The organism is Dyadobacter sp. SG02, assembly GCF_900109045.1.
Lineage (GTDB): Bacteria > Bacteroidota > Bacteroidia > Cytophagales > Spirosomataceae > Dyadobacter.
In genome coordinates this window covers 57,672-143,314 of sequence record NZ_FNYL01000020.1, presented here as the reverse complement: position 1 = coordinate 143,314, position 85,643 = coordinate 57,672, and the positions used below count along the sequence as shown (strand labels likewise).

The window sequence follows — 85,643 nt, the reverse complement described above, 5'->3', positions numbered from 1 at the left end:
AGGCTGCTTCCAGTTTACGGCTTGAATAGATGTTGCTCACATAACCATAAACGAGCACTTTAAGAAGCATCTGCGGGTGATAACTCGAAGACCCGATCGTGTGATAGGCTGAATGAAGCGGCTCTAAACTGATGCTATTGATCACATCGTTGACCACCCGACAAGCATGGTCTTTGGAGATTAACTCATCTAAACTTGGAGGAAGCAGCATTAATTGCTGCTGATTATAAGGCTTGAAGGTAGGTTGTCGTCGGGCCATCTTTCCTGGATTGCTAATACCTAAAGATAATCAATCACAGAAAATCGGCAAAGCCCATATAACAAAAGAAGGTGCCTTTTTGAGACACCCTCATAGAAATGACAGATACCCCCCTCACGCCGGAGAGAGTGAATCGACATTCTCTCCGGGCAAGAAAATGTAGAAAGTAGTGCCGCTCCCCTCTTCGGTTTTGAACGAGAGCTTCCCTCCGTGGGCTTCCACGATCTGTTTTGAAATATACAAACCCAAACCAAATGCCTGCTCCCCGGCCGTACCGGGGCGCTTGGAGGTCGTGAAAGGGTCGAAAAGGTTAGGAATGGCTTCCTGAGGAATGCCTAACCCGTTATCTTCCACAGAAATGGTAACGCCTTTATCCGATTGCGCTGTAACGACCCGGATCGTCTCGCCTTCCGGGCTGAACTTGATCGCATTAACGATCAGATTGTTCAAAACACGCAGCAGTTTGTCCGGATCTGCATTCACCATCACGCGCGAGGGATCTTCGAGAACGAGCCGCTGGTTCTTTTCGGCTGCGCGGAACGTCAGCAGGGTCACCGCCTGATCGAGGAAAACGGGCAGATCGACCGTCTTTTTGTGTAATTCGGTTTCCTTAAAATCAAAATCGGTTTGCAGCAGATCGCTGATCATATGCAGGCAGGTCGTGCTCGACTCGCGGATCAGCCCCACATACTGGCTCGCCTCTTCGGCTGTCGTGTCGTCGTCTTGCAGGAGTGAACACAATGCATTGATCCCTCCGATCGGGTTACGGAGGTCGTGCGCCAAAATCTTGATCAGCCTCGCGTAATTCTGATTGCTTTTTTCCAAAGCGTCGGTAGTCGATTCCAGTTGCCTGAACTGCATCGTCAGCACACGGTTGGTCTTCTTGCTCAGCTTCCAGTTGCGCCAGAGTACCAGAATACTCAGCAACGTCAGCACGCACACAGCCACAGCCAGCGACAGCATTTGCGCATTGTATTTCGACTTTATCTGCTCCGAAATAAGCTGCTGGTCCTTCACGGCATATTCAATATAATCGATCCCCGAAACCCGGTCTATCTCGGCTTGTTCTTCGAACAATTTTAGCAGTTTTTGACTGTAAATGAATGCCTGGACATTCTCGTGACGGCCCGCGTAATGGTCGTACAACTTCTTGCACACATCGCGTGCGTACATACGATAGTTCTTTTGCTCTGCCAGGTCGAGGGCTTTGTTGTAAAACCGGAGCGCTCTGTCCCGGTCCTCCGCGAGGTAATGGTCGCCGAGGTCGAGCAGGAGATCCATGCTGAGGTAATTCAGTTCCAATGCCAGTGCCTTATTCAATGTCTGTTCCAAAAAAGCGAGCCCCTTTTCCCGCTGGCCGGTTTCAATCAGCTCGGTAGCCCGGAGCTGGTCGATCGCCAGTTCGAGGCGGACATCGCGGTACTTGTGCGCGATGCCATAAGCCCGGTCGATCAGCGCTGTGCGACGGCTACGACTGAATTTCTGCGGGTAGAGGAGAATATAGTTGTAAATCAAAATCGCGGTGATGGAATCGTGCTCTATGCGATCGCCGAGTGCCATCGCGCGGTCGTAATGGGCCTGCGCCTTGTCGTCCCGGCCACTCACATTATATACCGAGCCGATATTCATGAGTGTCTGCACGATATTGGAAGAATCGCGCAGTGTAACATACTGGTTATACGCGTCATTATAATACCGTAACGCGAGCTGGATGTTACCCTTGATATCGAAAACAACACCCAGGTTGTTGGTAGCGTCGGCCCGGCCTCTTTCATAGTCGTTCCGGTAGGCTATCTGCCGGGCTTCCAACGCATAATAAAGCGTGCTGTCGGCATTTTGTTCGTAAAAAAGCAGGGAAATACGGTTGACGACATCGACGTAGTTCGTACTGTCACGGATGGCAGGAAGACTCAATTGCAGCTCGCGAATCTTGCTTACCTGCGCCCAAACCGACCGGAACGGCCCCAAGGATAACGCCAGGCAAATGAAAATACCTCTGATATAGCAAGTTAGCGTCATAGTAAGTCCCGAATCACTCCGAATAAATATTACAAACTTTCGACTGAAATGCAAGAAAAATAAAAAATGCGCCCTTGTGAGGCGCATCCACCGTCCCGGGGCGGCGGGATGAATCCCGCGCCCCTTGTGACAGTGTTCAGTCATCGGTTTTAGTTAATATCTGATCAAATCATTAGCTGATTTGTGATTCTTTCATTTTTTCATTCTTTCATTATCTCATTATCCCATTATCCCATCCGTCGATTAAAATCGACGGAAATAGATTATATGATTTAAATTCTCATCCGTTGATTAAAATCAACGGGAATGGATTATTAGATTCAAATTCTCATCCATCGATTAAAATCGACGGGAATGGATTATATGATTCAAATTCTTATCCGTCGATTAAAATCAACGGGAATGGATTATATGATTCAAATTCTTATCCGTCGATTAAAATCAACGGGAATGGATTAGTATGATTCAAATTCAATCCGTTGATTAAAATCAACGGGAATGGATTAATAAGATTCAAATTCTCATCCGTTGATTAAAATCAACGGGAATGGATTATATGATTCAAATTCTGTCCGTTGATTGAAATCAACGGGAATGGATTAAAAAATTCAAATCCATAGCCGTCGGTTTTAACCGACGGGACTCGATTAAATTGATTAATAGCCCGGGTTTTGTTTTAGTTGCGGCGACGAGTTCAGTACCGTCTGCCCGATCGGGAAGATTTCGGTATGGTTGTCGGCGTCGGCTGTTTTGTCCCACCAGGTGCCTTTGTTGAACACGCCCCAGCGGATCATGTCCGTACGGCGACGGCCTTCTACTAGGAACTCGCGTCCCCATTCGTCGATCATTTCCTGGTCGGTGAGCTGAGTGCCGTCGGCTTTGTAAAGGCTTGGCGAACCGGTCGGGTAGTTGCGTTTGCGTACCGCGTTGAGCAATGCGGCAGCACCTGCTTTGTCGCCCGCACGGTATTTGCATTCGGCCAGTGAATAGTAGATTTCCGCGAAACGGATCTCCGCATAAGCCGAAGAAATCTTGTTCAGGTCGTCGCTAGGGTAGAACGGGTATTTCACAGGGAAGATACCGGAGTTATTATCCGCATTGTTCATGTTCGAAACCTTGTCGGCGATCGGTGTACCTGGTTTTGCGTCGAGGAACTTGCCAACCTGATCGCGGAAATACAAGGCATAAGGACCTTTGAAACCGCGAACGGTGTCGGGCTTGCCGGCTGAATTGGTATAGGTCAGGTAACCGTGCAGGAACATTCCCTCGCGTTTGCTATTGCCCAGGTTCTTGTATTTTTTCAAGCGAACATCATCCGGATATTTCTGGAACTTCACGAACGGCTTGCCCAATGCGTGCGGATATTCCTTTCCGTCCACGTCGAGGCCCGGTTGCATCGCATATTTAGGGTTGGCATTCCCAAAATCGGTGAACCCGAAATAGCTCGGCGCCAGGTTGGGCAGCATCCAGAAATACATACCGCCGTCGTACTGCCAGTGCGTAAGCCCGAAACTGCCCGGGAAACCGAATACCGTCTCCTTCGAAGTAGCATTGTTATAGTCGAACGGCGCGTCCCAGCGCGATTCGAGGGCGTAGGTACCATATTTGCCGTCGATCATTTCCTGGCAAAGCTTCGCGCAATCGGCGAAACGGTCGGTGCCGGTATACACTTTCGAGTTGAGGTACAACCTTACCAGCAGTGACGTTGCGCCACCCTGCGTCCAGCGGCCCACCGCATTCGCGCCCAGGCTTTGTACCGTCGGCAGCTTTGGAAGTGCTTCTTTCAATTCGTTTTCGATGAAAGCAAATGCTTCCTGAGGCGGCACCTGCGGTCCGCCGGTCGTTTCGCCCTTTACCTTCGTTACTATCACGATATTGCGGTAGAAGTCCAGCAGGCGGATGTTCAGCCACGCGCGGAGCGTGCGTAACTCGGCAATCATGCCGTCGAGTTCGGCCTGGGTCATGTCAAACTTCGAAGGGTCCTTAATGCCCTGCAAATCTTCCAGCGAGTTGGTGGCTAGCGTCACCCCGCCGTACAATGCATTCCAGGGATCGGCCGTGTAGCCGTCGTTGGGTGTCCAGGCGTGGTAATGCACGCGCTGGAACTGCCCGCCATCGAACCAGTCGCCCTGGCGGTTCGGGGTCATGATCTCGTCGGAGCTGTTTTCCTGCAACATGAAGGTGCTGCCGCCCTGGATGCTCCAATAGCTGTGTTCGAATGCGCGGAGGAAGTCGCGGGTAACGTCTTCACGCGTTTGGAGGAAGTTGTCGGAAGTGATCCGGTCGTAAAGCTCCTCGTCGAGATTGGTACAACCGACGGTCGCCAGCAATAGCATGCCTGCCGCGACTCTGGATGTGTTTTTTAATATATTAATGCTTTTCATTGTATTTCAAATAATTAGAAGGTGAGCTGAACGCCGAGCAATAGCTGGGTGGTCGACGGGTAGTAATCGAGTGTGCCGTTGTTGTCGCCGTTTTTGTTCACGCCCGGGTAAAGGCCGTTCACATTGATCAGGTCGGGATCGCCGCCGGTAAACTTCGTGAAAGTGGCCAGGTTGCGGGTAGTCGCATAAATCCGCACCGATTGCAGGAATTTCGTCTGTACCGGCTGAGTATAGCTCAAAGTCACGTTATCCACTTTCAAAAATCCGCCCGGTTCGAGGAAGTAATCCGACAGCGTCGAATAGGTCGTAGCGCTCGTCAATTTCGAATATTTGCTGCCATCGTAAGCCGATTTCAGCACATTGGCATTCTCCTGCGTCGCAGGTGTACCCAGGTAAAATGCGTAGGTATTGAACAGTTTATAGCCGAACGAACCGCGCAGGAACACGCTCAGGTCCCATTTCTTGTATTTAAAATTATTGGAAAGACCCATTGTAAACTTCGGCAGACCGTTTCCTACAAACTGCTTGTCATCGTTTGTCGCCTGGTTGCCCGGGATCACCTCGCCTTTCTTGTTGTACACCAGCAATGCACCTTGCTCATTTACACCCGCCGATTTGAGTGCGTAGAAGCTACCAATGCGGGTATCTTCCTGCAAGCGCTGCAATGTACCAGGACTACCCGGTGCGGGCATTCCTACGACATCCACGTACTTCTGGCCACGGAACAGCGCGTTCGAGAAGGACACGAACTTGTTGTTATTATAAGCGCCTGTAAAACCCAGGTCGTAAGAGAAATTTCCTTTTTTGAGCACCGAAGCATTCACCTGCAACTCGATACCGGTGTTACGCATCGTACCCACGTTCGCGAAGGTCTGTCCCTGGATGTTTGGCGGGTTGGATACATTATAATTACCCAGCAAGTCGCGGTTGGTGCGGATGTAGTAGTTCAAGCTACCTGAAACCTTGCTTCCGAAGAGTTCGAAATCCAGACCGGCATTGAAGTTGGCCGCTTTTTCCCAGCGCAAATCGTAGTTGGTATTCTGGCTCGGGCCCCAAACCTGGTAGTTGATGCCATTATAAAGGTAGTAACCGTACCCGCCGTAAGTATCGAGCGAAAGATAGTTACCAAAATCCTGGTTACCCGTTTCGCCGTAATCCGCACGCACTTTCAGTTCGTTCAGCCAGGGAATATCTTTCAGGAAACCCTCCTGCGTGGCACGCCATGCGACAGAAGCAGCCGGGAAGTAACCCCATTTGTTGGAAAATCCAAACTTCGAAGAACCCTCGCGGCGCAAGCTGGCCGACAGGTAGTATTTCTGGTCGAAATCGTAGTTCAAGCGGCCGAAGAATGCGATCAGTTTGGAGGAGTTTTTGTAAGAACCTACATTATTGATCCCCTGCTGCAAGTTCCACAAACCACTGCCCAGGTTATTATAGGTCAACACATTGGAGGGAAAATTCTCGTTTTTCGCATTGAAACCCGACGACGTGAAGTACTGGAAAGAATACCCGCCCAACAGCTTGATCGAATGCTTGTTCAGATCCAGGTAATAGTTACCGATCCACTCGAAACTTTTCTGGTCGTTTTCTTCCAGGATCTGTTCGCCCGTGTTGCGTTTGCTGCCGTTGATGACGGTCGTAAGCGTCGAAGGCGTAAACAAAAACCTTCTCATCGAAGAGTTCACCTCCCCGATCGTCACCACGGTATTCAGGTTTTCAAGAATATTGATTTTCGCTGAACCATTCATATCCAGCAGCTTGTACTCGCGATCGGCCTTTACGCTCTTAGCGACCTCAACCGGGTTGTTTGCAAAAAATCCGGATGTCAGATAAGCATATTTACCAGTCGAGTCGCGTACGTTGAGCGTCGGGTTCAGGGTCAGTGCGTAGTTGAAACCGCTGTAATCGGCGTCGCTCGTTTTGGTATAGCGGGGCGCAGCGGTGAAGGTCAGTTCGACGAGGTTATTGGCCGTCTTGTGGTTGATATTGATCCTGCCACCGTATTCGCGCTTGGCCGAACGAAGGTCCAGGCCGTTCGCGTCGCGGTAGTCGAGCGAGGTGAAATAGTTGGTTTTGCCATTACCGCCGGAGAATTGGAGGGTATGCTTGTGCGAGAACGACGGGTTGCGTTTCACTTCGTTCATCCAGTTGGTGTTACCGCCGAAGTCGACGCCACGCTTGTGGGCAAGGAAATCGTCTTTCGAAAGTACTTCCAGCTGGTTGGTAGCCCAGTCGAAAGTGGTATAACCGTCATAGAATATACGCGAGTTTTCCGAGCCTTTTTTGGTCGTGATCACGATCACCCCATTACTTCCGCGCGTACCGTAAATCGCCGATGCCGCACCGCCTTTCAGGACGTCGATCGACTCGATTTCGTTCTGGTTGATGTTGTCGATATTACCACCGGGCACGCCGTTGATGACAAACAATGGCCCCAGACCGGCACTCCGCGAAGACGCCCCGCGCAACTGGATGTTGGGCGACGAGTTCGGGTCGGCCGCGGCCGTGTTGGTCACCGAAAGACCCGCAACCTTGCCCTGAATGGCCATCAGCGGGTTATTACCACCCACGCGAAGCAGGTCTTTGCCCGAAAGGTGCGTAATGGCGCTGGAAACCTCCTTTTTATTCAGAGAACCATAACCGATCACGACTACTTCGTTCAATTGCTTCTGGTCTTCCGCCAGGTTCACCTCGATCTGCGTTTTACCCGCGAGCGCGATTTCCTGCGTTACATAGCCTACATTTGAGATAACCAGCGTGGCGTTGGCGGTGCTCACTTCCAGCTTGAACGTACCGTCGACCTGCGAGACGGTACCGTTGTTGGTTCCTTTTTCCAAAATGGCTACCCCGGGCAATACGTCCTTGGAATCCAAAATTTTACCGGAAATTTGTACGGTGTTCTGGGCGCTGGCTTGCAAGGCCGAAAGTATCAGCAGCAGACAGCCCAGCCAGGCGGTTGCCCGCGCAAGGGTATGTCCTGCCGGCAGAAAGCGTCTGCCCCGGCCGGTCGATTTGTATAATTTCATTTTCATCAAGGATTGTTAGGTGAAAAGCTCCGCAGCGTTGTTACTTTTTAATTATAATATTGGATTAATTAAGACTGCCGCGAAGTTCCGGGTTTAGCGGGTAACGGGATGATCGTTTTGTCTCAATTTTGAATCAAAATGTCTCACCCCTGGTTTTTATGATTTAACTAAGATTTTAGTGGATATCTTTACATGCTGATTATTCCGGGTCGTGTGTTTTATATGTAGTTTAAATTGGTGAGAATACTTGTTTCCGTCCTGCTTTTCTTCCTGACCGCCGCGCAGGCGCTCGCGCAGGATATCCCATTCTATTTCAGGAACTACCAGGTTTCCGACGGCCTCTCCGGAAATGCCGTGGGTAAGATGGTGCAGGATAAAAAAGGGTTCATGTGGTTTGCGAGCCGTAACGGCCTGAACCGCTTCGACGGGCATAATTTCCGCGTTTTTCAGAACATTGCAGGCGATTCGCTCAGTATCGGCAGCAACTCTATTTTTGCATTATACGAAGATGCTTCCGAGAAGCTCTGGATCGGTACGCACAAGGGCGTGTACCGCTACGACCCCGTCGCCGACCGCTTCGACGCGTTCCGGCTGATCCCCGCCGGCGAGGTGCTCGAAATCCGCGGCGACCGCAACGGCAATATCTGGATCATCTCCGATCGCACCTTGTACCGCTACCACGTCCGCACCGGGCGCGCGGCGCGCATTAACCTTGGAAGCGACCAGCCTGTTTCCCTGCACATTTCGCCGGCAGGGGCCGTTTGGGTGGCCTGCAACAATGGCATCGTGCGCCAATATCACCAGGATACCGGCCGTTTCGAGGCATTCGATCTGAAAGAAATCTCAGGGATCAGGGACATTTACGGTTCCACTACCCTGCACGCGGTAGGCGATTCGTCGCTGCTGATCGGCTCGATGAAGAAGGTTTTGTTATTGAATTTTGTCAAAAAACAGGTCCGCAATCTCACTGCCGCCGGTTTGCCCGGTGAAGACATCCAGGTACACACCATATTTCAGCGAAGCGACCGCGAGTTCTGGCTAGGTACCGAATCGGGGCTCTACATTCTCGACCTGGTCGAGAACCGGTCTCAACACATTGTAAGAGAACAATTTAATCACTACTCCATAACCGACAATATCGTCAACTCCATCCTGCGCGACCGCGAGGGCGGCATCTGGATCACGACACAATTTGGTGGTATCAACTATTATTCGACGCAGTTCAACAACTTCCGCAAGTTCTTCCCGAAACCCGGCAACAGCATCAGCGGCAGTATTGTGCACGAGATTACGAAGGATCAATACGGGCATTTGTGGATCGGTACCGAGGATGCAGGATTGAACCGGCTCGACATCCGTACAGGCCAGTTCAAGGCCTTTCTGCCCGACGGGCGGCCCGGCAGCATTTCCTACCGCAACCTTCACGGGATGGTCGTCGACGGCAACGAGCTTTGGGTGGGCACCTACGAGCACGGGCTCGATGTGATTGACCTGCGTACTGAAAAGGTCATCAGGCATTATAACCTGACGTCGAGCCCACGCTCGCTGAGCAGTAATTTTATTGTGACCATCTACAAAACCCGCTCCGGCGATATTCTCGTGGGTACGTGGGCGGGCCTCTGCCAGTACAACCGCGCTACCGACGATTTTACGCGTCTCCCTTTCTTCAATGTTCAGATGCAAAGCATTCACGAAGATGCGGAAGGCACGATCTGGGCGGCCAGCTACGGAGGCGGGCTATATTATTTCAACCCTCAAACCGGGAAAAAAGGATATTTGCGGTACAGCGCCGATCGACCCGGCGGGTTGCTCGACAACTACGTCAACAGCATTTACCAAAGCTCCGACAGGAGTATCTGGCTTTGCACCGAGCACGGACTTTCGCGGTACAGCCCCGAAACCGGCCAATTCCGTAACTACCGCAAAACCGACGGCCTGCCCGATAATCAGGTATTCCGCATTTTGGAGGACAACGCGGGCAACTTCTGGATTACTACCTCGCGCGGGCTCGCCAGGCTCGACGGCCGTACCGGCCGTTTCACCAATTTTCACATGGGTAACGGCCTTCCTACCGATCAGTTCAATTATAACTCGTCGTTCAAGGACCCGGACGGCACGCTGTATTTCGGTACTGTGGCCGGTATGGTCGGTTTCAAACCTGCGGAACTGCTGCGGAATGCATTTGTTCCGCCGGTTTACATTACACGGTTACAGGTCAATAACCGCGATGTGGATATTCGGCAGCCGGACGCGCCGCTGAAACGGTCGATCATTTACGCCGACGAGCTGACCCTGCCCTATCAAAGTTCGAGCCTGAGTTTCGATGTGGCTGTGCTGAGCTATGTTATTCCCGGGCAGAACACTTATCAGTACCAGCTCGAAGGCCTTTCCAAAGAATGGGTGCCGTTTCATGGCAACCGGCGCATCCATTTTTCGAAGCTCCCGCCCGGAGATTACACCCTGAAAATCCGCGGGGCCAACAACGACGGCCTCTGGAATAAGCGCGAGACCAGGCTGCGCATTACCATCCTGCCGCCTTTCTGGGCTACCGGCTGGGCCTACTTATTTTATGTGGTGCTGGTGGTGAGTATTATTGTCGTAATTTTTCGTTACTATTTTCTCGCCCTCCATGAGAAGAACCGGCGACAGATCGAGACGATCGAAATGGGGAAAGAGCGGGAGATTTATAATGCCAAGATCGACTTCTTTACCAATGTAGCGCACGAGATCCGCACGCCGTTGACGCTGATCAAAATGCCGCTCGACAAGCTGCTGGCCAGCAGGAAGTCGGACCCGGAAATGATTGAGAGTTTGAATATGATTGATAAAAACACCTCCCGACTGATAGACCTTACCAACCAGCTGCTCGACTTCCGAAAAGCCGAGGCCAATAATTACAGCCTTAATTTCACCAAAACCGACATTAACGACCTGCTGAGCGACGTTTTCGGCACCTTCCGTCCGGCCGCCGAGCAGAAGCAACTGCAATACAAACTTGAACTCCCGCGCATTACCTTGCAGGCATTCGTGGACGAGGAAGCTTGCAAAAAAATCGTGAGCAACCTCGTGAACAACGCCATTAAATATGCCGAAAGCAGCGTCAAAGTGAAGCTTTCGCCGTTCAACAGCGACGACCTGCTGTTCCATATCGAGTTCACCAACGACGGCCCGATGATCGGCTACGACGACCGCGACCGCATATTCGAACCATTCTACCGCGCCGAGGGCAACAGCAAAGAGCCGGGAACGGGCATCGGCCTCCCGCTCGCGCGCTCGCTCGCGGAGCTGCACAAGGGCACGCTCGAACTGAAACGCTCCGAGCTCGACCAGAATACATTCCTGCTTTCCATCCCTATTCACCAGGATTACGAGCTGGATTTGAATAAAGAAAGCGACGAAACGGCGGGCACCAGCGAACCGAACCTATCGGAAGAAGCTAACCCCAACAAACCCAATGTGTTGCTCGTAGAAGACAATACCGAAATCCTGGGCTACCTCGGCCGCGAACTGAGCCTGGAATACAACATTTTCAGGGCGGGCGACGGGCGGCAGGCTATCGATCTGTTGCAGGAAGAGAATATCCATTTGGTGATCAGCGATATCATGATGCCCGTGATGGACGGCATTGCATTGTGCCGGGAAATGAAGAACGATATCCGTTTCAGCCACATTCCGATCATTTTGCTCACGGCCAAAAACTCGATCAGCTCCAAAATCGAAGGGTTGGAAGTGGGTGCGGATGCTTACATCGAGAAGCCGTTCTCGCTCGACCATTTGTCTGCGCAGATCAGCAACCTGCTCCAAAACCGGGACATTATCAAAGACTATTTCGCACGCTCGCCGCTGACGCACATCAAGGGCATTGCATTCTCGCGCGCCGACAAGGATTTCCTCGAACAGCTCAACGCCATTATCACCGCCCACATCGCCGACAGCGACCTGGACGTCGATATGCTTTCATCCAAAATGAATATGAGCCGGCCGACCTTGTACCGGAAAATCAAAGGCATTTCGGACATGACGCCAAACGAACTGATCAACCTTTCACGCCTCAAAAAAGCGGCGGAACTGCTGGCGGAGAAAAACTATAAGATCAACGAAGTGGCGGATATGGTCGGTTACAGCGTGCCTACCAACTTTTCACGCGATTTTCAGAAACAATTCGGTGTAAGCCCTTCCGGCTACGTGAATGCGTTGTAAGTTGTCCGATTTGTGATACATTTGCGCATTATTTGAATTAAGTCTAAATAGTGATCAAATGAATCATCTTTCCCTTCCGGACGATGAGCGGCCTTTGCGGGAATACTTTTGCAACCTTTACGAGCGGTTCTGGCAGCGGATTTATCGCTATTGCCTCTCGCACCTCCGCGACGAGGAACAGGCCAAGGAGGTGACCCAGGAGATTTTCTTCGCGCTCTGGGAAAGAAGGCATTCACTCGCGATACTCGGGCAGGAGGAAAATTACCTCATCCGCGCTGCCAAGTACAAGGTATTCGATCACTACCGCCAGCAGGCCCACACGGCCCCACACGAAACGGCCACCGAAACGACACACTCCGAAAACCTGACAGAGAACCAGGTGTATTTCAATGCATTAGTGCATAAAATCAATGAGCTGGTTCGCTTTCTACCGGGCCAATGCAGGAAAGTGTACGAACTGAGCCGCGAGAATGGGCTCAGTAACAAGGAGATAGCTTCTTCATTGCAAATATCCCCCAAAGCCGTGGAGTACCACATTACCCGCGCGCTCCGCCACATCCGCGAGAATCTCCCCGAATATTCCGAACATTTTTCCAACCGGACTTAGGGTAACCCCTTCTCCCAACGACTACCTCAGTGAAAAGCATTCACTGAATTCATGGAAATCAATCCCGAATTGCTTCGGAAATACCACCAGGGCCTGTGTACACCCGCCGAACAAGCGGCAGTACGGCAATGGCTCGAAAGTGCCGAATTCGAAGCGCACGACGACAGGCCCTCCGAAAATGAACCGATCGCCGGCTTCGAAATCTGGACCCGGCTCGACCATCAGATCGGTGAAAATAGCCGGTTCGACAGCGAGCCCGACCTGCCGGAAACGCCGGGTGGCAACCGCCTCCTCTCCTATCTGAGCGCCGCTATGGTCGTATTGGCGGTGGGGGCTGCATTTTATTATTTAACCCAAAAAAGGGCCGTTAACGCGGTAGCGCATCATAAAACTTCGCTTCAACCTACGCTCATTACCGTTCGCACCCGCGCGGGAGAGGTCCGGAAGCACTACTTGCCCGACGGTAGCACCGTCACGCTGAATGCGTCCAGCCAGCTCAGCTATCCTGCGCTTTTCAATGATACGCTTCGGAAGGTGGAGCTTAGCGGCCAGGCGTTTTTCGAAGTCGCGCGCGACACGACCCATCCATTTGAAATACAATTTTCCGGATACGTGACCCGCGTGCTTGGTACCTCATTCGATTTGAAAGCTTATGCGGGCGAACCCGCGAGCCTTCTTGTGCGCGAGGGAAAAGTGCGCTTTTCGAGCCATTCCCAGTCGGTTTTAGTGACACGCGGCCAGGCAGTTCTCGCTAGTGGCCTGCAACTGGCAAAGACCGAAGTTCAAAACGGCATCGCCGGTGCCTGGATGGATCAGAAACTGGTTTTCAACAACGAGCCGCTCAGCGAAATTGCCCGGGATATCAGCCGGTGGTATGGCGTGGAGGTCGAAATCCGCAATCCCGAAACCGGAGCGCATTTGTATAAAGGGAAGTTTCAGAACCCTTCATTAAAGGCCTTGCTGGATGATCTCGGCTACGTCCTGAATTTCAGGTATGAGATCAGGGAGAAAAAAGTTGTCATCTACTAAGGCATCGCCTGTTCGAGCATTACCAATCATTTTCCATAAAAACCCGATGCGCAGTCGCCAAACCTGCATCGGGAACAATTAACCGCTTACGCAAAACGATTAACGCTTTTAACAAAAGTATGAAACAATTACGAAGACGCTCCCTCCTGTTACTTACGCGGCTGTCGCTCAAAGCATTGCTGACCGCTTCGTTGCTACTATCGGGGCAGATGGCATTCGCGCAACAATCGGTACTCGACAAAAAAGTGAGCCTGCATTACCAACAAACCAGCCTGGCCACGATTCTCGAAAGCATTGAAAACCAAACCGGCGTGAGCTTCTCCTACTCGGCCGATCAACTTGATACACGCAAAAAATACAGTATCGACGCGAAAGGCAAAACATTGAGCGCCGTCCTTGATGAGTTGTTGGGAACCGCCGCACGCGGTATGAAGGTCCGCGGCGGGCAGATTATGATCCAATCGGCCCCGAAAACCGGCAAAGGTTCGGTGAAAGGGAAAGTGCAAACACCCGGTGGCGGGCCCGTGGAATTTGCCAATGTGGTAATCAAGGGTACGGGAAAGGGCGCGCAAACCGACGAGCACGGCGCTTTTACCATTACCGACATTCCCGAAGGCTCACATAGCCTGCTTGTGCAGCACCTGGGTTTCTCCTCGGCCGAAATGCCGTTTGAAGTGCAGGCTAACGAACAAGCCGCATTGGAACCGGTAGTCGTGCAGGAAGGCGATAAAAGCCTCAACGAAGTGGTGGTTTCGGCAGGACGCGTCCGCGAAAGCCTCAATTCCGTACCTGCTTCGATCGCGGTTCTAAAAGCCAAAGAAATTCAGGAGCAGGCGACGATCAACAACTCCATCGCGGCGATCCTCGGCAATACCATTCCCGGCCTCGGAATGCCGAACAACAAGGCTACCAATACCGGTCAGACCTTGCGCGGGCGCAGCCTCCTCGTACTCGTGGACGGTATCCCGCAATCGACGCCGCTCATGAACGGTAACCGCGATATCCGCTCTATCGACCCCGCCGTGCTCGAACGCATTGAGGTAGTGAAAGGTGCTACGGCCATTTACGGTAACGGCGCAGGCGGAGGGCTGATCAACTACATTACCCGCAAACCTACTGAAAACAAAGTCATTGGCGGCATTACACAGATCGGCATGCACGGCAACGTGTTCCACATGGGCGACACGCCGGGTTACCGCATTTCGCAAATGCTGCAAGGCAAAATCAACAAGTTTTCATACGTCGTGAGCGGCCTGCTCGACCGCACGGGGGTGTACAAGGACGGCGAAGGCGATGTGATCTCGACCTCCAACGGATTGGGGGAAACACGGCTTTACAATGCCTATACCAAGCTTTTTTATGATTTTAATACCAATAATGAACTGGAATTTTCTTTCAACCTGTTCAGCAGCAGGCAGTATACCAAATATGTGAATAAAACGGGCGTATATGGCGAAACGCCGACCATTGCCGTGCCTGGCGAGAGCCTGGGAGAAGCCGAGGGAACGCCATTTAACTATAACCTGTCGCTTCGCTACCTGCGCCGCGAGCTTTGGGGCAAAACGAGCATGGACGTGACCGCTTACATGAACGGTTTCGAATCGATGAATGCTTATACTGCCTCTACCACAGGCTGGTACGGTCCCGGAAAGACGCAGATCACTTCCCGCAAAAAGGGTTTACGGGCCAATTTTTACACCCCATTTAATGTAAATCCAAACTTCAACGGCGGCCTTACTTACGGAATCGATATCCTCGGCGATGTAACCAACCAGGTGCTCACCGACGGCCGTGTGTATGTGCCAGACATGAATATGACGAGTATTGCACCCTATGCGCAGGTGAAGCTGGATATCGTAAAAGACCTGACTTTGAAAACCGGCGCGCGTTTCGAGAATATCGGCATCGAAGTGAAGGATTACAGCACCCTCGCCAAAGGACCGAACGGCGAAGGAGCCGTGGCCGTGAAAGGCGGTAAGCTGGATTACAAGGCGTTGAATATGAATGCAGGTCTGCGCTATTCGAAATACAGCCTTTTCAACCCGTTCTTCAACTTTTCGCAGGCATTCGGGATCAGCGAGCTGGGACGCATTTTGCGCTCGGCAACCACCAATACCATTGCAAATCTTAATACGAAACCCATTATCGTGAACAATTACGAGGCCGGGTTCAGCAGCCAGTACAAGTTTGTGCAGTTTACGGCCGCCTATTTCATCAGTACTTCCAAACTGGGCGCCGATATGGTGACCGTGAATGGCGTGATGACGCCGCTGCGTTTGCCGGAGGAAATCAAAGGCTATGAGTTCACCCTCGATTTCCAGTCGTCGGATAAATTGTCGTTCGGAGGAAGCTACTCCTATGTAGAAGGCAAAGCCGACCAGAACGACAACGGCAATTTCGACGACCCGGAAGACCGCTACCTCACGGGCGCCCGCATTACCCCGCCCAAAGCGACCGCATTCGTCAAATACCAGCCTGCCGACAAGCTGAACCTGAACCTGTTCTGGGTATACTCCGGCAAACGGAAGCGCTTCGACAAGCAGGCCAACGGCAAATACGGCAACGGCGAAGGCCCGGTCGACGCCTACGACCTGACCAATTTGAATGCTTCCTACGAATTCAGCAAGCACATCCGCGCCGCGTTGGGCATCGAAAACCTGCTGAACAAAACCTATTTCAATACCGTGAACCTGTTCAGCGGGCAGGATCTGGAATATACCCGCGGCAATGGAGCGAGGTTCAGCCTCAATTTGTATTACAATTTTTAGAATTACGGGAATGTAGTGGAAAAACGGCCTGGCAGTTGCACAGGCCGTTTTTATTTGTCCGGGGGCTTACGGTTGGTAGCGCTTTCCGCTACTAATGGGTATGATTTTAGCATCACATTCCATCCATTCATCAACGACCTCACCCGTGTCCCTATCCGACCTGCTACTCCGCTATTGCAGCCAGAACAACATCCGCTACGCCGGCAAACGCATTGTAGTAGCCCTCCACCTCGACCAGCACAACGACTACACCGACGGCGACACGCTCTGGCGCTCGCTGCGCACGAGCGGGGTAAAGATCAGCCCAGCGACCGTTTACGAGGCATTGAATTGGCTGGAAAATGCGGGTTTTGCGGAAAGGAGGGTTTTGGATGGGCGGAAGAGTGTGTTTAGGGTAAGAATTTTGAATAAAAAAGAATGAAGGAGTAACAGGCCAGGCGTGGCTTTGGGGAGTCGAACCCCTGCTACCATTGGCAGCTTCACCAGACGAAGTATCACGCATGTACGACATCCTTCAATGTGGTTGGAAAAGGCAACAGGCAACACGTGAGTGCACCTTTCGGTGCTCCTGCTCTACCAACTGAGCTACTGCTGCAAGCAACAGGCCGGATTCGAACCGGCGACACGGCGATTGACAGTCGAAGTATCACGCATTTACGGCACTTTTCCAATGTCTTCTAGTCAAGGAGCTACAACCGAACCGGGGCGGGGGCCTGCGATGAGGACTCGAACCTCCATCATGATTTGCACCACAATGCCCTCCCCAAAAAGTGCAGCGAAGTATCCCGTTTCTACGGCATCCTTGTTTTTTGCGGCGGCGCCATGTTGGCGCCGCCTTTTTAGATTACCTGCTTATTAATAATTTCCAAAGTATTGCTTCCGTTTTCCAAGGCATTCAGCACTCCGAAAATCTTGTCACTCCAACCGGCAATCAGATAGACATCATTATGCATTATTCTCAACGGCGCTTGCCGATAGCCTTGCAAATCAAACAGATAGAGCTTTGCTTCCGGTGCGAGTTCGCGCTTGTATCGTACCCACAGGTCCTGAATACTTTCTGTTCCGGAGCTATCCCAAAACTGGCCATCGGTGAAAAGCATTACCTTATCCATTACCACTTTTCGGTGTAACAAGTCCTTGATTACCAGATAGCCGTTGGTGGCATATCCCACTTCCCCTTCCCGCTTGTAGAACTCCTGCACATTAGCCAGGATATTCGTTTTCGCCACTCGAATCCGCTTCCAGGTATCCCCAAACATCCCAACTTCCACATTAGCGCACCGGTTTTGCAACAGCATTGCCAATACCAGTCCGACATCGTACAGCATTACACTCGACTTTGCCGAAACGGGAGTTTGCATTGACCCCGAAACGTCGCATGCAAGCAGCACGCGCGTCTCCTTCCCGAAGCCGCTGATTCCTGCTGCGCTTTGGACAATGGCTGCTTCCAATGCATTGATAAGCCGTTCCCGCCCGTCGGGTTCGCTTCCGAACAGCTTCATTATTTTATGGGAAACTTTGCCTTTCGGCAGTTTCATTTTTAAAAGCTCGCGGTAAGCCGAAAGGTATCGGAACGGAAATTGCTTCGCTTTGAGCACTTCCTTTTGCGATGATAATACTTCGCATACTTTTCCGATGTGCGCGGCAGACACATTCATTTCCAACAGGTTTCGCAGGTTTCGCAGCAGCGCCATATAACCTAATCTTCCGCTGTCGATCAACTCTTCCCATTTCGCCCGGAATGCTTCCGCACGTTGGGTTTCGTCTGTAAAAAGCTGTTGTCCCAATGCCGACAATTCCGTTTCCCAGGTGTAGGGAGTTTCGAGCTGATTGGTCGCGATCTTGTCAAAAACCGCCTGCTGTGCAGCATCCTTTGCTTTCGGGTGGACCAGGAACAAAGCATCGCGGAGTTTCACGGCGCTGCTGTCCCGGTTGTACTTACCAAATTGATACGCGTCGAATTTGTTAAATGCTGCCGCCAGACCTTTTTGCAGTTGTTTTGATAAAGCATTCAGCTTTTTCATGCCTTTCCGCTCATTTAGCAGCTGATAGCACGCAAGCAGCTCTGTAATTTCATCTGCACGGGCAATTACCTTTTCGGTTGCCTTCGCGACCAGGTCATCGCCCTTGTGTACACGCGCAAGTTCGGTGAGCAACACCAGCGGCACCGAGCGCATATACATAAAGTGTCGGGCATACACCGCCAGCTTGGCAACGAATTCAGGCTCCACCTTTTCAACCAGCGCCCGGACCCTGATGAGCCGCTGATCGTTCTTTTCATAGAACGAATCGTTCAGCGACCACGTCACGACAGCCGTGTAAAGTTCCATGGCCGGATCGAGCAGGTAAGCTTTCGCGCCTTCATAGTTTTGGACCTCGTTGACTTTTGCAACCTGTGTATTGAATTTCATGATATACCTCCTTTCTTTTTATTAGCTAATCTTCCGCTTTCTCCTTTGGATCCGCCATGCGCACGATCCTCGGCTGGAATTGTGCCAGCACATCCACCAGTGCAGTTTGGGCGGCCATTACGGTATGAATATCCTTGTAAACCATAGGCGCCTCGTCCAGCCCTGACCCGATCACAGAAACCCGGTTTGCATGCAGGTTTCTTTCCACATCTTCTTTGCGGATCGTCTTGAACGCCGCGCTTCGGCTCATAAGCCTACCCGCTCCGTGCGACGCGGACTGAATGGATGATGCTTCACCCTTACCCCTTACCACGAACCCCGGCGTGCTCATGGAACCTGGAATGATCCCCAGAACGCCCTCACCGGCCGGCGTTGCACCTTTGCGATGCACCATTACTTCGGTACCATCCGAAAGTTGCTCTTTCCATGCAAAATTGTGGTGGTTCTCGATCCGCATCGCAGGCGCGACATTCAGTGCCAATGCGATTTTATTATGGATTTCATGGTGATTTGCCGAAGCATAATCTCCCGCGAGATTCATCGCCAGCCAATACTCCTGCCCCTCTTCCGTATGCAGGTCCAGCCAGGCGAGATGTTTGGCCTCTTTCGGTAGCCGGGTTTTCTCCATAGCGATTTTAGAATAAATATCTGCGATATTCCCGCCGAATCCCCTTGAACCCGAATGCGATAGCAACGCCAGATACGTTCCCCCCGGAATTCCTTCGAGGGCATTCTCCGCCACGGAAAGCTCGCCCCATTCGACAAAATGGTTACCAGTTCCGGATGTTCCCAACTGGTTGTAGGCTTTCGTTTTCAATGAGCGGATCGCCTTGGTTGCATTCCATTCGCTACGGTCGAACAGTGTAGTATCCAAATGCCTGGCAGAGGTTGACCCCATCCCGAAATGCGTATGTTCTCCAAGCAGCTTTTCAAGCTTCTCCTTTTCCGTGTCGACAACCGAAGCCGGCATATCGAAAATGCTCAGGCACATTCGGCATGCAATGTCGACGCCTACTGCGTAAGGGATGATCGTATCGGCGGTAGTCGCCAGAACCCCTCCGATCGGCAGGCCATATCCCTGATGTGCGTCCGGCATGAGGGCGCCCGCAACGGCGATGGGTAGCTGAATCGCCGTTTTCATCTGTGCCAGGGCGCCCACCTCAATATGTTCCAGGCCGAATACCGGGAAATCGGCAATCTCTTCTTTCAGTTTATGTACGCTGCGCAATTGCTTCACAAATCTGCCATCCTTGCGCAGTTCGATTACCCGGTCGGCGATATTCTTAAATTTCCCGTTTCGCTTTAATGCATAAGGCATCGGATCGGCGATCAGTGCTTCGAGGTTGGTGAGAATACTGGCTTTGTCCATCACCTCGTGCTTCAAAAGGCCATTTGCCACGCGGCTGAACGCCACCAGCAATTCCAGGTCTTCAATTCCCAATGCACCTATTTCGCCGTTACTGATCTTTTCTTTTTCCATGACTGTGTTTCTGTTTGATGGTTACAAAGCAAATGGCGTACTGCGCAGCCTTTTTGCGCAGTAAATTTTATTTCGATATTTTTTCAAAAAAATTTGAAAATGCCTGTTAACCGCAATGCACTGATCCGCTACCGGACAATTGACCGATGCTTACAAAACCGATTCCGCAAATGGGCCCTGGACGATCTGATCGAAGCCTGTTCGGAAGCGCTGTATGAATATGAAGGTATCCGAAAAGGCGTCAGCAGGCGTTCGGTACAGGCGGATATCGAAATGATGCGCAGTGACAAGCTGGGCTACGAGGCGCCCATCATTGTGGTCGATAGAAAGTACTATACTTACGAAGACAAAAATTACAGCATTACCAACATCCCGCTTACCCCGCAGGATATGACGGTGCTGGGCGAGGTGTCGGCATTATTGCAGCAATTCAAGGGGTTTAGCCATTTTGCCGACTTAAACGAAATGGTCAGCCGGCTGGAAGACAAAATCCACGCGCGGCGCACGCAGAGTATGCCAGTAGTTGACTTTGAAAAGAACGATCATCTGAAAGGCCTCGAACATATTGAAGTGATCAGGCGGGCGATCATCTCCAAAACAGCATTGTGCATTACTTACCAGTCGTTCAAAGCGCGGCAGGCAAGTACTTTTTGTTTCAGCCCCTATTTGCTCAAAGAACACCGTAACCGGTGGTTCGTACTGGGACATTCGCACCAGCGCCATTCCCTACTGCTCACACTCGCACTCGACCGCATTCAGACACTGCACGAAGATACCTCTGAGCCATACAGGGTAAATACTTCTCTCGACCTGAGTACCCATTACAGCGATGTAATTGGCGTGACCAAAACAGCCGGGCAGCGCAATACGGAGGTTATATTCCGTATCGAACATGCCCATGCGCCCTATGTAATCACCAAGCCTCTCCACGCTTCCCAAAAATTGTTGAGCAGTGATGCGCAGGGAAAGATTTTCAGCATCCGGGTGGTCCTCAACTTCGAACTTGAACGCGAACTGCTGGGCTTTGGCGCTAAAATCGAAGTGCTTGGGCCACGAATTCTCCGGAAGCAAATTCGCCAGGAACTTGCCAGGGCAGCCGGGCATTATAAAACAAATGACCCGCAAAATGAGCAAGCACCATTAACTAACGGGTAGCATACCCGAAAAGAACTCCCTCAAATCCCTTACCAGCAATTCCCGAGCTTCCATGGCGGGAATCTGCCCCATTCCTGCTGTACGGACTGGTCTGCCATAAGTATTACAAATTAATCCGTCGGCTTGCTCCACAATAGTATGCCCAACCGCAGCCCGGCCGATATATGCGCGACAATTCTCTTTCCGGCGATATAATTCTCTCCTTCAAAGAATGGGTCCGACTCGCTCGTAGTTTTGTTTTGATAATTGGAAAATACGGCATTGGTATTCGACAACCCTAATCCCCCAAAGAAATCCAGCGTCATGCGGCGGCCAACCAGCATTCTGCCGCCCAGTTTTCCGGTCAATCCGACCTTTGTTTTAGTAAAATCTGCATAGTCAAAATTGACTTGCAGCGTATCGTTGTCGTTCAGATAATGATAGCTTTTTCCGGTCGAGCCGCGCATGGAGGAAATCAGACCTTCCACGGCCAGGTACCAGCCGATCCGCTCCCGTTTTAACCAATAAAATTTCACTTCCGGCCTCACATCGAAAAGCTGGTATTTCCCTTTTTTCCACCGCTGCTGGCTCAATCCGAGGGCAGTATTCATAGGAAGCGGAATGCCTATACCCAAATTCATCCCCACCGCCCACCGGTTCCCAAACATCCACTCAGACCCAAACCGGATCGCAGGATCGGGAAAACCGAGCGGCACGACGTCGATATGGGCGTCGATGCTTTTTTGCGAAAAGTCGCGTTGCGCATTTGCCGGAATTGCAATGAGGAGAATCGAAAGAATTAAGAAGTAAGGAATAATTTTCATGGCGTTGTTGATAATCGTGGTTTTGTTTAACTAGCTATTTCAATGCGTGGATGACCGATGCATTTACCCAATAAATATCCCCGTCCCGCGAATGTCCGACCAACCATTCCAAACATAACTAATTTATTCGTTACAAAACTACATTACGTACATGTTCTCAATTCATTCTGTTGCTTTACAATGAAATTCTACGAAATCGTAAGGCATCACCTGTATCAATATATCGTATTCCAACCGTTTATTTGTTAATTGAGTCACCTTTACCGATAACAAGTAACTCCAAATACACTCATGATCACCGCAAATCTTCCGTGGATAGAATCGCCTTTTTTCGAAGAAATTCTTAAAACCAAAAAATTAACAGAACAGCAGCGGGCTTATGTCCTTGACTATCAAAAAAATGGATTCGTGGTAATTCCGGGCCTGTTGCCATTGTCATTGGTAGATCAAACGCGGGAGGATGCCGAGCAAAAGGCTTTTAACCCCGATTACCCGATCAAAACGCAAAGGGATGACCGGCGTATCCAGGATTTCTGGCAGGTGTCCGAAGCGTCGCGGCAGCTTGCATGCTACCCTGCGTTGCTCGAAATCCTGGAAATTTTTTATGGACGCGAAGCGATCCCGTTCCAAACCTTGAATTTCAGGTACGGATCGCAGCAGCGGGCGCATTCCGACACAATCCATTTCAGCTCGCTGCCCGCCAAATTCATGTGCGGGGTTTGGGTGGCACTGGAAGATATTACCGAGGAAAACGGGCCGGTATTCTACTATCCGGGCTCGCAAAAATTGCCGGAGTATGATTTTTCTCATATCCGCCCCGACTCCGTTACGCCTTCCTACAATGATTACGTACAGTACGAGGATTTCATCGAAAAAATCGTAGACACCCACCATTTCGAAAAGAAGAAATTTCTGGCCAAAAAGGGCGATTTGCTGATCTGGTCTTCCAATATCATTCACGGGGGCTCGCCCGTCACCCGCGAGGGCGCAACGCGTTGGTCGCAGGTGACGCATTACTTTTTCAAGGATTGCTACTATTACACGCCGATGCTTTCCAATATGGTTACGAAACAGCTGTACCTGCGCGGCGAACTGGTCAATATGAAAACCGGCGAAAAGGTAGACCAAACCTATAACGGCGACCATATCAGTGCCCTGAGATCCGACAAGAATGTTTATACTTTATTGACCAAAAAGATACGGCTGGGCTCGCTGGCCTTGCGGATTTTGAAAAGAAAAGCCTATCTGGGGCAAAAAGCCTGACCCCCTTAGAACAAAACAAGGCCCCGCAAATACTTGATTTACGGGGCCTTGTTCATGTATTATCAGGTCTTAAACTTTTCAGGTGAATCAATAACCCGGATTCTGTTTAAGGTTGTTGTTGACGGCAATCTGCGGGCTCGGGATAGCGTAAACGAGCGTTTTCGGGTCCGGATCGGCGGGCTTGATCTGCCCGGCCAGCAGGAATTTACCAAAGCGGATCAGGTCTTGTCTTCTCCAACCTTCCCAATACAATTCCCTGCCGCGTTCGTCAAGCAGGTTGTCAAGCGTGAGCGTGGTCAGGTTTGCTGCGCCGCGGTTGGTGCGGATCGAGTTGACAATCGTCAGCGCGTCTGCTGCTGCGCCCGGGGTGCCGCCACGCAGAATCGCTTCGGCTTTCATGAGCAGCACGTCGGAATACCGGTATACTACCCAGTCGTTGTTCCGCTGCCCTTTGGAAGCATAGTCGAACGGGTATTTGAGCACGCGAATGCCCGCAGTTTCCAGCGTCGCGCCGCTTGTACGGATGGTAATGTCCCTGGTAAAAACCAGCGGTTGGGTCGCAGGATTCCGCGCATTCAACGGTTTGTTGGTCACCCAGCTGGTTTGCTGGCCTTCCAGGAAGCCTACGTTTTGGATCTTGTAGTTTTTGGTACGGTTGGAGGTGGTGTCAGCCGGGTAGTTGTAATAAATACCCTTTCTTTCGTCTCCTGCGGCAAACTTGTCGTAGAAGTTGGAAAGCGTAGCCCAGCCGTTCCAGCCTCCCGGCGTCATGTTGTAGTGCGACACCGTCCAATAGGCTCTGTCCACTCCCCCGCCGCGTACACCTTCCTCATTATAAAGTGTGAAGATGTTTTCGGTGGATTTCACATTATTATCCGGGGCAAAATTGTCAAAATACCTACCCGGTGCGGAAATCGTGTAGCCGGTGATCTCGTTGGCCAATGCAACTACCTTGCTCATATCCGCCGCGTCGAATTTGGGGTTTTGTCTGTCTGCAAACGTACCCTTGTTCAGGTACACTTTCATCAGCAATGCCCTTGCGGCGTTTTTGTTGGCCACATATGCAGCACCCGATGCAGGCAGGTCCTTCATGACCGTATTCATTTCGGAGATGATAAAATCCATCGCTTCCTGTGCGTTAAGCGTTTTAGGAAGCTCACGGAAATCTTCGAGGCTCTCGCGATAGGGTACCACGCCCCACAAATCCACGACATCGAACATCGCCAATGCACGGATAAAACGGGCCTCCGCAGCTTGCTGTGGAGAAGGCGCGTAACGCAACACATTGGATGCCTGATAAATAGCAGTAAGCAATCCGCCGAATGTATTACTCATGTACGAGTTGTCGGCGTTCCAGGTGTGCAGGTGAATGGCACGGTGGGTACCATTGTCGTCCCAGTCGCCGCCGCGTGTAGGCGCTACGGCCGCGTCGGTCGAAAGCTCCTGCAAACACCAGCGGTTATCTTGCTGGTAAGGACCGTTCAATGAGGAATAGGCGCTGATCAGGAGCTCCGCGGGATTGATATTACCCGTGGTCCCCTTTTCCAAGGCACTGCCCAGTTTCTCGTCCAGGTCGGTGCAGGAAAGAAGCATGGAGCAGCTTAAAATGGCCGCACAATATGATTTAAGTTTCATAGATTCTTTGTTTTTGATGAATTACAACGAGAAGTTTACGCCCAACAGGAATGTTCTTGCCGATGGGTACGGAATGTACTCGATCCCCAGGGAAGGAATACCGCCATTGGAACCGTCGGTGTTCACCTCCGGATCGAAACCTTTGTAGCCGGTCAGAACAAACAGGTTCTGGCCTGTCAGCGAAATGTTCAGGTTTTTGAATGCCTTACCGATATTGCCGACGCGGTAGCTGAGCGTCACGTTAGACATTTTCATGTAATCCCCTTTTTCAAGATAGCGGGTCGAAGGCGCTGCCGAATTGGAAGTAGCTTCCTTGATATCCTTGTTGAAAAAGTCCTTCGCGATGTTTTTGGTAGACAGGTTATTGATACCCAGCACCGTTGCGAATGTGTTGTTGAACAGATAATGTCCGAATGCACCGTTCATGTTCACAACCGCCGAGAACTTCTTGTAAGTCACGTCCGTCGAGAAGCCCAGGAGGTATTTGGGGTTCGGGCTATGCACATAGAACTTGTTCTGCGCAGGGTCCACAGAAGTGCTCACCTGACCGTCCGCGCCTTCGTACATGCTCGTTCCGGTAGCAGGGTCGAGGCCTGCGTATTTGGCGAGGTACCAAACGTTAAGCGGCTGTCCGCTTACCATTCTTTGTCCCAAAACGCCCGAGAAGCCTTGTCCTCTCAATGCGGCGGTTTCGTAGAATCCAGGCAGTCCTGAAACGCTGTTTTTCAGGTACGTAGCATTGGCAGACACGTTCCAGGTCCAGTCTTTGGTTTCCAGTACGGTACCGGTCAATGCCAGCTCCACGCCTTTGTTTACTACCTCACCATCCAGGTTCACCCAGATTTTTCCGCTTGGTGCAGGTTGCGCCAGCGTTCTTTCAAACAAGCCGTCGGTCGTCTTTTTACTGAATACATCGATCGAACCTACGATCCGCGACTGGAACAAGCCGAAATCGATACCTCCGTTGAATGTTTCGGACGTCTCCCATTTGAGGTCGGGGTTACCGAAGTTAGCCTGGCTGATGCTCTGGGTACCAAACACATACCGGTCGCGCGAGGCGCCAGAGTCAAACTCACGGTTACCGGTTTTACCCCAGCCCAGACGTAGTTTCAGACTGTTCACCGCATTGTTGCCTTTCAGGAATGGTTCATTTGAAACGTTCCATGCCAATGCCACCGCAGGGAAATTGGCGTATTTGTTATTCTCCCCGAATTTGGTAGAACCGTCTCTGCGGACTGTACCGGTGAACAGGTATTTGTCGAGGTAATTCAGACCCACACGCACAAAAACCGATTGCAACTGGTTTGTAGGCGATTTGTAAGAGCTAATGCCGCGGTTGCTCGCTACCGAATAGTTCAGGTAGTCATAGAAATCGAGGCCGACGTCGGTAAACCCGCTGCCGCTCAGGGAGTTCCAGCTATTGGCATAATCCAGGAACTCATAACCCGCTACTGCGTTCAGGTTCAACGACTTGCTGATCTCCTTGTTATAGCTCAGCGTCTGGGTCAGCTGCTGGTTTGTTTCAGAATTGTTTCCAATGAAAGCAAAACCATTCCTGATTTGTGCCGGATCTACCATCCCCTGGATATACCGGCCTTTGCGGGTGCCCGTTTGGCGGGTAATGCTATATACAAGCTTATATTCGAGGTCGTCGGTAATCTTGTAGGAAGGCGCAATGCTCGCGACGGTGGTATTCACAACCGCAATGTCCTTGTAAGCGCGCAGCGAAGTCAGCGGGTTGATTGTCGTCGGGCTCACGTACGTAAGCGAGTCCCCGTCTACGCGCAACGGGCGTGTGGGGTTCCAGGTTAATGCCTGCGAAATCACGTTTCCTGTGAAGCCTACATTTACGTCAATCGGGGCCAGGTTTTCGTCGGTCTGCGTGAAAAGCACGTTAAAGTCCAGACCCAGCTTTTTGCTTTCAAGGAATTTGAAACTGCTGTTGATGCTCGCTGTATACTTTTTGAGCCTCGAAGTTTCGATGATACCCTTCTGGTCCATGTAGCCGGCAGAAACGCGGTATTTGCCATTGTCGGTACCGCCCGTGATCGCCATCGAGTAGTTCTGAACAGGGGCAACGCGGGTAATTTCGTCGAATGCATTCACATTTCCGCCAAAATCCGCGCCTTTCAGGTCGTTCGGCGCATAGAATTGAACCGCTTCGCGGAATTCATCCGCATTCAGCACTTCCGGCTTTCTCAACAGGCTCGAAACGCCGGTCGATGCATTGATGCTGACAGTCGGAGCTCCGGACGCGCCTCTTTTGGTCGTAATGATAACCACCCCGTTGGCACCGCGCGAACCGTAAATGGCTGTCGCCGAAGCATCTTTGAGGATATCCATGCTCGCAATATCGTTCGGGTTAAGGTACGCCAGCGGGTTACCGCCATCCGATCCGAAACCGCCGCTACCACCCGGACGCGCCGAGCTACCGGAAAGCGGAATACCGTCCAATACGAACAGCGGGTTGTTACCGGCCCGAATCGAGGAATTACCCCGTATACGCACGGTAGTGGCACCGCCAGGTTGCCCCGTATTGTTGATCACCATCACCCCCGGCGTACGGCCCTGGATCAGTTGATCGGGCGCCGTAATGACCCCCTTGTTAAAATCCTTGGATTGCAGCGAGACCACGGAGCCTGTCACATCCTTTTTCTTGACAGACCCGTAACCGATCACGACCACCTCTTCCAATGCTTTTACATCGTCGATCAGCACGACATCGATCGTCGATTCGCTGCCTACCACCACTTCTTTGGGCGAAAAACCGATGAAACTGAACGCCAGTGTGGATGCTGGTGCCGCGGCAAGTGAATAGGCTCCTTCCATATCGGTGGAAGTACCCTTGCTGGTCCCTTTGATGGTGATAGAAACGCCCGGCAGTGCATTGCCTTTGCTATCTGTCACTTTTCCTTTAACGGTGACATCCTGTGCATACACATGGCCCAGGAATAAAGTACAAATCATAATCAATGCGCTCAACCCTTTCATGCCAAAAGACGCGGGTCGTTGCGCATTTTTTTCGCCGGGGCGAAAAAGACGCAGAGATAAATTCATCATAGAAAAATTAGTTAGTGTTTGAAGAAAAAAATGAGAATCGGGCCATTAAATGGCGGTCAGGTGCAGACATACATGGGTTTTCTAGTTTTTGGTTTTAGTTAGGTATTGGGCAATATTCTACCTGTCCACGCTCCGGGCGGGGTTGTGAGTCGCGGACAAAAAGCAGGTCAGAAATGCAGAGTGGTCACTATATCATTTAAGCAAGCTACCACACTGTCTGTCTCGGGGGGTGTAGATTTTTATATCAATAGAAATAGGATTTTTTGAACAACTAATAAAATTTACCAATTAACCGGTGGTAAATTAATATAAATAGCTCCGATAATGCAATACAAAAACCCAAAAACAGTGTTTTTAGACGATATTTTTGACCTGGACGGATTTTATCGAACTATTGTACAATATTGACATTAGAGAAATCCAATAGTCGGCGAACGAAAGGCGAAGACCGCGAGCAGAACGAGCGGATATAAGGTGGTAAAGAAGGTGTCGACCACGAACACAGCAACTTTTAAATAGAATTCTACTGGTTGTCACAAAAAAAATTACAAGAACTAAAAATTAATTCTCGCTTAATTATGTGGGTTTATTGACAATCCGGGCTGTTTTTTAGCATTTTTCATCATAGAAAAACGAATTGTACCGTAGTATGAATTGTACAAAAGTGCAGAGTTAATGCTAATTTCAAGCCGATTTGGCGTAGTCGTCCAAATGGTAAACCTTACAAACATTTTTCTATGCAAAAATTGTTGCCCACTAAGCAGGCTGACAGAAGCAATTCTGTGCGATTCAAAAAGTTTTTTTTAACCGTCTTTATTCTCAACGTTGTTAGTTTTTGCTCCATTGCGTTTGCCCAGCAGCGCTATCTGGGGCTCAGTCTGGTGAACGAAGGCATGGAAGACAATTTAGAGCTCATCGAGCAGGCGCATGACGCAGGCTGCAACGCGGTTTTCCTGAGTATCCAGTGGGGTACCGTTGAAGGGTACATTTCGAGGGCAATGAAGCAGGAAAACGGGCAGGGCTACAATGTATGGCAGGTATACGACGACCAGATCGCCAAAGCGCACTCGCTGGGAATGAAAATCGGGATCAACATCGCGATAAGCACGGGCGACAATGCAACCCACAGCTATTCAGATCGTTACGGAATCAACACGGGCGACGGCTGGCTCAAAGAAGAACGCATCCTGAATGCCGGATATGACGGTACGGAAGCCGTGTTCCAGAAGTACGGGGGGAAATTCCATGGCGTGGACCTGCAATTCGTCATGACCTCCCTGGCCGCCCAATCCACGCGCGACCGGATTGTCAGCTTCACCAACAAGGTGTTGCAGCGCTACGGACATCTTCAGAATACCGGCGAACTGCTCTATGTAAACCTCATCTATACCCGTAACGGCGAAGGGGAATTTGAGGTCGGAACAGACAAATACCATTATGAGCAACCGACGAACCTTCGGGATAATAACAGCCTCTCGGATTATTCGCAGCCGATGGTGAACGCTTACCGGGCTTGGCTTTCGGCCAAGTACGACAAGATCCAGTCCCTGAATTTCGTGTGGGGAACAAACTACGGGTCTTTCAACCAGGTATCCCCGAAACGGCCGTCACTGACCACGTTCACCCAACCGGACGGTGCGGATTGGTACCTCTTCCGGACGCAGGTTTTGAAGGATATCAACAATATTTTCAAGAACACAGTGAAGGCGGCGGATAACCGTATCAAAGTCATTTCGCACCATGGCTCGGTGTACGATAAACTGTCGCTGGGAAGAAACACTTTTGCATTTAACGAAATCGCGTCTGAGCTGGACGGGATCAAGATCAACGACCATTACTATTACGATCACCGTTTCGCCATCGATCTCGTACGCAGCAACCTTCCCGGAAAACTGTACATCAACGAAGCCGCATACAGCCCGGATTTCGGCATTCCCAATTTTGTCGCCTACGCCACCGAGAGCTTCTCGCACGGCGCGCAGATGGTAAGTTGTATGTTTTTTGAGCAGTTATTAGCTGCGGGAGGCGCACCGGCCATTCAGGATCTGGCTGCTAACTGGCTCACCCAGCCCGTTACCAACCCAACTCCCACAAACCAGACCAGTTTCATGTTGTCGAATATCATCGATCAGAGAGGCTGTGTGACCGATCGCAACAACTACTCGGGAGATTGCGACGTTTATAAGACCTGGATGAACACCTACAATGCGGCCAGCAACAAGCCGGTCAACATTTTAATTACCAACGATTTAAGAAAGGAATGTCAGATGACGCTGACCGGTTCGACGAACATCAGCAACCCGCGGATAGGGACCAATATCAATCTGTCATCTTCCTGCCAGGGCGATTGTTCCGGGCTCAGCTACAACTGGGAGTTGAAAGGCAGCTCCATTGGTAACACGGCGAACCTCACCGACGTAAAAGCCCCGTTGGTTCCCGGAACATATATCTATTCGGTGACGGCCGGACATAATGGCTGTGCGAAGACCTTCGAGGTGTCAGTTACGGCCACGGATGTACTGCCGGTGACGCTCATCGGATTTAAAGCGGCTGCCAGGGAAAACGAGGTCTCACTCGACTGGTCCACTGCGGAAGAAAGCAATTCCAGCCATTTCGAAATACAACGCAGCGCCAACGGTACCGACTGGCGCGCGATCGGATCGGTGAAAGCCGCGACCACGAGCAAGGCAGTAATAGATTACAACGCCATCGACCCTACGCCCATCGTCGGAAGCGGTCTTTACCGTTTGAAAATGGTGGACCACGACAGCACATTTGCATACAGCAAAATAGCACGCGTGGTTTTCGACAGCCCCGGATTTGTCTCCTTCTACCCTAACCCCGCCGCCGACCGCCTGCAACTCAGCGAAGCAGCCCTACACAACGCCGTCTCCGTAGAACTGGTGGATCAAACGGGCAAATCGGTACTGGAAACTTCCAGGCCGTCGTCGACCATCAGCATAGGTCACCTGCGTACGGGCATGTATGTGTTGAAAATCACGGGACGGGACGGCATTATCACGAGCAGGCAGGTCGCGATCGGCAGGTAGTGCGGGCAAAGCGCCGCCATTGCGGGGCTATGTGCGAATTATTAAATTGCGCCATCGCACGAATTCGTGTTAAATCCATAACAATCTATTATATGAGTACAATCGAAAAGGCAGCTGCACCGGCAGTACCGATTTCAAAAGCATTGGTGTCCAACGGATTCTTGTTCATTTCGGGCCAAATCGGCTCTGCCGGCGGACAGCTGGTAAGTACCTCCTTCCAGGACGAAGTAAGGCAGGTGTTTACCAATATTGAGGCGATATTGAATGAACACAACCTGACTTTCAGCCACATCGTGAGCGTGACGGTATACCTGACGGATATGCGGTATTTCGACGAACTGAATGCCGTATACCAAAACTATTTCGTTGACCGCTTTCCCACCCGTACGTGTATTGCCGTGGCAGGTTTGCCCAAACAAGCGCGCGTTGAATTAACTACCACTGCCAGTCTGGAGCTAACAACGAGCTAGGGACACATTGAAAATAGCCGCACAGCAGATCTGCTGTGCGGCTATGGTTTTGAACTTCTGGCCCACAGCCTATTACTTCCCGATCACTTTTTCGCTAACAAGTTTACTATTCAGCGAAGCCAGCTCGCTGGCGGCAAAGAGGTGGTCGTTTTCAATGGCGGCTTTGCCAGTTGCGTTATAAGTATCCGTGATATCGTAGGTGTTCACGACGAAATTCGCGGTAATGGAGGAGGTCAGGCTGCCGCGCATGCGGATAAGGCCCTGGCCTGTAACCTGAGGATCGCGCAGGTACATATGAGATTCTCCGCCGGCAGACCCCGACCGGTTGATCCATTCGCACAATGTGCCCGCATCCAGTACCCAGGTGTTCTTCCCGTTTACATTGTTCGCGAAATTGGCGGTTGATGTGCCGGTAAGCGTCACGTCCGCATAGTAAGGTGCGTTCAGGTCGGTTTTGTCGCAGGTGAGTACCACCTGATACACCCGGCCCGTCGGCACTTCCACCGGAACCGTCTGGGAAAACTGCTTCGTTTCCGACGCCGCTTTGGAGACCGCGTCGCTCCAACTGTACGTGTAATCCGTGCTGATCTTGGTTGTGATGTCGACACCGCTCCCGAAGAATTTTGCCGAAGCCTTGATGTCCACGCCGATCCCGACTTTTAAGGCGTTCGATACGGTATGGGTTGTTGTCGTCGTTTCGGTGGTCGAATATGACAATGTGATCGACGATTTCGGAGTCAGTCCGTTACGGTTATCTATAATGGCCGTATCCGCAGCGAGTTTATGGGGCGTCAGAACGAGTTCGTTTGGCAGAAAAACCAGCGACGAGGCCAGCGCGTCGACCAGGCTACCATACAATCCGCCATTGTTGCCCGGACCGTTGGTAAACCATTGTCCGTTCGCAGGGTCCATCTCGGTATTGAGCTGTTCCTGAAAAGCATCGACGATAATGGCACCAATTCTTTGTTTATCTAAGAATTTCAGACTCATTGGATTTAATGATTTAGTGTTGAGGGACTAATTAAAATCAGAGTGCCTTTTTATGTAAAATTGCACAGCCCTTATAAACGTGCGATTTAAACCGGGCTGTGCAAGTCAATATCTTGCGTCTTAGAGGAATAAGGCTAATTAACTGATATCAGAAAGCCCCAGGTCGTTGTTCAACGTGGTGCCGCTGATATTGTAGTGAGCAACGGATACATTGCCCTTTTCGTAAAGAAATGCACGTTTTGCCTCGTTGTCGGTGCCCCAAACGACGAATACGTGCATGTAAACCATTGAGCCGTCCGGTACGCCCATTTCACCCGGATCATACGTTTTGGTGAAACCGAGCGTGATGTCGCCGCTTTGGCCGGTCAGTTTTTTTTCACCATTGTCGTCCAGATAGCTAAACTGAACGCGGGCTACGAAGCCGCCCGAATTTTTAAGGCTCATTTTACCGATTTTCTGTAAAGGCATGGGATGATTTGTTTGATTAATGTGATCGTTGAACTGAATTGAGGATGTTCCTGCACAGCAGACGCGTACTTTTCCCACGGCTCTGCGTACCGATTTTTGGAAAAAGCATGACTTAACGTGCCAGGCTATTTTACTTCCTGCACGACACTCGTGATTGGGGCAAACGGCAAACCGGTATACGCGAAAACTAACGAACGTACCACTATATACGATTTCCGTGTCCTGGATAATCCTGCGGAAAACGATTCAGTAATCCCCTACCGCTGGCGGGGTTACTTCACTGTAAAAACACACGTCGTTCCAATTGCCGTTGCAACTGACCTGTGTACTGATGTGCGTTGGAGATTGTAATGAACTGGCATAAAAGTAGTTCTAAATCTAAATTAAGTTATATAAACTATTTCTATATTTATTTAACGGTAAAACCACGTCCCTTTCCATTTTGAAGGCTTAGATCAGATTTCGGGTTGTACCAACGGACAATCAGTGAAAACTGTAACTTTTAGGCTTTCATGTGTAACATGTCTGCACACCTGCTTGTCGACATTTGCCATAAGTCGTATACCGCGGTCCGAGGCGCACGCGTTGAGGCCGGAATCGACTGAAATGCCATTTGTCAAATTTAAATCAATTATGAAAACTGGAAAATTAATGTCTGGGTGGGAAATGCTGACCTCGTTTTTTGTCGCAGTTGAAGCATTGTTCAGCCCTCAAAAAGCGGGATACAGGGTTCGGAGAATAGTGGAAAGAGGCCAAAAACTGACCGGTATGCAGGGAGGCATTGGAAGATGAAACAGCCAATTCTCGATAGCAAATACATTGATGGCCAGCAAGTATACGCTAAAATCAATCCGTCCAGGAAACTGATAATCCGCCGGTATTACGACAGGATATATTACTGTCGGGATGTGGATGGGTCGGAGAAGGAATATGCGTTCTTTGAAAGGGAGATCTCGGCGGCAGGAGTTAACTGAATATGGCTGGTGTTGTACCCCGGCAACAGAGGGGCCCCAGGCGTTGTTAGAACTAAAAATGAAATATTATTCTAAATATCTTTAATTTCCTTTTTATTGTCAAAATATTATTTTACATTTGACAAATATTTTAAAATAATGTTATGAATAAAGGAACAGTTAAGTTTTTTAATGAGACCAAAGGATTTGGTTTCATTGCTCCGGAAAATGGCGGAGATGATGTTTTTGTACACACGTCAGGTCTCAACGATGACATTCGCGAAAATGACAGTGTGTCTTATGAAGTTGAAGAAGGAAGAAAAGGCCTGAATGCAGTTAATGTAAACATTATCTGATCAACCATACATGCAAGCAGCAAGATCCTCCTCAACGGGAGGATTTTTTGTTTTTGACCGTATTTCCAATGAACGCTACCCCTACTCCACTTTCCAGGCCCTGGTGGCAAACGATCGCCCGGTTGCCCGGCAGGATACTCTCGACACTTTTGGGTAAATGCCTGATGGGGTCTACGAAGATCTTGTCATTTTTACTTTTCGTATCGCTCCGGTTCGTGTTGAAATACCGGAAAGCTGTTATCCGGAAAAATCTGACTAGCTCTTTTCCGATGAAGTCGGCAGGCGAGATTCGTGATCTTATGCGGGGTTACTACCGTCATATGAGCGACTTACTGCTCGAACCATTTTTGTTTTACCTCGCTCCTTCCGTTCTCAGAAAGCGACTCGCCACTTACACTAATCCCGAGGTTTTGGAAAAATTGTACCAGGACGGTCGGCCGGTTATCGTATTTGCCTCGCATTACGGGAACTGGGAGTATCTGATCAACCTGCCGCAGGTGACAAACTATCAGGTCTATACGGCGTATTCGCCCATCAAAAGTGGCCCATTAGACCGGCTGATGATCAGGCTGCGATCATTTATGGGTGTAAGGCTGATTCCAAAAAAAGGTTTTTACCGCCAGGCATTGTCGCTATTGCGGCAAACTGCGATCCCGAATCTGCTGGTCGTGATAGCGGACCAGCGCCCTGCCCCCGGCAATGACAAATTCCGTATCCCGTTCCTGGACCAGGACACCGCCGTTCAAATCGGCGGGGAAAGAATGGCGGCATCGTCCGACGCGGCGGTCGTGTATGTGGAATCCCGAAAAAACGCACAGTTCAGCTACGAATTCACCTTCCGGGTGATGGAAAATACCGACCGCGTGGTGCCGATGAGCATTACGAAGGCTTACTACCGCATTCTGGAAAAAAGCATCAGCCTCGCTCCAAGTTACTGGCTATGGTCACACAACCGTTGGAAAGCTCAGGCAACTACGGCTATCCACGCATCTTAATCAACCTCCATGGCAGCGCAGCTTGTACGAAAGGACGTTATTTTCCAACCCGATTCCAGCCGCGTCATCGCGCGGTTTCTCTACAACGGCGACGACAGGGGCAGACAGCTGATCTCGGCTGTCCTCGCGCTGGACGAAAGCAGTCAAATTCAGCAGCTGAACAATGTCCTGAGAAAATATGCCAAACGGCACCGCAATATTCTTAGGGTATTTGAACGACACTTTCAAAAGTTGATCCGGTTACTGCGTTTGATGGAAATCGACCCGCAGGACCTGGAAACTAACCAACGGCTGCTGATCGGCGCATACTTTACCATGGAGTATTCGATCGAGGCCGCTGCTTTTTTCAATCCGTCCATCGTTGCCGACCCGGATCAGTCGGGTACCGAGCCGGGCGAAACACGGATTATCCTCAGCTTTCGGGCTACCGGTGAAGGCCACATCTCTTCGATCGTTTTCCGGTCCGCGCTCATCGACCAGAACGATCACATTACCGTCGATAAGCCCGGGCGGTTGCTTGACTCTCCCGAGCATGTGCGTAATCACGTATACAAAAAGGCTTCTTTCTTGCTGAAATTAGGTGAAATGCAGGACTTCAATAACCTGGCTTACCCGGCTGTCGAAGCAAAGCTTACCGAGACTTTTACCTATGAAGAGCTGAAACGGTATGTCGACGAAACCAGAAGACTGCCCGGAATGGACACGGCTGCCGAACTGTTTTTGCGCGAAATAATGTGGCTGGCATCTTCGCATTACGAAATGGATTTTTCTTTGGATACCGACATTTCCGAGCGCGTCATCTTTCCCATTGCCGACACGGAAAAAAGGGGCATTGAAGACGCCAGGTTCGTCTGCTTCACCGATGAGAAGCAACAGCAAATCTACTATGCTACTTATACGGCCTACGATGGGATCAATATTTTGCCTAAATTATTGAAAACCAAGGATTTTTATCATTTCAAAGTATTGCCGCTACACGGAGAAATCGCACAAAACAAGGGAATGGCGCTTTTTCCCCGGAAAATCAATGGGAAATATGCCATGCTTTGCCGGATCGACGGGGTTAACAACTACATCGCTTACTCTGACAATATCAGCGTTTGGCGAAACGCTGTTTTGATCCAGGCGCCGAAATACCCGTGGGAGTTCGTTCAGATCGGGAATTGCGGCTCGCCGATTGAGACCGAGGCGGGTTGGCTGGTTCTAACCCACGGCGTAGGGCCCATGCGCGAATATGTGCTGGGAGCCTCCCTTTTTGAGTTGGAAAACCCCGAAAATGAAATAGGACGTCTTGATCGCCCGCTACTTATCCCCAGCGGAACAGAGCGGGACGGCTACGTGCCCAACGTGGTGTATTCCTGCGGCGCGTTCATACATCATAATAGTCTGATCATCCCTTACGCCACTTCCGATTACGCATCTACTTATGCGGTGGTTAACCTCAGCGGGCTATTGGAAGAGCTAACAGTCACCCGTAGCTAGCGGCTGAGTATCTGATCATACACATTCAGATAGTTCTCGACCATCTTCTCTTTCGAAAACATCGCCTTCGCCCATTGGCGGCATTCCTGCCGGTCGATCCTGCCGATCTTTTCGACCGCCTGCACGGCTTCGTCCATGGTGTTTACCAAAAAACCTGTTTTTCCGTCAGAAATCAACTCGCACATCGAGCCCCGGTTGTAGGCGATTACGGGTGTACCGCAGAACATGGATTCCGCCACACTTAATCCGAAGGGTTCGTCGAACTGGATCGGATGGAGCAGTGCCAGGGCTTTTCCGAGCAAAGTTCTGCGTTCTCCCGACCCGACGTTACCAATATAAAATACCGACCTGTCATCAATGCAGGGCTGGATCTTCTGTTCAAAATAGGCATCATCCTGAATCAGGCCGGCTATCAGCAGCACCTTACCCGCCTGGCGCGCGATCCGGATGGCTTCGAGCGTACCTTTGTCGGGATGTATACGGCCAAAAAAGAGCAGGTAATCCTGTGGGTTCATTTCAAACGGAAAATCCTTTCCATCTACGCCATTGTATACCGTGGAAATGTAATCCAGCTTATCGCTGCGATCGGCATTGCTGATAGATGCATAGTGGGTAGACGCATTGTATTTTTGGTAAACTTCCAGGATTTTGGGGGAAGAAAAACCGTGGATCGTCGTCAGCATCGGTGTTCCGATCAGCTTTGAATAGGTCAACGGCAGGAAGTCGAAATGGTTATGGATCAGATCGAATTGGGCTGCACTTTCCATTAAATGACTGATATGCAGGCATTCGGCGACCTTCGGATCAATATCTCTGTCTTCCGAGTAAGGCGCGGTGCAGGTTCCTTTCAATTTGGCCTTCGTCACAGAATCGGTTGTGGCAAAGAGTGTTACATCGATGCCCTTTTCGACCAATCCTTCCGTCAGATAGGATGCCACCTGCTCCCAGGGACCATATTGCCGCGGGGGTGTGCGCCACGCTATCGATGACAGTATCGCGACCTTCATACCAGTTCTGCTTCCATCTTGTTGATTTCTTCAAATGCTTCCAAAACGCTTAGATGCGAGATCAGGTAAGCCAACGTGCTTTCGGCTCCCTGGTTTCGGTTAACGCCCGAGCTTTCCAATCCATCACAACAGCCTTTCGTCTCAAAATCATACAGGCTGACACGAAGGTCGTTTTCGCCTAAAAACCACATGAAGCAGGTATTAAGCTTTTGGATGTAAGCCTGATCCTTTGTTAACCGGAAAGCCTGGTGAAACATCAAAACCATTGCCAGCGCGTCCAACGGCTGCTGGGCAAACATGGATTGCTCATGGTCCCTGGTGTACCAGTTCTCATTGCCGACAACAGACAGGTATCCATTGCGAAGGGTAATATCGGAGAGAAAATCCATGCTTTCCAGGGCAACTTCCATTACCCTGTCGTCGTGCAGAAATTCCGCGGCGTGCAAAAGCGCCAGGGGCAGGAATGCATTGTCGTAGGCCAGCAGCGATTCAAACCATTGCCAGTCGTCACTGCGATGGATATCATATTCGGCGATGAGCCTGTCGGCAAGGACTTTCAGGATTTTAATCATGCCCTCGTCCGTGGGATTGCTTTTAAGGTAATGGCATAGCCCGACGATGGTGTTGGCAATACTTCGGATGGATTTAAGACTGGTGAAATTCGGGACGGCGTCGAAGAAAATTTCCCGGCCTGTCTGGTAATAGGCATCGTTGGGTGCATTGCCCAATAAATAGCCCAGGGACCAGATCGCCCGGCCGAAAGAGTCTTCCGAACCTACTTCGTCGAGGAAATTGCGGTTGAAACTCAGGAAATTCCTGAACATGCCATCCTGGGTTTGCATGTAGTTCACATAGCTCAGATAGGTAGGTGACAGTTTGAGTGCCAGGGGATGTTTGTTTCTTTTGTAAGTCATCAATACCATCAGTAGTGCCCTCGCATTGTCGTCCAGGCAGTATCCCTCTTTCAGGTTGGGAATGCCGTATTTGGCATGCTGGATAATGCCTGTATCGTCGGTGAGCCGCTGCACGTGGTCGAGCAGGAAAGGTGGCAGCGTCAACGGGTCCAGGAGCATTTGCTCGCCGGAGGTAATATCAATTCCTGCTTCCGCTATTTGTCCGGCGAGTTCCAGGTATTTTTCGCCTATTCTCGGCCAGGTAATTTCCCTTCCATAATCAAAAGCATTTCTTCTGAGCTCCCGCATTTGCTCGGGATGATCGAGTAAATCCAGGAGTATTTCGGTCAGCGCCGACGAGTCGTGAAAGTTAAAGAGTCGTCCGCGCCCGCCTCCCAGCAATTCGGCCGCGTGCCAGTAGGGCGTGGAGATCACCGCATTTCCGGCCCCGATCGCGTAGGAAAGCGTGCCGCTGGTGATCTGGGCCTCGCTCGTGTAGGGCGTGATGTAGATATCCGACGCGGACAGGTATTTGAAAAGCTCCGCCTGCCCGATGAACTCGTTCAGAAATACCACGTGCTTTTCAATGCCTAATTGCTTGACAAGCCCCGCAAGGTACACGCGGTACTCCTCACCTGCGTGCCGGATCACATTGGGATGTGTTTTGCCAAGCACAATATAGACTAGTTCGGGATACTTCTTTATCACCGCCGGCAATGCCTTCAAAACGGTTTCAATCCCTTTGTTCCTCCCGATAAAACCGAAGGTTAGCAACACATGCTTGGAGGATAGTTTAAACTCTTTTTTTGCCAGAAGCTGGTCGAATTGAATGTCCGGTACGCCATGGGCGATCCGGGCGATCTTTTCTGTTGGCACCTGGTAAACTTCCGAGAGCATATCGACGGCCGTCTGGCTCATGACGATAATCGACTGGGCTATTTTGCATATTTCCGTCATAACAGCCTTCTGGTTATAGGAAGGCGTTTTCAGGACGGTGTGCAGGGTAACGATCAGTGGAATTTTCAGGCGATGAAGCAGCGGAAGAATATAAATGCCGTTCTGCCCTCCGAATATCCCGAACTCATGTTCCAGCACGCACACGTCGGCACCGCTCAGGTTGATCACATTCGCCGCTTCCAGGTAGTCGGTCTGTTCTTCCTGCCGGATGGAGAGCTTCACTTCTTTGGGATATTCGTAGTGCAGGCCGTTGTCGTCTATGGCGACTACGAAGCCGTGGTTTATGTTTCCCGACGAATCGGTACCGATCATCGATTCGTAGAGATTTTGAGTAAATGTTCCGATCCCACACTCCCTTGGCGGGTAGGTTCCTATGAATGCTATTTTCATTCCGGCAGTCTGTTGATTATCTTCTAAGATAACTTAATTAACCGGGATTACCCTGGATTATTCGGCACGCAGCGAAAGTGTTTGCGGGTGCACTTTGGTCTCGTAGCGGATGGAAGCAACGCATGGGCTGGTTGTTCCCGTGACCGGCGCAGAATCTACCGGACGGGGCGTTGCCGCGAGCGGAATGTGGCCTTCACTGGTAAACAGTCCCGAGGTCGTGTCCAGTCCTATCCAGCCCGCGCCGGGTATAAATACTTCTGCCCACGCATGCAAATCCACGGAAACCGGAAGGCCCCTTTGATCGGATTGTACCAGATACCCGGAAACAAAACGGCTGGCCAACCCCAGGTGCCGCGTCACCTGCACCAATAGCCAGGCGGAGTCCCGGCAAGATCCACTGCGCTCTTTCAAGGTCTGTTCGGATGACCAAACACCTTCTTCTTCTCTTTTTAGATAGTTAATGTGGGTGAAGACCCTGTTATTGAGCGATACGAGAAATCCAAGGATGTCCCCATCTGATAAATTCAACTGCTGGATAAATAGGGCAAGGTTCGGCCCATGGTCTATAATTTCAAGGTAAGAGAGAAGGTCCTGGTGCAGTGTGAACGGATATTGGAATGGATAGTGTTGCGCATAATCGTCTATACGGACATTAAATGGGTCATAGGGAGTTAGTAAAGCATCGATCCGGACAGTCAAAGTCATCGACTCCATCGGGCCGTCAAAATCGACGCGTGCTATAAAATTCCCGAATACATCCTGTTGCCAGTGCGTCGTGTGGCTATCTGGCTGGATCATCAATGCATAGGATTCGATTTGTGCCGAAGAATGAGCCGTCGGCCTGAGTCTGAACTGATGAGGCGAGAGAAAAACGCTTCTGTCGTAGGTGTATACAGTTTTATGGGATATGCTTATCAATGTCATAAATAATCTGTTAGTGGGATTAGAAATAGGGTGATTGGGAGCGGCAGGGATTCCGTCTTAGGTTCTGCCGGAAAGACGGGAACAAGAAGCGTGCATTGAATTTAAACGATCCCCTCGTTAAAACGGGGCATTCCGAACTTTTTCAGTGAGGCGATATGGGACTTGAACGCCATCATAAAAGTCCGATGTTCCATGTAGTTCAGTCCAAATTCCCTGGCCGTTTTTTTGACGATAGGCGCGATCCCCGGATAATGAATGTGGCATATTTTGGGGAAAAGGTGATGTTCGATCTGGAAGTTCAAACCGCCTATATACCAGCTCAGCCACTTATTTCCCGGTGAGAAGTTGACGGTGGTCTCCATTTGGTGCACGGCCCAGTCCTTTTCTATAATGCCTTCCGGATTCGGCACCGGGTACTGGGTTCCTTCCACCGAGTGGGCGAGCTGAAAGATCACCGTCAGCACGAGGCCCGCAAAGAAATGCATGAGCAAAAAGCCGGCCAGGATAAAACCGAACGGAATGTGAAAAACGAGTGTCGGCAGCACAAAAAATATGCCTAGATAAACCAGCTTCATCACGATCAGCCCGGCAAGCATTTGCCGGTTTTCGCGCTTTGTCTGACGGTTCAACCCGGATTTAATGAAATGCACGTACTGGATAAAGTCTTTCAGCAACACCCAATACAAGGTCAGTATGCCGTAAAAAAAGAACGCGTACATCCATTGAAAACGGTGAAAGGGCTTTACCGTTTCATGCGGCGACAACTTGATCACGCCCCGGTCCTTGATGTCCTCGTCCAGGTTGGCGACGTTGGTGTAGGTATGGTGCAGGATATTATGCTGCCATTTCCAATTGGATACCCCCGCACCGGCAAGGCAAATCGTAAAGCCTACCCATTTGTTCACCATTGGATTTTGGGAGAATGCGCCGTGGTTGGCGTCATGCATCACACTCATCCCGATTCCCGAAATGGCGGCGCCCATCACCAGCCAAAGTATCATACTTATCCAGAAATCAGGCGCCAACAATAGTATTACGAGAAAAGGCAGCACATAAGCAGTCAGCAAAACGATCGCTTTCAGGACCATCAACTTGTTGGCATACCTTGATTTACGATTTTCTGTGAAATATTGCTCAACCCTCTTTTTAAGGGTGGGGAAGAAAAGGGTTTTGTCGATAGCGACAAACTTGATTTTAGTCTCTGTGTTCATGTTCTTCCAGTTAAGTCCGTGTAGTAAAATGACTTTGGAAGATACAGGATGCTAAATCTGCTCTGGCATGGGCCGTTTGATATAAAACGCTGAAAATCAATATATATTGTAGAAAATTCTCAAAGAAATTGGAGAGTAACATCAATGGTTTTCGAGATTTGAAAAACTTTTTAATAAGCTGACGAAAAGGCGATTGCTATGTTAATTGCAGCTACCTTTATCTATGAATATCCACCAGGCTCTTTCCCGTCCGACGTTTGCAATTTTTGATACCCACCCGGTAATGCGCATGGGCCTGGCGATTCTGCTCAGGGAAAATTTCGAGGAAGCAGAGATTGTAGAATCAAAGGATATGCGGGATTACAACCAGCATGCAGGGCGGCCCGAGCCTGATCTCCTTATTTATGTGTTGCATGCGGATTTTGAAGAAGAGGGATATCCATCCATCTCAGAAATCAGACAGAAATATTCCGGTTCGCGGGTAATCGTATATGGCCCCGAAATGCAACCCGAGGTGATCATCGATTACTTTAAAAAGGGGGTTAACGGCTATCTGTCCAAATATGCGGATATATCGGAAATGCTGGTTTGCATCAGGTCCGTCATGAGCGGGAAGCGATATCTGAGCGCTGAGCATATGGTGTTCATATTCGAATACATGATTGCCAGCCATACCCCGCAAAAAAGATGGGATCTGCTCACGCGAAGGCAAAAAGAAGTTGCCGACTACCTCGTACAGGGAATGTCGACCTCGTCCATCGCCGAAAAAACAGGGCTCCATCTCTCAACGATCAGCACATTCAAAGCCGCCATTTTTTCGAAACTGGGCATCGACAATGTTCTGGCGCTCAAAGAGATTCTCGGAATGAACGAAATATGAATAAAATGAAACTGGCTTAACAAATTGCCGATAAGGTTTATTCGATCATGGAAGGAAATAGGGATCTTAGTTGGGAGATAATCAATCTGGGATTGATGTCAGATGCCTGATTCGGTCAATTAATTTAGCGAATCCGAGAGGTGACTGAATTTGGGGTCGAATGAAATGACTTTATTTGGCTTCAATTAACGTGTTTCCTTTTACTAAAAATCTAACATACTGAACCCATTAATCCTAGTTAATGTATTTACTACCTGATTAGTTGTTAACGAGGTTACCGTTTTCACGAAGACCGAGGAAATGGTTGACCGCTTTCAACACTAGTTTTGAAAGTGGAATTAATTCAACATCAGTGAGAGATTTATAAATCAGTTCACTGATCTGGTTATACCACCTTATGTTTCGGCTCCAAAAAATTTCGTCGAGAGAAACCACACTCAGCAATAGGTCTCCTTCAAAAAGATCTCCTTCTGCAATAATATTTTCGTTTAACAGCTCAATGGCTCGTGGAAGTAGAATTTCTAACGCAGTTCTTTGGCCGATCATAAATCTAATATCTTCGACGCTGAAATCATCCACATTCTTTTTTAAAAGTTGATTATGTTTGTTTACCAAATTGGTTGGAGCTACCGGCGAAAGTGTGATCGTCGAGTCCAAATCAAGAAGGCACCTTGCATTAGATTTCATACGTGAGGTTACTTTTGCAGAGAATTGTCGAGTCCTGAAAAATCGAACAGTAAACGAGTTGCGAAATTATTTGTAAAGATCCAATAACTTTATGAATATTCCCTGCCGACGCTGTTTTATAAATATACATTTCAAGATTCTATCTACGAGAGATTGCTTCCCCACCGAGAAAAAACAATTCCACTAGGCTAGCGATTGACTCATACCATCCGTGCTGTCGAAACCTGTTATTACCAGTTTAAAATGAAGTTTATCAATCTATTTGTGCTCCTGGTATTCGTGAATATTTTCACGTCGTGCAAGAAAGAACAATCTGTCCTCGAACCCCAGCCTGAACATGATGTTGCCGAAACCATCTACCTGGGTAGTTATAACTTTAACTTATACGCACTTGATGCAGCTAATGGGGCAGAAAAATGGGCGGCTGTAACAGGTGGGAGAATTCTATCCAGCCCTACCGTTGCAAATGGTGTTGTGTATGTCGGGAGTACTGATAAAAAACTACACGCATTTGATGCCGCTACCGGAGCAAAAAAATGGGAATTTGCTGCCAATGGTGATATTCATTCGAGCCCAATGGTAACCAGTGAGCTGGTATATTTCGGAAGCCGTGACGGAAGGCTATACGCAGTGAATATGGATGTGGGTACAAAAAAATGGGAGTTCCCGACTGGTGAACCAATTTCTTCAAGCCCAATGGTTGTAAACGGTGTAGTATATATCGAGAATGACGCCAAAAAATTATATGCGATTGATGCCGCTACCGGTATGAAAAAATGGGAGTTTGCGATGGGCTGGACGGATATGGGTTTAAGCGTTAGTCCAACATTTGCTAACGGTCTGGTCTACACAGGCGATCTTGAAAAATTTGTCGCAATTGACGCTGCGACCGGAATTCAAAAATGGGAAGCTCTGATAGGTTTCGGTATTACTTCGTCTCCAACAGTTGCAGGCGGCGTGGTGTATGCCATGGCCGGTAACCAGAAGTTGTACGCTTTAGATGCGGCTACCGGAACAAAAAAATGGGAGTTTACCACTTTTTATGGCGCGAGCAGTCCCACGGTTCGTAATGGCATCGTCTATTTCAGCAGCCGTGAGGTTGGACAACTGTACGCAGTCGACGCGGTCACCGGCTTGAAAAAATGGGACTTTCCGCTGTCCAAAAATACCGTTTCAAGTCCGACCGTCACCGGTGATGTGGTATACGCATCTGAATTTAGCCCATACACTTATGCCCTCGATGCTAACACCGGCGCCATCAAGTGGATTTCCGTTATGGGTTTCGCCGGGGTTGTTTCTTCAGCCTGTGTTGTAATGAAGAGTGGAAAAGTATATCACTCTGGGATAAGTGGCGCACAGGATTAAGCCGGTCCGTTTTCACGGTACCACTATACTTGGTGGTCAAGGTCCTTTGGTTGCTTCAGACGCTAGATTTTAACACTAGTTAGTTTGAAAGCCTAAACTTTACTTGATTGTCAAACAACCCGGGTTACCGAAAAGGTTACCGGATGCTTTGACACGACCTGGTGCAAAATGGTACACTTATTTCCAAAAAGTCTAAAAGAGAAAATTTTTTGAAGGACAAAAAACCAATTTGCCTTGCCAGAGGCTATTCCGCTGGGCACAATTTATTTTTTGAAAACTCCTGTATATCAGTTATTTGCAATTCCCTTCAAAATAGGAAACCGAAACGATAACCGATTTTTTTAGCGCGTTTTGATGCGTTTTAGTTATCCAGCATCGGTATCAAAGTTAAAGCTTTATTCCAAGATTTCAGTACCTCTTCTTTGCGGCAACTATCGATTACCAGTTTTGGGGTGGAGTGATATCGAATACATTTAGCAAATAGCGAACTACGTACAGTATTATCTGGATTACAATCTTTCTTGGCTAAAGTAAAGAAATAGAAGTTGCATTCGTGACTCAGATATACACCGGAGGAGAAATACAGTATTCTTCAGGAAGCCGAGCGGGAGGGCCCAACCGAAACAGCCCGGAAGAATAATCTCGCATATTCTGTTCTTAGTAATTGGAAATGTAAATATCTTTCCAAAGGCAGGGACGGTTTAAACCTGGTTATAAAAAGATCGATCCCCAACTTCGAGCGCTGGAAGAAGAAAATACCCGGTTAAAAAAAATCATCGCCAATCAGGCGCTTGAACTCGAATTCAAGAGCGAGCTTTAAAAAAAAGCGATGCCCATTATCCGAAAGGAAGAAAATGATCGCACAGTATAGAGGCAAGTGGCCTGTTGCTGATCTTTGTCAGTGGGCCGGTGTTCCCAAGAGCAGCCTGTATTACAAGGCTCGGGAAGGTGTAAGAGGCATAAGACCCAGCACACATACGATAGTTGGTGGCATCGCATTGGTGGAAAACACCGTGGTTGTCGATCAAATACGCGCCATTCTTACTATGGACTACTGTGTGTACGGGTACCGGAAAATGACCGAAGAGCTCCGTGATATGGAGTATGGGCTCAATGCCAAGAAGGTCTACCAGCTTATGAAACAGCATCATTTACTGTCGGGCAAACGTATACAGGTCCAAGGGAAGAGAAAGTGGGTAAAACATCCTCGCATAGAAGCTGAACGTCCGATGGAGTATTTGAGCCTTGAGATCAAGTACATTTGGCGGGGCCGCCCGGCGGTGCAGGGCGAATCCCGGTACTATTATCAACTAGCTATTATGGACGTTACAGTCGCCGAATTTTGTGCTGGATCCTGCAGCGCAGCGTTCGACAGGCAGATGTAATCGCAATGATGCGATGGCTTGACCTGTCCTTTGGCCTGAAAGGGGTCATTATCCGAAACTGTAAGTGCCCCGAAACGGCAGACAGTTTGAAATCGAGCTCAGGACCATTTTCTATGCTTTTTACTGCAAAAGGTTTGACACGGTAGATTTTGATTTCGGAAGTGATGACTTTTCAACAATTAAAAGCATCATTGCACTTAGGAATTGTATTGTACACAACGACAGCACTCTAGAAAACTATTTTACTGGGATCCAATTTAGCCGTGTTGAATTATTTAGGAATTTGAGCAGGAAACTTCCTGCAATACGCATTGAAGATGACTATGTTTGGATAGACAATGGAGCTTGTATGGGATGCGTGGAAATGATAGGGAATTTCCCAATGAAAATTTATGACATGGTGTTAGTTGGACTTTTTTACGGCACTCACAAATTGCTTTTGGTAAAATGTAACCGAAAGTCGTTATTGTTCTGAAATTGCGTCAGGTAAATAATCATTAATCCTTTCGGGACGATAATTGCCGGTAAATAAGTTATCCCACCACAACCTCAGACCTTGGGCAGATCTTCCTAATTTGATGAGTAAACCGCCGAAACGATGCAGCCCGTGATCTGTATACTGTTGCTTTTTGCTGGCGCCGACCCGTTTTCGGCCGGCGGGTGCCGAGTCAATGGCAAGCCGTATGCGGGGTTGCCGGATACGCTGTATGTGCCCGAGGCAGTGGATGAATTTTTCCTTGAACTTCCCCAGCATCCGGGCCAGGGCGTGAGCTACGCATTCAAAATGGACCCGATCGATGACGGGTGGATCCCAGCCGTTTATCCTGCGGTGCGTTACGAGACGCTCAGGAAGGGCTATTACCAGCTGCATTTCAGGGTATTGGATGCTCATTCGAAGGTGCTGAAAACAAGCAGGGTTGTCATCCGCAAAGAGGCCGCATTCTGGAATGCCTGGTGGTTTATTCCCCTGCTTACCTTATATGTGGCCGTGGTGGCGGGGGTTGGGATCTACATTTTCAACCTTTACAACTTTCGGCAGAAACTTAAACTACAATATCTCCGAAATCAGATCGCCTCCGACCTGCACGACGAGGTGGGCTCGAACCTCAACAGCATTGCATTGTTTGTGGAGCTGCTGCGCAAAAACGCCACGCCGGAAACGCTGTCGGTGCTCGACCGCATTATCAACAATTCCCGGGAATCGGTGGAGCTGATGCAGGACACGGTGTGGGCCATTAACCCGCGCAACGATTCCCTGCAAAAGCTGATCGATAAAATGCATTCCTTTGCTAACCAGGCGCTTGCGGCATGCGATATGCACCTCGAATTTCAGTCGGAAAGCAGCCTGGCCGACTTGCAGCTCAGTATGGAGCAGCGCAAGAACATTTACCTGATATTCAAAGAAACGATCAACAACGCGGTCAAGCATTCGGCCGCTACGGGCGTGAGCGTGCGGCTCCAACGCCTGAACGACGCGCTTTTCCTGGAAATCAAAGACAACGGGAAAGGCTACGACACCGACCGGGAGTACGAGGGAAACGGGATTTTCAACCTCCGGAAAAGGGCCGAAGAGTCGGGACTTGACTTGCTGGTGCACTCGCGTCCTGGCGAAGGTACCCGTGTGGAAGTACTTTGCCATCCCTAAAATTGGGGATTTTTCTTCCGCGACATTTACCGGAATTTTGGAACATCATTCAATGCGATCGGCTATGATAAAGGTTTTGTTATTCGAAGACAACAAAAATTTCCGGCAGGGCCTCGTGCTATTTCTTGCGGCATTGGAAGATATCTGGCTGGTGGAAGCCATTCCCGACGCCCGGGACGCGGTGTACCTGGTCAAAAAACACAAGCCCGACGTCGTGCTGATGGACATTCAAATGCCCAGGAAGTCAGGCCTTGAAGCGCTGGTAGAAATCCGCCAGGCCCAGCCGGGCGCCAAGGTGCTGATGCAGACGGTATTCGAAGACGACGATAAGATTTTCCAGGCGATTTGCTCGGGCGCTTCGGGTTACATAGTCAAATGCCCCGACCCGCAGGTGTACGTGCAGGCGATCCGCGAGGTGTATGCGGGCGGTGCGCACATGTCGCCGGGCATTTCGCGGAAGGTGCTGGCCATGTTTCAGCAACAATTTGTGAAATCGGAGCAAACATTCGTGGACCTTACCAACCGCGAGCGGGAGATATTGGGGTGTATGGTAAAAGGGCAGAGCTACAAGATGATCGCTGCCAACTGCGGCATTTCATTCAGCACGGTGGCCACACACGTGAACCACATTTACGAAAAACTACACGTCAACTCCGCCCCGGAAGCAGTAGTCAAAGCATTGGAAATGAAACTCGTATAAAATCCTCCATCACTAACCTTTTATCAGAGATGAGTACAACGCTTGTTGCGCAGGTCTTACCGAAATCATGCTGGGCCGCTGCATTAGAAATGTTCACTGCCGCACAATTGAATCAATGCGAATTGCTGAAAGTGGATTTCAATCCTTCGGACCCTTCGAGCGCTCCGGATTTTTGCGATCCGGACAACGCAGGCACTTATGAGGGAAACCTCAAAATACTGACCGAAATGGGGAGCAAGTTGAGTGGAGCCGCAAACAATGCCATACCATTCTCTCGGTTAGACAGAATACCTGTATTCTCCGACTTACAACGAAATGTTGGCTCCTCGGCGATCGTGCTTCATTCCTGGGATTTTGACAGTTCCCAGCATTATATCGTGCCCAGCGGTACCTACGAACAGGTGCTTACGGCGAGTATTAAACTAAACTGGATAAAAGTTCTCGATCCGTTTCCGGAATTTCAAGGAAGGACTTATTACCTCAATTACGTTGAATTTAAGTCAGATAGCTGGTTTGTTGGCATCATTTATCACAAGCACACTGCCGTCAACCGAACTCCTGCTCCAAGGACGTTTTCGGATGTCGATGCAAAAAATCTTATAAAAAGATACATCAGGCAACTGCCCGCAAATGTCCCGGCGCCTTTTAGGACGGATACGCATGCCAGTCGTTTGCACACCATTGAGGACTACGAATTTACTGTTACCAATAGCAGCGTAGAACTGTTGCTGGACGACGCGGATTCTTTTGTCGATGATATTCTCACGTTCGCACGGGATATGAAAATGTACCTCGCGGGCTCGAATAATAGGTACACGTCGTTTTTTCTTAATGCCAACGACAATGGTAGATACTACATGGCGATGATCGAGGATGGCACACGGTATCTGCCGGTGGTAAGTAGCGCTGTTACCGACGTCGCGAACCTGGCTGCTGAAAGTACATCTGCGCAACCGCGCTCCGTAATTGCATCGGAAAGTAAAGTCATTGAAAAGCTTGATAAGATCGAAAAAGCGCTTTTTAGATACTTTGAAAAAAGGCCGAAATCAGCCCTGATATGCCGGTTTTTCGACATCGGCCAGGAATATGTGTTTTTCATGAAAGAAGGAAAGGTACAGGTCTTCGATCCGTTCAAATCATTCTCTTATATGCTTCCGAAAGATCACAAGAAACCTTCTTATCTACCATTAGATGAATTTTTTAAAACGTTAACCCAATTCTATACATTCTTAAAAGACAAGAAATATGGCAAATAATAACTTAGCGATCGACAGAGTAAAGCGGTTTAATGGCCTGACCACTATTGAAAAGGGGCAGAGAAAGAATCTGGGTGTCCGGTTTTCGGTAGAGGAATTGTTGCAACTCGTTACAAAGCTCACAGGCAAGCGCGCGTTGCTCGTGGATGAACCAGGGCCGGTCGGACAAATGCCGTCGTTGGAAAATGCAGAGTTGGCACTCGTCCCTGCCGGTCAAACGGAGTGTGGCCCATATCGTTTCCACGTAGCCAAGGCGTCCACGCATGAGTTGGGTATCGACAATAATGACCACAACCCGCGCGGCCCATTTAATAGTGAAACATATCCAAAGGCCACCGGAGTTGTAATTATGATCGGAATGGGGAAAGCAGCTAAGTCTATTGGTCTGGAAATTTTTCCGGTGGTCGGTGCGAATATCAGGCTCGCGCCGGGAAGTTTTTCGCGTAAATGGAGTTTTATGAAACACACGGACGGCCGCGTTATCGCATTCACCGACGGCGGTGGCGGTACTGGATCTAAAACACCTCCTCCGGGCGCTTAACGGTTTTTACGGATGTTGTCAGAACTCTTTTTATACCGGTTTTCGGGATGGCTGCTTACGGCGGTATGGCTGTTCCTTTCTTTTCAGGCGCTGCGCAGGCGCGGTGCCTGGAACGGGAAGTACCGGTATTTCCTGGTTTTTCTTTTGTCGATATCACTTATAGAGCTCTTGGCGGCCATTACCGCGCCGTTGCTGAGCAACAACCTGTTTTTGGATTATCCCTACATTACCATCGAGTTTGTGATGCTGGGACTGTTCCTGGCAAGGATCATCGATATCGGTTTCATTACCCGGCTCGTCAATATCGCTTCGGTGCTTTTTGTGATTTTCCAGATCGCCAACGCATTCTGGCTGCAAGGGCTCGAAAGCTATAATAGTTACGGCGAATATGTGAACAATGCGTACCTGTTCATGCTGTCGGTGTGGGCGCTTACGGTACTTTACCGGCAAAACCTCGGGCGCAGTATTCTCGCTGTCCGGGACGCCTGGTTTGTGCTCGGCATACTGGGCATTTACCTGCTTGTCGCCGTGATCGACTTCCTGTACGGCATGGCCTTGCCTTACCAGAATGACCATTTTCTTTACGTAGTGCTCATTTCGGGCAATTTTCTGAAATCGGGCCTGCTTATGCTTTATTACAAAGGGATACGCATGATGCCGCCCTCGCGGTAGCCCCGGCGCATTCCCCGCACCCCCGGAAGCATGCTCGCGAGAGCGTGCTTTTTTGTTATAACCGCGTTGTAATATCCATAAAATTGTCGATACCGCTTCATAGGAATTTGGGGGAAATTTGAAATGTCATCACACCGGTGACAGTCTGTTCCCAACATTTAAATCCAGTTCGTTATGGCAAAGCAAAGTGAATTCGAATCCGTGCAGGAGGCCTATTTTGCAGGCATCCAGCTGGTTCAGCTGGCCAAGTTCAGCGATTCCAAAGAGTCGGCGCAATTGCTGGCTAAGCACGGTATGGCGCTCATTTCCAAGTCGCAGGAGACGATCCTGAGCAAGTATTTCGATGAGTATTGCGGCACCCATCCGTGGCGGTGGCCGCGCCCGTGGCCTTTTCCATGGCCCGGTCCGTGGCCTGGTCCATGGTGGCGCATCTTCGACCCCGGGTTTATCGATCCCGTACCCGATCCCCTCCGTGGCGCGATCAACAATTACCATATGTTGGCCACCATCGAGGACATTCGTTCTGGTTTGATCGGTAATGCAGCCCTCGAAGCCGTGAAAGGCATCGCAGAGCAGCTGAAAACAAACATCCGGTAGTGACCGACTCCTATGATCGTCGAAATTCATTTTCAGGAAGGGTTTTCAAACGAAAAGGCGCAACTGCTCGTCGACGGCGAGGTGGTTGAAGAATTTTCCCTGAATACCCGGTTTCAGCTCGGGATGGCGGCCATCAAAAAGGTGGACGCCGCCCCGGGGACGAAAGTCCAGGTGGTGTTGCCCGACCGGAGCATCAAACAGCCGGTACCGGTAAGCCATCCCTACGTGAAGGTCAGTATCGAAGATGGCAAGCTGACAATCAGCCCCACCGACCAGATGCCGGGCTACGTGTAAAATCCCGCATTGTTTAAGTACTCATTTTTTATCCTAAACAGTTTAAAACCATGTCTAAGAAAAACAATGCGCCGGAAGCTCCGGCGCCAACCCCTGCTTTGTCCGATGAGCAGCATCCTGATTACCAGGCATATGTGTACGGCGACGATGACGACGACTCTGTGGCAGAAGCGGGCGACATTGGACCTGACGGCCCGGGCGTACCCATTCCGCCGCTGAACCCCATTCCCGACCTGCCGATTCCGAACATTCCGGGCATTCCGTTGAAAATATGCTCCGCGGTGAGCGGCAGATACAAGCTGAAAACGGTGCTGCCCCCGATCGGCGGACCGGGTATCCCCATTTTGAACCTAACGAACATCACCGTTCGCGTGGACGTGGACCGGTTTTATCCCCAAAAACGTATATCAATAGAGGTTACCCGCCTGCTGCCCCGCTCTACGGCGCATTTGATCGCGAATGTAACTTCCGACCAATGCACGGGGCTCAACCGCCGCAAAATTCAGGCGACGATCGCTTACCGCGAGGGAAATAATGCATTGGTACCAGGCGAAAAACTGCTTTTCGAAGCCAGCAGAGGGCTTGGCGTAGGTTATTCTAAATACAAACTGACGGTAACAGGTGCAGGCACGCCGACGCGTGTCTATAACCTCGACTTTGTAAGCCAGTATTTCGACGATGTCGAATTTGAGGTGGATAAAGTGGATAATGCCGGCAACCCGTCAACCGACTATGCTACGCACAGCCACCCCAACCGTCCCGCGAGCTTGCCTAACGAGGTACTTTCGCTGGAAAGTGTTTACAAACGGGCAGGTTTCAATGCGACCATTTCACCCAACAGCACACCGATTCCCGCAACGGGCGCCGGGGCCAACGGTACGTGGAGCGACAGCGAAATGCACAACGCCATGCAAACCTACTGGTCGAGATTTGCCAACAAACCGCAATGGGCATTGTGGGTACTGTTTGCGAATCAGCACGATACCGGGTACGGGCTTGGCGGGGTGATGTTCGACGACATTGGCCCGAACCACCGCCAGGGTACCGCCATTTTCACCAACAGCTTCATTAAAGACGCGCCAGTCGGCGACGCTAACCCGGCAGCTTGGCGGCAACGTATGCTGTTCTGGACAGCGATCCACGAAATGGGACACGCATTCAACCTCGCGCACAGCTGGCAGAAAGCGCTGTCGGGCCCGGGCTACAACCCGTGGATACCGCTGCTGAACCAGCCCGAGGCGAGAAGTTTCATGAACTATCCGTACAACGTGAGCGGTGGACAGAGCGGGTTTTTCTCCAATTTCGATTTCCGCTTTACCAACGAGGAATTGCAGTTTATGCGCCATGCGCCGCGCCGTTTTGTGCAAATGGGTAATGAAAACTGGTTCAGTAACCACGGTTTCGAGGCTCCGCAGCCGGAGTTCTTCACGGGACGTTACAAACTGGAAGTTCGGCCAAACAGAGAGAATAACACCTATTCGTTCCTCGAACCGGTGAGTATCGAACTCAAACTGACCAACACCAGTGCAGAACCGATGGCACTCGACGAGCATTTGCTCCAAGACGGCGGCCACATTGTGCTGGTCGTGCAGAAAGATAGCGGTACCGTCAGAAAATGGGAGCCGCTCATCGTTCGGTGCCACCAGGAACACAAAAGCATGCTGGCACCGGGCGAGTCGATCTATGGCACGCACCTGGTGAGTGCTTCTACCTCCGGCTGGCTGATCGACGAGCCGGGCTTCTACAACATCCAGGCGGGTGTGGATATGCTCGACGAGGTGGTGATGAGCAATGTGCTGCGCGTGTTTGTGGCGCCTTCTACCGACAAGGAAGAGAACAAAATCGCGCCGGATTACTTCACCGAGGACGTGAGCCGCGCATTGGTGTTCGACGGCGCGCCGGAGCTGAACAAGGCGATGGACACTTTGAAAGAAGTGGCCGACAAGCTCCCGGGCACCCCGGCGTCGTTGCATGCGGCCAAAGCGGTAGCCGGTCCGATGTTGAAGCAATACAAAAGATTGGAAGAAAAAGACGGCTCGCTGGCTGTGGTAGCCGGCAAAGCTGATGTCGAAGAAGCTGCCCGCCTGCAAACCGCGGCGCTGCTCGATGCGCCGCAAAAAGCGGCCGATACCTTCGGGCATATCGACTACTTTCAGTCGCTGGAAACACTGGCTGATGCATTGAACGACTCTGGTAAAAAAGCGGAAGCGAAAAAGGTAATGTCCAGCTCCATCTCGACAATGAAGAGCCGCAAGGTGCTTAGCGAGGTGATTGAACAAGCAGAGGCGAAAGTGAAAAACCTCTAAAATAGCAACCGGCGCATGGGGAGTAATGCTCGTTCATGCGCCAGTTTTTTTATGCCCAATTAATTACAATATGGCCATGTTGCCATCGACAATGAGCTCGGCCGAAAGGTTTTTGGCCAGTGAAAGCAATGCCGCTTTCGACGCCGCGTAAATGCTCGCGCCCGGCATGCCGATGTGGGCTTTGATAGACGTGTTCAGGATTGTCAAATTCAATATAACATAGCGTCTTTTAGAGGTCTTGAAGAACGCTCAATCTCCCGGAAACTTTAGTGGGTAAGGTCGATTTATTGACCTTTTACAAGATTCACTATTTGCAACCCACCAATTGCTCGGGTGGCAGTTTAGGATCACTATTTAATAATTTTTTCTATCCGTGTATCCGGGATGAACCAGATGCATGCAACGGCAGCATATAGCACACATGCCAGCATGGGTGACCAAAGCGCCATCACGATCGCAACAAGATAGATTGCAGTGGAAAGCTTTCCTTTCCAGTCACGGCCAAGGGCCCGTGCCAGTTCGGAATTGCTTCCACAATGGTTTGCTAAAATCTTGGCTAGAATTTGATAAGCTACCCCGCACATAAGTAGTAAGAATCCGTAAACGGCTACCGGTACTGGCGCAAATTCATTGGCCGCCATCCATTCGGTGCCGAAGGGAATGAGCGATAACCAGAAAAGCAGGAGCAGATTTGCCCATAAGGTGCTGCCGTTAATGGAGTTGACCAGGTAGTGCATGTGATGATGGTTGTTCCAGTAAATACCTACGTAGATAAAGCTCAAAATATAGCTCAGGAAAAAAGGGGCAAGTGGGACCAGGGCGCTAAGGTCTCGACCGTGTTCGGGCACTTTGAATTCGAGCACCATGATAGTAATAATGATAGCGATGACGCCATCGCTGAAGGCTTCCAGGCGTCCTTTTTTCATCTTTATTGAATATATAATGTGCGGATATATTTATAAAATTTCAAATGATCCATCGCTGCTTAATTACTTTGATCACAAAGTTTCCAACAGACAGCATAAGTTATGGTTCTTGCTATCGCGACAAGTTAATTCACGACTTTGGCGAAGTGGTTACAGGCAAGATAATATCCCTTATTTAGGTATAATCGATGTGCAGTATGCAAGCTGTAACCGCTATCGAGATGGATGCTGGCGAGGCCCTCTTCGCTGGCATACCGTGTCACGTAATCTAGTAAAGCGCTCGCAAAACCCTGGTTTCTGCATTCAGGGAACGTAAACAGGTCATCAATATAGATCATTGGGCCGGTGCGCAACATTGTCTGCTTTCGGTAGCCGATAAACGCGCCAGCTTTCTTGCTATCCGCGTCTGGTAAAAAGACCAGCTGATATCCTTCCTGCGTAATCATCCAGAAAACCTGATCAACTACCGTCTGTGAATCCACGTTCGGCCAAAATGCCAGGATTGCCTCTTTACAAAATTCGATATCCGCTTTACTGACTGCTTTTCTGCATTCCATATTTATTATCGATATGCTACCTACAAAGATCTCTTTTGGATGTAGTAGTCAATGCTCCACTCGTGACGATCCAGACCCGATAACACCAGTGATCCGCCAGTAAAAACGAAAACCGGGTAACCGAATGGAGCGCTTATACTTACGAAAATAGCCATGCAAAGGCCGAAGCTAAGAGTAAGGATACCGGCGCCTAGTCCGGCTTCTCTAATTCTGAAACCGATAACGAGTAATATTCCAAATACTAACTCCCCAGCCGTCGCGAAAATGCTCATGATATTGGCTATTTGCCGGCTTGCAAAAGGGATCAACGTATTGGTATAGTCGACGAAATGTTCCCAGTCACCCCATGACGCACCAGAGCCAGGGGGACCCAATAAACCTAACCTGTCCATTACTGGTATTAAAAAGCCGGCTCCAAGAGCTAATCGTAGTAAAAATTGGCCTACCGCAAGAATATTGTTCATTTGATTTTCAGTTTAAATCAAAGGTAACGCCCTTATATGTAAGGTACTGGGGCCAGTTTTAACATACGAACGGGACCAGTTTAAAAATTCAAGCTCGATAAAGCAGAACGAACCCGACAATTTGAGCTATCGGGTTCGCGATTCCGCCAAATGCGTCGCCGATAGCCCCGAAGTCTTTCAAGCGCCTTAAAGGCAATATTGGAAGTAATATGGGCACTATCATAGTCAAGAGAGTCCCGATTATTAACATGCAGATGACTATTTTGTTTAACATTGGTGAGACCGATAAGAAACCGATCCGGCTATCTTTCTACCGACGATACACCCTGCCGGATCATGATTTCGAACATTTGAATTTACAGCTGTTCAGGATAGTCCTGGATGACGGCAGTAGCTTCATGATCAACCTGTGGATATGTGCCAAGACCAGCACGAGTGTTCTTCTGATCTGATAAGTCGGTGTCGATCAAAATTTCTCCCTGCAATAATCTCGCAACCGGGCAATTTTTAGCGATGTACAACAACCGTTCTCTCTGTTGCTCAGTGACCGGTTGGCCAAAGAATATGGTACGAAATATCTGAGTTCGGAATGGCTCGCGGCTTTGTTGCATGTTGATAGAGACGTGAATATCAAAAATATCCCACTCCTTCCTTCTGATATACATCCGAAGGGTTGTAAGTGTACATGTTACGAGCCCTGAGAGTATTGCGCTAAAAGGGTCCGGTCCAAGGTCCTTTCCTCCGTTAAAGGATGGCTCATCCATTATTAACGGACCCGTGCGCAAATTGACGACTACTTCTTGCCGGTCCTTTATTATATCCCCCGTTATGTCTTTAGCAAATAGGCGGATAGTTTCTTTATTGCGTATCATGATTATACTTTATTAGTGGTGGATTTTTACCAGTGGTCCGCACCGAAGTATAGCAGCTTCGTTGTGCCAACAAATTTGCTTCTGTTTACACTGTCGTTATAGGCCAGTCAATGGGTATATCCGTAATCGCATACAACAGATTCAGCGTTATGATGTTGCCGACAGCCAATACCACGTCAACGACGTGCCCTTGGTTGTAACCAGCTTCGTAGAAGTCTTCGAGTATGTCGCCTATGATACGTCCCTTGGTCATCACGATGTTTTGAGCAAGTCTACCCACTGCTCTCAACCTTCTATCGAACTGCATGTCCATTGAGCGGATACTCAGTATCTCGTCACTGGTAAAGCCAATCCGCCTGGCGATCTCTGAATGGAAGCTAATACAATAAGGACATTCATTGACCTGGCTTACAACGAGATTGACAACCTCTTTCTCTTTTTCGGTTAGGGAATTCTTCTGGTTTACAAAATTAAAATAGTTTGCAAGGCCATTTTCACTGCTTGCAAAAGCAGCAAATATATTGGGTACCATACCGTAGACTTTATGCAGCTTAGAAAAAATTTCCTGATTCTCCGCTGAGACATCATTCTTCGTAGGTAGTGTGAAACCGGTCATAGAATTATGTTATTGAAAAGTTCTGGTGTAAAAATTTTGTTCTCTTCCATAGTTATCTCGTACCACGTATATCGCCGTAGAGCTCAGGATGCTTGCTGAACATCATGTTAACGAAGCCACAGTCTGGTATTACTTTCAGTCCGTTTTCGCGTGCATATTCAGCCATCTTATCGACCAATTTTTTACCGTATCCCTTATGCTGCCGAGAAAGATCGATACCAGTATGACCAGCTCTCAATGTGCCGGAATTAATGTTAATCATCATTCTGCCTACTTCATGCCCATCGACTTCCATTGAAAAAAAGGTCATTCCATTATTGTGCTCGTGTAATACGATTGTTTCCATTTTACTTTTTAAGGAATTATGAGATAAATCAAGAATACCGGAGCGAATCTAACGTGATCATATATACGCACGCCACGAGATCCGAGTGCGGGTGATATCAGAAACATCCCCCACCGAAATCGAAATTCTTTAAGTCGCTTGTGCTTAAACCGCAGTCCAAATAGCATCCATAAACCATGATTTGGAATCAAGAATCTCCGCACCATGTATAAATCCATTATTAACCGCCAGTTGACGGATCTGGAAGAATTCACCGGCCGTCCCCGATGGTCACGGACGAACGCGTATAATTGTCTTCCCGTTGATTCGCATCGCCGGATTGAAGGCCGCAACCGCGTCGTTAAGGGTGACGACATTGCCGATATGCGTTCTCAAACGCCCATCCCGCACCTGCCTGATTAGTTCGGTAAGCTGTCCACGATCGGGTTCGACAACGAAGTCGATCACCAGCGTGTTGGCTGCAGTTGCATCGATCGGCCCGGCGATGGTGACCAGCCTTCCGCCGGCCCGAACCACGCCCAGAGATCGCTTGGCGATTTCACCGGCGAAAACATCGAAAACTAAATCGACTTCACTGATATCTTCCAGGAGATTGTTCTCCAAGTCGAAAAAATCATGCGCCCCAAAGTCCAGCGCCGTCTGCCGATGAAAAGCACGCCCGGTTCCGATAACGTAGGCACCGGCCTGCCGTGCAAGCTGGACCGCCATTGAACCGACTATTCCGGCCGCACCATGCACAAGCACAGTCTGGCCGGCACGAAGGCGGCCATGCTCGAACAACCCCTGCCATGCAGTCAAACCCGGCATGACCAAAGCCGCGCCGACCGTAAAGTCAACATCTCCCGGGAGCGGCGCAAGATTACGCGCCTCGACCGCCACGTACTCAGCCAGGGTGCCGTCACGAGTCCAGTCTGTGAGCCCAAACACCCGTTGTCCTAACGATAACCCTGTTGTTCCATAGCCCAGGGCCGTAACCACGCCAGCCAGCTCATGACCAGGTACAGAGGATGTCCTGTCACGACCCGCCCGGTCAACCCAAGTCGAGGGCCAACTAGCCTCATCTCCTGTCATTGCCGCTGCATAAACCTGAACGACTACATCGTTGATGCCCGCCTGCGGCTCCGGCCGCTCGGCCAGCTTCATTCCGGCCATTTCGGCCGCTTGATCCGTTAGAATGATCGCTTTCATAATACACCTCCTCTTCCGCAGATCAGCAAACACCAATAAGGTGAAAGACCGCTGACATACTCGAATGTTTTTAAACCCGCCTTTCGCATGATTCTAATGTTTGAAGCTAGTCAATGGAACTGGCAATAATTCGACTCAGTCTGACTACCTTTTTTGTTTCGGATCGACCACAAACATTTCTTTTCTTTTCACCGAGCAGTTATCGAAAAAGGGCATGAGATACCACGTAGGATCTATGAAACTGCATTTCGTGTCCGATAACCGTAAGCTGGACGTAAAGTTAAATTGAAATTTGGCTATGGTTATGGGCCAAATTCAAAATAGTAAAGGGTCCAGATTTGATTGAATGAGTTTCACTGTTATAAGGCAATGACTAGTAACCTGGAGCAACTAGAAAGCTTATAAAAGTAACTAACGGTAACCAGTAGGCGTAGGAGACGCTATTTTCTGTTTAAACCGGTTGAACCGTATATTTGTGGGGATGAAAAAATGCACTTTTACAATGGCGCACCTATTCTAGTATCGACAAGAGCAGTGTAGCCGGGTGTAGTTTTATAGATATCGAAAGCACCATTTGTCTGCAATCCATGCCAAACATCAAGAGTTCATGCAACCGAATAGTAAAACTCAACTGATAAATTACGTGCAAAATTTTGTATCGTTAGAAGATGATGAAGCTCAGCAGTTTGCGACCGCCTTTGAAGAAGTTAAAGTAAAAAAGAGACAATTTATCGTGCAACCTAACTTTACGAACAAGCATAGATCATTTGTTGTAAAAGGAGCGTTCAGAACGTATGCTATAACCAATGAAGGGCAGGATCACACCCTTCAATTTGCCATCGAAAATTGGTGGGCGTCTGATTTCAACAGTTACATATATCAGCACCCGGCAACCCTTTTTATAGTTGCATTAGAAGATAGCACTATCTTACAAATTGAATATGAAAAAGAGCAGGAGCTGAAAAAAAACAGCCACAAGTTCGAAACGTTTTTTAGAATCATAGCTGAGAAGGGGCTCGCATTTGAACATCGAAGAATACTTTTCAACCTTACTCATGATGCCGAAGCCCGGTACGAAAATTTTTCCTTGAACTTCCCGAACTTTGCCAACCGCGTACCTCAATATGCATTAGCGTCCTATCTGGGGATGTCGACGGAGTTCCTCTCACGAATCAGAAACAAGAGGGCTAGGGCGAAAAGTTGAACTACATCAACCTTTTTTCTTGATCTGCTTCATTTTTTTTGCCTTTGGATAATCTGAGTTTTGCAATGTCAATAATGACAGACAAATCTAAGATTATAACAATGGAACAATCACTCAATGAAATTTTATCAGCAAAAAACGATATGGTCAAAAAAGGTCAAATCGTAGAAGCAACAGAAAAATTTTTCGCCCCGAACGTTAGAACCATTGATTTTGATGGCACAGTGACCAACGGAAAGTCAGAGATGCTCGCAAAAATGCAAGGTTTTGCCGGCGCCATTGCTGCTGTAAATGGTATCACTATGCATCACACTTCTTTAAATGGCAACATCTCATTCGCTGAATTTACTTTTGACTTTGACATGAAGGATGGAAGTAAAATTTTTTGGCACGAAATACTTCGATCCGTTTGGGAAAACGGCAAAATTGTAGAGGAACAATATTTCAAATCCTAAATTGATCTGCTCCATATGTCAATTGCCTGCGCCATTTCAGCCTCATCCATGGAGCAGTAGCCTATCCGTACGAAGCTATCCGACATGGTATTATTAGGTTGGAAAAAGTAATTGCGGCCATCGCTAATCTGTAATCCTAATTTTAATGCTTTCGAAGCGACCATACTGGCACTTATATTCTTTCGGTAGTTAGCCCAGATTGCCAACCCACCGTCTGGCCGCTCAAAGGTTAAATATTCTTCCAGGCGCTCGGAAAGCAGACGGCAAGTATTATCCAGGCGGCCCTGGTAGATTTTGTACGATTTTTTAATGTGCCGTGAAATTTCACCGTTACTCAAAAGTTCGGCCGTCGCCTCTTCCAGCAGTTGTTCACCCTGTCGGTCGATTAATTTACGGATTGTCGCGGATTCATTAATTACCGCTTCCGGTGCAACCATAAACCCGATTCGGATACCTGGTGCGATGCTTTTGCAAAAGGAGCCTACATAAATGATATGCGCCGCAGCATCAAGGGTAGCCAAGGGCAAAAGAGGATTGCTGGCAAAATGGTAATCAAAATCGTAATCATCTTCGAGTAACGCGAATCCGTACTTGCAGGCCAGGTTCATGAGCCGCATGCGCCGTTCAGCACTCATCGTCACAGTCGTCGGACGGTGGTGGTGTGGAATAATATAAATCAGCTTTGGCACCTTCCGTTTGCAAAATTGTTCAATCATGTCTACGTCCATCCCATCTTTATCTACCGGTATGAAAACCAGATCACCTCCCGCCAGCTGAAAAGTCCGATTCGCATCGAAATAGCCTGGCTCCGGCACAAATACAGTATCCCCGGGACTAATCAGTAGCTGAGCAGCCAGATAGATGGCCATTTGCGTCCCTTTGGTAATCAGTACTTCCTTTTCGGTGATTTGCATACCCCGGGTTCGATTTAGAAATTTAGCAAGTTCGACCCTAAGCCTGTAAGAGCCGTGCTCGGGACCATACATGAGAAATTGATTTGTAAACCGGCTTTTCCCCAGCCTTCGGTATTCTCTCACGAGTTGCTCGATAGGTGCAATTCTGGCATCAGGAAAACCGTCATCGATTTTATAAAGATGCTGCCGGGTCCCCGTGGTATTGACATCCATACTTCGATCTGTTCCGGCAATGACATCAGCGGGATGTTTTAAAATCTGGTGGTAACCTGGTTGCTGGCTACGGATCAGCTTTTTACTGTTTTCTTCGATGGTACGTGCAGAAGTATCTGGCAGGTGACTGGAAACATACACGCCACTTCTTTCGCGGGTTTCAACCCATCCCTGCGCATTCAGTTCTTCATAGGTCGCAACCACCGTCTTACGGTTCAGTTGCAGGCTCTGTGCCAACGAGCGTGAAGAAGGTAGTGCCTGTCCGGGTTTCAAGATGCCGCGACAAATCAACTGAATAATTTGTGATTCTAATTGCTGGTATAAAGGACTGTGCTCTCCATCTTTTCGAAACGAAATTTCTAGCAATTTTTTTATCATATCTGGACCCGTTAGTATTTTAATTTTGGCCCGTAAAGGTAACCAAAACGCCTTCTAATTTTAGCCCGAGATTAAAAATCATACAAACCTTATTTGAATTATGACTAACGCTGTCATTGAAACCATTCTAAGTCGGAGTGCGTCCAAATATTACGACACAACAGCCACTCTGAGTGACGACCAAATCCGTGAGCTAGTGCAAATTGGCACCGCTGCACCCACATCATTTCATTTACAAAACTGGCGTTTCATCGCTGTGCGCACTCCCGAATCAAAAGCCAGGTTACGTCCGATTGCCTGGAATCAACCTGCGATTACGGACGCTGCCGTCACCTTTATCGTTATCGGCCAATTGGTTGATACCAGCGTAATACCGAACCGGCTTGCGCCATTAGTTGAAGCGGGTGTCATGCCGGCAAATATGGTACCGGAATGGGAAATTCCCGCCCGTGATCTATATATGGCATATCCTCAGCGCCGCCGTGACGAAGCCGTACGCACTGCGACGTTTGGCGCAGCGGCGATAATCTATGCGGCTCGGTCACTCGGCATGGGATCTACGCCTATGATTGGATTTGATTTTGATGCGGTAGCCAGTGAATTCGGACTTGCGGACGACGAAGTACCGGTTATGCTATTGTCGGTAGGGCCTGAGCGCCCCGGCAACTGGAAGCAGAAGCCCCGCCGGCCGGTCGAAGAAGTACTCGATTTAGTATAGTTATTTTAAACAAACATAAAGCCTCTATAATGCCTAGAATTGAAGCACTTAAGCCCGAAGCCGTTCCAGCTGAATCAAAACCGACTCTGGATATGTTCACCAAAAACATCGGCTTCACCCCAAATATGATGGCAACCTTCGCGGCTAGCCCTATTGCGTTCAATGCGTGGGCTCAGCTATTCGGGGCCATGAGCAAAGCGCTGGATGTAAAGACTCGCGATAGCATCGGTCTTGTAGTCTCCGAAGTCAATGGTTGTAATTATTGCCTGACCGTGCACAGTTATACGGCAAAGCATATGGCCAAACTCGATGCCGATGAAATCATTCTCGCCCGAAAAGGTCACGCAAACGATTCAAAACGCGATGCTGCCGTGCAGTTTGCACGCAAAGTGATCCAGACGCGCGGAAATATTACTGACGCCGATTTAGCGGCCGTTCACGATGCAGGTTATACAGACGAAAACATCATCGAAATTGTCGGCCTGGTAGCGATGTATTCTTTAACAAACTTTATGAACAACGTATCGAATCCTGACAAGGATTTTCCAGCAGTTACCCCCGCCGGCGAGATTTGACATCCCTCATTTTTATTTGAAGTTTGACAATTCAGACTACCAAAAAGTATGAATTTGCTTTGTGTTTAAAAATTATTGTAAACCACTTACGAGCGTAAAAGCAGGTGTATTATGAAAGCAATTATTGTAACTGACCAGGCCGAAGGAACGGCCGGAATGAAGCTGACGGATCGGCCGGAGCCGACCGCCGCAATGAACGAAGTTGTCGTTCAGGTTCACGCATCGGGATTCACATTCAATGAGCTTGATTGGCCATCGACCTGGACGGATCGGTACGATGCCGACCGGACACCGTCGATCCCCGGGCACGAATTGTCAGGTGTCGTCACTGCGCTCGGCTACGGCACGACCGGGTTATCAATTGGACAGCGCGTATTTGGTCTCGCCGATTGGTATCGCGATGGCTCGTTGGCAGAATACATAACCATTGAGGCACGGAATCTTGCGCCGCTACCGGGAGATGTTGACTTCACCGTTGGCTCTGCGCTGGTAATGCCCGGGTTGACCGCCTGGCAAGGCATAATCGACCATGGCCGACTTCAATCGGGGCAAAGCGTAATTGTCCATGGAGCAGCAGGTGTAGTAGGATCGATGGCAGTTCAGCTCGCCCGTGAAGTTGGTGCATATGTCATCGGTACGGGTCGCGCAAGCGGTCGTCAGGCGGCTCACGACTTCGGCGTACACGAATATATTGACCTCGACAATGGTACGCTCGAAGACGTTGGCAGGGTCGATCTTGTTTTCGATGTGTTAGGCGGGGATATTGCCCAGCGATCGGCGGGAGTGATTCGCCCGGGCGGATCACTGGTAACGATCGCCGGTCCCACCGATGCCAAACCCGTTGATGGCCGTACGGTAGATTTCATTGTTGAAGCCAATCGCGGGCAATTGATTGAGCTTGCCGAGCGTGTGCGGGATGGCCGGCTTAAAACAAACATTGGAAATATAGCGGCATTCGACGACGCGGTTGCGGCATTCGCTCCGAACGTAAGGCTCACCGGAAAAACGATCATCCGCATACGTCCATGAATATTCTTCACATCGATTGCAGCCCTCGGCCTGATTCGCACAGCCGTCAGCTCTCGGCTTCAATAGTGGAAAAGCTCCTAACGATCCGTCCCGACGCCAAAATCAGTCGTCGGGACCTGGGTTATGAGCCGATACCCCATACGGGATCTGATTACGCGGCTGCTTTGGCAACACCTGCAACAATTGCCGCGCTGAAACCATCCAGTGATTCTATTAGGCTATCCGAACTGCTAATTCACGAGATCGAGATCTCGGACGTTGTTGTGATCGGAACGCCGATGAATAACTTTACGATCCCCTCGGTTCTGAAGGCATGGCTGGATCAGGTCTTGCGTGTCGGTCGCACGATGCAATCGACCCCGGCTGGCAAGGTTGGATTGCTCCGTGACCGGCCCGTGTTTGTCGGGATCGCCGCTGGTGCAGTGTTTGCCGGCGATCGGGCCAACCAGCCCGACTTCCTCACGCCGTATCTCTCGGCCGCCCTCGGATGCATTGGGCTCAATACAGTTCACTATCTGTCTTTACAATCCACCGCTTTCCTGGATGAAGCGCAGGCTACCCAGAAGCGGCAGTCGCTCATCGAGAAGATCGTACCGGAGATGTTCAGCGAACAAAGCCTAGGAGTGATGATTGATGCGGTACCGGGCAAGTCTGTAATATAACCGGCGTATTAAATAAGGCGACAACTTTCGCTAGCTTCCCCGTAACAGGATAGCCATGTGCGAAATAAAAAGTTGAATCCCCAAACAGAAAATTGTTAGCATGATGGGCAGCCAACAACCTTGAAAATCATCAAAGCAAAGACAGCGGAAGATATCGAATTCGCCGGCGAAGCTATATTAGCCTTCTGGCCGAATCTCAATCCGGAGACTTACGTAGAACAAGTGCTTCTCCTAATGAAGGGCAAAAACTTCGAATTAGCTTATATTCCCTCAAGTGACCATGAAGAAGCAGCTGCCTTTGTCGGGTACAGAACGATGAATATGCTCAGGACAGGGAAAATAATATATGTCGATGATTTATTTACCTTACCTGAATAATGTTTACAACTCCACCTGAACACTACTCATTTTTGTAAGGCTTTAACCCGGAAGGTAATTTTTTCCATCCCTTAACCGGGATATTCAGCAGCGTGTCAGGGACAGCAACGTCCCATAGTAATTTATGGAAATTAGGGTCATCACAACTCAATTGAACCCAAAATCTACGATTCGCGAGGGCTTTGGTATCCGTAGTAACCCAGTCCCCAGTATTCTGTGGGTTCGCTGGATCATCCTTCTCTATGAGCTTCCCCTTAAAATTATATTCGTAGATAATGTATGCGTGCGATCTCCGATATTTTATCCTGGTTACGCTCACAACTGAATAAAATGAGCATTTCTCAAGTTTGCGGCGCGCCTGAGAGAGGCCCGGGAGCTATTGTTCGCTTTACGACCCACCGCTGACCTATTGAGACAACAGTTAAAATTTCACCTTTTGTTAATGGCGTTTAGTATATGATATCAAACCGGAAATTCGCTTCGCTTTACGTAGTGTATTCCGGGTAATTAGGATGACATATATTTAACTCTTTTCCCAATTTCAAGAGTTGTGTCAAAAAAAATGTTTACTCCAAGCAGTCGGAGCCAAACCAGAGGATCGATTTTGACAAAAAGGGGAATAGATTATAATCCACGAACTAAACGCAAAAAAGCCCCTCAGCGCAAGCTGAAAGGCTACCGTATCAACATCCGAACAAATGTCGAACCGGATGCTAGACGGTTTGAAATCAATTTCAACCTTAGCTAACCGAAACTGAGTCAATACACGAGTTATAACAATAGTATAACATGGCGCTGGTCTAACATTACACCTGATCAAACGCCATGTTACTTGACAAGTCCCGGTAGGCGTCTGCTTCTTTTCTTAATGTGTCACTCGCTTGTTCAGCGGTTGCGACTGCATCTGCTCCGGCAAGAAAACGCCTTGGAGGTGTCTGCTCCTTAGCGATTTCAAGCAATCCTTTGGCAAGCTTTGCAGCATCTCCTGTCTGCTGTCCGTTAGCCCCTTTCCAGAAAGCCAGTTGCAGTTTGCGCCCTTCATCGTAGTCTGCGATCGCATCGTCGGCATATTGGGTTGACTCTTCCGTCAATAATTCCGTCCTGAAAAAGCCCGGGTTTACGGTGGTAGTGTGGATGCCAAATTGTTCTACTTCTGTGGCGAGCGATTCCATCCAGCCGTCGATGCCGAATTTGGAAGCTGCATATGCAGAACAAAACGTAAATCCGACCAGACCTGCAGTTGACGAAATCGTGATGATATGGCCGGAACGCTGTTTACGCATGACCGGTAATACGGCGCGCGTTACCTTCATAGGGCCAAATAGGCTGGTTGAAACTTGCATTTCGATCTCTTTCATCGAAAGTTCTTCAAAATAGCCGGCATAGAAATTAGCCGCGTTGTTGACCAAAACATCAATTTTGCCAAACTTGTGCAATGCAGCCTGGACAGCCGCTTCGGCCTCGGCCGGGTTTGTAATATCTAGTTTTACCACCAGCAGGTTCTGGGATTCACCGAGCGCCCTTGCCACCTTTTTTGGATTTCTTCCTGTTGCGACCACCTTATGGCCTGCTGCCAACGCAGCTTTTGTGATATCGAGGCCCATACCGCGACCCGCACCTGTTATCAACCACACTTTGTTGTTTTCCATGTTCTTTGTTTTTACTATCTACGGCAGCCTGGTAAATTGAAGACCATGGCAGCATCATTTTTGATGATGCGAAGTTCTGGATAAACCAGAGCCGGGAATTAAGAAAAGCAAATGAATCATTATGACTTTCAAAGGTGGGCGGCCCTGATGGACTTTGGAATTGTGCCGGTTTTCTTTTTGAAAAAGTTATTGAAGTAGGTAGGATATTCAAAGCCGAGCGCATATGCGATTTCTGCAATGTTCCAGTCGGTGTGGTGCAACAATGCTTTCGCTTCGGCAACAATACGTTCTGAAATGTGGGCGGACGTGGGTTTTCCTGTAATTTGTTTGACGGCACTATTCAAATAATTGATGTGCACAGAGAGGTGACTTGCGAAATCCTGGGCGGTTCGAAGCGCCAGCGGGCGCTCGGTACTTTCAATCGGAAACTGGCGTTCGAGGAGTTCCAGGAATACGGAAGTGATCCTGGCAGCCGCATTGCTGTGGCTGAAATTGTTTTCCGAGGGCTGTATTTTAAGTGCTTCGTGGATGAACAGGTTGATATAGTTGCGGATCAGCTCATCTTTAAAAGCATACTCACTTTCCTGCTCTTCTATCATCTTTTCAAAAATCGATATAAACCTGTCCTTTTGCGCGTCGGTCAGGTCGAATATCGGGATACCTCCTATCTTAAATAGTGGGGACTGTTGAAGGCTTTCCGTGCGGTCGCCCAGCTTCAAGAACTCTTCGGTGAAGAGGCAAGTATAGCCATGGTGCTGCTGCGAGACTGCCTCACAGGAATAAGGGATACGAGGGTTGCCAAAAAACAGGAATATGTCAGCTGTTCGAAAACTGCCATCAGCATAATGAAAGACAAAATTTCCAAAAGTGATATTCAGCTTGTAAAAGTCCTTGCGGCTGTATGTATGCCCTTCCGAATTGCTGTTTGTTTTGTAAACCTTGAATCCCTTAAGCTTCAATTCCCGGTTGAAAACCGATGTAGGTGTGATGCGCTGCTTATCCATTGCACAAAAGTAATGGCTGCATTTGATTGTTATACTTTTTCATTTGTTTTTCTTTATTTCATCGCCATCGCTTTGGGCAACTTTGTGCCATGGAGAAAGACAGTCATAATATGACCAGAAGCGACTTTTTGTCGCTTGCAACGATTGCAGACGCGCGTCTGATCACTGCCCCGGCATTGTCTACGGGAGCGCCATTCACATTTGAAAAGCTTAAAAGCAAAGAACAAAAAATGAAAACCAGAAAATTGGGAGATTTAGAGGTTTCTGAAATTGGGTTGGGGTGTATGAACATGACGGGAAACTATAATCCGCCTGTCGATCGCAAGGAGTCCATTAAAACGATTCGTACTGCATTTGAAAACGGTGTGACATTTTTTGACACTGCCAGGGTTTATGGGCCTTACACCGACGAAGAACTTATTGGCGAAGCTCTGCATAACTTACCTTCTTGACTTCAAGATGTTAGAAAAATAAATTCGGCTTACGATATATTGTATTACTTGCTTATAAATTTTAATCAAGCTAACGACACTGGGATCAACAATTGCAGCGCAGTTTCCCCGGTCTTTTATGATAAGTATCTTGATGAGAAAAGAAAGAAATTGGAGGATTGGAGGCTTGTTAATATGGGCTACATTGAGTTGCGGTGGATCAACTTCCAGTGACCGGGATATTAAAACCCTGGATTTTACTTACAATGACACCTTCTCAACTGCGTTTTCGCTGAAACTAAACGATCGTAGTGATACGGTTTATGTCAAACAAGACTTTACGAAGGGCTCTGGATTGCCATCAGGCAGCTATTATGCCATCGTTCATGACGATGTAAAAAGATTATTGATATCACATGCAGAGTCTGTTCTGTTACTGCACCCGGATAGCCTTTACGATGAAGGGTTGCAAGACGACGAAGACTACAAAATTTGTATCGTGGGTTCCGAAGCCAACGGCTGCGTTAGGCTCCATACACTGAATCCCCCGCAAAACGTAAAACTTCTTTCGCGGCACCTCAGAGACCTTAAAGACCGATTGACTTATCATAAGCTTGAAAGAGAAATTAATTTTGTTTCAGATGATATATTGCCCGAACCAATCAAATGGGGTTCGGTCAAGTTTTTGCCGCCATGACCAATCGCGGCGGCATTGTGTTTAGTTTGCGATTAATATGATGAATGACCGATTCGGCGTGGAATAGGACGAAAGCAGTTCATAATCCTCATCTGACATGATCGGCGTTTGATAATAAAAGGAATATATAATGCTCAATCACACGGCTAAATAAGTCTAAGAAATGAGACCAAAATTTATATTTTTAGTGCTCTGTGCTATTTCTTTCTGTGGATGTGCACCTGAGGAAAGCGTTCAGGAAAAATTTGACGATTTAAAGACTATTGATTACTCCGAGTTTAGGGACATGAGCATAGTAAACCGAAAAGGTATTTATCTAGTCACTTATCATGATGCAATGCATAGAGTAAAGATGAGTCTCTTTGCTAACAAGATATCTTCGGTCGAACTCGCTTCTGAAGAGAACAAAAAAGTACTATGGACAAAGGAAGATACGACTCATGTCGAAGGTGCACTAAAATCTTTTGACGAGATAGGAATATTAGCCTTATCCGTTGATAAAAGTGGGAATGTCCATCTTTCGCTCCCCTGGTATGATAGATGCACTTATCATTTTCTTAAGTTGTTACCTAACAATACCCTGGAGGGTGTCAAAAAGCAATATTATCAAAGATATGAGGGTAATTGGTATCTCGATAAAAAATGCTCAGAGAGGTAAGAAAGAGCAGTCTTCCTGCATTTGCCCATCCCGGACCACGAGACGGTTCGAATAGAGTTTTCAGCGTTATTCATTCAGTGCACTGTGTGGCCTGAAGTGGTTGTATTCCCACTGGAAGTCCTCAATTTTTTCCTCGAACATCTGTATTCGTCCGATAAAGCCCGTATTGCCGGACGGATACAGACAATCTGGTCAAGGCCGCTAAACTTAATAATGCACAACTGTGAAATGCGGGGAAGCTTACAATTTCGGGTAAGGCGACATCGGCATTTCAGCGAAGGCTCCTACAATAAAGAGATAAGTCCTTTGAATTAACGGACCTACATTGTCACGTCAGCCGGGAATATTTATAGAAATCTCCCGCCAGCGTTTCAGGAGCGATTGGGCGGCCAGAGTCAATTGTCCGACAATTGTACATCTGGCCGATTGCGGGTAAGAGGCAATCCCGAAGTTCCCGCATTCGCACTGGGCGAATGAATGGATAAGGAAAAGTGATATTCATTCCGTCATGAACGTATTCAAGAAAAGACCTATATTTAGCAGATACTACTTTATGTAACAAAAGTCTGTGAGCTTAACTACGGTAGACCTGGCCACTGGTCGCTATGAAATTTCAAAAGGCGCGACCGCGAATGAATTGGCTAAATTGGCAGAAGATCTGAAAACTTCTGTAATCCAGCTTTCCAGGCCGATTGATACCAAGACCATTGCCTTACTGGAACAAGTCGTTTTTTCCAAGCGTCAAGACATCGCCCTGAGGGTTTATGGGCACTATTCTGAGAGATGTGATCTAAGCTTTATTGAAGAAATACCCTCGGTAAGAGAGCTCTCGGTAGATTGTCTGATGGAGGTCACTAATATTGATGTAGTTACGAGAATCCAGCACTTAGATGGATTACATGTAGGAGTTTTTGGACTTGATAGCTTTGAGTTCCTGGATAACATCGATCCTCACTTGAAGCGGCTTTCGCTGTATCAGACTCGATCAAAAAAACCAAGGATTGAGACGATTGGTCGGTTCATTGAACTTAACGAACTATTCATAGAAGGACAGAGCAAAGGGATTGAGGCCATTAATGAGTTGAAAAAACTCGAAAAAATTGTATTACGATCTATATCAACCCAGGATATCGAATATCTAAGGAATCTGGAACGTCTGTGGTCCGTTGATATTAAGTTAGGAGGTATAAGGGATTTAAGTGCATTAAACTCCCTACCTAATTTGAAATACCTTGAAGTTTGGCAAGTTAGAGGACTTTCAGACCTTTCGGTTCTATCGGATTTAAAATCGTTGCAAAACTTATTTATTCAATCACTTCCACAGCTCGCCGTGTTTCCTTCAATATCTAGCTTGGGGAAACTGAGGCGTATTTACCTTGAAAACCTAAAAGGTTTGATGGACTTGCGTGAATTGAAATCTGCGCCTGCCTTAATTGAATTCATTTACTTAATGGCACAAAACCAAAGCCCTGAAAATCTCATCCCTGTACTCGAAAATAAGAGCCTGGAAAGGGTCTCTTGTTTTTTTGGTAGCGATAAAAAGAATAATGATTTCAAAAAGCTAGCCCAGTCTTTCGGAAAAGATGAGTATGAGTATCAAAAGTTCGTTTATAACTGAGGTTCAGATGAATTTACACAATTCATTAACACAATTATTTTTACCTTCTCTCGCAACCCTCTTTCACAAACCGAAGGGGCATTAACAGGTTACCGAAAAGGTTACCAGTTGCTTTGACGTGGATTGAACCGTAATGATGGGCTTATTTTTTAAAATTCACGATAACGACTTTTTTGATTGAAAAAAGCGCCTTTTGAGGCGCTTTAAGTGATCCCGCTGGGAACAATTTAAACTTTGAAAACGCTTGTATATCAATTGTTTGTAATTCCTTTCAAAATAGGTAACCGAAACGGTAACCGATTCTTTTAGCCTGTTTTGATGCATTTTAGTTATCTAGCATCGGTATCAAAGTTAAAGCTTTATTCCAAGATTTCATTACCCTTCCTTGGCGATAAATATCGATTACCTGTTTTGGGGTGGAGTAATATCGAATACATTTAGCAAATAGAGTTTTATCGGGGTTGCAATCTTTCTTTGTTGAAGTAAAAAATGGAAGTTATATCCCTGACTCAGATATCAGTTCTTTTATTACTTCCTTGCATAAAAAGTATGATACGTGCAGAATGTTTTTAATATCACTGGAAGACCAAGTAGCCCTGAACCAGTTTGCCCAATCCTTAAGAACGGCGGATGACTTATTGAATCGGTTTTCGGATCTTACCCTGGAAAGTAAGAGATCTTTCTTGCTGCAGTTCTCTGGCATGATCCAGCAATCTAGCCGGTTGACGACGATGTCGAGCTTGCTATTAAAGAAAGCCGATTGAAGCCTACATTTACACCGTGTGTACTTTTGCGTACTCACCGTCTAAAAATTGGTATTCCCAAAGTTCTCGCCCTGCCTAGTGATGAATTAAGCAAAGCGTACGTGCTGCTGATGTACGTTTTTAAAAGAGCGTATCTGCGTCGTTATTTAGTTGAAAAAAGCACATCTGGCAAGTGGTGGTACGCCGATCTATCCGATGAGGGATTTGTGAATTCCTTGTTGGTCGGTAGCATCTCAATAAAACTTCTGGAAAACAAATTTTTTGAACAGGAGAGCCGGATTTGAAGCGCTCGAAATTATAAAGTAAGGTTCATGTATATTGTGCCAACCTGTTCTCAGCGGCTGTTTTCCGATCCTGTTTGCTTTATTAACGAATCGGTTAGCAGACAAAATGACCTCCCGGCTAAGCGGGTATACGCCGACGAACCGACCGATAAGTAGTACATTCTCGCATTTCCATTCGAGTACTAACAGGACAACGTTCGGTCGGCCGGCTTAGACAGTATACCGCTTGAGGTAAATTCAACGCCAACAGTCACTCTCAAAAACAAGTTGAGGCAAACAATTCGATTAAACTATTCACTTTTGGGGCATTTTCCCAAGCAACCAGGTGCCCCGCGTCGGGAATCAAAATGTAACCACCACTCCATAGTGGAAAAGAATATTGACTTAGATAATTTAGGTTATGAATTTGATCTCCGCAGCCTAACGCAATTGCTACCGGGATGGCAGTTTGCTTAATTATTTGAGTTTCATCTTCATAGTCCAAATCAATCAGGCCAAGCAGAATTCCTTCGTGAATTCTGGGGTCAGTCTGATAATATGATTTTTTTACAAATTCCGGAATTTGACCGGCTCTTGGATCTAGGAGTAGCCTACTATAGCGTTCGATGTTTTCCGGTCGAGCTTTGTCACAGAAAACCTGACCAAGCAACTCCAGATCATGATACATGAGATCGGGCCTCATAGGCTTCGTTGCTGGCATGGTCATCGCAAAGATCCCTCTGCAGTTTTTCAGCAGAGGTAATGCCTGCAGCGCGGTGTGCGCCCCCAGAGAAAGCCCTACAATTATAAAATCGGCAAGTTCTATCAGACTAATGAATTCGATGATGATATCGCGCAGGCTCCTGATCGAATATAGTGTTTTGTCAGCGTGTGATGAAATTCGGTCAGACATGCCGTGACCTGGAAGATCTAATGCGATTAACCGAAAAGGAGCTAGCATCTCACTGTTAAATTGATTCTCCCAAGATTGAGCAGACATGGCCCGACCGTGAATAAAGAGGATCGTCTTTTCGGTTTCAGCTGTCCTCTCAAGGTAGCTTACCCTTAGTTTTTCTAGTTGAATGTTGTGTTGTGTCATTAATAGTTAGAAGGGTAAATCTGTGTCATCGCGCATAAATCACAATAGCTTATTTTCGATGGCGTAGCGAAGTAATTCCATGGAATTTCCGCAATTGGTTCTCCTTAACATATTCCGACGATGGGTATTCACCGTATGAAAAGCGATATGTAATTTTTCCGCTATCTGCTTACTGCTCATTCCCTCAACACTCCACTTCAATATTTCTATTTCTCTCCTGCTTAGTAGGCTGCGTTGATCTATATCAGGGTAATATTCCTTGAAAAGTAATGGAATCCAAATCTTCTTCGTATGATCATACTTTTCTATCTGGTGAATCACTTTTCCGTTTTCGGTGTGGTTGCTGATATCCCATGCGAACCCAAATATCGCGACTGGTACCTTACTCTGCTCAGAACTAATTATAGTGTGACGCTGTAAAACGGTGTTGATCTTTCCATCGTGCCTTTTAAACCGATAGCTTCGCGAAAATCGCAGGTTCGCAAGCTCGTCTGGAGCGTGTTGGTTCATAGCTTTCACTTGATCTGGAAATATCTCATGATTCAAAATTTCGAAATCACGATATTGTTGAAGCATGAAATCCAAACCGCCTTCTTCAAACGCCTCCTTCTTATGCCCCATAACCTGCTCAATTCCATTGCCTAGTATGGGATACTTTTTAGAGGTATAATCAAGCAAGAAAATTGCTGTTGAGGATACCTCAGAGAACGAAAGTAGGGGTTGACATTGCTTGTAGTACGAACCGTAATCCCAGCTATCCATCTCGGATTCTTTTCTCAGGAGATCAAGATGGTCGCGATACGTTAAGATCAGCTTTTTGTTCATAGTGCTGTGAGGAGTGGCGTGTTAGTTTTCTATTATCCGAAAAATACCGAAAAATGAGTATTGCTGCAAGGATTCGTAAATCGCAATTTTGTATCTATTAACATTTTGATGTACAGGTAAATGAGGAAAAAGATCAATTCCTATGAAGAGACTTATACCGGCTATTTTCATCGCCATTTCACATTGGTGTTGCACATCCAAGCCAGAAGTAGTATTAAAATCCAGTTTGAAAGAAATGTCTTCGTTCTCCCTAATGAAAGACTTAAATGTTTCTCTAACCGAAGATGTTATTGGGCAAATCAACGGGAGCGACATCACGCTGACATTGCCGTCTAGCGCGCAAGTTGTGGGATTGAAGGCATCATTCATTTCTTCTCCTGGTTCCACGGTCGTCGTGAACGGCCATGTCCAAGAAAGTGGCGTTTCAGCAAACGATTTCAGCAATCCAGTTACCTACAAGGTTACTGCCGAAGACGGCAGTAGCTCAAACTATGTAGTTACGGTTTCAATTCTCAAGGCCTCGGACAAAGAACTCCTGAGCTTCGCGTTCTTAAAAGTCCATAACGCGAGTTTAGCAGAAGACGTACCAGTGCCTGTCATAGCTTCAAAAAACAATTACTTAGTCACGATTCCCAATGAAGCCAACATTTGGGCTCTCAAAGCAACGTTCAAAACCGCCGAGACAGCTCGCGTAACTGTGAACAATGCGCCTCAAATCAGCGGAGTTACCTCCAACGATTTCAGCAAAAGCCTCGTATACAAGGTCACGGCGGAGGATGGCACCTTCAAGGAATACTATATGGAAGCGAGTAAACAAGCCGACATACCGACAATCGAAAATGCAGTAAAGGTATTTATTAGTAAATATGATATTCCAGGAATTTCCTTAGCCATTACAAAGGACGAAAGGTTGGTTTATTCAAAAGGTTATGGCTTTGCAGAGATGGAAAGGATTGTGCCCGTGACAGCTGAGAGCATGTTTCGGCTAGCCAGCCTATCCAAGCCGATTACTGCGATAGCCGTTCTCAAACTTGTTGATTCTGGAAAGCTAACGTTAGATCAAAAAGTGTTCGGACCAAGTGGTATTCTTGGTACAACCTACGGAAAGCAACCCTACTCTCCCCAGCTTTTGCAAATTACTGTGAGGCATGTCCTCAATCATACCGCAGGCGGAGATGCATGGAACCATTTGTGGAACTTTCCCACGAGGATCGATCCATTTTATCAGCAGGAATGGTTAAACTATTCTAACGAACAGGTTATTTCGGCAGTATTAGATACTCGCCCGGTTATCGAGCCGCCAGGAATTAAAATGATCTACTCCAATGTAGGATATAACATTGCCGGAAGGATCATTGAGAAAATATCAGGAATGAAGTACGAAAAGTACGTGCAAGAAAATCTCCTGAAACCGCTCGGCATATCCCCGGAAACTATGCGTATTGGCGGGACTAAATTGTCGGAGCGTTACCCCAATGAAGTAGTATACTACAATTCATATCCCGGGTATGATCAGCCCTATGATTTTCCGGTACCAAGAATGGACGCCCACGCAGGCTGGATAAGTACATCGATAAATCTGGCAAGACTTCTCAGCTCCGTTGACGGAATGCCTGCTAAACGAGACATACTTTCGTCGGCTAGTTGGAAGGCAATGATTACACCTTCGCAGGTCAGTGTTCCGCCAGGCGGGTATGCCGGCTATGGTCTTGGATGGTTCGCATCGGTCAATGGTGCTTATTGGCACAGAGGTGGAATGGCTGGTACTGCCACTTATTGGATGAAAATTGGTACATATACTTTTACAATTCTCATCAATACACGCTCGGCCGAAGGTGACTTTTACGCTGACATTGATAAGTTGTGCTATCAAATGACGTTGAATCTTACACTGACAGGCTTCATGAAGGGTGACCAGTTCGATTTATTCTTTAAATGAGAATAAATAGGAATCAGACATTTATGAACGCAGCTAGTTCAATATGTGCTTAAACACCTGCTTAAATAAAACTTCAGAAGGTGAATATGCGACCATCCGTCTATGAAGCCTTAGGTCGTTGAGATGTTCATTCCTTGCTCGCATTACTCACAAGTTATCAAGACAGTAATCTGACGCCAAATACATGGAGTGTTTCATTCATTGCTAAAGCCGACTTCAAAGCGAATAACATCAGCATATTTTTAATAATTGAGATGCAGGTGACATTATACATACCACTCGTTCTCGGATGATCTACAAACGGAATCGGGACGTGCTCGTCTAATTACTTTTTTTGACGTCGCATCCGGGCTAGATATCCGTCACAACTAAGTGAAACCAAGGGGACGCAGGGCCTAGTAGGAGGCAATCGATGTTTCTGGAGATGTATATAAATGAAGGAGAAGTGATACCAATTTGTCTCAAAAAGTAGAATTTGTGATACTACCCAACCTTCTAGCATATCCTGGAAATCTTCGATGAAGGATATGAAAGCTATTTAGATGAGATATTGAGATAGACGAGTGCCATTCATTTAACAAGTAAATCTAGCAATTTGTGAATTGTTTACGATGACTTTCATTAGTCTAGTTTATTTAATCAAAAAGAATATACTTTAATATTATATTTTTTACTAACTAATAAGAACCCCCTATATGAATATGAGAAACTCTACAACTGTTCTATTTCAAGCAATAATTTTGATTAACATGGCGAGGTCTTGGTCAGTGCTAAAAAAGTTTCCGTCCATTGTTAATTTATTAATCGCGCTAATACTGGTTCTATTCCTCGGCGGTACCGCTTATTGCCAGCAAGCATCGATTGGTCGATCAAGCGAACTTTCCGACTCATACTTCATCCAAAATGAAGAGCAGATAACGGGAAATATTCAACGGAAAATTACGATTGAAGAGGAATCGATAAATGAGAGTCAGTCTGTCATTTCGATCTTCAGTGACGGCCAAGAGGTGTTCTCCAGCCGTAGAATTAACCACAACCTAAGGATATCTGGTGTATGGAAGTATGTTCATTCGTCAGATGATCCCAAGGTTGACAAGCTCATGATAAATCTCCCATGCTCAGTAATGTTCAGCTCGGACGGGGAAGCTTTTACGATCGAGACGAAAAAAATAAGATTTATACCAAAGGGAGGAACATTTGTGGGAATCCTAAGAGGGTTTGAACAAACACAAAATGGAGTTACTCCAAACGTGGCAGCAAATAACTTAGAAATGGAGATCGCCATTCAGAAAGGAAAAAATTCGAACAATTATATATCATATATTCGAAAGAGATAAAATATATTAGCTACTTTAATACATAAATGGCGCAATATTTTTCACCAAACCATTACGAGCCGAAAGAAGGTATCAACTGCAGTATAGCCGAATAATTACTGATCTATTTACCTAATCGTTGGTCAATTAAAATATCATCTAATTATGAAAAAATATTTTTTTGCACTCTGCTCATGTGTGCTATTTGCGGCAACCAATAGAGAATCATCCTATGAGACGATGAAATTTATTTATCATTATTCTCTATTTAATGGAAAGTGGGCGGGTAGCCCATTACAAAAAGAGAACGTTATATTTATGTCCGAAATATATCCATACACCTGCACATATGTGACCGACTGCGCAAAGAAAGAGAGGCAGGCAAAAGATTACTTCATCTTACAGCTCAACGGCCAAAGTGGCCCTAATCCGCATGTCACTCCAGAAAAATTTACTGATCGTCGAGAGGCGGAAAAAACCCGAAAAATGCGTAGGGATTTTTATGAGCGAAGATTGAGATATAGAGTCTATAACCTATAAAATCCTGGGATTGGGATTGTGCTATAATAATTGCCAGAAAGACATATAAATTATTGCGCGTTAACGTGTTTGGCAAAACTTACCAAACATGTGTAAAAAAGCAGGTTACCGAAAAGGTTACCAGATGCTTTGACATCGATTGAACCGCGATGGAGAGTTCATCTTTTAAAAATTCACAATAGCCACTTTTTTAAATGAAAAAAGCGTCATTTGAGGCGCTATCCGTTATCCCGCTGGGATCATTTTATCGCCTAACTGTCTCAGAAACAGTAATCTTTCTGACTCTAAATTCCAGGTTACCGGATAGGTTACCAGACGAAAAGATTGGTTTTAGTGAAAAGTGACCAGTTTTCGAACCTGGAAATATGCAGATGCGCTCAGATTTCAAAGTTCTAAAAGTTTGAACACAACAATCCTTGCATTTTCCAGACGCTCGTTCGGATTCTGCAAAATGTCGTCACCATAGCACGACCTTGCGCACTTCCTGTTGGAATAGTCCTTCGATCGTGCGTGGCTAGGCACTTTCCGGCTCATCGGCTTAGGCACTTTACAATAAGCTTATTGCCAAGATCGATGCAATTGTTAGTGATCGTACAGCGGCGGCAGAAAATCTAATCTGGATTCGAATGGTTACCTGGGTTACAATCAGAATTCCTAATATGATTGATCTGACCGTCAATACACCGGCTTGGAGCCTTTTTGGCTTCAATTTCGGTTTTCAAAACGATCGGACTCTATGGCCCCGTTGCCTTTAGCCGACGGAGCCTTAGGAAATACGACGTTGCAAAACCTTGCCATCCCTGTCAAGCTACCTGAGTAGTAGGTGTCCATCCCATTTCGAGAATCTAACTGTTGTTTCATAGGAACCTCTTGGTGGTAGCAGATGTCAACTATCGTTGCAAAGTCGCGTCGACGAGCTTACTTTTCCTCCAGTTCGCGACCGTAGGTGATGTGAGATCACTCCTCTAACCCGCCGTACAACAGTTCAGTCGTTAAAGCTCAGCGTTTTTAGAAATGCCTTTTTTTGTAAATTACCTGCTGTTTCTCCTTTAAACCAAGTAAGTTTAGATCAAAATCCTATACTACTTTTTAAAATATTAAGGAACGAAACTTATTCAAACAAGCCTAAGGGTAATGCCTGATTCCTCTAAAGGGAAAAAGGTACTGTACTGGTATGCCTTCTTCAGTTCCTCATCCTGCCACTTTAGGGTGAATTCGCTCTTGTAATTGAAATATAAGCCAAGATCCGGACCATTGTTTTTAAGAAGCTTGGCAATGCATTCCGGGTCTGGATGTTTGTAGCGCTTGCCATTGGATGATACTAGTAATTTCTTGCAATCTATTTTCTCCATCAATTTATCGAGGTTGCTTTTCTTGCTGCAATGATGCGCAAGCTTCCAAGCATCTATCGTTAATCGTTCGTCTCCTCTCATTTTAATCAAGGGTTCAATGGCTTGTAGAAGGTTATCCGATGGTGAGTCTCCTGCAAACAAACAGGATTTGTTTTTGTAGGTTCCAATGAAGGCAATACTGCTGCCGTTTGCGGCACTTTTGTCGGCGGTCACCTTTTTACCCTGCAGTTCCTTTACAGGCAATTCCTCTCCAAGCCATGCATTGGAGGGCGTATACCGATGATCTTCGTCCAATTTAACTTTGATGTCAAGATTCTTCCCGTATTTATCTAGCTGCTCAAGCCACTCTGCTTCAAGCTTTTGCAGTGCAGTTTTACCTGGACCTAACAGCAATAGTTCCATACCTCCTTTAAGTGATACCACAGGTAAGTTTGTGTAATCGTTAATTACGACAGGCCCTCCACCAAAATGTAAATTATGAGGCAGTGATCTTTTCTTAATCAATGTTGAAATGTATTCTCCTTGCAACGCTCCCAGCGACCGAGCAACTTCGGCGAGCTGCTGATACCCATTGAACCAAACCTCTTTAATCGAGAAGGGAAGTTTAGACTGGTTAAGCAATGTTACAATTCCGTCAATATGATCAATATCGATATGTGTGATAATAAGAAGCTCTAATTCCTTTAGCCCAAAAGCAACCCGCTGAATACCCGCTGCCAGTTGTTCGTAATTATAATAAGGACCTCCATCTATTAGCATGTAACGCAGTTTACCTTCTCCCCATTCAACTAAAATGGCATCACCGAATTCGGCTGGTAATAAGTGAATATTATACATAGGTTAATTTTTAATTTTCCAGTCTGCGTCACCTTGGGCTATTAGTGAAAGCGCCACCATTTTGCCCTTCGCCAGCAATTGCTGGCGAAGTTTCAACACGACCTCTCCAAACAACATTTCTTCACCATCGTTTTCCTCAATTAGTGTTAAAAGAGTATCTAGGATGTCCTTTGCATGGTTGCCAGTGATCCTTGTGAAATTTGATAGTACAATCGCGGCACCGGCACTGATAAAACTACTGCTGACATCGAAAGCCTGGTTTTCAAGGTTGGTCGATTTACAACCCAGGACAATCACGAAGGGAGCAGGTGAACTATGCTTCAGAATGACCTTGGACCCGATTAGGGTTTGCAAAAGGAATTTTTTGTCTCCAATCTCCAACATGTCTGTTTTCCTTACCTTATCCTTTTCAATGTGGACGACCAGTACCATGCTATCTGGTTTTTCGGCTGTAGCCAGCTTTCGCCATTCATCCCAGTCGTCCGTTTGTGATAAAGTGCTTGTTACATCCTTTATGCAGGCAGCAATCTGCTCACGCATGCCATTGCCGGCATTGTCCACTCTTTTTGAGGAACCAAATAATGCATTGTTCAACACGTGCAATGTATTCCTGTCCTTAACTGGTTCAGATACGACACAATAATCAACTCCACTTTTAGTTTGCTTATCAAAATTGTGTCGCTCGATGATGCGACTAAGACCCCAAAATCCCAACGGGCAAACCATGGTTGCAGGGTCTGTCCGTGCTTCTTTTCGGCCACAGCAGGCCCCGCTACAGAGTGCAGCACTGGCGTCTGGACAAACGGTGACAGCGTCGCCACCATCGATCGGTGGGTAAGAATAAACTAATTCGATCGGTAGGTATGATTTGCTATTGGAGATGATCTGCAAAGGTCCCTCGAGGGATGCCGTTTTTTTAAGAAAATTGGTGTAAAGAATACTTCCCTGGGTAGCAAGATATAGGAGGAGATTTTTGTTTTCCTCCGCCTCCAATCCTCCTTCGTCTGCCTCATCTTCCTTCAATACGGTCTGAATTTCGTCTTTCATTTCGTGTATCAACGCTGCCAGACCATTGGCACTATTTAGATCTACTTCCCCTTCCCCCGTCATTGCAAGAACTTTGCTCTTCTTCTGGCTAACAAAGTCGAAAAATAAAGACCAGGCAAACTTGGTTCGTTCACTGATGCCACTAAGATTTTTCCTGACACAGAAAATGACTTTTATGTTTTGTTTTAGTCTGCCGGCAACTTGCTGGCCAGTTGCTACCGGCGCTGAAAACAAGGCATGCTGAATGACCCGGCAATTGTGATAGGCTAAAATATCAGCTTCAAATACGGCATCGTTTTTACCTGTGGTAAAGGAGAAAATGGTTTCTTCGCTGTTTCCGATTCTGGGCAACCTAATTTGAGCAGTTTGCGGTTTGTTGCTTGTGTTCAGAATGCAAACCAGATTAATTATTTCGATGTCCTCTTTACTATGCTCGAAAACCGCTTCTGGCGGAAACATATCGGTGCCATGAACAAACTGCTCATCCGGGTAACCTATCCGGACCACTAGTTGATGAACCGCGTCGGGTGGCAACGCTGCTTCTATTACTTTATCGTCCTCTGCCTTAACCTGCGCCTGCAGGTAGCGTGGTTTATCATCAACCGGATGGCTCTGGATGGCTTCTTTTCTCCCAGATTCTTCCAGCACGGAGAGAACTTCTCTTGCTGCCTCCTGTAACACGTTCGGAGATATAGGGGAATTAACAGGTGCTACTGACCGTTTCCTAAACACCTCCTTAATAATATGATGTTTAAGCGTCCAGTCAGACTCACTCTCCGGGAAACCAGCTATCTTACGGGCTTGCGCTAAACAAGCTCTGGCAAAAGAGGCTCCCGGACTTAATAATGCGAGACGAATAATTTTATCGACGGTGCTTGGAGAACCGCCTTGGTCCGTTTGCAAAGAGGATAATAATTCACGAAGTTTTTCTTCAAAATGAGTCCATTCCGGACCCATTTCTTTGCGAAGTGTATCCACGTTTGCTGTGATAAGCTGTAGAAAAGCTAAACGATAGTCGCTGTGCTGTCTAGATGATTTCAAGTTTATGAAATTTAACTTCGTAACGATTCAAGCATTATGAACGAGCAGATTGCGGTAAAGAATTCAACCACGAAAGTCTTGTTTCAACTTCCTTCATATCTGCATCGATTTGCCCGTTATCTAGGCCTTGATACACAAAGTCTCTATACATCCCCGAAAGCATGATGGGATATTGTTGCGAAACAATTTTCAATTCATCCGAATTCGCGGCATTGAAGAATGCCTCTGTCGCCAAGAGCAAATTGACTTCTGGCACCATTTTAAACCACTTAATGTTGGTTTTAATTTTTTCTGAGTCAACAGAAGCGCTTACCATTTCTTCGGCATAATCCAAAAAGTTTAGGGTCAGAATGAAAGGATATTGATCAATCAAATTGTCGATTTCATCGTAACAGTTTGCTTTGGTAAAGGTCTGCCAAGCCTGTTGCATTTTTGCTTCCCATTCCTGTTGTTTGTGGTTTTGATCTATTACGTCAAGAAGTACTGTTCTGACCCTTCGTTTCAGCTCATTGTCTGGCGAGGATGGAGCATTAATCCGGTTGAGTAAAGCTTGCACGGTATCGACATAGCCAAATTCTTTTAAGGCATTGATTGCCATCCAGCATACTTCTGGAGACACTCGTGCATCATTGGCGACAGACGTCAACACCTTTATAGACTCTTCGTAGAGTTTTAAACCCCAAAGACATTCTCCTGCCACTTCTTTCACCAATAAAGCCATCGATGGATCATCAGCAAGAGTCAGGATGTCTCTTTTACGCTGTTTCTTATACAACGCCATCACCAGACCAATCATTAGCATAGGAGTGGCAGCCATCTCCCTGAAGTCTAAATAGACGTCACCAAAATTTTGGAGAACAGCTTTAATGTCTGCTAGGGATCCGTTTTCTCCTAAATCTTGTGCAGCTAAACGTCGATCATGCAAAAGAGCCGAGGTATCCATTATAATCGATCGAAGAATTTGACTGGTCTCACTGCCAGATGCATCGAACTGATAGCAAGCTTCAATTCGCAAGCGAGCAGGCAAGGAGCTCTCATCTTTTATCATCGTTAACAAAGGCCAGCTCTGCAAGTCTTTCAATCCACGAACCGCTAAATAGCGACCATCCAACTCTCCTGTGGCGAACACCATTTCTTTTAAGCGCAAACAAATCTGATCGTATACATCGAGCTTTTTGATAACTGCGTGTGCTTTTTCTTTACTGAGGGCCTTTACAGTTGCGCCCTTTCCGCTTTTAACTGACATTGCCGGTTCTGGTGCATTTACTTTAGTGAGAGCTGCGGCCCTTTCAAAATCTACTCTTGCTTGTTGGTGCCGACCCAGTGCTTCTAAAGATCGGCCCCTTTGCTCGTAATTAAAACTAGAATTCTTGTTTAGTTCAATCGCATGATTCAAATCCTTAGTAGCCATTTCGTGTTCATCCATAGCTGCATAAGCTACTCCGCGTTGACTATATGCCTTTTCGTACAAATCATCTCTGGCAATTGCTTGTGTAAAATCATTGATAGCGTCTCTATAATGATCACTAAAGTAATTAATCATTCCTCGGTTAAAGAAGTAAACCGGCTCGTCTCCTCCTCCTTGTATGCACTCGTTCATTAGGTGCAGAGCGGATGCATAGTTTTCGGATTGAAAGGCAACCAAGGCTTCTGTTGCAAGCTTTTCAACCGGTACCAGAATACCAAGTTCAGGAAGCAAATCTCTTTTTTCAAGCATCAAAGGTGTTCCCCACAACCCGATATTCGCCAACTCACATACCAGAGTTGCTGCTTTCAGGCGCGTTTCTATTGTACTATCGCTTGAAACCATGCAAACAATATCTGCCGCTTTCTCTCCGTCCCCTAATCGACCAGTGCCTTGAGCCGCTAATAATCGTGATTCTATCGTTAAGCTTTCATCTTTTGCCAATTCTTGGAAAAGTTGCAAGGCATTCTCCAAACCACATTGCGTTGCATAAGCATGTGCGCAGATAAGCCGGATTTCACTTTGTTTGGCCGTATCTTTTGAAAAATTAATTAATGTGTATGACAAATTAGTTTTTGCAAGTAAACGTGCCGCTTTCCTGACTAGTTTGAATTCAGTTGATGGTTCATATAAATCAATCACACAATTTGCCAAATCGTGCAAAAGAGACAGGAGCGTTTCCATCTTTCCCTCTCTGCCCATTTGCTCCACTTCTTCTTCCGTAAGGTGTACCGTAATTGTAGTCGGTTTTGTAAAAGTGCTTGGAAGGTTTATACTTGGCTGAAAGGAAGAAGCCAACAGTTCGACAGCTTTGTTTTCTTTCTTATTAGAGGTAAAATCATCAGTCTCCAATTCACTTTGAGCGCAGGACATTGCATCAGAGATGAATCCAGCTCCATTAAATATAAATGCCCCCCAGAAAAAAGGATGAGCAAAAGGACAGTCTTCCCCATCCAAACTTGAAATATAATATGACCACCTTTCAGCTGCTAAATCATAAGCGTTTCCTTCTTGTTCCGCTATCGTGTCC

70 protein-coding genes and 1 pseudogene (1 of these 71 only partly in view) are annotated in these 85,643 nt (G+C 47.9%); 39 read left to right on the top strand and 32 right to left on the bottom strand.

Features of this window, described 5'->3' with window-relative positions; genetic code table 11:
- The 4 genes from BMW93_RS32945 to BMW93_RS32930 all read right to left on the bottom strand — a co-directional run.
- On the bottom strand, positions 1–259 hold a 259-nt coding region (locus BMW93_RS32945; RefSeq protein WP_143061745.1), incomplete at its 3' end, for a transposase.
- 114 nt (positions 260–373) lie between these two features.
- On the bottom strand, positions 374–2,278 hold the full coding sequence (locus BMW93_RS32940) for a tetratricopeptide repeat-containing sensor histidine kinase (RefSeq protein WP_177194270.1): 1,905 nt from the start codon (positions 2,276–2,278) through the stop codon (positions 374–376).
- A gap of 656 nt (positions 2,279–2,934) precedes the next feature.
- Positions 2,935–4,662, bottom strand: a complete 1,728-nt coding sequence (locus BMW93_RS32935; RefSeq protein WP_177194269.1) for a RagB/SusD family nutrient uptake outer membrane protein — start codon at positions 4,660–4,662, stop codon at positions 2,935–2,937.
- A 14-nt stretch (positions 4,663–4,676) separates the two neighbouring features.
- The gene (locus tag BMW93_RS32930; protein ID WP_229241084.1) at positions 4,677–7,688 is read right to left on the bottom strand and encodes a SusC/RagA family TonB-linked outer membrane protein; all 3,012 of its coding nucleotides are present in this window, start codon (positions 7,686–7,688) and stop codon (positions 4,677–4,679) included.
- A gap of 237 nt (positions 7,689–7,925) precedes the next feature.
- Between BMW93_RS32930 and BMW93_RS32925 the strand changes: the two genes are divergently transcribed.
- From BMW93_RS32925 to BMW93_RS32905, 5 genes are all read left to right on the top strand, one after another.
- Positions 7,926–11,888, top strand: a complete 3,963-nt coding sequence (locus tag BMW93_RS32925) for a hybrid sensor histidine kinase/response regulator transcription factor (protein WP_229241083.1) — start codon at positions 7,926–7,928, stop codon at positions 11,886–11,888.
- A gap of 58 nt (positions 11,889–11,946) precedes the next feature.
- Positions 11,947–12,495, top strand: a complete 549-nt coding sequence (locus tag BMW93_RS32920) for an RNA polymerase sigma-70 factor (protein ID WP_090386699.1) — start codon at positions 11,947–11,949, stop codon at positions 12,493–12,495.
- Positions 12,496–12,546: 51 nt separating this feature from the next.
- Positions 12,547–13,524 carry a FecR family protein gene (locus BMW93_RS32915; protein ID WP_090386697.1) on the top strand — a complete coding sequence of 326 codons (978 nt, stop codon included), beginning with the start codon at positions 12,547–12,549 and terminating at the stop codon, positions 13,522–13,524.
- Positions 13,525–13,643: 119 nt separating this feature from the next.
- Positions 13,644–16,292: a TonB-dependent receptor gene (locus tag BMW93_RS32910; protein WP_229241082.1), complete on the top strand. Its 2,649-nt coding sequence runs from the start codon at positions 13,644–13,646 to the stop codon at positions 16,290–16,292.
- 145 nt (positions 16,293–16,437) lie between these two features.
- A complete protein-coding gene (locus BMW93_RS32905; protein WP_090386695.1) occupies positions 16,438–16,713 on the top strand; it encodes a transcriptional repressor in 276 nt (91 codons plus the stop codon).
- Positions 16,714–17,131: 418 nt separating this feature from the next.
- Here BMW93_RS32905 and BMW93_RS32900 read toward each other — a convergent pair whose 3' ends face one another.
- Both BMW93_RS32900 and BMW93_RS32895 read right to left on the bottom strand, forming a co-directional pair.
- On the bottom strand, positions 17,132–18,703 hold the full coding sequence (locus BMW93_RS32900) for a TROVE domain-containing protein (protein ID WP_090386694.1): 1,572 nt from the start codon (positions 18,701–18,703) through the stop codon (positions 17,132–17,134).
- A gap of 25 nt (positions 18,704–18,728) precedes the next feature.
- Entirely contained in the window at positions 18,729–20,183 is a 1,455-nt protein-coding gene (locus BMW93_RS32895) for an RtcB family protein (RefSeq protein WP_090386692.1), read from the bottom strand.
- 99 nt (positions 20,184–20,282) lie between these two features.
- Between BMW93_RS32895 and BMW93_RS32890 the strand changes: the two genes are divergently transcribed.
- Positions 20,283–21,338, top strand: coding sequence for a YafY family protein (locus tag BMW93_RS32890; RefSeq protein ID WP_090386690.1), 1,056 nt, complete (start codon positions 20,283–20,285; stop codon positions 21,336–21,338).
- 110 nt (positions 21,339–21,448) lie between these two features.
- Here BMW93_RS32890 and BMW93_RS32885 read toward each other — a convergent pair whose 3' ends face one another.
- Positions 21,449–22,141, bottom strand: a complete 693-nt coding sequence (locus tag BMW93_RS32885) for a hypothetical protein (RefSeq protein ID WP_090386688.1) — start codon at positions 22,139–22,141, stop codon at positions 21,449–21,451.
- Between the two features lie 291 nt (positions 22,142–22,432).
- Between BMW93_RS32885 and BMW93_RS32880 the strand changes: the two genes are divergently transcribed.
- Positions 22,433–23,404 carry a phytanoyl-CoA dioxygenase family protein gene (locus BMW93_RS32880; protein WP_090386686.1) on the top strand — a complete coding sequence of 324 codons (972 nt, stop codon included), beginning with the start codon at positions 22,433–22,435 and terminating at the stop codon, positions 23,402–23,404.
- Positions 23,405–23,491: 87 nt separating this feature from the next.
- Here BMW93_RS32880 and BMW93_RS32875 read toward each other — a convergent pair whose 3' ends face one another.
- Positions 23,492–25,039 carry a RagB/SusD family nutrient uptake outer membrane protein gene (locus BMW93_RS32875; protein ID WP_090386684.1) on the bottom strand — a complete coding sequence of 516 codons (1,548 nt, stop codon included), beginning with the start codon at positions 25,037–25,039 and terminating at the stop codon, positions 23,492–23,494.
- A 21-nt stretch (positions 25,040–25,060) separates the two neighbouring features.
- Positions 25,061–28,099: a SusC/RagA family TonB-linked outer membrane protein gene (locus tag BMW93_RS32870; RefSeq protein WP_090386682.1), complete on the bottom strand. Its 3,039-nt coding sequence runs from the start codon at positions 28,097–28,099 to the stop codon at positions 25,061–25,063.
- Between the two features lie 893 nt (positions 28,100–28,992).
- Between BMW93_RS32870 and BMW93_RS32865 the strand changes: the two genes are divergently transcribed.
- Entirely contained in the window at positions 28,993–31,149 is a 2,157-nt protein-coding gene (locus tag BMW93_RS32865) for a T9SS type A sorting domain-containing protein (RefSeq protein ID WP_177194268.1), read from the top strand.
- Positions 31,150–31,241: 92 nt separating this feature from the next.
- Positions 31,242–31,619, top strand: coding sequence for a RidA family protein (locus BMW93_RS32860; RefSeq protein ID WP_090386678.1), 378 nt, complete (start codon positions 31,242–31,244; stop codon positions 31,617–31,619).
- Between the two features lie 72 nt (positions 31,620–31,691).
- Here BMW93_RS32860 and BMW93_RS32855 read toward each other — a convergent pair whose 3' ends face one another.
- Both BMW93_RS32855 and BMW93_RS32850 read right to left on the bottom strand, forming a co-directional pair.
- Complete coding sequence (locus BMW93_RS32855; RefSeq protein WP_090386676.1) at positions 31,692–32,609, bottom strand: ETX/MTX2 family pore-forming toxin; 918 nt, start codon at positions 32,607–32,609, stop codon at positions 31,692–31,694.
- A gap of 138 nt (positions 32,610–32,747) precedes the next feature.
- Positions 32,748–33,077, bottom strand: coding sequence for a hypothetical protein (locus tag BMW93_RS32850; protein ID WP_090386672.1), 330 nt, complete (start codon positions 33,075–33,077; stop codon positions 32,748–32,750).
- Between the two features lie 1,117 nt (positions 33,078–34,194).
- On the opposite strand from BMW93_RS32850, the gene BMW93_RS32840 reads away from it, so the two are divergent.
- The 3 genes from BMW93_RS32840 (at position 34,195) to BMW93_RS32830 (ending at position 36,863) form a co-directional block, all read left to right on the top strand.
- Entirely contained in the window at positions 34,195–34,386 is a 192-nt protein-coding gene (locus BMW93_RS32840; RefSeq protein ID WP_090386669.1) for a cold-shock protein, read from the top strand.
- A gap of 68 nt (positions 34,387–34,454) precedes the next feature.
- Complete coding sequence (locus tag BMW93_RS32835) at positions 34,455–35,381, top strand: lysophospholipid acyltransferase family protein (protein WP_090386667.1); 927 nt, start codon at positions 34,455–34,457, stop codon at positions 35,379–35,381.
- A 9-nt stretch (positions 35,382–35,390) separates the two neighbouring features.
- Positions 35,391–36,863 (top strand): glycoside hydrolase family 130 protein, encoded by a 1,473-nt coding sequence (locus BMW93_RS32830; protein WP_090386665.1) that lies wholly within the window; start codon positions 35,391–35,393, stop codon positions 36,861–36,863.
- Here BMW93_RS32830 and BMW93_RS32825 read toward each other — a convergent pair.
- The 4 genes from BMW93_RS32825 to BMW93_RS32810 form a co-directional block, all read right to left on the bottom strand.
- Positions 36,860–37,870 carry a glycosyltransferase family 4 protein gene (locus tag BMW93_RS32825; protein ID WP_090386663.1) on the bottom strand — a complete coding sequence of 337 codons (1,011 nt, stop codon included), beginning with the start codon at positions 37,868–37,870 and terminating at the stop codon, positions 36,860–36,862. The two genes, BMW93_RS32830 and BMW93_RS32825, sit on opposite strands and share 4 nt — an antisense overlap.
- Entirely contained in the window at positions 37,867–40,110 is a 2,244-nt protein-coding gene (locus tag BMW93_RS32820; protein ID WP_090386661.1) for a glycosyltransferase family 4 protein, read from the bottom strand. Before BMW93_RS32820 ends, BMW93_RS32825 begins: the two co-directional genes overlap by 4 nt.
- A gap of 57 nt (positions 40,111–40,167) precedes the next feature.
- Complete coding sequence (locus BMW93_RS32815; protein ID WP_218147762.1) at positions 40,168–41,034, bottom strand: transglutaminase family protein; 867 nt, start codon at positions 41,032–41,034, stop codon at positions 40,168–40,170.
- Positions 41,035–41,135: 101 nt separating this feature from the next.
- Positions 41,136–42,245: an acyl-CoA desaturase gene (locus BMW93_RS32810; protein ID WP_090386659.1), complete on the bottom strand. Its 1,110-nt coding sequence runs from the start codon at positions 42,243–42,245 to the stop codon at positions 41,136–41,138.
- A gap of 223 nt (positions 42,246–42,468) precedes the next feature.
- Here BMW93_RS32810 and BMW93_RS32805 point away from each other — a divergent pair, with 223 nt between their 5' ends.
- Complete coding sequence (locus BMW93_RS32805) at positions 42,469–43,125, top strand: response regulator transcription factor (RefSeq protein ID WP_090386657.1); 657 nt, start codon at positions 42,469–42,471, stop codon at positions 43,123–43,125.
- 258 nt (positions 43,126–43,383) lie between these two features.
- Here the strand turns inward: BMW93_RS32805 and BMW93_RS32800 are convergent, their stop codons facing one another.
- Positions 43,384–43,812 (bottom strand): contact-dependent growth inhibition system immunity protein, encoded by a 429-nt coding sequence (locus tag BMW93_RS32800; RefSeq protein WP_090386655.1) that lies wholly within the window; start codon positions 43,810–43,812, stop codon positions 43,384–43,386.
- A 243-nt stretch (positions 43,813–44,055) separates the two neighbouring features.
- On the opposite strand from BMW93_RS32800, the gene BMW93_RS32795 reads away from it, so the two are divergent.
- From BMW93_RS32795 to BMW93_RS32740, 11 genes are all read left to right on the top strand, one after another.
- Positions 44,056–45,177, top strand: a complete 1,122-nt coding sequence (locus BMW93_RS32795) for a PQQ-binding-like beta-propeller repeat protein (protein WP_090386653.1) — start codon at positions 44,056–44,058, stop codon at positions 45,175–45,177.
- 587 nt (positions 45,178–45,764) lie between these two features.
- Positions 45,765–45,944 (top strand): hypothetical protein, encoded by a 180-nt coding sequence (locus BMW93_RS36380; RefSeq protein WP_409013131.1) that lies wholly within the window; start codon positions 45,765–45,767, stop codon positions 45,942–45,944.
- An 87-nt stretch (positions 45,945–46,031) separates the two neighbouring features.
- Positions 46,032–46,562, top strand: coding sequence for an IS3 family transposase (locus BMW93_RS32785; protein WP_090386652.1), 531 nt, complete (start codon positions 46,032–46,034; stop codon positions 46,560–46,562).
- A 598-nt stretch (positions 46,563–47,160) separates the two neighbouring features.
- Positions 47,161–48,207 (top strand): sensor histidine kinase, encoded by a 1,047-nt coding sequence (locus tag BMW93_RS32775; protein ID WP_090386648.1) that lies wholly within the window; start codon positions 47,161–47,163, stop codon positions 48,205–48,207.
- A gap of 64 nt (positions 48,208–48,271) precedes the next feature.
- Complete coding sequence (locus tag BMW93_RS32770) at positions 48,272–48,907, top strand: response regulator transcription factor (RefSeq protein WP_177194267.1); 636 nt, start codon at positions 48,272–48,274, stop codon at positions 48,905–48,907.
- 29 nt (positions 48,908–48,936) lie between these two features.
- Positions 48,937–50,163, top strand: a complete 1,227-nt coding sequence (locus tag BMW93_RS32765; protein ID WP_143061769.1) for a hypothetical protein — start codon at positions 48,937–48,939, stop codon at positions 50,161–50,163.
- Entirely contained in the window at positions 50,153–50,704 is a 552-nt protein-coding gene (locus tag BMW93_RS32760; protein ID WP_090386642.1) for a hypothetical protein, read from the top strand. The genes BMW93_RS32765 and BMW93_RS32760 overlap by 11 nt, the downstream gene beginning before the upstream one ends.
- Positions 50,705–50,716: 12 nt before the next feature.
- A complete protein-coding gene (locus BMW93_RS32755) occupies positions 50,717–51,376 on the top strand; it encodes a hypothetical protein (protein ID WP_090386640.1) in 660 nt (219 codons plus the stop codon).
- Positions 51,377–51,550: 174 nt separating this feature from the next.
- Positions 51,551–51,973: a hypothetical protein gene (locus BMW93_RS32750; RefSeq protein WP_090386638.1), complete on the top strand. Its 423-nt coding sequence runs from the start codon at positions 51,551–51,553 to the stop codon at positions 51,971–51,973.
- Between the two features lie 12 nt (positions 51,974–51,985).
- Positions 51,986–52,267, top strand: coding sequence for a hypothetical protein (locus tag BMW93_RS32745; protein ID WP_090386637.1), 282 nt, complete (start codon positions 51,986–51,988; stop codon positions 52,265–52,267).
- Positions 52,268–52,317: 50 nt separating this feature from the next.
- Complete coding sequence (locus tag BMW93_RS32740) at positions 52,318–54,573, top strand: hypothetical protein (protein ID WP_090386635.1); 2,256 nt, start codon at positions 52,318–52,320, stop codon at positions 54,571–54,573.
- Positions 54,574–54,636: 63 nt separating this feature from the next.
- Here BMW93_RS32740 and BMW93_RS35295 read toward each other — a convergent pair whose 3' ends face one another.
- The 8 genes from BMW93_RS35295 to BMW93_RS32705 all read right to left on the bottom strand — a co-directional run bounded on the left by BMW93_RS35295 (position 54,637) and on the right by BMW93_RS32705 (position 59,542).
- Positions 54,637–54,786, bottom strand: coding sequence for a hypothetical protein (locus BMW93_RS35295; RefSeq protein WP_218147761.1), 150 nt, complete (start codon positions 54,784–54,786; stop codon positions 54,637–54,639).
- Between the two features lie 137 nt (positions 54,787–54,923).
- Positions 54,924–55,499 carry a TMEM175 family protein gene (locus tag BMW93_RS32735; RefSeq protein WP_090386633.1) on the bottom strand — a complete coding sequence of 192 codons (576 nt, stop codon included), beginning with the start codon at positions 55,497–55,499 and terminating at the stop codon, positions 54,924–54,926.
- Between the two features lie 125 nt (positions 55,500–55,624).
- On the bottom strand, positions 55,625–56,056 hold the full coding sequence (locus BMW93_RS32730) for a GNAT family N-acetyltransferase (protein WP_090386631.1): 432 nt from the start codon (positions 56,054–56,056) through the stop codon (positions 55,625–55,627).
- A 20-nt stretch (positions 56,057–56,076) separates the two neighbouring features.
- Entirely contained in the window at positions 56,077–56,520 is a 444-nt protein-coding gene (locus tag BMW93_RS32725) for a hypothetical protein (protein ID WP_090386629.1), read from the bottom strand.
- Between the two features lie 356 nt (positions 56,521–56,876).
- A complete protein-coding gene (locus tag BMW93_RS32720; RefSeq protein ID WP_229241088.1) occupies positions 56,877–57,284 on the bottom strand; it encodes an OsmC family protein in 408 nt (135 codons plus the stop codon).
- Positions 57,285–57,477: 193 nt separating this feature from the next.
- Positions 57,478–58,008, bottom strand: coding sequence for a carboxymuconolactone decarboxylase family protein (locus BMW93_RS32715; protein WP_090386625.1), 531 nt, complete (start codon positions 58,006–58,008; stop codon positions 57,478–57,480).
- A 52-nt stretch (positions 58,009–58,060) separates the two neighbouring features.
- Positions 58,061–58,354 carry a GNAT family N-acetyltransferase gene (locus BMW93_RS32710; protein ID WP_090386623.1) on the bottom strand — a complete coding sequence of 98 codons (294 nt, stop codon included), beginning with the start codon at positions 58,352–58,354 and terminating at the stop codon, positions 58,061–58,063.
- Between the two features lie 270 nt (positions 58,355–58,624).
- The gene (locus tag BMW93_RS32705) at positions 58,625–59,542 is read right to left on the bottom strand and encodes an NADP-dependent oxidoreductase (RefSeq protein WP_090386714.1); all 918 of its coding nucleotides are present in this window, start codon (positions 59,540–59,542) and stop codon (positions 58,625–58,627) included.
- A 607-nt stretch (positions 59,543–60,149) separates the two neighbouring features.
- Between BMW93_RS32705 and BMW93_RS32700 the strand changes: the two genes are divergently transcribed.
- Positions 60,150–60,746, top strand: a complete 597-nt coding sequence (locus tag BMW93_RS32700; protein WP_090386621.1) for a Crp/Fnr family transcriptional regulator — start codon at positions 60,150–60,152, stop codon at positions 60,744–60,746.
- A gap of 101 nt (positions 60,747–60,847) precedes the next feature.
- Positions 60,848–61,201, top strand: coding sequence for a SnoaL-like domain-containing protein (locus BMW93_RS32695; protein WP_090386712.1), 354 nt, complete (start codon positions 60,848–60,850; stop codon positions 61,199–61,201).
- Here BMW93_RS32695 and BMW93_RS32690 read toward each other — a convergent pair.
- Positions 61,198–62,706, bottom strand: a complete 1,509-nt coding sequence (locus BMW93_RS32690; RefSeq protein WP_090386619.1) for a PLP-dependent aminotransferase family protein — start codon at positions 62,704–62,706, stop codon at positions 61,198–61,200. The genes BMW93_RS32695 and BMW93_RS32690 overlap by 4 nt on opposite strands.
- A gap of 100 nt (positions 62,707–62,806) precedes the next feature.
- Between BMW93_RS32690 and BMW93_RS32685 the strand changes: the two genes are divergently transcribed.
- The 5 genes from BMW93_RS32685 (at position 62,807) to BMW93_RS32665 (ending at position 66,068) form a co-directional block, all read left to right on the top strand.
- The gene (locus tag BMW93_RS32685) at positions 62,807–63,424 is read left to right on the top strand and encodes a nitroreductase family protein (protein WP_090386617.1); all 618 of its coding nucleotides are present in this window, start codon (positions 62,807–62,809) and stop codon (positions 63,422–63,424) included.
- Between the two features lie 29 nt (positions 63,425–63,453).
- Entirely contained in the window at positions 63,454–63,999 is a 546-nt protein-coding gene (locus tag BMW93_RS32680; protein ID WP_090386615.1) for a carboxymuconolactone decarboxylase family protein, read from the top strand.
- Between the two features lie 111 nt (positions 64,000–64,110).
- On the top strand, positions 64,111–65,028 hold the full coding sequence (locus BMW93_RS32675; protein ID WP_090386613.1) for an NADP-dependent oxidoreductase: 918 nt from the start codon (positions 64,111–64,113) through the stop codon (positions 65,026–65,028).
- A complete protein-coding gene (locus tag BMW93_RS32670) occupies positions 65,025–65,690 on the top strand; it encodes an FMN-dependent NADH-azoreductase (RefSeq protein WP_090386611.1) in 666 nt (221 codons plus the stop codon). Before BMW93_RS32675 ends, BMW93_RS32670 begins: the two co-directional genes overlap by 4 nt.
- A 120-nt stretch (positions 65,691–65,810) precedes the next feature.
- Positions 65,811–66,068, top strand: coding sequence for a hypothetical protein (locus BMW93_RS32665; protein WP_090386609.1), 258 nt, complete (start codon positions 65,811–65,813; stop codon positions 66,066–66,068).
- Between the two features lie 806 nt (positions 66,069–66,874).
- Here the strand turns inward: BMW93_RS32665 and BMW93_RS32655 are convergent.
- Together BMW93_RS32655 and BMW93_RS32650 are read right to left on the bottom strand one after the other, a co-directional pair.
- Positions 66,875–67,717 carry an SDR family oxidoreductase gene (locus tag BMW93_RS32655; RefSeq protein ID WP_090386605.1) on the bottom strand — a complete coding sequence of 281 codons (843 nt, stop codon included), beginning with the start codon at positions 67,715–67,717 and terminating at the stop codon, positions 66,875–66,877.
- 128 nt (positions 67,718–67,845) lie between these two features.
- Complete coding sequence (locus tag BMW93_RS32650) at positions 67,846–68,721, bottom strand: AraC family transcriptional regulator (protein ID WP_090386601.1); 876 nt, start codon at positions 68,719–68,721, stop codon at positions 67,846–67,848.
- Positions 68,722–68,810: 89 nt separating this feature from the next.
- Here BMW93_RS32650 and BMW93_RS36020 point away from each other — a divergent pair, with 89 nt between their 5' ends.
- The 5 genes and pseudogenes from BMW93_RS36020 (at position 68,811) to BMW93_RS36170 (ending at position 73,173) form a co-directional block, all read left to right on the top strand.
- On the top strand, positions 68,811–69,173 hold the full coding sequence (locus BMW93_RS36020) for an aldo/keto reductase (RefSeq protein WP_229241081.1): 363 nt from the start codon (positions 68,811–68,813) through the stop codon (positions 69,171–69,173).
- Between the two features lie 133 nt (positions 69,174–69,306).
- On the top strand, positions 69,307–69,849 hold the full coding sequence (locus tag BMW93_RS32640) for a hypothetical protein (RefSeq protein WP_143061768.1): 543 nt from the start codon (positions 69,307–69,309) through the stop codon (positions 69,847–69,849).
- 163 nt (positions 69,850–70,012) lie between these two features.
- On the top strand, positions 70,013–70,507 hold the full coding sequence (locus tag BMW93_RS32635; RefSeq protein ID WP_090386597.1) for a hypothetical protein: 495 nt from the start codon (positions 70,013–70,015) through the stop codon (positions 70,505–70,507).
- A gap of 568 nt (positions 70,508–71,075) precedes the next feature.
- On the top strand, positions 71,076–72,125 hold the full coding sequence (locus BMW93_RS32630; protein ID WP_143061767.1) for a hypothetical protein: 1,050 nt from the start codon (positions 71,076–71,078) through the stop codon (positions 72,123–72,125).
- A 563-nt stretch (positions 72,126–72,688) separates the two neighbouring features.
- Positions 72,689–73,173 (top strand): annotated as a pseudogene (locus BMW93_RS36170) (DUF5958 family protein).
- 256 nt (positions 73,174–73,429) lie between these two features.
- Here the strand turns inward: BMW93_RS36170 and BMW93_RS32615 are convergent.
- Together BMW93_RS32615 and BMW93_RS32610 are read right to left on the bottom strand one after the other, a co-directional pair.
- Positions 73,430–74,251, bottom strand: coding sequence for an alpha/beta fold hydrolase (locus BMW93_RS32615; RefSeq protein ID WP_090386590.1), 822 nt, complete (start codon positions 74,249–74,251; stop codon positions 73,430–73,432).
- Positions 74,252–74,290: 39 nt separating this feature from the next.
- Positions 74,291–75,076 (bottom strand): response regulator transcription factor, encoded by a 786-nt coding sequence (locus tag BMW93_RS32610; protein ID WP_090386588.1) that lies wholly within the window; start codon positions 75,074–75,076, stop codon positions 74,291–74,293.
- Positions 75,077–75,218: 142 nt separating this feature from the next.
- Here BMW93_RS32610 and BMW93_RS32605 point away from each other — a divergent pair, with 142 nt between their 5' ends.
- From BMW93_RS32605 to BMW93_RS32595, 3 genes are all read left to right on the top strand, one after another.
- Complete coding sequence (locus BMW93_RS32605) at positions 75,219–77,015, top strand: serine hydrolase (RefSeq protein ID WP_090386586.1); 1,797 nt, start codon at positions 75,219–75,221, stop codon at positions 77,013–77,015.
- A 701-nt stretch (positions 77,016–77,716) separates the two neighbouring features.
- Positions 77,717–78,352 carry a hypothetical protein gene (locus BMW93_RS32600; RefSeq protein ID WP_143061766.1) on the top strand — a complete coding sequence of 212 codons (636 nt, stop codon included), beginning with the start codon at positions 77,717–77,719 and terminating at the stop codon, positions 78,350–78,352.
- 144 nt (positions 78,353–78,496) lie between these two features.
- Positions 78,497–78,871, top strand: a complete 375-nt coding sequence (locus BMW93_RS32595) for a hypothetical protein (protein WP_090386582.1) — start codon at positions 78,497–78,499, stop codon at positions 78,869–78,871.
- 1,115 nt (positions 78,872–79,986) lie between these two features.
- Here BMW93_RS32595 and BMW93_RS32590 read toward each other — a convergent pair.
- The 3 genes in view from BMW93_RS32590 to BMW93_RS32580 are tightly spaced (at most 34 nt apart) and all read right to left on the bottom strand, a layout consistent with a single transcriptional unit that may run on beyond the window.
- Complete coding sequence (locus BMW93_RS32590) at positions 79,987–81,060, bottom strand: MBL fold metallo-hydrolase (protein ID WP_090386580.1); 1,074 nt, start codon at positions 81,058–81,060, stop codon at positions 79,987–79,989.
- Positions 81,061–81,063: 3 nt separating this feature from the next.
- A complete protein-coding gene (locus BMW93_RS32585; protein WP_090386578.1) occupies positions 81,064–83,148 on the bottom strand; it encodes a hypothetical protein in 2,085 nt (694 codons plus the stop codon).
- Between the two features lie 34 nt (positions 83,149–83,182).
- On the bottom strand, positions 83,183–85,643 hold the 3' portion of the coding sequence (locus tag BMW93_RS32580) for a CHAT domain-containing protein (RefSeq protein ID WP_090386576.1). The gene runs 3,995 nt beyond the window's last position; 2,461 of the gene's 6,456 nt are visible here — the last part of the coding sequence; the start codon falls outside the window, past its right edge — the gene reads right to left on this strand; it ends in the stop codon at positions 83,183–83,185.

Coding starts and splice junctions, on each gene's coding strand:
- BMW93_RS32940 (WP_177194270.1), bottom strand. CDS start 2,278: ATGACGCTAACTTGCTATATCAGAGGTATTTTCATTTGCCTGGCGTTA.
- BMW93_RS32935 (WP_177194269.1), bottom strand. CDS start 4,662: ATGAAAAGCATTAATATATTAAAAAACACATCCAGAGTCGCGGCAGGC.
- BMW93_RS32930 (WP_229241084.1), bottom strand. CDS start 7,688: ATGAAATTATACAAATCGACCGGCCGGGGCAGACGCTTTCTGCCGGCA.
- BMW93_RS32920 (WP_090386699.1), top strand. CDS start 11,947: ATGAATCATCTTTCCCTTCCGGACGATGAGCGGCCTTTGCGGGAATAC.
- BMW93_RS32915 (WP_090386697.1), top strand. CDS start 12,547: ATGGAAATCAATCCCGAATTGCTTCGGAAATACCACCAGGGCCTGTGT.
- BMW93_RS32910 (WP_229241082.1), top strand. CDS start 13,644: ATGAAACAATTACGAAGACGCTCCCTCCTGTTACTTACGCGGCTGTCG.
- BMW93_RS32900 (WP_090386694.1), bottom strand. CDS start 18,703: ATGAAATTCAATACACAGGTTGCAAAAGTCAACGAGGTCCAAAACTAT.
- BMW93_RS32895 (WP_090386692.1), bottom strand. CDS start 20,183: ATGGAAAAAGAAAAGATCAGTAACGGCGAAATAGGTGCATTGGGAATT.
- BMW93_RS32890 (WP_090386690.1), top strand. CDS start 20,283: ATGCCTGTTAACCGCAATGCACTGATCCGCTACCGGACAATTGACCGA.
- BMW93_RS32885 (WP_090386688.1), bottom strand. CDS start 22,141: ATGAAAATTATTCCTTACTTCTTAATTCTTTCGATTCTCCTCATTGCA.
- BMW93_RS32880 (WP_090386686.1), top strand. CDS start 22,433: ATGATCACCGCAAATCTTCCGTGGATAGAATCGCCTTTTTTCGAAGAA.
- BMW93_RS32875 (WP_090386684.1), bottom strand. CDS start 25,039: ATGAAACTTAAATCATATTGTGCGGCCATTTTAAGCTGCTCCATGCTT.
- BMW93_RS32870 (WP_090386682.1), bottom strand. CDS start 28,099: ATGATGAATTTATCTCTGCGTCTTTTTCGCCCCGGCGAAAAAAATGCG.
- BMW93_RS32865 (WP_177194268.1), top strand. CDS start 28,993: ATGGAAGACAATTTAGAGCTCATCGAGCAGGCGCATGACGCAGGCTGC.
- BMW93_RS32860 (WP_090386678.1), top strand. CDS start 31,242: ATGAGTACAATCGAAAAGGCAGCTGCACCGGCAGTACCGATTTCAAAA.
- BMW93_RS32855 (WP_090386676.1), bottom strand. CDS start 32,609: ATGAGTCTGAAATTCTTAGATAAACAAAGAATTGGTGCCATTATCGTC.
- BMW93_RS32850 (WP_090386672.1), bottom strand. CDS start 33,077: ATGCCTTTACAGAAAATCGGTAAAATGAGCCTTAAAAATTCGGGCGGC.
- BMW93_RS32840 (WP_090386669.1), top strand. CDS start 34,195: ATGAATAAAGGAACAGTTAAGTTTTTTAATGAGACCAAAGGATTTGGT.
- BMW93_RS32835 (WP_090386667.1), top strand. CDS start 34,455: ATGAACGCTACCCCTACTCCACTTTCCAGGCCCTGGTGGCAAACGATC.
- BMW93_RS32830 (WP_090386665.1), top strand. CDS start 35,391: ATGGCAGCGCAGCTTGTACGAAAGGACGTTATTTTCCAACCCGATTCC.
- BMW93_RS32825 (WP_090386663.1), bottom strand. CDS start 37,870: ATGAAGGTCGCGATACTGTCATCGATAGCGTGGCGCACACCCCCGCGG.
- BMW93_RS32820 (WP_090386661.1), bottom strand. CDS start 40,110: ATGAAAATAGCATTCATAGGAACCTACCCGCCAAGGGAGTGTGGGATC.
- BMW93_RS32815 (WP_218147762.1), bottom strand. CDS start 41,034: ATGACATTGATAAGCATATCCCATAAAACTGTATACACCTACGACAGA.
- BMW93_RS32810 (WP_090386659.1), bottom strand. CDS start 42,245: ATGAACACAGAGACTAAAATCAAGTTTGTCGCTATCGACAAAACCCTT.
- BMW93_RS32805 (WP_090386657.1), top strand. CDS start 42,469: ATGAATATCCACCAGGCTCTTTCCCGTCCGACGTTTGCAATTTTTGAT.
- BMW93_RS32800 (WP_090386655.1), bottom strand. CDS start 43,812: ATGAAATCTAATGCAAGGTGCCTTCTTGATTTGGACTCGACGATCACA.
- BMW93_RS32795 (WP_090386653.1), top strand. CDS start 44,056: ATGAAGTTTATCAATCTATTTGTGCTCCTGGTATTCGTGAATATTTTC.
- BMW93_RS32785 (WP_090386652.1), top strand. CDS start 46,032: ATGATCGCACAGTATAGAGGCAAGTGGCCTGTTGCTGATCTTTGTCAG.
- BMW93_RS32775 (WP_090386648.1), top strand. CDS start 47,161: ATGCAGCCCGTGATCTGTATACTGTTGCTTTTTGCTGGCGCCGACCCG.
- BMW93_RS32770 (WP_177194267.1), top strand. CDS start 48,272: ATGATAAAGGTTTTGTTATTCGAAGACAACAAAAATTTCCGGCAGGGC.
- BMW93_RS32765 (WP_143061769.1), top strand. CDS start 48,937: ATGAGTACAACGCTTGTTGCGCAGGTCTTACCGAAATCATGCTGGGCC.
- BMW93_RS32760 (WP_090386642.1), top strand. CDS start 50,153: ATGGCAAATAATAACTTAGCGATCGACAGAGTAAAGCGGTTTAATGGC.
- BMW93_RS32755 (WP_090386640.1), top strand. CDS start 50,717: ATGTTGTCAGAACTCTTTTTATACCGGTTTTCGGGATGGCTGCTTACG.
- BMW93_RS32750 (WP_090386638.1), top strand. CDS start 51,551: ATGGCAAAGCAAAGTGAATTCGAATCCGTGCAGGAGGCCTATTTTGCA.
- BMW93_RS32745 (WP_090386637.1), top strand. CDS start 51,986: ATGATCGTCGAAATTCATTTTCAGGAAGGGTTTTCAAACGAAAAGGCG.
- BMW93_RS32740 (WP_090386635.1), top strand. CDS start 52,318: ATGTCTAAGAAAAACAATGCGCCGGAAGCTCCGGCGCCAACCCCTGCT.
- BMW93_RS32735 (WP_090386633.1), bottom strand. CDS start 55,499: ATGAAAAAAGGACGCCTGGAAGCCTTCAGCGATGGCGTCATCGCTATC.
- BMW93_RS32730 (WP_090386631.1), bottom strand. CDS start 56,056: ATGGAATGCAGAAAAGCAGTCAGTAAAGCGGATATCGAATTTTGTAAA.
- BMW93_RS32725 (WP_090386629.1), bottom strand. CDS start 56,520: ATGAACAATATTCTTGCGGTAGGCCAATTTTTACTACGATTAGCTCTT.
- BMW93_RS32720 (WP_229241088.1), bottom strand. CDS start 57,284: ATGGATGAGCCATCCTTTAACGGAGGAAAGGACCTTGGACCGGACCCT.
- BMW93_RS32715 (WP_090386625.1), bottom strand. CDS start 58,008: ATGACCGGTTTCACACTACCTACGAAGAATGATGTCTCAGCGGAGAAT.
- BMW93_RS32710 (WP_090386623.1), bottom strand. CDS start 58,354: ATGGAAACAATCGTATTACACGAGCACAATAATGGAATGACCTTTTTT.
- BMW93_RS32705 (WP_090386714.1), bottom strand. CDS start 59,542: ATGAAAGCGATCATTCTAACGGATCAAGCGGCCGAAATGGCCGGAATG.
- BMW93_RS32700 (WP_090386621.1), top strand. CDS start 60,150: ATGCAACCGAATAGTAAAACTCAACTGATAAATTACGTGCAAAATTTT.
- BMW93_RS32695 (WP_090386712.1), top strand. CDS start 60,848: ATGGAACAATCACTCAATGAAATTTTATCAGCAAAAAACGATATGGTC.
- BMW93_RS32690 (WP_090386619.1), bottom strand. CDS start 62,706: ATGATAAAAAAATTGCTAGAAATTTCGTTTCGAAAAGATGGAGAGCAC.
- BMW93_RS32685 (WP_090386617.1), top strand. CDS start 62,807: ATGACTAACGCTGTCATTGAAACCATTCTAAGTCGGAGTGCGTCCAAA.
- BMW93_RS32680 (WP_090386615.1), top strand. CDS start 63,454: ATGCCTAGAATTGAAGCACTTAAGCCCGAAGCCGTTCCAGCTGAATCA.
- BMW93_RS32675 (WP_090386613.1), top strand. CDS start 64,111: ATGAAAGCAATTATTGTAACTGACCAGGCCGAAGGAACGGCCGGAATG.
- BMW93_RS32670 (WP_090386611.1), top strand. CDS start 65,025: ATGAATATTCTTCACATCGATTGCAGCCCTCGGCCTGATTCGCACAGC.
- BMW93_RS32655 (WP_090386605.1), bottom strand. CDS start 67,717: ATGGAAAACAACAAAGTGTGGTTGATAACAGGTGCGGGTCGCGGTATG.
- BMW93_RS32650 (WP_090386601.1), bottom strand. CDS start 68,721: ATGGATAAGCAGCGCATCACACCTACATCGGTTTTCAACCGGGAATTG.
- BMW93_RS36020 (WP_229241081.1), top strand. CDS start 68,811: ATGGAGAAAGACAGTCATAATATGACCAGAAGCGACTTTTTGTCGCTT.
- BMW93_RS32640 (WP_143061768.1), top strand. CDS start 69,307: ATGAGAAAAGAAAGAAATTGGAGGATTGGAGGCTTGTTAATATGGGCT.
- BMW93_RS32635 (WP_090386597.1), top strand. CDS start 70,013: ATGAGACCAAAATTTATATTTTTAGTGCTCTGTGCTATTTCTTTCTGT.
- BMW93_RS32615 (WP_090386590.1), bottom strand. CDS start 74,251: ATGACACAACACAACATTCAACTAGAAAAACTAAGGGTAAGCTACCTT.
- BMW93_RS32610 (WP_090386588.1), bottom strand. CDS start 75,076: ATGAACAAAAAGCTGATCTTAACGTATCGCGACCATCTTGATCTCCTG.
- BMW93_RS32605 (WP_090386586.1), top strand. CDS start 75,219: ATGAAGAGACTTATACCGGCTATTTTCATCGCCATTTCACATTGGTGT.
- BMW93_RS32600 (WP_143061766.1), top strand. CDS start 77,717: ATGAGAAACTCTACAACTGTTCTATTTCAAGCAATAATTTTGATTAAC.
- BMW93_RS32595 (WP_090386582.1), top strand. CDS start 78,497: ATGAAAAAATATTTTTTTGCACTCTGCTCATGTGTGCTATTTGCGGCA.
- BMW93_RS32590 (WP_090386580.1), bottom strand. CDS start 81,060: ATGTATAATATTCACTTATTACCAGCCGAATTCGGTGATGCCATTTTA.